The sequence below is a fragment of the Shinella sp. HZN7 genome (assembly GCF_001652565.1).
Lineage (GTDB): Bacteria > Pseudomonadota > Alphaproteobacteria > Rhizobiales > Rhizobiaceae > Shinella > Shinella granuli.
In genome coordinates, this window is the sequence record NZ_CP015736.1 from 4515294 (window position 1) to 4629843 (window position 114550).

The 114550-nt window shown below is 65.2% G+C and carries 105 protein-coding genes and 4 pseudogenes (2 of these 109 only partly in view); 65 read left to right on the forward strand and 44 right to left on the reverse strand.

What is annotated here, in order from left to right; all coding sequences use genetic code 11:
- Positions 1 to 263, reverse strand: partial view of a helix-turn-helix domain-containing protein gene (locus shn_RS21635; protein WP_064332242.1) — the beginning only. Its footprint begins 622 nt before the window's first position; 263 of the gene's 885 nt are visible here — the first part of the coding sequence; its start codon is at positions 261 to 263; the stop codon falls past the left edge of the window.
- 115 nt (positions 264 to 378) lie between these two features.
- Here shn_RS21635 and pobA point away from each other — a divergent pair, with 115 nt between their 5' ends.
- Positions 379 to 1551, forward strand: coding sequence for a 4-hydroxybenzoate 3-monooxygenase (gene pobA / locus shn_RS21640; RefSeq protein ID WP_064332243.1), 1173 nt, complete (start codon positions 379 to 381; stop codon positions 1549 to 1551).
- Here the strand turns inward: pobA and shn_RS21645 are convergent.
- Both shn_RS21645 and pcaQ read right to left on the reverse strand, forming a co-directional pair.
- Positions 1545 to 2411: an aminoglycoside phosphotransferase family protein gene (locus shn_RS21645; protein ID WP_064332244.1), complete on the reverse strand. Its 867-nt coding sequence runs from the start codon at positions 2409 to 2411 to the stop codon at positions 1545 to 1547. The two genes, pobA and shn_RS21645, sit on opposite strands and share 7 nt — an antisense overlap.
- A gap of 88 nt (positions 2412 to 2499) precedes the next feature.
- Positions 2500 to 3423 carry a pca operon transcription factor PcaQ gene (gene pcaQ, locus shn_RS21650; protein WP_064332737.1) on the reverse strand — a complete coding sequence of 308 codons (924 nt, stop codon included), beginning with the start codon at positions 3421 to 3423 and terminating at the stop codon, positions 2500 to 2502.
- A 95-nt stretch (positions 3424 to 3518) separates the two neighbouring features.
- Here pcaQ and pcaD point away from each other — a divergent pair, with 95 nt between their 5' ends.
- From pcaD to shn_RS36500, 13 genes and pseudogenes are all read left to right on the forward strand, one after another.
- Positions 3519 to 4331, forward strand: a complete 813-nt coding sequence (pcaD, locus tag shn_RS21655) for a 3-oxoadipate enol-lactonase (protein ID WP_064332245.1) — start codon at positions 3519 to 3521, stop codon at positions 4329 to 4331.
- The gene (pcaC, locus tag shn_RS21660; RefSeq protein ID WP_064332246.1) at positions 4324 to 4728 is read left to right on the forward strand and encodes a 4-carboxymuconolactone decarboxylase; all 405 of its coding nucleotides are present in this window, start codon (positions 4324 to 4326) and stop codon (positions 4726 to 4728) included. The genes pcaD and pcaC overlap by 8 nt, the downstream gene beginning before the upstream one ends.
- 7 nt (positions 4729 to 4735) lie before the next feature.
- Positions 4736 to 5485, forward strand: coding sequence for a protocatechuate 3,4-dioxygenase subunit beta (pcaH, locus tag shn_RS21665; protein ID WP_064332247.1), 750 nt, complete (start codon positions 4736 to 4738; stop codon positions 5483 to 5485).
- Positions 5485 to 6099, forward strand: a complete 615-nt coding sequence (gene pcaG, locus shn_RS21670) for a protocatechuate 3,4-dioxygenase subunit alpha (protein ID WP_064332248.1) — start codon at positions 5485 to 5487, stop codon at positions 6097 to 6099. The genes pcaH and pcaG overlap by 1 nt, the downstream gene beginning before the upstream one ends.
- Before the next feature lie 195 nt (positions 6100 to 6294).
- A pseudogene (locus shn_RS21675) lies at positions 6295 to 7349 on the forward strand (3-carboxy-cis,cis-muconate cycloisomerase).
- A 139-nt stretch (positions 7350 to 7488) separates the two neighbouring features.
- Entirely contained in the window at positions 7489 to 8661 is a 1173-nt protein-coding gene (locus tag shn_RS21680; protein ID WP_064332249.1) for an ABC transporter substrate-binding protein, read from the forward strand.
- Positions 8662 to 8872: 211 nt separating this feature from the next.
- The gene (locus tag shn_RS21685) at positions 8873 to 9736 is read left to right on the forward strand and encodes a branched-chain amino acid ABC transporter permease (RefSeq protein ID WP_064332250.1); all 864 of its coding nucleotides are present in this window, start codon (positions 8873 to 8875) and stop codon (positions 9734 to 9736) included.
- Positions 9736 to 10743 (forward strand): branched-chain amino acid ABC transporter permease, encoded by a 1008-nt coding sequence (locus shn_RS21690; protein WP_064332251.1) that lies wholly within the window; start codon positions 9736 to 9738, stop codon positions 10741 to 10743. Before shn_RS21685 ends, shn_RS21690 begins: the two co-directional genes overlap by 1 nt.
- Positions 10740 to 11504 (forward strand): ABC transporter ATP-binding protein, encoded by a 765-nt coding sequence (locus shn_RS21695; RefSeq protein ID WP_064332252.1) that lies wholly within the window; start codon positions 10740 to 10742, stop codon positions 11502 to 11504. The genes shn_RS21690 and shn_RS21695 overlap by 4 nt, the downstream gene beginning before the upstream one ends.
- On the forward strand, positions 11485 to 12201 hold the full coding sequence (locus shn_RS21700; RefSeq protein WP_064332738.1) for an ABC transporter ATP-binding protein: 717 nt from the start codon (positions 11485 to 11487) through the stop codon (positions 12199 to 12201). The genes shn_RS21695 and shn_RS21700 overlap by 20 nt, the downstream gene beginning before the upstream one ends.
- 206 nt (positions 12202 to 12407) lie before the next feature.
- Positions 12408 to 14129 (forward strand): thiamine pyrophosphate-requiring protein, encoded by a 1722-nt coding sequence (locus shn_RS21705; protein ID WP_064332253.1) that lies wholly within the window; start codon positions 12408 to 12410, stop codon positions 14127 to 14129.
- A 24-nt stretch (positions 14130 to 14153) separates the two neighbouring features.
- Entirely contained in the window at positions 14154 to 14687 is a 534-nt protein-coding gene (locus shn_RS21710; RefSeq protein ID WP_064332254.1) for a 2,4'-dihydroxyacetophenone dioxygenase family protein, read from the forward strand.
- Positions 14688 to 14790: 103 nt separating this feature from the next.
- Entirely contained in the window at positions 14791 to 14967 is a 177-nt protein-coding gene (locus shn_RS36500) for a hypothetical protein (protein ID WP_168168941.1), read from the forward strand.
- A 69-nt stretch (positions 14968 to 15036) separates the two neighbouring features.
- Here the strand turns inward: shn_RS36500 and shn_RS21715 are convergent, their stop codons facing one another.
- From shn_RS21715 to shn_RS21745, 7 genes and pseudogenes are all read right to left on the reverse strand, one after another.
- Positions 15037 to 15795 carry an SDR family NAD(P)-dependent oxidoreductase gene (locus shn_RS21715; RefSeq protein WP_064332255.1) on the reverse strand — a complete coding sequence of 253 codons (759 nt, stop codon included), beginning with the start codon at positions 15793 to 15795 and terminating at the stop codon, positions 15037 to 15039.
- Between the two features lie 3 nt (positions 15796 to 15798).
- Complete coding sequence (locus shn_RS21720) at positions 15799 to 17250, reverse strand: aldehyde dehydrogenase (RefSeq protein WP_064332256.1); 1452 nt, start codon at positions 17248 to 17250, stop codon at positions 15799 to 15801.
- Positions 17251 to 17271: 21 nt separating this feature from the next.
- Positions 17272 to 17984: pseudogene (locus tag shn_RS21725) on the reverse strand (ABC transporter ATP-binding protein).
- Positions 17977 to 18705: an ABC transporter ATP-binding protein gene (locus shn_RS21730; RefSeq protein ID WP_064332257.1), complete on the reverse strand. Its 729-nt coding sequence runs from the start codon at positions 18703 to 18705 to the stop codon at positions 17977 to 17979. Before shn_RS21730 ends, shn_RS21725 begins: the two are co-directional and overlap by 8 nt.
- Complete coding sequence (locus shn_RS21735) at positions 18702 to 19625, reverse strand: branched-chain amino acid ABC transporter permease (RefSeq protein ID WP_064332258.1); 924 nt, start codon at positions 19623 to 19625, stop codon at positions 18702 to 18704. Before shn_RS21735 ends, shn_RS21730 begins: the two co-directional genes overlap by 4 nt.
- Positions 19622 to 20494: a branched-chain amino acid ABC transporter permease gene (locus shn_RS21740; RefSeq protein ID WP_064332259.1), complete on the reverse strand. Its 873-nt coding sequence runs from the start codon at positions 20492 to 20494 to the stop codon at positions 19622 to 19624. Before shn_RS21740 ends, shn_RS21735 begins: the two co-directional genes overlap by 4 nt.
- A gap of 248 nt (positions 20495 to 20742) precedes the next feature.
- Entirely contained in the window at positions 20743 to 21969 is a 1227-nt protein-coding gene (locus tag shn_RS21745; RefSeq protein WP_064332260.1) for an amino acid ABC transporter substrate-binding protein, read from the reverse strand.
- Between the two features lie 181 nt (positions 21970 to 22150).
- Between shn_RS21745 and shn_RS21750 the strand changes: the two genes are divergently transcribed.
- Entirely contained in the window at positions 22151 to 23050 is a 900-nt protein-coding gene (locus shn_RS21750; RefSeq protein ID WP_064332261.1) for a helix-turn-helix domain-containing protein, read from the forward strand.
- A 104-nt stretch (positions 23051 to 23154) separates the two neighbouring features.
- Here shn_RS21750 and shn_RS21755 read toward each other — a convergent pair whose 3' ends face one another.
- The 3 genes from shn_RS21755 to shn_RS21765 form a co-directional block, all read right to left on the reverse strand.
- The gene (locus tag shn_RS21755) at positions 23155 to 23499 is read right to left on the reverse strand and encodes an ArsC family reductase (RefSeq protein WP_064332739.1); all 345 of its coding nucleotides are present in this window, start codon (positions 23497 to 23499) and stop codon (positions 23155 to 23157) included.
- A gap of 79 nt (positions 23500 to 23578) precedes the next feature.
- A complete protein-coding gene (locus shn_RS21760) occupies positions 23579 to 24199 on the reverse strand; it encodes a YitT family protein (protein WP_064332262.1) in 621 nt (206 codons plus the stop codon).
- 7 nt (positions 24200 to 24206) lie between these two features.
- Positions 24207 to 25376: an amino acid aminotransferase gene (locus shn_RS21765; RefSeq protein WP_064332263.1), complete on the reverse strand. Its 1170-nt coding sequence runs from the start codon at positions 25374 to 25376 to the stop codon at positions 24207 to 24209.
- A gap of 149 nt (positions 25377 to 25525) precedes the next feature.
- Between shn_RS21765 and shn_RS21770 the strand changes: the two genes are divergently transcribed.
- Both shn_RS21770 and shn_RS21775 read left to right on the forward strand, forming a co-directional pair.
- Positions 25526 to 26005 (forward strand): Lrp/AsnC family transcriptional regulator, encoded by a 480-nt coding sequence (locus shn_RS21770; RefSeq protein WP_064332264.1) that lies wholly within the window; start codon positions 25526 to 25528, stop codon positions 26003 to 26005.
- A 110-nt stretch (positions 26006 to 26115) separates the two neighbouring features.
- The gene (locus shn_RS21775; RefSeq protein ID WP_064332740.1) at positions 26116 to 26940 is read left to right on the forward strand and encodes an endonuclease/exonuclease/phosphatase family protein; all 825 of its coding nucleotides are present in this window, start codon (positions 26116 to 26118) and stop codon (positions 26938 to 26940) included.
- Here the strand turns inward: shn_RS21775 and shn_RS21780 are convergent.
- A complete protein-coding gene (locus shn_RS21780) occupies positions 26912 to 28372 on the reverse strand; it encodes a phosphatidylserine/phosphatidylglycerophosphate/cardiolipin synthase family protein (protein ID WP_064332265.1) in 1461 nt (486 codons plus the stop codon). The two genes, shn_RS21775 and shn_RS21780, sit on opposite strands and share 29 nt — an antisense overlap.
- A gap of 170 nt (positions 28373 to 28542) precedes the next feature.
- Positions 28543 to 29601: a succinylglutamate desuccinylase/aspartoacylase family protein gene (locus shn_RS21785; RefSeq protein WP_064332266.1), complete on the reverse strand. Its 1059-nt coding sequence runs from the start codon at positions 29599 to 29601 to the stop codon at positions 28543 to 28545.
- Between the two features lie 138 nt (positions 29602 to 29739).
- Here shn_RS21785 and shn_RS21790 point away from each other — a divergent pair, with 138 nt between their 5' ends.
- Positions 29740 to 30300, forward strand: coding sequence for a methylated-DNA--[protein]-cysteine S-methyltransferase (locus shn_RS21790; RefSeq protein WP_064332267.1), 561 nt, complete (start codon positions 29740 to 29742; stop codon positions 30298 to 30300).
- Positions 30301 to 30304: 4 nt separating this feature from the next.
- On the opposite strand, the gene shn_RS21795 is transcribed toward shn_RS21790, so the two are convergent.
- The 5 genes from shn_RS21795 to shn_RS21815 form a co-directional block, all read right to left on the reverse strand.
- Positions 30305 to 31165, reverse strand: a complete 861-nt coding sequence (locus shn_RS21795) for a sigma-70 family RNA polymerase sigma factor (RefSeq protein ID WP_064332268.1) — start codon at positions 31163 to 31165, stop codon at positions 30305 to 30307.
- A complete protein-coding gene (locus shn_RS21800) occupies positions 31155 to 31616 on the reverse strand; it encodes a carboxymuconolactone decarboxylase family protein (protein WP_064332269.1) in 462 nt (153 codons plus the stop codon). The genes shn_RS21795 and shn_RS21800 overlap by 11 nt, the downstream gene beginning before the upstream one ends.
- Positions 31617 to 32145: 529 nt before the next feature.
- Positions 32146 to 34998 (reverse strand): UvrD-helicase domain-containing protein, encoded by a 2853-nt coding sequence (locus tag shn_RS21805; RefSeq protein ID WP_245337338.1) that lies wholly within the window; start codon positions 34996 to 34998, stop codon positions 32146 to 32148.
- Positions 34999 to 35058: 60 nt separating this feature from the next.
- A complete protein-coding gene (locus tag shn_RS21810) occupies positions 35059 to 36075 on the reverse strand; it encodes a nucleotidyl transferase AbiEii/AbiGii toxin family protein (protein ID WP_064332270.1) in 1017 nt (338 codons plus the stop codon).
- Positions 36068 to 36661, reverse strand: a complete 594-nt coding sequence (locus tag shn_RS21815) for a DUF6088 family protein (RefSeq protein ID WP_064332271.1) — start codon at positions 36659 to 36661, stop codon at positions 36068 to 36070. The genes shn_RS21810 and shn_RS21815 overlap by 8 nt, the downstream gene beginning before the upstream one ends.
- Positions 36662 to 36901: 240 nt before the next feature.
- On the opposite strand from shn_RS21815, the gene shn_RS21820 reads away from it, so the two are divergent.
- The 40 genes from shn_RS21820 (at position 36902) to shn_RS22005 (ending at position 72186) form a co-directional block, all read left to right on the forward strand.
- On the forward strand, positions 36902 to 37852 hold the full coding sequence (locus shn_RS21820; protein ID WP_064332272.1) for an ArdC family protein: 951 nt from the start codon (positions 36902 to 36904) through the stop codon (positions 37850 to 37852).
- 115 nt (positions 37853 to 37967) lie between these two features.
- The gene (locus tag shn_RS21825) at positions 37968 to 38468 is read left to right on the forward strand and encodes a hypothetical protein (RefSeq protein ID WP_064332273.1); all 501 of its coding nucleotides are present in this window, start codon (positions 37968 to 37970) and stop codon (positions 38466 to 38468) included.
- A 236-nt stretch (positions 38469 to 38704) separates the two neighbouring features.
- Positions 38705 to 40825 (forward strand): ParB/RepB/Spo0J family partition protein, encoded by a 2121-nt coding sequence (locus shn_RS21830; protein WP_064332274.1) that lies wholly within the window; start codon positions 38705 to 38707, stop codon positions 40823 to 40825.
- A 131-nt stretch (positions 40826 to 40956) separates the two neighbouring features.
- Positions 40957 to 41373 (forward strand): hypothetical protein, encoded by a 417-nt coding sequence (locus tag shn_RS21835; RefSeq protein ID WP_064332275.1) that lies wholly within the window; start codon positions 40957 to 40959, stop codon positions 41371 to 41373.
- On the forward strand, positions 41370 to 41636 hold the full coding sequence (locus tag shn_RS21840) for a DUF6117 family protein (RefSeq protein WP_064332276.1): 267 nt from the start codon (positions 41370 to 41372) through the stop codon (positions 41634 to 41636). The genes shn_RS21835 and shn_RS21840 overlap by 4 nt, the downstream gene beginning before the upstream one ends.
- The gene (locus shn_RS21845) at positions 41633 to 41929 is read left to right on the forward strand and encodes a hypothetical protein (RefSeq protein WP_064332277.1); all 297 of its coding nucleotides are present in this window, start codon (positions 41633 to 41635) and stop codon (positions 41927 to 41929) included. The genes shn_RS21840 and shn_RS21845 overlap by 4 nt, the downstream gene beginning before the upstream one ends.
- A gap of 157 nt (positions 41930 to 42086) precedes the next feature.
- Entirely contained in the window at positions 42087 to 46406 is a 4320-nt protein-coding gene (locus tag shn_RS21850; RefSeq protein ID WP_145925979.1) for a strawberry notch family protein, read from the forward strand.
- On the forward strand, positions 46406 to 47440 hold the full coding sequence (locus shn_RS21855) for a toprim domain-containing protein (protein WP_064332278.1): 1035 nt from the start codon (positions 46406 to 46408) through the stop codon (positions 47438 to 47440). The genes shn_RS21850 and shn_RS21855 overlap by 1 nt, the downstream gene beginning before the upstream one ends.
- A 348-nt stretch (positions 47441 to 47788) precedes the next feature.
- Positions 47789 to 48715 (forward strand): DUF2493 domain-containing protein, encoded by a 927-nt coding sequence (locus shn_RS21860; protein WP_064332279.1) that lies wholly within the window; start codon positions 47789 to 47791, stop codon positions 48713 to 48715.
- A gap of 86 nt (positions 48716 to 48801) precedes the next feature.
- Positions 48802 to 49056 (forward strand): plasmid stabilization protein, encoded by a 255-nt coding sequence (locus shn_RS21865; protein WP_012110103.1) that lies wholly within the window; start codon positions 48802 to 48804, stop codon positions 49054 to 49056.
- Positions 49053 to 49475, forward strand: coding sequence for a type II toxin-antitoxin system VapC family toxin (locus shn_RS21870; protein ID WP_064332280.1), 423 nt, complete (start codon positions 49053 to 49055; stop codon positions 49473 to 49475). The genes shn_RS21865 and shn_RS21870 overlap by 4 nt, the downstream gene beginning before the upstream one ends.
- A gap of 281 nt (positions 49476 to 49756) precedes the next feature.
- A complete protein-coding gene (locus shn_RS36505) occupies positions 49757 to 49924 on the forward strand; it encodes a hypothetical protein (protein ID WP_168168942.1) in 168 nt (55 codons plus the stop codon).
- Between the two features lie 134 nt (positions 49925 to 50058).
- Positions 50059 to 50499, forward strand: a complete 441-nt coding sequence (locus shn_RS21875; protein ID WP_064332743.1) for a hypothetical protein — start codon at positions 50059 to 50061, stop codon at positions 50497 to 50499.
- 572 nt (positions 50500 to 51071) lie between these two features.
- Positions 51072 to 51398 (forward strand): DUF736 domain-containing protein, encoded by a 327-nt coding sequence (locus shn_RS21880; protein ID WP_041535876.1) that lies wholly within the window; start codon positions 51072 to 51074, stop codon positions 51396 to 51398.
- A gap of 306 nt (positions 51399 to 51704) precedes the next feature.
- Complete coding sequence (locus tag shn_RS21885; RefSeq protein WP_045811379.1) at positions 51705 to 51971, forward strand: helix-turn-helix transcriptional regulator; 267 nt, start codon at positions 51705 to 51707, stop codon at positions 51969 to 51971.
- Positions 51972 to 52067: 96 nt separating this feature from the next.
- The gene (locus shn_RS35170) at positions 52068 to 52328 is read left to right on the forward strand and encodes a DNA -binding domain-containing protein (RefSeq protein ID WP_047167743.1); all 261 of its coding nucleotides are present in this window, start codon (positions 52068 to 52070) and stop codon (positions 52326 to 52328) included.
- Positions 52329 to 52457: 129 nt separating this feature from the next.
- Positions 52458 to 52799 carry a transcriptional regulator domain-containing protein gene (locus tag shn_RS37115; protein ID WP_245337339.1) on the forward strand — a complete coding sequence of 114 codons (342 nt, stop codon included), beginning with the start codon at positions 52458 to 52460 and terminating at the stop codon, positions 52797 to 52799.
- Positions 52693 to 53220 (forward strand): DUF2285 domain-containing protein, encoded by a 528-nt coding sequence (locus tag shn_RS21895; RefSeq protein ID WP_371328577.1) that lies wholly within the window; start codon positions 52693 to 52695, stop codon positions 53218 to 53220. The genes shn_RS37115 and shn_RS21895 overlap by 107 nt, the downstream gene beginning before the upstream one ends.
- A 136-nt stretch (positions 53221 to 53356) precedes the next feature.
- Positions 53357 to 53638, forward strand: coding sequence for an AlpA family transcriptional regulator (locus shn_RS21900; protein ID WP_012110094.1), 282 nt, complete (start codon positions 53357 to 53359; stop codon positions 53636 to 53638).
- 18 nt (positions 53639 to 53656) lie between these two features.
- Positions 53657 to 54817, forward strand: coding sequence for a replication initiator protein A (locus tag shn_RS21905; RefSeq protein ID WP_064332283.1), 1161 nt, complete (start codon positions 53657 to 53659; stop codon positions 54815 to 54817).
- On the forward strand, positions 54814 to 55467 hold the full coding sequence (gene parA / locus shn_RS21910) for a ParA family partition ATPase (RefSeq protein WP_064332284.1): 654 nt from the start codon (positions 54814 to 54816) through the stop codon (positions 55465 to 55467). The genes shn_RS21905 and parA overlap by 4 nt, the downstream gene beginning before the upstream one ends.
- The gene (locus tag shn_RS21915) at positions 55464 to 55715 is read left to right on the forward strand and encodes a hypothetical protein (protein WP_064332285.1); all 252 of its coding nucleotides are present in this window, start codon (positions 55464 to 55466) and stop codon (positions 55713 to 55715) included. Before parA ends, shn_RS21915 begins: the two co-directional genes overlap by 4 nt.
- Entirely contained in the window at positions 55712 to 56233 is a 522-nt protein-coding gene (locus tag shn_RS21920; protein WP_064332286.1) for a DUF2840 domain-containing protein, read from the forward strand. The genes shn_RS21915 and shn_RS21920 overlap by 4 nt, the downstream gene beginning before the upstream one ends.
- Entirely contained in the window at positions 56230 to 56775 is a 546-nt protein-coding gene (locus shn_RS21925) for a S26 family signal peptidase (protein ID WP_064332287.1), read from the forward strand. Before shn_RS21920 ends, shn_RS21925 begins: the two co-directional genes overlap by 4 nt.
- A 68-nt stretch (positions 56776 to 56843) precedes the next feature.
- Positions 56844 to 57191, forward strand: coding sequence for a DUF736 domain-containing protein (locus tag shn_RS21930; protein WP_045811420.1), 348 nt, complete (start codon positions 56844 to 56846; stop codon positions 57189 to 57191).
- Between the two features lie 3 nt (positions 57192 to 57194).
- A complete protein-coding gene (locus shn_RS21935; RefSeq protein WP_084438226.1) occupies positions 57195 to 57974 on the forward strand; it encodes a lytic transglycosylase domain-containing protein in 780 nt (259 codons plus the stop codon).
- A 243-nt stretch (positions 57975 to 58217) separates the two neighbouring features.
- Positions 58218 to 59957, forward strand: coding sequence for a VirD2 family relaxase/mobilization nuclease (locus shn_RS21940; protein WP_064332289.1), 1740 nt, complete (start codon positions 58218 to 58220; stop codon positions 59955 to 59957).
- 26 nt (positions 59958 to 59983) lie between these two features.
- Positions 59984 to 61975: a conjugal transfer protein TraG gene (locus shn_RS21945; protein ID WP_064332290.1), complete on the forward strand. Its 1992-nt coding sequence runs from the start codon at positions 59984 to 59986 to the stop codon at positions 61973 to 61975.
- 4 nt (positions 61976 to 61979) lie between these two features.
- Entirely contained in the window at positions 61980 to 62429 is a 450-nt protein-coding gene (locus shn_RS21950) for a hypothetical protein (RefSeq protein WP_064332291.1), read from the forward strand.
- A gap of 168 nt (positions 62430 to 62597) precedes the next feature.
- Complete coding sequence (gene trbB, locus shn_RS21955) at positions 62598 to 63581, forward strand: P-type conjugative transfer ATPase TrbB (protein WP_064332292.1); 984 nt, start codon at positions 62598 to 62600, stop codon at positions 63579 to 63581.
- The gene (locus tag shn_RS21960) at positions 63578 to 63910 is read left to right on the forward strand and encodes a TrbC/VirB2 family protein (RefSeq protein ID WP_047167732.1); all 333 of its coding nucleotides are present in this window, start codon (positions 63578 to 63580) and stop codon (positions 63908 to 63910) included. The genes trbB and shn_RS21960 overlap by 4 nt, the downstream gene beginning before the upstream one ends.
- Positions 63910 to 64191 carry a VirB3 family type IV secretion system protein gene (locus shn_RS21965; protein ID WP_064332293.1) on the forward strand — a complete coding sequence of 94 codons (282 nt, stop codon included), beginning with the start codon at positions 63910 to 63912 and terminating at the stop codon, positions 64189 to 64191. The genes shn_RS21960 and shn_RS21965 overlap by 1 nt, the downstream gene beginning before the upstream one ends.
- A gap of 14 nt (positions 64192 to 64205) precedes the next feature.
- A complete protein-coding gene (trbE, locus tag shn_RS21970; protein ID WP_064332294.1) occupies positions 64206 to 66656 on the forward strand; it encodes a conjugal transfer protein TrbE in 2451 nt (816 codons plus the stop codon).
- 5 nt (positions 66657 to 66661) lie between these two features.
- Positions 66662 to 67441 (forward strand): P-type conjugative transfer protein TrbJ, encoded by a 780-nt coding sequence (trbJ, locus tag shn_RS21975; RefSeq protein WP_064332744.1) that lies wholly within the window; start codon positions 66662 to 66664, stop codon positions 67439 to 67441.
- A gap of 10 nt (positions 67442 to 67451) precedes the next feature.
- Positions 67452 to 67736 (forward strand): putative entry exclusion protein TrbK-alt, encoded by a 285-nt coding sequence (gene trbK-alt, locus shn_RS21980; RefSeq protein ID WP_064332295.1) that lies wholly within the window; start codon positions 67452 to 67454, stop codon positions 67734 to 67736.
- Between the two features lie 3 nt (positions 67737 to 67739).
- A complete protein-coding gene (trbL, locus tag shn_RS21985) occupies positions 67740 to 69101 on the forward strand; it encodes a P-type conjugative transfer protein TrbL (RefSeq protein WP_064332296.1) in 1362 nt (453 codons plus the stop codon).
- Entirely contained in the window at positions 69098 to 69787 is a 690-nt protein-coding gene (gene trbF, locus shn_RS21990; RefSeq protein WP_064332297.1) for a conjugal transfer protein TrbF, read from the forward strand. The genes trbL and trbF overlap by 4 nt, the downstream gene beginning before the upstream one ends.
- Entirely contained in the window at positions 69784 to 70764 is a 981-nt protein-coding gene (gene trbG, locus shn_RS21995) for a P-type conjugative transfer protein TrbG (RefSeq protein ID WP_064332298.1), read from the forward strand. The genes trbF and trbG overlap by 4 nt, the downstream gene beginning before the upstream one ends.
- Positions 70761 to 71945, forward strand: coding sequence for a TrbI/VirB10 family protein (locus shn_RS22000; protein WP_064332299.1), 1185 nt, complete (start codon positions 70761 to 70763; stop codon positions 71943 to 71945). Before trbG ends, shn_RS22000 begins: the two co-directional genes overlap by 4 nt.
- A 1-nt stretch (position 71946) precedes the next feature.
- On the forward strand, positions 71947 to 72186 hold the full coding sequence (locus tag shn_RS22005) for a DUF2274 domain-containing protein (RefSeq protein ID WP_064332300.1): 240 nt from the start codon (positions 71947 to 71949) through the stop codon (positions 72184 to 72186).
- Here the strand turns inward: shn_RS22005 and shn_RS22010 are convergent.
- The 7 genes from shn_RS22010 to shn_RS22035 form a co-directional block, all read right to left on the reverse strand.
- Positions 72181 to 73074, reverse strand: a complete 894-nt coding sequence (locus shn_RS22010; RefSeq protein ID WP_064332301.1) for a LysR family transcriptional regulator — start codon at positions 73072 to 73074, stop codon at positions 72181 to 72183. The two genes, shn_RS22005 and shn_RS22010, sit on opposite strands and share 6 nt — an antisense overlap.
- A gap of 143 nt (positions 73075 to 73217) precedes the next feature.
- The gene (locus shn_RS22015) at positions 73218 to 76514 is read right to left on the reverse strand and encodes a DUF499 domain-containing protein (protein WP_064332302.1); all 3297 of its coding nucleotides are present in this window, start codon (positions 76512 to 76514) and stop codon (positions 73218 to 73220) included.
- A gap of 13 nt (positions 76515 to 76527) precedes the next feature.
- Positions 76528 to 79434, reverse strand: coding sequence for a DUF1156 domain-containing protein (locus shn_RS22020; RefSeq protein ID WP_064332303.1), 2907 nt, complete (start codon positions 79432 to 79434; stop codon positions 76528 to 76530).
- The gene (locus shn_RS35950) at positions 79431 to 79865 is read right to left on the reverse strand and encodes a hypothetical protein (protein ID WP_145925980.1); all 435 of its coding nucleotides are present in this window, start codon (positions 79863 to 79865) and stop codon (positions 79431 to 79433) included. Before shn_RS35950 ends, shn_RS22020 begins: the two co-directional genes overlap by 4 nt.
- The gene (locus shn_RS22025; protein ID WP_064332304.1) at positions 79859 to 80140 is read right to left on the reverse strand and encodes a hypothetical protein; all 282 of its coding nucleotides are present in this window, start codon (positions 80138 to 80140) and stop codon (positions 79859 to 79861) included. Before shn_RS22025 ends, shn_RS35950 begins: the two co-directional genes overlap by 7 nt.
- Positions 80137 to 83640 (reverse strand): helicase-related protein, encoded by a 3504-nt coding sequence (locus shn_RS22030; protein WP_064332305.1) that lies wholly within the window; start codon positions 83638 to 83640, stop codon positions 80137 to 80139. Before shn_RS22030 ends, shn_RS22025 begins: the two co-directional genes overlap by 4 nt.
- 22 nt (positions 83641 to 83662) lie before the next feature.
- Positions 83663 to 84547, reverse strand: a complete 885-nt coding sequence (locus shn_RS22035) for a WYL domain-containing protein (RefSeq protein WP_064332306.1) — start codon at positions 84545 to 84547, stop codon at positions 83663 to 83665.
- A 199-nt stretch (positions 84548 to 84746) separates the two neighbouring features.
- On the opposite strand from shn_RS22035, the gene shn_RS22040 reads away from it, so the two are divergent.
- The 4 genes and pseudogenes from shn_RS22040 to shn_RS22055 all read left to right on the forward strand — a co-directional run.
- Positions 84747 to 87401: a PD-(D/E)XK nuclease family protein gene (locus shn_RS22040; protein ID WP_064332307.1), complete on the forward strand. Its 2655-nt coding sequence runs from the start codon at positions 84747 to 84749 to the stop codon at positions 87399 to 87401.
- Positions 87401 to 90793: an exodeoxyribonuclease V subunit beta gene (locus shn_RS22045; protein ID WP_064332308.1), complete on the forward strand. Its 3393-nt coding sequence runs from the start codon at positions 87401 to 87403 to the stop codon at positions 90791 to 90793. Before shn_RS22040 ends, shn_RS22045 begins: the two co-directional genes overlap by 1 nt.
- A gap of 14 nt (positions 90794 to 90807) precedes the next feature.
- Positions 90808 to 92706, forward strand: coding sequence for a DEAD/DEAH box helicase (locus shn_RS22050; RefSeq protein WP_245337340.1), 1899 nt, complete (start codon positions 90808 to 90810; stop codon positions 92704 to 92706).
- A 133-nt stretch (positions 92707 to 92839) separates the two neighbouring features.
- Positions 92840 to 93265, forward strand: a pseudogene (locus tag shn_RS22055) (integrase core domain-containing protein); the annotation flags it as partial.
- Positions 93266 to 93354: 89 nt separating this feature from the next.
- Here the strand turns inward: shn_RS22055 and shn_RS22060 are convergent.
- From shn_RS22060 to shn_RS22105, 8 genes and pseudogenes are all read right to left on the reverse strand, one after another.
- Positions 93355 to 94524 (reverse strand): annotated as a pseudogene (locus shn_RS22060) (IS3 family transposase).
- Between the two features lie 148 nt (positions 94525 to 94672).
- A protein-coding gene (locus tag shn_RS22070; protein WP_371328578.1) for an IS3 family transposase occupies positions 94673 to 96036 on the reverse strand; the annotation gives its coding sequence in 2 pieces (ribosomal slippage) (positions 94673 to 95686 and positions 95689 to 96036; 1362 coding nt in all).
- 39 nt (positions 96037 to 96075) lie between these two features.
- Positions 96076 to 97320 (reverse strand): phospholipase A, encoded by a 1245-nt coding sequence (locus shn_RS22080; protein ID WP_064332311.1) that lies wholly within the window; start codon positions 97318 to 97320, stop codon positions 96076 to 96078.
- Between the two features lie 81 nt (positions 97321 to 97401).
- The gene (fabI, locus tag shn_RS22085) at positions 97402 to 98187 is read right to left on the reverse strand and encodes an enoyl-ACP reductase FabI (protein WP_064332312.1); all 786 of its coding nucleotides are present in this window, start codon (positions 98185 to 98187) and stop codon (positions 97402 to 97404) included.
- Entirely contained in the window at positions 98184 to 99377 is a 1194-nt protein-coding gene (locus shn_RS22090) for an acetate/propionate family kinase (protein ID WP_064332313.1), read from the reverse strand. Before shn_RS22090 ends, fabI begins: the two co-directional genes overlap by 4 nt.
- Positions 99374 to 100789, reverse strand: a complete 1416-nt coding sequence (locus shn_RS22095; RefSeq protein WP_064332314.1) for a bifunctional enoyl-CoA hydratase/phosphate acetyltransferase — start codon at positions 100787 to 100789, stop codon at positions 99374 to 99376. The genes shn_RS22090 and shn_RS22095 overlap by 4 nt, the downstream gene beginning before the upstream one ends.
- A gap of 3 nt (positions 100790 to 100792) precedes the next feature.
- Entirely contained in the window at positions 100793 to 102547 is a 1755-nt protein-coding gene (locus tag shn_RS22100; RefSeq protein WP_064332315.1) for an alpha/beta hydrolase, read from the reverse strand.
- A gap of 81 nt (positions 102548 to 102628) precedes the next feature.
- Positions 102629 to 103297: a TetR/AcrR family transcriptional regulator gene (locus shn_RS22105; RefSeq protein ID WP_064332316.1), complete on the reverse strand. Its 669-nt coding sequence runs from the start codon at positions 103295 to 103297 to the stop codon at positions 102629 to 102631.
- Between the two features lie 170 nt (positions 103298 to 103467).
- Between shn_RS22105 and phbB the strand changes: the two genes are divergently transcribed.
- A complete protein-coding gene (gene phbB / locus shn_RS22110) occupies positions 103468 to 104196 on the forward strand; it encodes an acetoacetyl-CoA reductase (protein WP_064332745.1) in 729 nt (242 codons plus the stop codon).
- A gap of 75 nt (positions 104197 to 104271) precedes the next feature.
- Positions 104272 to 104694: a hypothetical protein gene (locus shn_RS22115; protein ID WP_145925981.1), complete on the forward strand. Its 423-nt coding sequence runs from the start codon at positions 104272 to 104274 to the stop codon at positions 104692 to 104694.
- A gap of 365 nt (positions 104695 to 105059) precedes the next feature.
- Here shn_RS22115 and shn_RS22120 read toward each other — a convergent pair.
- Positions 105060 to 106423, reverse strand: a protein-coding gene (locus tag shn_RS22120) for an IS3 family transposase (RefSeq protein ID WP_371328579.1) whose coding sequence is annotated in 2 segments (ribosomal slippage) — positions 105060 to 106073 and positions 106076 to 106423 — 1362 coding nt in all. Because the reading frame shifts where the segments join, the coding sequence is not laid out codon by codon here.
- 286 nt (positions 106424 to 106709) lie between these two features.
- On the opposite strand from shn_RS22120, the gene shn_RS22130 reads away from it, so the two are divergent.
- The gene (locus shn_RS22130) at positions 106710 to 106970 is read left to right on the forward strand and encodes an AlpA family transcriptional regulator (protein WP_010545765.1); all 261 of its coding nucleotides are present in this window, start codon (positions 106710 to 106712) and stop codon (positions 106968 to 106970) included.
- On the opposite strand, the gene shn_RS22135 is transcribed toward shn_RS22130, so the two are convergent.
- The 8 genes from shn_RS22135 to shn_RS22170 form a co-directional block, all read right to left on the reverse strand.
- On the reverse strand, positions 106948 to 108204 hold the full coding sequence (locus shn_RS22135) for a tyrosine-type recombinase/integrase (RefSeq protein ID WP_064332320.1): 1257 nt from the start codon (positions 108202 to 108204) through the stop codon (positions 106948 to 106950). The two genes, shn_RS22130 and shn_RS22135, sit on opposite strands and share 23 nt — an antisense overlap.
- Positions 108205 to 108522: 318 nt before the next feature.
- Positions 108523 to 110085 carry a glutamine-hydrolyzing GMP synthase gene (gene guaA, locus shn_RS22140; RefSeq protein ID WP_064332321.1) on the reverse strand — a complete coding sequence of 521 codons (1563 nt, stop codon included), beginning with the start codon at positions 110083 to 110085 and terminating at the stop codon, positions 108523 to 108525.
- A 53-nt stretch (positions 110086 to 110138) separates the two neighbouring features.
- Positions 110139 to 110783 carry a 5'-methylthioadenosine/S-adenosylhomocysteine nucleosidase gene (locus shn_RS22145; protein WP_064332322.1) on the reverse strand — a complete coding sequence of 215 codons (645 nt, stop codon included), beginning with the start codon at positions 110781 to 110783 and terminating at the stop codon, positions 110139 to 110141.
- Complete coding sequence (locus shn_RS22150; RefSeq protein WP_064332323.1) at positions 110780 to 111229, reverse strand: PaaI family thioesterase; 450 nt, start codon at positions 111227 to 111229, stop codon at positions 110780 to 110782. Before shn_RS22150 ends, shn_RS22145 begins: the two co-directional genes overlap by 4 nt.
- Positions 111230 to 111315: 86 nt before the next feature.
- The gene (locus tag shn_RS22155; RefSeq protein WP_064332324.1) at positions 111316 to 111771 is read right to left on the reverse strand and encodes a TspO/MBR family protein; all 456 of its coding nucleotides are present in this window, start codon (positions 111769 to 111771) and stop codon (positions 111316 to 111318) included.
- 46 nt (positions 111772 to 111817) lie between these two features.
- Positions 111818 to 112921, reverse strand: coding sequence for a DUF1513 domain-containing protein (locus tag shn_RS22160; protein WP_064332325.1), 1104 nt, complete (start codon positions 112919 to 112921; stop codon positions 111818 to 111820).
- Positions 112921 to 114057 carry an imelysin family protein gene (locus shn_RS22165; protein WP_064332326.1) on the reverse strand — a complete coding sequence of 379 codons (1137 nt, stop codon included), beginning with the start codon at positions 114055 to 114057 and terminating at the stop codon, positions 112921 to 112923. Before shn_RS22165 ends, shn_RS22160 begins: the two co-directional genes overlap by 1 nt.
- 205 nt (positions 114058 to 114262) lie before the next feature.
- Positions 114263 to 114550 carry the 3' portion of a di-heme oxidoredictase family protein gene (locus shn_RS22170; protein WP_064332327.1) on the reverse strand. 1248 nt of this gene lie beyond the right edge of the window, so the window shows 288 of its 1536 coding nt (coding positions 1249–1536); the start codon falls outside the window, past its right edge; it ends in the stop codon at positions 114263 to 114265.

Below are 114550 nucleotides of genomic sequence, written 5' to 3' on the forward strand. Positions count from 1 at the left end.
GAAAACCGGAAGCCGTGGTCGAGCCCGGGCGGCACCGTGGCGATGGCGGGCGGGGCCAGCGTCAAGCGCCGGTCCTCGAACAGCGCATCGCCCGAACCGGCGGAAATATACAGGATCTGGAAGAAGCTCTCGTGCCGGTGCAGGCCGATCTCATAGCGATGCAGGCTGCTGCGCGAGGGGATCGTCTCGCAATGCAACCAGAAATCCGGCCCGTTGCCGGCCTTTTCGCCATAGAGATCGTAGGTCGGGGCCGGTCGCTTCATCCTGGTGCCGCTGTCTTGCGATGTTCGATTTGTACAAGTTCATGGCCGATCCGTCCATTGCCCGGCGCCGCCCTTCCCGCCGACAATTTGCGCAATGCCAGTTCGGGAGGACACCATGCGCGTTCAGGTCGTCATCATCGGGTCGGGTCCGTCGGGCCTGTTGCTCGGCCAACTGCTCGGCAATGCCGGCATCGAGACGGCGATCCTCGACCGGTCGAGCCGTGCGCATATCCTCGGCCGCGTGCGGGCCGGCGTGCTGGAGGAGGGCACGGTCGCGCTGCTCGACAAGGCCGGCGTCGGGGCGCGCATGCATGCCGAGGGCCTGCCGCATGACGGCTTCTCGCTCGCCTTCGACGGCCGCGACCACCGCATCGACCTTTTCGATCTCACCGGCGGCAAGCGCGTCATGGTCTATGGCCAGACGGAGCTGACGCGCGACCTCATCGAGCAGCGGGAGGCCGACGGCCGGCTGACCATCCACGAAGCGGCGAATGTCACGCCCTGTGCCTTCGACGGCGCGGCGCCCTACGTCACCTACGAGAAGGACGGCGCCACCCACCGGATCGACTGCGACTTCATCGCCGGCTGCGACGGCTTCCACGGCGCCAGCCGCAAGGCCGTGCCGGAACAGGCGATCCGCACCTTCGAGAAGGTCTATCCCTTCGGCTGGCTCGGCCTTCTCGCCGAGGTGCCGCCGGTCAGCGAGGAGCTGGTCTATGCCAACCATCCGCGCGGCTTCGCCCTGTGTTCCATGCGCTCGCCGACCCGCAGCCGCTACTATCTCCAGTGCGCGCTCGACGAGAGGATCGAGGCCTGGCCCGATGCGCGCTTCTGGGACGAGCTGCGCCGCCGCCTTCCCGCCCATCACGGCGAGGCGCTGGTCACCGGGCCGAGCTTCGAGACGTCGATCGCGCCGCTGCGCTCCTTCGTCGCCGAGCCGATGCGGTTCGGCCGGCTGTTCCTCGTCGGCGATGCCGCCCATATCGTGCCGCCGACGGGCGCCAAGGGGCTGAACCTTGCGGCAAGCGACGTGCACTATCTCTTCTCGGGCCTGCTGGAGCACTACCGGGAGCGCTCCGGGGCCGGCCTTGACGCCTATTCGGCAAGGGCGCTCGCCCGGGTCTGGAAGGCCGTGCGCTTCTCCTGGTGGATGACGAGCATGCTGCACCGCTTTCCCGGGACCGGCGATTTCGACCAGAAGATCCAGGAAGCCGAGCTCGACTATCTCACCCATTCCCGCGCGGCCGAAACGGTGCTGGCGGAAAACTATGTGGGCCTGCCCTACTGACGCGCCGCCCAGGCGGCGACGGAGGCGATCATCGCCGCATGGTGCTCCGGCGCCTCGGCAAGAGCCGCAAGTTCCCAGAGCCGGTGCACGCCGGTCAAGAGGTGGATGCGGCCACGATCGAGCGTCCGGTCCGTCAGCCGCTCGTAGCCGTCCGCGATCCGGGCGGTGAGGTCGGGGCTGATGAAGTTCGTGTAGATGAAGTCCTGATGCAGCGGGCCGAAACCGGAATCGGCGAAATCGTAGATGCCGTTGAGCCGTCCGGCGGCGTGGTCGAAGGCCATGTTCCAGCCGTGGCCGTCGAAGAAGCCGTAGGTTTCGCCATGGGGATCCGGCGGAAGCGCGCGCCAGCCGGAAAGGGTTTCGTTCGCAAAGCCAAGGAGGTCTTCCGGCAGCAGCGGCAGGACCCTTGCCGCGATGGCATCGGCATCCAGCCAGCGCTCGACCGGCCGCGCGCCGGCCGCTTCCATCAGTGGGCGGGGGAGGGCGTGCAACTGCGCATAGAAGCGGGCGAGCGCCTCGCCGAGCGCCCCTCGCGCCGGCTCCGGCAGCGTCTCGTAGTGTGCCGTTTCCAGGTGGTCGCCAGGGATGATCGCGTGTTCGGAAAAGAGCGGCGCGCCCTCGTGGAGGCGAAGGTCCGGAACGCGCATCGCAAGGTGCGGGCGGATGGCGGCGAGGATGGAGGCCTCGCGGCGCAGCGCCCGCTCCGCCGCCTCGCCCTGCGGGAACTTGAAGACGCGGCGCTCGTCCACTGCCACCGCACGCGAATGCCAGCCGCCCGGCAGCAGCCGGAAGGCGGCATCCGCAAGATCGGGATGAAGCGCGACGATCGCGGTGCGGAAAGGGGCGAGTTCGCTTGTCATGCACCCTTCCTAGAGCAATTCCAGCGAAAGCGCGAAGCGGCTTTGCGCTCGCGATTGTGGCGAACCCTCTGGCCGAGGGGCGAAGGGCTCAAGCCGCGGGCGATACCTTGCCTGCCACCTCGCGGATGGTCTGGATGAGGATCGACAGCGGCATGGACGGCACGGCGTCGGTGCGCATGGTGAGGCCGACAGGGCCCTTCGTGCCGCTCGTGTCGATCGGCAGGGCCGCGAGCGCGCCATCGGCGATATCCGCCGCCACGACCCCTTCGGAGATGATCCAGATCGCATCGCTCTCGCGCACGAAGGCGCGGCCGAAGGCGTCGGACACGGTCTCGATCTGGTTCGGAAGGCCCGCGATGCCGTTGGCGATCAGGAAGCTTTCGACGAAGGGCCGGATGATCGAGGCGCGCGTCGGCATCAGCACGGGATAGGCGTCGAGCCCGGCAAAGGCCGAGCCGCCGGCAAGCAGCGGATGGCCGGCGCGCACGCAGAAGACCACCTTTTCCGAATAGAGATGTTCGAAGGAGAAGCCGGCCATCTTCTCCGGCGCGGCAAGGCGCCCGACGACGAGGTCGAGGTCCCCGACGCGCAGTTGTTCCAGGAGAACCGCATTCTCGCCCGTGACGATCTTGATGCGCGCGCCCGTCTCCTCCGCGAGGAACAGTGCCATCGCCTTCGGCATGATGCGCGTGGAGACGGTCGGCAGGGCGCCGATGCGGATCGGCGGGGCATCGCCGGAAAGCGCCTGCGAGACCGAATCGAAGCCCTGCCGGAGCGCCGCCAGCACCGCGCCGGCATGCTTGAGGAAGACCTCGCCATGCCGGGTGATCTTGATGCCGCGCCCCTCGCGCTCGAAGACGGCGACGCCGAGAACCTCCTCCAGCTCGCGGATCGTCTTCGTCACGGCGGGCTGGCTGACATGCAGGATCTCCGCCGCCTTCATCACGCTTCTCTGGCGGGCCACCTCGACAAAGGTCTGTAGATGGCGGAACTTGATGCGGCTGTCGATCACGGCTTTCATAACCCTCAAGTTAACGAAACGGCATGAAATATCATTTTACCTAACCAGATCAAGGAGCCAATCTGCAGAAACGGGAGGAGACAGAAGTGCAGTTCGCAACCGTCAACGACGTCATCTTGCATCATCAGCTGATCGGCGGGCCGGCGGGCCGGCCGGTGATCGTCTTTGCCAATTCGCTCGGCACCGACTTCCGCATCTGGCGCGACGTCGTCGTGCGCCTTGCCGGCGACTTTCCGATCGTCACCTATGACAAGCGCGGCCATGGCCTGTCCGATCTCGGCCAGGTGCCCTATTCGATCGACGACCACGTCCTCGACCTCGCCGCGCTGCTCGACCGGCTCGACGTGAAGGACGCCGTCATCTGCGGCCTTTCCGTCGGCGGCATGATCGCGCAGGGGCTTGCGGCGAAGCGGCCGGATCTCGTCCGGGCGCTGGTGCTCTGCGACACAGCGCACAAGATCGGCACGGCCGAGATGTGGAACGCGCGCATCGAAAGCGTCGAGGCGAAGGGTATCGAAAGCCTTGCCGATGCCGTCCTGGAGCGCTGGTTCACGCCCGCTTTCCGCCGTCCGGAAAACGCCGCCTATCACGGCTACCGCAACATGCTCACCCGCCAGTCCGCCGTCGGCTATGCCGCCACCTGCGCGGCGCTGCGCGATGCCGACCTCACCCATTCGACGGAACGCCTCACCGTGCCGACGCTCTGCGTCGTCGGCGACCAGGACGGCTCGACGCCGCCGGATGTCGTGCTGTCCATGGCAAAGCTCATTCCCGGCGCCCGCTACGAGGTCATCAAGGATGCCGGGCACATTCCCTGCGTCGAGCAGCCGGAAATGCTGACGGAGATGATCCGCGCCTTCATTGCCACCCTACCTGCCGGAGACGAGCCCCATGGCTGACGCCCATACCTTTTCCGACCGCTACCGCCAGGGCATGGTGACCCGCCGCGCGGTGCTCGGCGACAGCCATGTCGACCGCGCCTCCTCCGGCGCCACCGCCTTCGACCAGCCCTTCCAGGAGCTGATCACGGAAGCGGCCTGGGGCACGGTCTGGTCGCGGCCCGGCTGGACGAAGCGCGAGCGCTCCATGGTGACGATCGCGCTGCTTGCCGCGCTCGGCCATGACGAGGAGGTGGCGATGCATGTGCGCGCCACCGTCAATACCGGCGCCAGCCGCGAGGATATCGCCGAGGCGCTCCTGCATGTGGCGATCTATGCCGGCGTGCCGGCGGCCAACCGGGCGATCAGGATCGCCAAGCACGTCTTCGAGGACATGGACGCCGAAAAGGCGGCCTGAGGGAACCATGACGGACCTTTCCAATCGCAAGCCCGAAACGGGCGCCTTCTTCTCCCGCGATCGCCTCTGGCACCCGCCGGGCCTGACGCCGGGCTACAAGACCTCGGTGCTGCGCTCGCCGCAGAAGGCCTTGCTCTCGCTCGACGGCACGGTCTCGGAGATCACCGGCCCGGTCTTCGGCCATTCCATCCTGGGCGAGCTCGACAACGACCTGATCCACAATTTCGCGAAACCCGGCGAAAGCGCGATCGGCGAGCGCATCATCGTGCACGGCCGGGTGCTCGACGAGCGGGCGCGGCCGGTGGCGGGCGCGCTGCTCGAATTCTGGCAGGCCAATGCCGGCGGGCGCTACCGCCACAAGAAGGAAAGCTACCTCGCCCCGCTCGATCCGAATTTCGGCGGCTGCGGGCGCACTATCACCGATGCGGACGGCCACTATGCCTTCCGAACCGTCAAGCCCGGGCCCTATCCCTGGCCGAACGGCGTCAACGACTGGCGCCCGGCGCATATCCATTTCTCCGTCTTCGGCCACGGTTTCGCCCAGCGGCTGATCACGCAGATGTATTTCGAGGGCGACCCGATGATCTGGAAATGTCCCATCGTGCAGACGATCCCGGACAGGGCGGCCATCGAGCAACTGGTCGCCGCGCTCGACTGGGGCAACACGATCCCCATGGATGCACGCGCCTACAAGTTCGACATCGTGCTGCGCGGCCGACGCTCGACGCTTTTCGAGAACCGGATGGAGGGCAACTGATGGTGCAACCGCTCGGCTACCTCAAGGAAAGCGCCTCGCAGACGGCGGGGCCCTATGTCCATATCGGCCTCACGCCGAATTTTTGCGGCATCACCGGCGTCTACGAGAGCGATCTCGGCACGACCATGGTGAACGACAGGACGCTCGGGCGGCGCATCACCATCACCGGCCGGGTGCTCGACGGCACCGGCACGCCGCTGAAGGACGCGTTGATCGAGATCTGGCAGGCGGATGCGGCGGGCCTCTACAACAGCCCCTCGGAGCTGCGCGGCAGCGCCGATCCCAATTTTTCCGGCTGGGGCCGTGCGGCCACCGACGGAGAGACCGGCGAATACCGCTTCGAGACCATCAAGCCCGGCCGCGTGCCCTTCAGGGACGGCCGCCTGATGGCGCCGCACATCTCGTTGTGGATCGTCGCCCGCGGCATCAATCTCGGCCTCAACACGCGCCTCTATTTCGGCGACGAGGCGGCGGCCAATGCCGAGGACCCGGTGCTCGCCCGCATCGAGCACCGCGTGCGCGTGCCGACGCTGATCGCGGCGGCGGACGGCGACGGCTACCGCTTCGACATCCACCTGCAGGGCGAGAAGGAAACGGTGTTCTTCGATATCTAGGCTGTGTGTTAAGCTCGTCACCTGCCGCATGGATCCTCGGGTCAGGCCCGAGGATGACGAAAGAAGAGAGGTTTGCAGTCAAACCGACGGCGCCGCATGCGGCATCGTTCATGAGGCCCGTGACCTCTCCTCCCCTCCGTCATCCTCGGGCTTGACCCGAGGATCCACGCGCTTCCCATCGCAAAAGAGCGCCCCATGACCGTTTCGCCCTTCGACCACCCCTATCTCTCCGGCCTCCTCGGCGACGAGGCGGTGGCGGCGCTGTTTTCCGTCGCGGCGGAACTCGAGGCCATGCTGGCCTTCGAGGTGGCGCTGGCCAAGGCCGAGGCGGAGGCGGGCGTCATCCCGGCGGACGCGGCCGGGGCGATCGAGGCGGCCGCGCACCGTTTCTCGCCCGATGTCGCGAGTCTCAGGACCGCCACCGCCCGTGACGGCGTGGTGGTGCCCGATTTCGTTCGCCAGCTCCGCGCCGCCGTCGGCGAGCCGCATGGCCGGCATGTGCATGTCGGCGCGACCAGCCAGGATGTCGTCGACAGCGGGCTGATGCTGCGCCTCTCCCGCGTCTTGCCCGTTCTTGAGAAACGGCTGGGGGGCTGGCTGGCGTGCTCGATGGCCTCGCCGCGTCCTTCGGCGACCGGGAGCTGATGGGGCGCACCCGCATGCAGGCCGCCATCCCCATCACCGTGGCGGACCGCGTCGGCGCCTGGCGCGCGCCGCTGGAGCGCCATCGCACGCGCTTGGCGGGCCTGATGGAGGAGGGGCTTGCCGTGCAGTTCGGCGGCGCGGCGGGCACGCTGGAGAAACTGGGCGGAAGAGCACCGGCCGTGCGCGCCGCGCTTGCCCGCAAGCTCGGCCTTGCCGATGTCCCGCAATGGCATAGCCAGCGGGACCGCATCCTGGATCTGGCCGCCCTCCTTTCCGGCATCACCGGCAGCCTCGGCAAGATCGGGCAGGACGTCGCCCTGATGGCTGACCGGGGCGACGAGATCGTACTCGCCGGCGGTGGGGGTTCCTCCGCCATGCCGCACAAGCAGAACCCGGTCGCCGCCGAAGTTCTGGTCACGCTTGCCCGCTTCAACGCGGCGCAGCTCGGCGGGCTGGCGCAGGCGATGGTGCACGAGCAGGAGCGTTCCGGCGCGGCCTGGACGCTCGAATGGCTGATCCTGCCGCAGATGGTGGCCGCCGCCGGCGCTGCCCTTCGCCTTGCCGACACGCTGCTGTCGTCGCTTCGCCGGCTGGGTGTGACTTGAGGTATTTTAATAACTCCTAAGTTATGAAATGGCCATACTTTTTCATTTTACATTACCGTTTCATCTGTCAATCTGACAAAAATCCAGTTTTGGACAGGATCGGGCACCGGCGGGAGACCGGCCTTTCAGGGAGGAAAACATGAAACATGTCGCGATCGCCGCGTTGGCGGCTGTGCTGATGGGCGGCGTCGCCCATGCCGATACGATCAAGGTCGGTGTCGTCGGGCCGTTCTCCGGCCCCTTCGCGCTGCAGGGCAAGAACTTCAAGGCGGGCATCGACGCCTATATGGCGCTGAACGGCAACACGGTCGGCGACGATACGATCGAGGTGATCTACCGCGACATCCCGAGCGCCGATCCGGCCCAGTCCAAGGCGCTGTCGCAGGAGCTCGTCGTCAAGGAAGGCGTGCAGTACCTGGCCGGATTCTACTTCACGCCGGATGCCATGGCCGCGACCCCGCTGCTCGAACAGGCGAACGTGCCCATGGTGGTGATGAACGCGGCGACCTCCGCCATCGTCACCAAGAGCCCCTATGTGGTGCGCACCTCCTTCACCACCTGGCAGACCTCGACGCCGATCGCCAAGGTCGCCTTCGACGGCGGCACCAGGAAGGTCATTTCCGTCGTCAGCGACTACGGCCCGGGCGTCGATGCGGAGGCCGCCTTCAAGGCCGGATTCGAGGCGGCGGGCGGCGAGATCGTCGAGGCGATCCGCATGCCGCTCCAGACCAACGATTTCTCGCCGATCATGCAGCGCATCAAGGATTCGGGCGCCGAGGGCGTCTTCGCCTTCCTGCCCTCGGGCCCGACGACGCTCGGCTTCGTCAAGGCCTTCAACGAGAACGGCCTGAAAGCCGGCGGCGTCAAGTTCTTCGCCCCCGGCGACCTGACGCAGGAATCCGACCTGCCGGCGCTCGGCGAGGCGGCGCTGGGTCTCACGACCACCTTCCACTATGCCGTCTCGCACGATTCGGCGGAGAACAAGAGCTTCGTCGAGGCCGCCGGCAAGGCGATCGGCGATCCGGCGGAGCTCTCCTTCCCCGCGGTCGGCGCCTATGACGGCATGCATGTCATCTACAAGATGATCGAGGCGACGGGCGGCGAACCGGATGCGGCCAAGGCGGTCGAGGCCGTCAAGGGCCTTTCCTGGGAAAGCCCGCGCGGGCCGGTGACGATCGATGCGGAAAGCCGCCACATCACGCAGAACATCTACCTGCGCGAAGTGGCCAAGGCCGATGACGGGACCTATTACAACAAGGAGGTCCAGACCTTCGAGAAGCAGGGCGACCCGGGCCTTGCAGCGGCGAAGTAACGTGTGTTGCGCCGGGCGGGTGGATCCTCGGGTCAAGCCCGAGGATGACGCAAGAGGAGAAGGCGGTGGATCAATGCAACGGTTCCGCTTGCCGCAACGTCGGACGGGTTTCGCGACCTCTCCTCCCCGCCGTCCTCCTCGGGCTTGACCCGAGGATCCACCCGCATATCCGGACAAACGGCCGCAAGCCCGGCCACAGCAGGATAGTTTGATGCAAACGGTCTTCAGCATCGGCGTCGATGCGCTCGCCTACGGCATGGTGCTCTTCGTCATCTCGATCGGCCTCTCGGTGACGATGGGGCTGATGCGCGTCGTCAACCTGGCGCATGGCGCCTTCGCGATGATCGGCGGCTACATCGCCTCCTATGCCGCGCGCGACCTCGGCCTTGCCTATGCGTTCGCCGTCCTCCTCGCCGTCTTCGGCACCATCATCATCGCCATTCCGGTCGAGCGCCTGCTCTACCGCCGCATCTACGGCCAGCCGGAGCTGACGCAGGTGCTGATGACCATCGGCATCACCTTCTGCGTCATCGGCATCGCCAACTATGTCTTCGGCCCGACGCTCAAGACCATCCCGACGCCGGACAGCCTGCGCGCGCCGGTCAGCCTCGGCTTCCGCACGGTCTCGGCGCACCGTCTCTTCGTCATCGCCTGTGGCGCCGCGGTCGCGCTCGGCCTCTGGTACTTCATCGAGCGCACCGCCTTCGGCGTGAAGCTGCGCGCGAGCGTCGACAATGCGGCCATGGCCGCCGCCCTCGGGGTGAAGACCGAAGTGGTCTATGCCGTCAGCTTCGCCGTCGCGGTCGGCCTTGCCGCCTTCGGCGGCGTCGTCGGCGCCGAGCTGCTGCCGATCGAGCCCTATTATGCGCTGCGCTACATGGTGACCTTTCTCGTCGTCGTCTCGGTCGGCGGGGCGGGGTCCATTCCGGGCGCGCTCGCCGCCTGCCTGCTGCTCGGCGCCATCGACACGACGGGGCGCTACCTGATGCCGGAGTTCGGCGAATTCTTCTTCTATCTCGCGGTCATCGCCATCGTCTGGATTTTCCCGCGCGGCCTTGCCGGAAGGGCGAAGTGATGGCGCTGACCATGAACACCGAAACCCTCTCCACCGCCCGGGACCGCCGCGCCCGCCTGACGCGCGACGCGGTCGGCGTCCTCGTCATCCTCGCGGTCGCCGTCCTCGGCTATCTCCTTTTCCCGAACCACCTCGCGCTGCTGACGCGCATCACGGCGATCGCGCTGCTGGTCCTCTCGCTCGACCTCGTCACCGGCTATTGCGGCGTGGCGACGCTCGGCCATGCCGCGCTCTTCGGCGCGGGGGCCTATGGGGCGGGCATCGCGGCGGCCCATTTCGGCATCACCGATCCGATCGCCATGCTGGCCGTCGGCGTGGTCGCGGGCGCGCTCGCCGGCCTCGTCTCCGGCGCCGTCGTGCTTCGGGCGCATGGCCTGCCGCAGCTCGTGCTCTCCATCGCCATCATTCACCTCGCCCACGAGGCGGCGAACAAGGCATCCGGCTGGACCGGCGGCAGCGACGGCCTTGCCGGCATCATGCCGGATGCCGTCTTCGGCCTCTATCCGTTCGACCTGTGGGGCCGCACGGCCTATGTCTTCGGCATCGTGCTGCTCATTGCCGCCTTCGTCATCCTGCGCCAGATCGTGCGCTCGCCCTTCGGCATGCTCTGCCGCGGCATCAAGCAGGATCCGCTGCGCGTGCGCGCCATGGGCGCCTCGGTGCACGGCACGCTGATCCGGATGTATGCCATATCGGGTGCCGTCGCCGGGGCGGGCGGGGCGCTCAACGCCATCTCGACCCAGGTCGTCGGCCTCGACAGCCTGTCCTTCACGCTCTCGGCCGAAGCCCTCGTCATGCTGGTGCTCGGCGGCACCGGCTCGCTCTACGGCGCGCTGATCGGCACGCTTTCCTTCCTGTGGTTCGAGGATGTCGTCTCGGCGGCCAATCCGTTCCACTGGCTCACCATCGTCGGCGCGCTGCTGATCGCCGTGGTGCTCTTCGCGCCGAAGGGGCTCTACGGCTCGCTCGCCGCCCTTCTCGAACGCCGCGGGAGGAAGGACCGATGAACGCGATCTTCGATGTCCGCAACCTGAAGCGGACCTTCGGTGGCCTTGCCGTCACCAACGACGTCTCCCTGTCGATGGCGCCGGGCGACCGGGTCGCGCTGATCGGCCCGAACGGTGCCGGCAAGACGACCTTCGTCAACCTCGTCACCGGCAACCTCCTGCCGAATTCCGGCTCCGTCGCGCTCGGCGGCGAGGATGTCACCCGCCTCGGGCCGACGGAGCGCGTGCGCCGCGGCCTCGTGCGGTCCTTCCAGGTGACGCGGCTCTTCTCCGAGATGACGCCGGAGGAGCATGTCGCGCTCGCCATCCTGCAACGCGAGGGCCGGACCGGCCGCATGTTCGCCAGCCACCGCGCCATGCCTGACGTGATGGACGAGGTTCATGCGCTTCTTGCCCGGCTCGGCATCGCCCATCTTGCCCGCCACCGCGTCAGCGAGATCGCCTATGGCCAGCAACGCCTCCTGGAGCTCGCGCTTGCCCTTGCGCTCAAGCCCCGGGTCCTGCTGCTCGACGAGCCCGCCGCCGGCGTGCCGCAGAGCGATACCGCGCGCATCGAGCAGGCGATCGCCGACCTGCCGGCGGATCTCGCCGTGCTGATGATCGAGCACGACATGGACCTCGTCTTCCGCTTCGCCAGGCGCGTCGTCGTGCTGGCGGCGGGCGAGATCATCTTCGACGGATCGCCCGACGCGGTGACGAAGGATGCCCGCGTCCGCCAGGCCTATCTCGGGAGTTATGCCGATGCCCGCAGCGTCGCTTGAAATATCCGGCCTTTCCGCCGGCTACGGCCCGACGCGGGTGCTGGAGGACATCTCCTTTGCCGCCGATGCCGGCCGCAGGCTCGCCGTGCTCGGCCGCAACGGCATGGGGAAGTCCACGCTCTTCGCCACGCTCGCCGGCCAGACGAAGCGCTATGGCGGCGCGATCCGCCTCGGCGGCGAGGCGATCGAGGGCATGGGCAGCTCCGCCCGCGCCCTGAAGGGCCTCGGCTATGTGCCGCAGTCGCGCGACGTCTTCCCGACGCTGACGGTGGAGGAGAACCTCTTCGTCGGGTTGAAGGGCCGTCCGCGCGGGGCCATCGAGGAGGCCTACCAGATGTTCCCGCGGCTCAAGGAGCGGCGCCGGAACCTCGGCTCGCAACTTTCCGGCGGCGAACAGCAGATGCTGACGACGGCACGCACCATCCTCGGCCAGCCTTCCGTGCTGCTGCTCGACGAACCGCTGGAGGGCCTTGCCCCGGTCATCTGCGAGGAGCTGATGGCGGCATTCGGCATGCTCGCGGCCTCCGGCGAAATGACCATCCTCCTCGTCGAGCAGCGCATCCAGAGCGCGCTCGACTTCGCCGACGACGTGATCATCCTGGAACGCGGCCGCATCGCCTGGACAGGCACCCCGGCGGCGCTCTCCGCCGACCGGCACACGGTCGAAACCCTGCTCGGCGTCGGCGGGCTGCACTAGAGGAATTCCAGCAAAAGTGCGCAGCGGTTTTGCGGCCGTAATTCCGTAATTCCAAGCGCCATTCATACGGTTTTCGTTATGCATCGCGGCCGGCATTTCATTTTACATCACCGTCCCGCCTGTCAGAGTGCGGTCTGAGGCCTGTACCGTCCGGTTCGAGGAGACCGGCGGCCGCGGGCAGGCTGCCGCACGACGGGGAGGTTCCGATGGGTGAAGACGATCTTGCCGGGGCACCGGCGATGACGGCGGGCGGTGCGCTGCTCGCCCGGCTGAAGGCGGTCGGCATCGACTATATCTTCGCCAATTCCGGCACGGATTTCCCGCCGATCATCGAGGGCCTGGCCGAGGCGGAGGCGAGGGGCATCGCCCTGCCGCAGGCGCTCGTCATGCCGCACGAATCGGCAGCGATGGGCATGGCGCACGGTTATTATCTGGCGACGGGCCGCGCCCAGGCGGTGATGGCGCATACCAATGTCGGCCTTGCCAATTGCGCCATCGGCGCGATCAACGCCGCGATGGAGCATGTCCCGGTCCTGCTCTTCTCCGGCCGCACGCCGGTCACCGAGCGCGGCCGAAAGGGATCGCGCACCGTGCCGATCGGCTGGGGGCAGGAGATGCGCGACCAGGCGGCGCTGGTGCGCGAGGCCTGCAAGTGGGACGATGAGCTGCGCGTTCCCGAGCACATCCCGCAGATGGTCGACCGGGCGCATGCCATCGCCTGTTCCACGCCGCGCGGGCCGGTCTATATGAGCCTGCCGCGCGAGGTGCTCTGCCAGCCCTGCCCGACGGAAGGCCTGGAAGCGCCCGCAACGATGATGCCGGCCGTCGCCGCGCCGCCGGCCGAAGCGGTGGCGGAGGCCGCGCGCCTGCTTGCGGCGGCGGAGAACCCGGTGGTCTTCGCGCAGCGCGGCGCCGGATCGGCCGAGGGTTTTGCCGCTCTCGCGGCGCTCACCGGCGAATGGGGCATTCCCGTCTGCCAGTACTGGGCCGTGCAGCTTGCCATGGCGACGGACCATCCGATGGCCGCGCAGGCCGATCCGGGGCCGCTGCTGGAGGCGGCGGACGTGGTGCTGGTCCTCGATGCGCTGGCGCCCTGGTCGCCGGATGCCCACGCGCTGCGGCCCGGCTGCAAGGTCATCCAGCTCGCCCAGGACCCGCTCTACCAGCGCCAGCCGGTGCGCTACTTCCGCTCCGATGTGACGCTCGCCGGCGATGTCGATGCCGGCCTCCTTGCCCTGAAGGCGGCGATGGACCCGCTGCTGCCCGCCCATCGCGCCAGGGCGACACGCCGCGCCATGGCGGTGGCGGAACGCAACGGCAAGGCCCGCGCCGGCGTGCTCGATGCGGCCCGGCGCGGCGGCGGCACGCCGATGACCAAGGATTTCGTCAGCCTGACGCTTTCCGAGGCGCTGGCGGGCCGGGATTCCACCGTGCTCTCCGAACTCGGTTGCCCGCTTTCGCCGATGACGCTCTCCCATCACCAGGCCTGGTATCAGGAGCCGCATTCCGGCGGCCTCGGCTGGTGCTTTCCGGCGGCGCTCGGCATGCAGCTCGCGCGGCGCGAGCGGCTCGTCGTCGCCACCATGGGCGACGGCTCCTACATGTTCGCCAATCCCGTCGCCTGCCACCAGATCGCCGAGGCGCTGGAACTGCCGATCCTCGTTCTCATCGTCAACAATGCCGAATGGGGCGCGGTGCGCCAGTCTGTGCTCGGCCTCTATCCGGACGGGTATGCGGCCAGGACCAACCGCATGCCGCTGACCGCGCTTTCACCGGTGCCGGATTTCGTGAAGGTCGCCGAGGCGAGCCGGGCCCATGCCCGGCGCGTCACCGACGGCGCGGCGCTCGCCGGCGCGCTTGCCGAGGCGATCGACCATATCGAGACGAAGCGGACGCTCGCGCTGCTCGACATCGCGGTCCGCGCCTGAACCATCACACGAGGAGGAGAAGTCATGCCCGAGCTTGCCACGAACGAATTCTGGAAGGACCTGAAGCCGATCGACAAGGTGTTCCAGCCGGATGCCCTGCCGGAAGTCTATCTTCAGAATGCGCCGACCGACGACGAGCGCTACTACGTGCCCTTCACCGAGACCGTCTCCTCCCGCCCGCTGTGGATCTCCCCGACGCAGAACAAGTGGTGCGATATCCTGATGGCGAAGAAGGCGGGGCTGGTGAACCGTCACTACCACCCGCACGAGGTCTTCGCCTACACGATCTCCGGCAAGTGGGGCTATCTGGAGCACGACTGGACGGCGACGGCCGGCGATTTCGTCTACGAGACGCCCGGCGAGGGCCACACGCTCGTCGCCTACGAGCACGAGCAGCCGATGAAGGTGTTCTTCCAGGTCAAGGGCCCGCTCATCTGGCTCGACGACAGGGGCGAACCGGACGGTTTCTTCGACGTGCACAACTACATCGCGCTGTGTCGCGACCACTACGAGAAGGTCGGGCTCGGGCGGGATTATGTGGAGCGGCTTTTTCGCTAGTTCTTGCTTGTTTCCTGCGGAACAGCGGCGGGCGGGGCGATGTGAGACCTTCTGATCACCGGATGAGAGAGGCTCATCCCCAACAAGAGATCAGGAGAGACCCATGCGCAAGATCATCGTTTCCGCCACCGTCGCCCTCGTTGCCGCCATCTCCTTCGCCGCCCCCTCGCAGGCCGGCTACTACAGCTACGGCTACAAGCCGCACTGCTTCATCAAGAAGGTCAAGGCCTACGACTACTACGGCAATGTCATCTTCAAGACGGTCAAGGTCTGCAAGTAAGCGCTTTTCCCGCTGACCTCCCCGAAGGCCCGGATGTCCCCTGCATCCGGGTCTTCTGCCGTTCCGGTTTCAGATGCTCATGCCGCCGTCGACCATCAGCATCGTCCCGGTGACGAAGCTCGACTGGTCCGAGGCGAGATAGAGCACCGAGCGGGCGATCTCCGGGGGGCTGGCATGGCGGTCCATGGGGATGAGCGCATTGAAGAAAGCCGTGCCGTCCATGCCGGTCGCGGCGCCGAGACCCTGTTCCACGGCAAGCTGGAAACCGTTGTCGACGGGGCCGGGATTGACCGTGTTGACGCGGATGCCGCGCGGGGCGAGTTCCTTGGCAAGGCAGCGCATCAGGCCGGTCTGGGCGTGCTTGGCGGTGATATAGGCATAAACGCCGGGATCGCCGCGCGTCGCCGCCACGCTGGAGGTGATGACGATGCTGCCGCCGCTGCGCATGTGCGGCACGGCATGTTTGGCCGCAAGGAAGGCGCCGCGCACATGCACCGCCTGCACCATGTCGAAGATGTCCAGCGGATAGTCGGCGATGGGGGCGACGGTGCCGAAGACGCCGGCATTGGAGAACAGGATGTCGATGCCGCCGAAGCGCTCGACGGCGAGCTTGACATAGGCCTTCGTCGAAAGGCTGTCGGTGACATCCGCCGCCGCGAGCGCCACGCGCTCCCGCGGCAGGCCGGCGGCGACCCGTTCGAGCCCCGCGCGGTCGCGGTCGACGAGGACGAGATTGGCGCCCTCGTCGAGGAAAAGCCGGGCGGTGGCAAGGCCGATGCTGCCGGCCCCGCCCGTCACGATGGCGGTCTTTCCGTCGAGAAGCGCCATGGGTCAGATCGGATAATGGATGGCGCCATCCTGCACGGTGATCCAGCGCAGTTCGGTGAATTCGGCGATGCCGGCCTTGCCGCCGAAACGTCCGTAGCCGGATTCCTTGACACCACCGAAGGGCATCTGCGCCTCGTCGTGCACGGTCGGGCCGTTGATGTGGCAGATGCCGGATTCGATGCGGCGGGCGACCTGCATGGCGCGGTTGACGTCCCGGCCGAAGACGGCGGCGGAAAGGCCGTATTCCGTGTCGTTGGCAACCCGCACCGCCTCGTCGATCGAGCCGACGCGGATGACGCTGACGACCGGGCCGAAGCTCTCCTCGCTGTAGATGCGCATGGCGGGCGTCACCCGGTCGAGCAGGGTGGCATCGACGATCGTGCCCTGCACGCTGCCGCCGGCCGCAAGCATCGCGCCCTTGCCCACGGCATCGCGGATGAGCTGTTCCAGCCTCTGGGCCGCATGGGCATCGACGACGGAGCCGAGCGGCGTGTTGCCCTCGCGCGGATCGCCGGCGACGAGGGTTGCCGCCTTCTCGGCGAGCGCCGCGACGAAGCGGTCGGCGACCGTCTCGTCGACGACGATGCGTTCGGTCGACATGCAGATCTGGCCCTGGTTCATGTAGGCGCCGAAGGCCGCGGCGGCGACGGCCGCGTCGATATCGGCATCGTCGAGCACCACGAAGGGCGCCTTGCCGCCGAGTTCCAGCAGCGCCGGCTTCAGGTGGCGCCCGGCGGTCTCGGCGATGATGCGGCCGACGCGTGTGGAGCCGGTGAAGTTGACGCGGCGCACGGCGGGATGGGCGATCATCGCCTCGACGATGGCGGCGGCATCCTCCGGCGCATTGGAGACGGCGTTGAGCACGCCTTCCGGCAGGCCGGCCTCGTGCAGCGCATCGACGATCAGCCGGTGGGTGCGCGGGCAGATTTCCGAGGTCTTCATGACGACCGTGTTGCCGCAGGCAAGCGGGGTGGCGAGCGAGCGCACGCCGAGGATGACCGGCGCGTTCCACGGCGCCATGGAGAGGACCACGCCGGCCGGCTGGCGCACGCCCATGGCGAGCGAGCCGGGTCGGTTGGAGGGGATGATCTCGCCGGTGATCTGCGTCGTCAGCGATGCGGCCTCGCGCAGCATGTCGGCGGCAAGGCCGACATTGAACATCGCCCAGCCGGCCGTCGCGCCCGTTTCGGCGGCCATGGCGGCGACGAAATCGGCGGTTCTCGCCTGCAGCTTGTCGGCGGCGGCAAGAAGCAGCTTGCGGCGCTGGCCGGGGCCGGTCGCCGCCCAGGCGGGAAAGGCCTTCGCCGCGGCATTGACGGCCTGGCGCGCATCCTCCAGCGAGGCGGCGGCGACCTCCGAGGCGACCTCGCCGGAAATCGGGTTGATGCGGGTGAAGGTGCGCCCGTCGGAGGCGGCCTGGTCGAGGTTGTTGATCTTCAGTCCAAGGACGGACATGGTTTGCTCCCTGCTTGACATTCAGACGGTTGCGCCGAGGAACGCGCGCTTCACCGCGTCGTCGTTCATCAGCCCTGCTGCGGTATCCTCGCCGACGATGCGGCCTGCCTCCAGGAGGTAGCCGCGGTCGGCGATCGAAAGGCTCATCTTGACGTTCTGCTCGACGATCAGGAGCGCCAGCCCGCTCTCGCGCACCCGGCCGAGCGCGGCGAAGAGCTCGCCGACGACGACGGGGGCAAGGCCGAGGCTCGGCTCGTCGAGCATCAGGAGGTCGGGCTTCGACATCAGCGCGCGGCCGATCGCCACCATCTGCTGCTCGCCGCCCGACATGGTGTTGACGAACTGCCGCCGCCGGTCCGCGAGTTTCGGGAAGAGTCCGTAGACCAGTTCGCGGCTCGCCTTGCCATGGGCGCGGGCGCGCCTGGCATAGGCGCCGAGGGCAAGGTTCTCCTCCACCGTCAGGTCGCCGAAGACGCCGCGCCCTCCGGCACCAGCGCGATGCCGGCCTCGAGCACGAGATGGGCGGGGCGGCCGGCAATGTCCGCGCCGGCAAAGCGGATATCGGCGCCGGGATCGGGCCGGACGAGGCCGGCGGCCGCCTTCAGCAGCGACGACTTGCCCGCACCGTTGGCGCCGAGCATGACGACGGTCTCGCCCCTGCCGACGGCGACGGAGATGCGGTCGAGGGCAAGGTGCGGGCCGTAATGGAGGGAGAGGTCGCGGATCTCAAGCATGGCCGTCTCCGAGATAGGCGCGCACGACCTCCGGGTCCCGCAGCGTCTCGGCGGTCGGGCCGTCGGCGATCTTGCGGCCGGCATTCATGACGATGGCGCGCCCGCAGAGCGCCCGGATCGCATCCATGACATGCTCGACGAGGAGCACGGTGATGCCGCGCTCCTTGAGCGACAGGATGAGGTCGATGCCGGTGCGAAGCTCCGTCGGGTTGAGGCCGGCGAGCCATTCGTCGAGCAGTAGCAGCTCCGGCTCGGCGGCGAGCGCCCGGGCAAGCTCCATGCGCTTCTGGTCGATATAGGTGAGGGCGCCGGCCGGCTGGTCGGCGCGTCCGGCAAGGCCGACGGCGGCAAGATGGGCGTGGGCGGCCTCGTGGGCCGCCTTGCCCCAGAGCGTCCGGCGGCCGAAGGCAAGCGCGGTGACGACGTTTTCGGCGACCGTCAGCGAGGGAAGGGCGCGCACCAGCTGGAAGGTGCGGGCGACGCCTCTCCTGGCGATGCGGTTCGGGCGAAGGCCGGAAATCGCCTCGCCGTTGAGGGCGATCCGCCCGCCGGTCGGCGGCAGGAAGCCGGAGATCATGTTGAGCACCGTCGTCTTGCCGGAGCCGTTCGGGCCGAGCAGGCCGACGACCTCGCCGCGCTCCAGCGAGAAGGAGACCGCATTGACGGCGGTGAGCCCCCCGAAGCGCTTGGTGAGGCCGTCGAGCGCAAGAAGCTCGCTCATCGCACACCGCCTTTCCTTAGCCGGCTTTCGACGGCCGCCAGCACGCCCTTCGGCAGAAGGAAGACGATGGCGATGAAGACGAGGCCGAGGATGATCGGATAGTGGTTCGGGAAGTTGGCGGAAAGCCACTCGAAGAGCAGGAAGAGCGGAATGGCGCCGAGCAGCGGGCCCCACAGCCGGTCCGCCCCGCCGAGCAGCGCCATGATCAGCGTCAGGAAGGAGATGGTCGGGTTGAAGACGATGCTCGGCTCGATATAGGTCCAGCGCGGCGCCTGGATGGCGCCGACGAGCGTGATGATCACGGCGCTGACGGCAAAGAGCGCGAGCTTGAGCCGGGTGATGTCGATGCCGCAATGGCTCGCCACCACCTCGTCGTCGCCGATGACCTTCAGCGCGAGGCCCCAGCGCGTGCGGCCCATGCCCCAGGAAAAGAGGAAGGTGGCGGCGGCGAGCGCCAGCAGCTGCCAGTAGATGCCCTCCGGTGTCACGGGCAGGAAGATGTAGCGGCCGAGCGTGCCGGTCACGTTGACCTCGTACCAGGTGACGAGCTGGCGGATGAGCTCCGCAAGACCGAAGGTGAAGATCACGAAATAGACGCCGGCAAGCCGAAGCGTCGAGAGCCCGACGACCAGCGCCACGGCAAGGCCGATCAGTGCCGCGACGAGGAGGACGAGCGGATAGGGCAGCGTCTCGCTGAAGACGCCGACCGTATAGGCGCCGATGCCGAAGAAGGCGACGGTGGCGAGCGAGACATAGCGCGTCGGGCCGGAGAACAGGCCCCAGGCGGTGGCGAGCACCACATAGCCGGTCATGCCGATCATCAGCGTCACCGCATAGGGCCCGGCGAAGAGGGGCAGGGCGGCGAGCGCGGCGAGAACGAGGCCGGCGACGAGGAGGCCGAGAAGCGTGCGTGCCGTCATCGCGCGCTCCTCCCGAAGAGGCCGGCGGGGCGCCAGAGCAGGATGGCGAGGAAGATGAGGTAGGTGGCGGCGAGCGTCAGGCCGGGGTCGACATAGGTCGCCACGAAGGTCTCGACGAGGCCGAGCAGCAGGCCGGAGAAGAGCGCGCCGAGAATGTTGCCGACGCCGCCCATGATGACGACGATCAGCGCCTTCATGGTGAAGACGACGCCGGCCGTGGCGGTGAAGGTCTGGTACATGGAGATGACGACGCCGCCGGCGGCCGCCAGCGCCCCGCCGATGGCGAAGGCCGTGCGGGCCGCGCGCTCGACATCGATGCCGACGAGCGGCGCGGAGGTCGGCGAGACGGCGACGGCGCGCAGCGCCGTGCCCCAGAGGGTGCGGGTGAGGAGCAGATACAGCCCGCCGCCGAGGACGATGGCGAGCGCGAAGGCGATGAGGCGGTTGGCCGCGATCGTGGTGCCGAGCACGCTGACGCCGATATTGAGATAGCTGTAGCTCGTATAGTTGCTGCCGAAGAAGACGAGCATGACGCCCTGGATGACGAAGAGCAGGCCGAAGGTGGCGAGGATGGAGTCGATCTCCAGCGTCTCCCGGCTCTTGGCGCGGCGCACCAGCGGGCGCATCATCAGGCCGTAGACGAGATAGCCGAAGACGAAGCCGAGCGGCACGGCGATCAGAAGGCCGAGCACCGGATTGATGCCGAGGCCGTTGAACAGCACATAGGCGAGGAAGGCCGCCGCGATGATCGTCTCGCCATAGGCAAGGTTCATGATGCGCGCGATGCCGTACTGGAGCGTCAGCCCCATCGCGACCAGCGCATAGGTTCCGCCGAGCACGAGCCCGGACAACAAGGCCGTGACGAGCATGGCTGCTCCTTACATTTGGGCCAACCGAAAGGGCGAGCCTCTTCATTCAATGACAGAATGCCCCTCATCCGGCCTGCCGGCCACCTTCTCCCCGTGAACGGGGAGAAGGAGATATGCCGCGTCGGTTTCCCCAAGCAATTCCCGCTCGTGGGGCACGTCCCCTCTCCCCGCTTGCGGGGAGAGGGTTAGGGTGAGGGGCACATTTTGGTCCGCCAGAGCGCCCTTCGATCCCCTCGCGCGGCGTGCGGCTACTTCTTCCACGCCTGCCGCGGCAGGATCGGCCGGCTGGCGCCGGCGCGGTCCGCGGGCGCGATGCCGACGAACTGGCCGTTCTGCCACTGGCCGGTCCACCAGAGCGTGCGAAGCTGGTTGTCTTCCATCTTCGTCTCGCCGAGCACGGTCTGGAACGTGCCGGCCGACAATTCCGCCGAGACGGCCTCGCGGTCGAGGCCCTTGCGCTTGATCGCCTCCTGCAGCATCTGCAGCGAGGCATAGGTGATGACGCTGCCCCAATAATCGGGGCCCTGGCCGGTCACCTCCTCGTGGCGCTTGCGATAGGCCGCGTTCGCCTCGTTCGCCGGGTCGATGCCGCCCAGGCTCATGATGCCGGTGGCATTGTCGCCATTGTTCTTGCCGTAGACCGGAAAGCCCGTGCCGACGCCGAGATAGAGCAGCTTCGGATTGAAATCGGCGACCTGCGACTGCTGGGTCAGCGCGAAGGTATCCGGCGGATAGGAGAAGGCGACGAAGCTGTCGGCGCCGCTCGCCTTCGCCTCGTTGATCATCGGCGTGAAGTCCGACGTGCCGACCGGGTAGGTCTTGTCGTAGACGAGTTCGATGCCGGCTTCCGCGAAGGCGGGCCGCGCGGCCGTCACGAGGTCGATGCCGAAGCCGTCGGCGACCGAGATCATGGCGACCTTGGTGTTGAGCGTGCCGTCGGCCGCCGCCTTTTTGATGAGGCCCGCGAGCGCGCCGGCATAGTCGTGGCCGCCGCCGAGCATCCAGAAGCTCCTCTTCCAGCGCTTGACGAAATCCGGCGCCTTGTCGGTGACGGAGGAGACGGCGAGCTGCGGGTAGCCGTAGCGGTCGAAGAGCGGCGCGGCCGCAAGGTTGAAGCCCGTGCCCCAGGGCGCGAGGATGAAGTCCGCCTCGTCCTGCGTCGCCAGGCGCTCGACGGCGCGCACCAGTTCCTCGGAAGCGGACCGGTCGTCATATTCGATCACCTCGATCGGCAGCTTCCTGCCGTCGGGCAGTTCCAGCCCGCCGGCATCGTTCACGTCCTTCACCCAGAGCTGGTAGTTCGGCAGCGTCGTGATGCCGGCACCGCCGGCATTGGGGCCGGTCTTGGAAATGGCGTAGCCGATCTTCACCGAGGTGCGGTCCTGGGCGAGCGCGCCCGGTGCGATGCCCGTCGCCAAGAGGGCCGAGGCAGCCGCCATCACGCGCAGGACGTGCCTGCGTTGCAGAGATTTCATCGTCGATTCCTCCCAAAAGGCCTGCTCTTCGGCAGGCGTCGCGCCAAGGCGGGCAGCGGCCGCATTCTCCTCCGGGCCTTCTGTCGCTGCTTGACGGATGAAAGGTTAGCCGCAGGCGGGGCAGGGCGGAATAGACTTTTACAAGAGATACTTGTACTTTTCACGGCAAGGAGATCCCGCCATGCCCTTCCAGGACGCTCTCGTGCCGCAGCATCGCGTTGCGGCCATGCCGCCGCCGCTGCCGACGGAGGCGCGACTCTTCCGCGGGGCGCTGTCGCAATCCGGCTGGACCTTCCGCGGCGGGCGCAACCGCGTCTTCCTGCTCCTGTCCGGCAGCGGGCGGGTGTCGCTCGGCCCGGCGGATCTCGGGCTTTCCGGCCCCTCCATCGTCTGGGCGCCGGCTGGCGAGCGCGGCACGGTGCTCTTCGATGCCGGCGCGGAGGGGGCGGCGCTGGCGATCCCGGAGCTGGCGCTCGGCCCCGCCATGCCGACGGGCGCGATCTTCGCCGACGTGCGCGATGCCATCGCCCGGCCGATCCTCGGTGCCAAGCTGGCGCTGGCGGATGCGCGCAAGATGCTCCAGACGGTGGAGACGATCGAGGCGGAACTGCGCGAGAACGCGGCGGGCATGCAGGAGGTGGTGCGCCATCACCTCGCCCTCCTGCTGATCGCCATCTGGCGCCGCGCCAATCCGGCGACGGAGAAGCCGAAGCCCTCGCCGCGCGCCACCGTGCGCAGCTTCCTGCATCTCGTGGAACTGCACATGCGCGAGCAATGGCCGCTCGCCCACTATGCCGCCGTGCTGGGCGTGACGCCGGACCGGCTGAACACGGCGGTGCGGCGCGCCACGGGACGTTCGCCGATGGAGCTGATCCATGCCCGGCTGATGATGGAGGCGGAAATGCTGCTCGACGGATCAAGCCTGCAGATCGCCGAGGTCGCCGAAGCGCTCGGCTTTCGCGACGCGGCCTATTTCAGCCGGTTCTTCAAGCGGCTGGCCGGCGTCTCGCCGCGCGCCCGGCGGGCGGGGCTCGCCAGCCGGCATGTGCGCGCGGAAACCTCCTATGCCGCCTGGCCGTAGAGCAATTCCAGCAAAAGTGCGCAGCGGTTTTGCGTCCGGAATTGCGTAAAAACAAAGAGATAGAGCATTTTCGCGATTCAAGGAAAAGCGGAAATGCTTTAAGCTCAGAAAAGCGTTTCGTAGATCTCCGGCTTGAAGCCCGCCGTCAGGGCGCCGTCGCGGTCGAGGATCGGACGCTTGATCATCGACGGCTGGGCGAGCATCAGCGCGATCGCCTTTCCGGCATCGAGATCCTGCTTGTCGGCATCCGGCAGGGCGCGGAAGGTGGTGCCGGCGCGGTTCAGCACGGTCTCCCAGCCGAGCGCGTCGACGAAGCGCGTCAGGCTCGCCGCATCGATGCCTTCGGCCTTGTAGTCGTGGAAGCGGTAGGCGACGCCCTTGGCGTCGAGCCAGGTCCGGGCCTTCTTCATCGTGTCGCAGTTCTTGATGCCGTAGATCGTGACGGTCACGCCTGTCTCCTTCGTTTGATGGTCGCCGCCTTCATAGAGCGATTCCGGCAAAACCGCGCAGCGGTTTTGTGTCCGGGCGTCACGTCACCCCGAGATAGCGGCCCGGGCGGTGGTTGATGGCGAGCGTCATGTTGACGACGACGGCGCCGAGCACGGAGAGCGCGAGGCGGTCGAGCGGAATGACGAAGACGGCGGCGGCAGGGATGGCAAGGTCCACCGCGAGCTGGAAATAGCCGGCCCGGATGCCGAAGCGGTCCTGCAGGTAGATCGCCAGCACGTTGATGCCGCCGAGCCCGGTGCGGTGGCGGAAGAGGATGAGCAGGCCCGTGCCGGACAGCGCCCCGCCCATGACGGCCGCATAGAGCGGGTCGAGATGGGAGAAGGAGACGAGATCCGAGGTTAGCCGGGTAAAGATCGAGACGAGCGTGACGGCCGCGAAGGTGCGCAGGGTGAAGGCCCAGCCGAGCTTTCTGACCGCAAGGACGTAGAAGGGCAGGTTGATGGCGAAGAACAGCCACCAGAAGCCGATGCCGCTGGCATATTGCAGCAGCAGGGCAAGGCCCGCCGTGCTGCCGGCGAGCAGCACGGCCTTGGTGTAGATCACCACGCCGAGCGCCATGAACATCGTGCCGACGACGATGGCGATGGCATCCTCGTAGGCGGAATGGCGCTCGGGCCGGGTTGCTGTTTCGACAGACATCGTGTCCTCAGAAGCTCCGGAACTTCTCGATGACGGCATCGACCTCGGCCGATTTGAGGCCGGCAATGTTGATGCGGCCGGAGGTCGGCATGTAGATCGCGTGCTCGGCGCGCAGCTTCAGGACGTCCGCCTCCTCCAGCGGCAGCAGGGAGAACATGCCCTCCTGCTCGCGGATGGCCGTCAGCACCTGCCAGCGGCCGGAAAGGCCGGCGGCGAGGCGCTCGCGGATCGCGGTGATGCGCAGCCGCATGGTCTCGATCTCCGCCATCCAGTCCGCCTTCAGGGCCTCGTCGCCGAGGATCGTCGCCACGATGGCCGCACCATGGTCCGGCGGCATGGAATAGCTGGTGCGGGCGAGGGCGGCGAGGTTGCTGCGCACGGACAGCGCCGTCTCGGCGCTGCCGCAGGCTGCATAGATCGCCCCGGTGCGCTCGCGGTAAAGGCCGAAGGACTTCGAGCAGGAGACGGCGACCAGCGCTTCCGGGACAGTGGCAAGCAGCGTGCGCAGCCCGGCGGCATCCTCGTCAAGGCCGCGGCCGTAGCCCTGATAGGCGATGTCGACGAGCGGCAGCAGGCCGCGCGCGGCGACGAGATCGGAGACGGCACGCCACTGCTCTGCCGAAAGGCCGGCGCCCGTCGGATTGTGGCAGCTCGCATGCAGCAGCACGGCATCGCCCGGCGCGGCGCCGGAAAGCGCATCCATCATGCGGTCGAAGAGCACGGTCTGCGAGGGGACGTCGAAGAAGGGATAGGTGACGACCTCCAGGCCGGCCGCCTTGAAGATGCTGGCATGGTTCGGCCAGCTCGGCAGGCCGAGCCAGATGCCCTTGACGCCCATGCGCGCCATAAGGTCGGCGGCAAGGCGCAACGCGCCGGAGCCGCCCGGCGTCTGCAGCGCGGCGGTGGCGCGGCCGCGGCCGGCGTCCCCCGTCGTCAGCGCCCAGAGGCGCTCCAGGAAGACCGGGTCGCCCTCCGGGCCGACATAGGCCTTGGTCGGCTGCGTCTCGACGAGGCGCCGTTCGGCCGCCTTCACCGCGCGGAAGATCGGCGTCGCGCCCGTTTCGTCGCGATAGACGCCGACGCCGAGGTCCACCTTGCCGGCGCGCTCGTCCGCCCGGAAGAGGCCGATCAGGGCAAGCAACGGGTCGTCGGGCTGGCGGGTGAGGGCGTCGAACATGGCCGGGTTCCTTGTGCGGTGTGTCTCCTAAGCGGTTTAGGCCAAAGCCGTCGCAAAATCGACCATGATATTGCGGAGAAGGCGCAAGAAGCTTTTGCCTTCTTGCTTGCCGCTGCTAGATTGATGCAGGTTTTTGCGTGGGGCGGGAGATGGACAGGAAGCCGGGCGACGAGGTGGCGCTGGACCAGACGGATCGGCGCATCATCCGCCTGCTCGTCGAGGATGCCGGGCTCTCCAACAACCGGCTCGCCGAGAAGGTCGGCCTCTCGCCGGCGCCGCTGTCGCGCCGGCTGGCGCGGCTGGAGGCGGGCGGCGTCATCCGCCACACGGTGATCGTCGATCCGCGCGCCGCCGGCATCGGCTTCCAGGCCTTCCTGGAGGTGACGCTGGAGCGCACGGCCCCGCGCGTCGGCGAGCGCTTCATCGATCTCGTGCGGCGCATGCCTGAAGTGGTGGAGTGCCACACGGTCGCCGGCGATTTCGATTTCCTCCTGAAGATCGCCGTGAAGGACGTCGCCGATTATCGCCGGCTGCTGTGGAGCGAGTTCGAGCGGATCGGCGAGATCAAGACGCTGCGCTCGACCATCCTGCTCGACAGCCCGAAAATGCAGGTGAGCGTTCTTCCCTAGCCATTTTCGCGGAACCTTCTTGGCCGTGAAAGGTTGCCGAGGCGGGCAAAGCGCCCATATGATGGAGGCGCCACAAGGAAGGACACGTGGACAGGAAGCCGAACGACAAGATGATGTCCGCCGCATTGCTGACGGCTATCCGCAACCGCCGCGGCCATCGGCCGCCGGAAAACAATCGCCCCGGCGATACCGTGATCGCGTCCTACAACGTGCACAAATGCGTGGGCGTCGACCGGCGCTTCGATCCGGAGCGCACGGCGAGCGTGATCGCCGAGATCGACGCCGACATCATCGCCATCCAGGAGGCGGACAAGCGCTTCGGCGAGCGCTCGGGCCTGCTCAACCTCGATATCCTCGAACGGGACTGCGGCCTCGTCCCGGTGCCGATCACCGCGCTCTCCTCGACCGGCCATGGCTGGCACGGCAACATGATCATGATCCGCAAGGGCGCCGTCGGCGGCGTGCGGCAATTGAAGCTGCCGGGCGTCGAGCCGCGCGGCGCGCTGGTCGTGACGCTCGACCTGCCGGACGGCAAGCTGCGGCTGGTCGCGGCCCATTTCGGCCTCCTGAAGCGCTCGCGCGAGCAGCAGGCGATGGCGATTCTCGCCTCCGTTGCGGAAGAAGAAGAGATGCCGACCCTGCTCGTCGGCGATCTCAACGAATGGCGCGTCGGCCGCCGGTCCTCGCTCTCGCGCCTGCAGCCGACCTTCGATCCCGCCTCCGGCGCGGTGCCGAGCTTTCCCTCCCGCTTTCCGGTCCTCGCGCTCGACCGCGCGCTCGGCCATCCGCACGATCTCGTCACCTCCGTCGAGGTGCACGACACGCCGCTCGCCCGCGTCGCGTCCGATCACCTGCCGATCAAGGCGCATATCGATCTCAAGGTCGTCTGGGAGCGCTCGTTCGGGCCTACAGATAGGGTGAGCCGAGCCATGTGATGCGCTCGACGAGGCGCTGGGCGAAGGGACGTGCCCTGAGGTCCTCGAGCGTGACCTCCTCGGCCTCGGACAACGCGGCGGCGATGCGCTGGTCGATGAGATCGGCGAAGCCGGCGTCGATCACCTCGATATCCACCTCGAAATTCAGCCGCAGCGAGCGCGGATCGATGTTCGACGAGCCGATATAGGACCAGGCGCCGTCGATGACCGTGAGCTTGGAATGGTTGAAGGCACCGGAGGCCCGCCAGATGCGGCAGCCGTGTTTCAGCATCTGGTCGAACTGCGCCGTCATGGCGAGGTCGACGAGCTTCAGGTTGTTGGAAGAGGGAACGACGATGTCGATCTCCACGCCGCGCCGCGCCGCCGTGACGATCGCGCTGATCAGCTCGCGGTCCGGCAGGAAATAGGGCGACATGATGCGGATGTGCCGCTTGGCGACGGAGACCGCCCCCATCAGCATGCGGTGGTTGGTCTCAAGGCTCTTGTCCGGGCCCGACGGCACGACGCGGGCAAGCATGCCGCTTTCCGGCGCATCCGGCGGCGCGGCGATCTGCCAGGCCTCGCCCGAAAGCTCGTCGCCGCCGGAAAAGCGCCAGTCCTCGTAGGCGATGCGGAAGAGGTCGCTGACGACGGGGCCGGTCAGGCGGAAATGCGTGTCGAGCGCCGCCGCCTCGCCGGAAAACTCGGCGCAGAAGCCGGCGCGGATGTTGAGCCCGCCGGTGAAGGCGACGCTGCCGTCGACGACGAGGATCTTCCGGTGGGTGCGCAGGTTCGCATAGGGCAGGCGCAGGCCCATGACGATGTTGCCGTTGAAGACATCCGCCGGCACGTTCGCCCGCTCCAGGTCGGAGACGATCGAGGGGATCGAGTAGCGCGCGCCGACCGCATCGATCAGCACGCGCACCTGTACGCCGCGCGCCACCGCGTCCGACAGCGCCGCAACGAAGCGCTCGCCGGCGGCATCGCGGTCGAAGATGTAGGTTTCGAGCAGGACGGAGCGTTCCGCGGCCGCGATGGCGGCCAGCATGGCCGCATAGGCCTCGTCGCCGGTCGACAGCACGCTGATGCGGTTGCCGGAGGTCAGCTTGCAGCGGCCGACCGTATCGCCGAGGCGCTGCATGGCGGCAAGCGCCCCGCCATAGGCCACCTGCATATATGCATTCGAGACGTCGTATTCCGCCATGTGGTGCCAGCCGGCGGCGAGCAGCCCCTCGCGGCTGAGGTTCAGCGTCTTGCGGCGGATGCGGTTCACCCCGCCGATGGCATAGATGAGCGGCCCGACGACCGGCGACAGCATGATGACGCCGACCCAGCCGATCGCCGCGCGCACCTCTTCCTTGGTCATCGTGGCATGGATGGCGGCCGGCACGCCGAGGAGGATCGACAGGGCGACGAGGATATGCGGCCAGTAGGCGGAGAGCGTCTCAAACATGATGCGTGCGGATCATCCCAAGGCGGCCTCGTCTTTGCGCGTGCCGCTTTTGCACGCCGCCTGAGGCGGCCCGCGCGTCACGCCGGTCTCGCACCTATATATTGCTTCGGGCAGGGCGATTGCGAGGGGCGGAGCCCGCCCCGCGCAGGTTTCTTTCCGCGCGGGGCGGCTCAGTCCTCCAGCGTGCCGGGCTTGCGGTTCCTGCCCGTCGCCTCGTGGCAGGCGATCTTCATCAGGTCGTCGCCGCGCCGGGCGTAACGGGCCGAGCTGCGGGTGGCGATCAGCCCGTCATGGCCGGCCGTCACGGCCAGCGTGCCGTCCGGCGCGCCGGGCCGGGTGATGAGCGTCGCGAGGAGATCGCCGGCCTTCACCGTCTCGCCGATATCGCGGTGGAAGAGCACGGTGCCGGGCTCGGGCGCCCGCACCATCTCGATATTGTCGAGCGGCACGGCGGGGCCGGAATAGGCCTCTGCCGCATGGGCAGGATCGGCGACGACGCCGCGGCCGGCGAGGAACCGCCAGAGGCCCGCCGCATCCCTCTTCGCCATGTCCGGATAGACGTCGCGCTTGCCGCGCAGTTCGACGGTCACCGAAAGGCGGCCGGGGACGGTGGAAAGCGTCTCCCCGCCCTTTCGCTTGAAGGCGTGGCCGACGGCTTCCTCGAAGGCGGTGCTTTCGCCGTCGGAAAGGAACACGGCCTCCATGTCGAGCGCCGCCGCAAGATCGGCCGCCTCCGGCCAGAAGGCCGTGTCGATATAGGCATATTGTAGGGATTCGTCGTCGCAGTGCAGATCCAGCACGAGGTCGGCGCCGAGCGCGGTGTGCAGCAATGTGCGCTTCAGCCGGTCGACGGCGCTGCGGCGGTCGATATCCTCCAGCAGCGTTTCGCGCTCGCCGAGCGCCACGAGCGGAAAGTCGCGGTTGAAGTTGGTCCGCGTGTTGAGATCGAACCGGCCCTCCATCTCGCCGAAATGCGCTTGCGCAAGGCCGATCGGATTGGCCTGCGGGATGATGGTGATGTCGCCGCGGATCGCGCCGTCGTCCTCCGCCTTGCGCAGCCGCTCCAGGAGGAAATGCAGGAGCGCGGTGCCCGGCAGTTCGTTGGCATGCAGCGCGGCCTGGATATGGACGGAGGGCGCCGTGGCGTCGTTCCCCTTGAAGCGGAACACGGGAATGCGCCATTCGATGCCTGCCGTATCGCCGCCGATGATGATCTGCGAATGTTCCACGTCGTCTCCTCGCTGCTTCGCTTTTTTGGGGACGGTTATGCGAATTGGCGCCGCCTGGCGCAAGACCCGGCAGGAAACGGGTTGAAAGCGGCCGGGCGAAGCCCGATCTTGTGACAAAACGGGAACAGGAGCGATCCCATGACCGGCAAGGCCCACTATCTGATCTTCGACACCGCGAGCGGACCCTGCGGCATCGCCTGGACGGCGGCGGGTGTCGTGCGCTTCCAGCTTCCGGGCGAGGATGCCGGCACCACGAGCCGCCTGCTGCTGCGCCACCTGCCCGAAGCGGAAGCCGCCGAGCCGCCGCCGGCCGTCGCCTTAGCGGTTGCCGCCGCGCAGCGCTACTTTGCCGGCGAGGCGGCGGATTTCACCGACGTGCCGCTCGACCTTGCGGGCCAGAGCGATTTCTTCAGGGCGGTCTACGATGCCGCCCGCCGGGTGCACTGGGGCGAGACGACGACCTATGGCACGCTCGCCCGCGAACTCGGCGCCGGCCCGGAGGCCGCGCGCGAGGTCGGCCAGGCCATGGCGAAGAACCCGGTGGCGCTCATTATTCCCTGCCACCGTGTGCTCGCCGCCGGCGGCAAGGTCGGCGGCTTCTCCGCCCCGGGCGGCGCCTCGTCGAAACTGAAGATGCTGGCGCTCGAAGGCGTCTCCTTCGCCCCGCCGGAGCCGGCGCAGCAGTCCTTCGGGTTCTGAACCGTCAGGCGCCGGTCAGCCCGGCGAGCTTTTCCGGGTTGCGCGTGATGTAGATCGCCGTGATGCGTCCGCCGGAAATGTCCAGCGCCGAGGTCTGCAGGTGGCCGTCGACCCGGCTGAGAAATCCCGGCAGCCCGTCGATCATAAGATGGCCGAGGAATTCCATGCGCCCGCCGAGCTTGCGCGAAAGCCCGAGATAGAGGCGCACCAGGCGATCCATCCCGTGGATCGCATTGGGAAAGGCCATGACCTTCCCGCCGCCGTCCGAGCGGAGCGTCACTTCCTCCGCCAGCATGGAGCCGAGCGCCGTCGCATCCCCCAGGCGGCAAGCCTCGAAGAAGGCCTCCACGATCGCCCGGCTGTCTTCCCGCGCGATCTCGTAGCGCGGCTGGTCGACCCGCACATGGGCCCGTGCCCGCGCCGCAAGCTGCCGGGTCGCCGCGGGGCTGCGCTGCAGCGTCGCCGCCACCTCGTCCATCGGCTGGTTGAAGACGTCGTGCAGGAGGAAGGCCGCGCGCTCCAGCGGCGAGAGGCGCTCCAGCGCCACCATCAGCGTCAGCGTGATGTTGTCCGCGCGCATCTCCTCGTCGGCCGGCTCGATCAGCGGCTCGGGCAGCCAGGTGCCGGGATAGGTCTCGCGGCGGAAGCGGGCGGATTTCATCGCGTCGAGGCAAAGGCGCGAGACGATGCGGGTCAGCCAGGCGGCCGGCTCGGCCACGCGGTCGCGGTCGCTGCGGTGCCAGCGCAGCCAGGCCTCCTGCACGACGTCCTCGGCCTCCGCATGCGCGCCGAGCATCCGGTAGGCAAGGCGCAGCAGCCGGGGCCGCTGCGTCTCGAAGATCTCGGTGGACGGATCAGGCGGCATGGAGCTGCGTCGCCGGGTGCTCGGCGCGAAAGCCCACCTGCACGCGGTTCCAGATGTTGATCGTGCCGATGGCGATGGTCAGCCAGGCCTGTTCGTCGGGCGTGAAGGCGGCTTCGACGGCGGTCCAGTCCTCATCCGGCGCATGGGTCTGCGCCACCAGCGTCAGCGCTTCGGTCCAGGCAAGCGCTGCCCGCTCGCGCGGCGAATAGAGCGACGAATCGCGCCATCCGGCAAGAAGGTGGAGGCGCGTCGGGTCCTCGCCGTCCTTCAGCGCCTCTCCGACATGCATGTGGATGCAATAGGCGCAGCCATTGATCTGGGAGGCGCGTACCTTCACCAGATGCACGAGCAGCGCGTCGAGAGGGCTCGCCTTCAGTGCCGCCTCCAGGGAGAACATCGCCTTGAAGGCCGGCTCTGCGCGCTTGAAATAATCGGTCATGCGGGGTGACATTCCAGTCTCCTTTTCGTTCACACGCCGCTATGACGAGATGGCATCGCCGTTTGTGACATCGCCGTCCGGTTTTTTTGGGAAAGGGACGGAAATCGAGCCATGCTGGCTGCGGCCGGCCGGGAAGTCAAACGGCAACAGCCCCGACGCGGGGCGCCGGGGCTGTGCTCAATCTCGTTCCGCGGGCCGCAGGCTCAGCGCCGCGGGCGGCGATGCCTCACTCCCACTCGATTATTGATTGGCCGCATAACACCTTGAAATATCGTCATTAAAAATATTTTTCGCGGCGATATACCGTCAGCCGCCCCGGCAAAACCGCTGGCTTTTGAAATTATTGGATTTTTCCGGGATACCCCGAAAAACCGTACTTTCGGGATCTATCGTCAAGCGAGGAACGCAGGAAACAATCCGACTCGATCCGTGCATTCCGCCGATTTCACGACGTAGTCCTATCATCAAAGCCGTCGATTGTCACTGGACCGTCGCGCGTAGGTCGGAAGTGAGAACGTGGCTACGATCAAAGCAAGCAGCGTTAGAAGGCTCTTGCCCGATTTACCGTCTCGACAAAACCGGCCTCGCCCGCTTGTTGTCGATGAGGTGCCGCCGGAGGTGACTGCTGAGTGTGACGGCACTCAGGAAATTGATTGCAGCCGTAAAAGGTGGTGTCGTTGCGACCTTTGCGCTCAACCAGTTCCCCGACCAGGCAACTGGGACACTGGTCGAGTTCCTTCCCCTCGATGGTTTCAAACCGGACCTCATTGCCGGCGATTTCGCAAAGCTCGCGAATGTAGCGTGAGGGCTTGCGCCTATTGCAGAGGATGAACGTCCCTCTGCTGGCGCGGGTAAGCGCGACATAGAAGAGTCGGCGCTCCTCCGCGTAGGCGAACGTCTCCGGGCGCGGGATAACGAGATTGAGCAGCTCGTCATCTTCGATGCGGCTGGGAACGCCATAGTCGCCCTCGCTGACATCAAGCAGGATCGTGTAATCTGCCTCAAGGCCCTTGGAGCGATGAAACGACATGCCGGCAACCTCGATCGCCGAAAATTCGGGGGGCTGACCGTGAAATGGATCCAACAGGTTGTAACGCCACAAGACCAGTACCTTCAGCTTTTGCCCGGTCTCACGCCGCCACTGGCTCGAAATGCCATCAAGAAAGGTGTTCAGGCGATCGAGCAGTTGGAAGCAGGCTTTCGGGAAGCTTGGCTTTCGCCACTCCACGCTGACCGGAATGACCCGGATTGATCGCGGTATGGCGGCGCGCGTCGACCGCACTGTCTTCCTGATCTGGTCTGGATTGCGCTGAACGAAGCCCGCAGCAGTGTCGGCGAGCAGCTGGTTGCAGCGGTAGGTCTGTTCGAGCCGACCTTGCCAGCAGGCGCCAAAGTTCGCCTCGAACTGGGTGAAGATCGTAATGTCCGACCCGGCGAAGCGGTAGATCGACTGCCAATCGTCTCCGACAGCAAAAACCTTGGTGAAGGGCTTCTGGTGTTTGAGCGCCTTGATCAGATTGGCCCTCGGGTCCGAAATATCCTGAAACTCATCCACCAGGACCAGTGAATACGGGCTCTGATAGCGACCCGTCTCGACCAAGCGCACTGCGTCGCCGATCATCGAATCGAAGTCGATACGCTTCGCCTCGTCGAGCTTGCGGGAATAGGTTTCTGTGATCAGCCAGACAGCACGCGCGAAATGCTGCGCGCGGGGTTTGTCATGCAGGGACTTGGCCCGCTCGAGCAGCATCTCCAGCGTAAGCTGGCTAGCCCGGATATGCTTGATGCACACGCCGATCAGCTTCTGGTAGTGCGTGATCACCACCGGCTCGACCGCCTTGAGAATCTCGTCGACACTTTTCTCGGTCAGCGGAATTTCGCGTTTGGTCAGCTGTGCCTCGAGATGCGGCAACAGCGTCCCATCGCGCGCCTGTGCTGAGGTCGTCTCGAAGAAATCCAACTCTTCGCGCTTGTATCCGGCGCGTTTACCCTTGGTGTGCTCGGCGTAGTTCACAAAAGGCGACGAACCATCCGCGTTAATCGCGAAATGCTCATGGAACGTGTCGGTCAGCGGGTAATGGAAGTCAGGTTGAACAAAGCGCTCGCTCCCATCCTCCTCTTTGAATGAGATCTGCTTTTCATACTCAAACTCGACAGAGTGGACCCACAACCAGTTCGCGATCCGTTGCTCCTGAAGGGATTTCACATACACGTCTGCAAGTGTGCCGATGGTGCTACCGCCCTTGTCGTTGCGATCGGCGATGTAGCGATTGTAGTCCGCCTCCGAGTCAAAGACCTCCGCCGGAATGTCGGCCTTGGGCAAAATGGAGAGAAGGTCGATCCACAGGCGGCGAAACTCTTCATCAACCTCCATCAGCTCGCGTATGATCTTGTCAATCACACGGGCTTCGCCGGCGGGATGCTCGACCCAGTTGGCCAGTTGCGGTGGACGGCCTTCCGTCTCTTCGATGATCCCTCGGCCGAGCGCGTGAAATGTCGTCACCCGGCATTCCAACGCCTCCTCATCTACGTTCAGTTGCCTGGCGATCCGTTCCTTCAGCTCATCAGCTGCGCTCTTGTTGAACGCCAGAACAAGAATTTCGCTCGGATGGTAGAGTTCCTTTTCGAGGACATAGGCGACTTTCCCGACCATGGTTGCGGACTTGCCTGAGCCGGCCGATGCGACGAGCAGGTTGTTGTCTTCCAGACGGATGCAGGCCTCCCGCTGCTCCTGGGAAAGCGAAAATCCGCCAAGGTCGGCGAAGAACTTCTCGAACTTCTGCATCTCGTGAACAACGAAACTTTCGTTGTAGCGACTACGGACACCCGGGTCGGTGAGCATGGCAAAAGAGGTTGGCAGATAGCCTCTTAGGGTGCCGGGGATCAGAGCTGCATCAAACAACGGGTGCGCCAATGCCAGTGACGCACTTCCCGGGACGCTCGCGATCGCCCGGCTAACGTCCGCATGAGCAAGATATTGCCTGTTGCTGTCGGTGATCGCACGAATCTTGCTGTCGACCTCGCGCAGGCGTTCCTTGTCGGAGTCGATAAGGTCCGCGAGGTGCAGATTCACGAAAACTAGCAAGTCGTCGCGTAAAGTCTGTGCCGCCTTGGCCGTCAGGCCGGACAGAGCATCGATACGGCCCTTCGACCGGATCTCGACCGTGTGCCAAAGGAGAGCCTTGGTTGACGAAATAGACGAGATCTCAAGACACTGGATTTCGTCTTCGTGTGTTGATTTCAGGCTAATCCGGTCCTGAGAAGATGAGCTGAGAACCAGTTTCCATTTCTCTGACAGGAAAAGACGCGCCCAAAGGCCGGGCCGGTATGTGCGGGATCGACCAAATATTGGCGGTTTCATCGAGCCGCCCGGCCTGTGGCTGCGGCGTCCCACAGAAATCGGGGGTTTTCCTCCCCTTCGACGTCGCTCATCTACCCCCGATCCCCCAGTTTCTTATTTGGCCGTGCTGTTCGCGCGCGCGGCTATATCGGCGCACCGCGCCATGAGCGCCTCGAACGGCTCCGCGTCGTCGAAGAGCAACCCATCCTCGACCATGCGGGCATAGTCATCCTCCAGCGCCTTTGCGCCATCGCCCGCCGGAACGAGTTGCAAGCCACCATTGACGGCTGCCCCGTAATCGATCGGCGAGCGATCAGCGGCTTTCTCCGCAAAGAACATCGACTTATGGCGAGCGACCGCGTTCGCCAATTCGCGATCCGCGAAGGCAGCATCCGCAAGACCGGCTTCATCGAGCCGGGCGACATCGTGCCAGTGCCGGGCGAAGCGGTCCCCACGCAGCCGGTCCTGGTGGCAGAAGACATGGATGGCGGTCGCCTTCTCCCAGAACGTCCGCTCGGCGTGCATGACGCGCGGACGCGCTGTCGGGAATATCAGGCCGTCGATCAGGCCGGAGGCATCGCAGACAACATCGCGAAGACTGGCCGGCTCGCCCGTCGACCGCGCGCCGAACTCCAGCATGACACTGGGGGCGACATAGCCCGATCCGGTTGCGGTCGGTTCGTAGTCGATAAAGAGCCGATCACCTTCGACGCGGATCGCCGCAGCCAGACCTTCCGTTGCCAAGGCGTCGGCGATCACCGGCTGCACGACAGCGCCAACCCATTCTGGTAGCCGGCGACGAACCTCGCTGGACCAGCGCTTTTCCTCGCTTCGCGTTTTCGGCAGGCCCTCGCCATTGTCCCCGACCAGGTCGGGCGCGATGGCCCGAATGTCGTAGGTCAGATCCACATCCTCCGAAAACCGATGGATGACCTGATAGGCTTTCGACAGCGATGTGCCGCCCTTGAACACCAGATGCTCACCAAGCGGCGCCGCGTAGAGCGTGCTCAACGCCCACACCACCCAGACATCCTTTTCGAGCAGATGCGCGGGCCGCCCCGAACGATCCGCCGCGACGCCAAGGGCGTCGCGGCGATCCTGAGCCGAGAGGAGGAGGAAGGTTTCAGCCATAGGCTGCCTTCCCGACGCTCTGCGCCAACCATGTCGGAAGCTGCGGCGCGGCCGCCACCAATTCGCCAAAGGCGCTGGGTGGCAGCTTTCGCTTCAATGTCCTGAGCGCGGTTTCGGCTTTCTCCGGGCCGAGCCAGGCTAAGGCCCGGACGGCCTCTCCCGCCGGCCGGTTGGCCAGAGCCAGTTGCCAGCGCGGGGCATGGCGCAATTCCACGACCTGCTTGCCGAGATTCATCTTCCGGCTGCGCCCGGAAGTCAGATAGACCGAGCGAACCGGCACCTGTGTCGTCAGGCCAAGGGCGTTTGCGGCCGCCGCACCGTTCGAGACGATGGTCTCGCCACGCTGGCTGGCAAGGGCCTCCACAGCCTGTTCAACCGACGGCGCGCGCGTCCCGAACCGACTGGCGACGGGGCGGAGATAGACACCGCGCCCAGCCCGGATGAGTTGTTCGCGCTCGGCCAGACGCGACAAGGCCTGGTCCACCGCGGCGCGATTACCGAGATGGAGCAGCCCCTTAGCGGACACAGAAGCGCCCTCGGGCAAACCCGTCATATGCGACAGAATCTGTTCGGTCAGCCGTGTCATCGTCTTTCTCCTGTCAGGAATATACGCAGTTTTCTGACAGTTTTCAAGGAAACACATCCGGGACGGAAAGCTGGGACAAGGGGAAAGCCTTCCCCTGCGGTCGAGCCAAAGGGTCTCGCCCGACCCCTTCTGCGGGGAGATCCCCGCAACGCCCCCCATAGAGTGAGAGTGCGGACGGGTTTTCCGTGACGGGTCGAGGGCTGGAGAAGAGGTCTCCGGCGCCCGTCGCGGAGAACCGCGATGTTCAGGAAAAACCACAGCGCCCGCGCCAATTCAGGCCGGGCGAGCCTCTATGACGACATCACCGACAAGATCATCGCCGAGCTTGAGGCGGGCCGTGCTCCCTGGGTCCAGCCATGGGGATCGACCGCGGCCAAGGCGCCGCTCGCCATGCCCCGCAACGCTGCGACCGGACGGCACTATTCCGGCATCAATGTGCTGATCCTTTGGGGCGCGGTGATCCAGCACGGCTTCCCCGGCCAGAGTTGGCTCACCTTCCGCCAGGCGCTGTCGCTGGGCGGCAATGTCCGCAAAGGCGAGCATGGCACAACCGTCGTCTATGCCGACCGCTTCACGCCGGAGGACGAGAAGCGCCGCGCCCGCGAGACCGGCGAGGACGCCGCCGCGATTCCGTTCCTCAAGCGCTTCACCGTCTTCAACGCCGCGCAATGCGACGGCCTGCCGGACAACATCGCCGCCATAGCTCCGCCGCCACCGCCTGGCCTCATCGAGCCGCGCGTCGAGGCTCTGATCGAAGCGACAGGCATCGATTTCCGCATCGGCGGCGATCGCGCCTTCTATGTGCCGGCGCACGACTATGTGCAGGTGCCGCCGCCGCAGGCCTATTTCGAGCCGATCAACTGGCACCGCACGGCCCTGCACGAACTTGGGCACGCCAGCGGCCATACCTCCCGGCTCGGTCGCGATCTGACCGGCGGTTTCGGCACGAAGAAATACGCCTTCGAGGAGTTGGTGGCCGAGATCAACGCCGCTTTCTGCTGCGCGTCCCTCGGCATCGTGCCGACCGTCCGCCATGCCGACTATATCGGCGCCTGGCTGGAGGTGCTGCGCGAGGACAATCGTGCCATCGTCCGCGCCGCCTCCCAGGCCAGCAAGGCGGCCGATTGGCTGCTCGGCTTCCTGCCCGACGCCGATGTCGGCATGGCCGGCCACGGACGGGAAGCGGCGTGATGGACACACATGGGGAAATCGGCCCACGCAAGGCTTAACAGTCCATTACTGACCTTGCAGTAGACTTCCCCCAGCCTTTGCAGGCAACAGGACGCAGTGGGATTCGAAACTCGTGATGGAAAACACCTTGGGGCCAGATAACGCCATATGGGATGATGGTGAATGGGTGAGCTGGGACGAAATCAATCAGCAAATTCAATATAAAGAGTGGCGCGCGCGCTATCCCAATGCCGACCTGTCGCTTGTATCTGTCTTTGAGTCGCTGATCGGCACCGCCGAGGAATACTACCATCTCACCGGCAGACACCTGCAAGTATATGGTGACATTGGCGAGCTGTATGGCGCGATCACCCATGGAATCAAGCTGCACCGCAATTACGCCAAAGGGTCCGATGGCCGTCTTGGCAATGACTTCGTTGAGGTGAAAACCATCACGCCATTCAAGAATTGTGATGTTGTCGAGATCAATCTTGAGCGCAATTTCAGCAAGATCCTGATCGTGAAGATCAACGCGGATTTTGAGGTGCGAGGCAAGTTGATCGACCGCAAAGCCCTCCCCAAAGGCAAGGTAAGGGGGCACCGGCTACGCATCGACTGGTCGCTTGTGGAAGCGTAGCCGGCGATAGCAAGCCGTACTCTGACATGAATGGATTGTGTGTGACCCGATTAATGGGAGGCCTCGCGCAGCGTAACGATCCTGAAAACCGGAAAGGCGGGAAAGCGGGTCTCCGGCTTCACGCTTTTCCGCTTCTGCGGCGCTGCCCTTCTTAGAGTGAGAGGGCGGCGCTTCGCTTCGTGACGGGTTGGAGGTCGAGAGAGAGTCTCCCGGCCGCCCGTCGCGGAGTAACGAACATGGCGAGTGCCATCCAGAAGATCACCCTGTCGTCAGCGCGCGACATCCCCTTCAACAAGCTGGTGCTGAGCCAGTCCAATGTCCGCCGCGTCAAGGCCGGCGTCTCGATCGAGGAAATGGCCGAGTCCATCGCACGGCGCGGCCTCATCCAGAGCCTCCATGTCCGTCCTGTCCTCGACGCCGATGGCGCGGAGACCGGAATGTTCGAGGTGCCGGCCGGCGGTCGCCGCTATCGCGCACTCGAACTGCTCGTGAAGCAGAAGCGTTTGGCCAAGACGGCGACGGTGCCCTGCGTCATCGGCGACGCCAACAGCGACATCCTCGTCGACGAAATATCGCTGGTCGAGAACATGGAACGCGCACCGCTCCATCCGCTCGACCAGTTCCGCGCCTTTCAGGCCATGCGCGACAAGGGCATGACCGAGGAGGCCATCGCCGCTGCCTTTTTCGTCAACGTCACCGTGGTAAAGCAGCGTCTGCGCCTCGCCTCCGTCTCGCCGACCCTGCTCGAAATCTATGCCGATGACGGCATGACACTCGAACAGCTCATGGCCTTCACCGTCAGCCCCGACCATGCCCGTCAGGAGCAGGTCTGGGACGCGATCAAGGATAGCTGGCAGAAGGAGCCCTATCAGATCCGGCGGATGCTGACCGAGACCGCGGTTCGCGCCTCAGACAAGCGGGCCGTCTTCATCGGCATCGAGGCTTATGAGGCCGCGGGCGGCGTCGTGTTGCGCGATCTCTTCCAGTCCGACGACGGCGGTTGGCTGCAAGACCCCGTCCTGCTCGACCGTATGGTGGCGGAGAAGCTGAAAGCCACCGCCGATCAGATCGCCGAGGAAGGCTGGAAGTGGATCGAGGTCGCGGTCAGCTTCCCCTATGGCCACGACCACGGCCTGCGTGAACTCGCCGGCGTTGCGGTCGATCTGACCGACGAGGAGCGTGCGACCCGCGAAGCGCTGCGCGAGGAATATGACCGGATCGAAGCGGAATATTCCGAGGCCGACGAGTTGCCAGACGTGATCGATCAACGTCTCGGCGAGATCGAGCAGGCTCTGGAGGCCTTCGAGAACCGCCCCGTCAGCTACGATCAGGCCGACATCGCAATCGCCGGCGCCTTCGTCAGCCTCGACGCCGACGGCTCGCTGTCGATCGACCGCGGTTATGTCCGCGCCGAGGATGAGCCCCAGGCCGAGCCCGATGGCGAGGCGTCCGAGGGCGACCAGCCCGATACGCCGGCCGTCCAACGCGCGGTCATCACCATCGGTGGCAAGCCCGCCGAGCCCGAGGACGATGAGGAAGACGGCATCAAGCCGTTGCCCGAGCGTCTCGTGATCGAGTTGACCGCCCATCGCACCCTGGCGCTGCGCAACGCGCTGGCGGAACATCCGCACGTCGCCATGACCATGTTGCTGCACAAGCTTCTGAGCGACACCTTCATCCACACCAACCCGTCCGGTTGCCTCGAGGCCAATGTCCGCCACATCTTCTTCTCGGCCCAGTCCGAGGAATTGAAGGACAGCCCATCGGCGCAGGCGGTCAACGATCGCCACGAACGCTGGGGGGATCACATCCCCGCTGACGATCAGGCGCTCTGGGCATGGCTGACCGATCTCGATGACGGCACGCGCCTGGAGCTTCTGGCGCTTTGCGTCAGCTACGGCGTCAATGCGCTGTTCGAGCGTCCGAACCCCTATTCCGGCTCGGGCGTCAGCCAGCATGGCCTCGATGTGCGTCAGGCGCAGGCCGACCGGCTCGCACGGGCTACGGGCATGGACATGGTGGCCGCAGGCTGGAAGCCCACGGTCGGCAACTATCTCGGCCGCGTGACCAAGCCCCGCATTCTCGAGGCCGTCCGCGAAGGCGCCGGCGAGCGGGCCGCGCAGCTCATCGACCACATGAAGAAGGGCGACATGGCCAAGGAAGCCGAACGCCTTCTGTCCGACAGCGGCTGGCTGCCCGAACCGCTGCGCCTGGCGTCCATCGATGGCGATCAGTCTGGTCCCGACGATCAGGCCGATGCCGGCGAAGACACCGCCTTGCCGGACTTCCTCACCGAGGACGGCGAGGACGAAGACACCGACGAGGATGAAGTCCAGCACGCCGTCGCCGCCGAATAGCGCGGATCGCGCGGGGCGGCGCCGTTCGTCCCGCGCATCTCACCCCGATCTTCCACACCGCCCGGTCCCACGCTCGACAGCCTGCGCGGCTGTGCCGTGCGGGCCGGGCATTCTCGTCTCAGGAGCCTGTCATGGCCGACTATTTCACCCATTTCTCGTGCCTCCTCGATGTCGGCACGCCCGAGAACGCCGCACGCGCGCTCGACCTCTACAACGGCCTGTCCGAGGCCGGCGCAACGGAAGAACCGCCTTCCGAGGGTTTCCTCCTCTCGATCCAGCCCGAGCATGGCGGCACGCAGCTCTGGATGCACGACGACGACACTGGCGATCCCGAGCGCCTGATCCAGTTCGTGAAGCGCTGCGCCGCAGAGTTCTGTCTGACCGGCCGCTGGGGGTTTCAATATGCCAACACCTGCTCGAAGCCGCGGCTCGACGGCTTCGGCGGCGGCGCGCATGTCCTCGATCTCGCCACCGGGGAGACCGTGAACTGGATCTACACCGATGGCTGGCTCGGCCAGACACTCTCCGACGAGGGAGGCCCGCTATGAGCATTCCGTCCCATGCCCAGAGCAATTTTCAGACGCTGCTGCGCGCTGCCGGTGACGGCAACCTTGCGCTCATGGAATGCCTCGATGCCGTGACCGGCGCTCCGCGTTACGTCATCTGCGCGGTGGGGCGAGATCATGGTGATTTCGTCTTCACGCCCTTCGGCCACCTCGCCGACGGCAATCCCTATGACGCCTACCTGCCGCCCGCCCCCGGCGATCCTGGCGGCTTCATTCATCGGGGCACACCGGGAGAAGCGTCATGATGGACATCGACGCCATCTTCGCCGCCGATTCCGAGCGTCCGCCCGCCGAGCGGTCTCTCCCCTGGCTGGAAACCAGAGACGGCATCACCGTCGTCGTGGAACCCAAGCCCCATTGGGCCAGCGACATGCGGGCCTTCCGGGCCGAGGCTCGCGAATATTGCGCCTATGCCGATTGGACCGCGAACGGCGCGCGCGCCCGGTTCTTCGGACACATCGACACCAGCGGCGATGACCTAATCCGCAAGGCGCGCAGGCTCGTCGCCCGCGAGATCACCGACGGACACTGGGCCTGACCCCTCAAAGCGCCTCTGCCGCTCGGCCGAGGCGCTTTTTTCATGTCGGCAGCGACGTGTTCAAGAGTGAGAGGGCCGCCGGGACGGGTTGAGTCCGTGCGGTCGAGAGAGAGCGCCGTCCGGGCTTCCCGTTCCCGCTCTCCCGAGGTTCCGATCCATGAACATCATGTCGCCCGTAGCCGGTCCGGCTACGCCCGTTGCCCGCGCGTCCGCCATCATCGCCGCCGCCCATCAGCTTCTCACCCTGCTCGAACGCGGCCAGCGGATCGACAACGCCAATCTCCGCATCGCCATGGAAACGGCCTTCGAGGCTTCCGACACGAGCGGCGCCTGGGGCTGGAAGACGGCCTACGAAGCCTGTGAAGGCGCGACCGTCCTGTTCCTGCGCAAATACGGACGTGCGCTTTTCCGTAAAGCCGGCACTCCGGCTGCACGGCTTGCCGCCCTGTCGAAAATCACCGGCCTTCTGCCGACGCACACCCGTCGCTCCGAGGAAGCCCAGGCGCTTCAGCAATTCTCGACGCCGGTCCCGCTCGGCCTCGCCGCTATCGCGGCCGCCGCGATCGCACCGCACGACATTGTGCTGGAGCCGTCGGCAGGCACGGGTCTTCTCGCCATCCTCGCCGAGATCAGCGGCGGCTCGCTGCTCCTCAACGAACTGGCGGAAACCCGCGCCGATCTACTTGGCCAGCTCTTTCCAGCCCTTGCCGTCACGCGATGCGACGCCGCCCAGATCGACGACCACCTTCCGGCGTGCGCCGTCCCTTCCGTCATCGTGATGAATCCGCCCTTCTCGGTGATGGCGAACGTCTCCGGCCGGGTCTCCGACGCCGCTGCGCGTCATGTTGCTTCGGCCCTGGCGCGGCTTGCCGATGGCGGGCGTCTGGTGACGATCACCGGCGCCAACTTCGGCCCCGAGCAACCGGCCTGGCGCGACACCTTCGTTCGGCTTCAGGAGCGTGGCCGCGTCATCTTCACCGCGGCGATCCACGGCTCTGTCTATGCCAAGCATGGCACGAGCATCGAAACACGGCTCACCGTCATCGACAAGCTGCCGGCCGAAGACCCGGCCGCGTTCCCTGGGTCCTCTGGCGTTGCGCTCGACGTCGCTACGCTGCTCGCATGGATCGAAGCGCAGATTCCACCGCGCCTGCCGGTCACGCTGCCCGACATCGCGCCGCCCGTGTCGGGCTCGGCGCCCCGAACCGTGCGGGGTTATCTCGCGCGCACCGCCACGGAGCATCCGGCCGCACGCTCCACCATGGACCCGCAGGGCGTTGAACTGGCCTACGACACGATGGACTGGACGCCGCCGGAAGGCGCCCACCTCACGGATGCGATCTATGAAGAATATGGATTGCAGTCGATCCGTATTGCCAGTTCTCAGGCGCACCCCACCAAGCTCGTGCAGTCGGCGGCCATGGCGAGCGTTGCACCGCCCAAGCCCACCTATCGGCCGATGCTGCCCGCGAACATCACCGATCTCCTGTCGGACGCCCAGCTCGAAACCGTCATCTATGCCGGCGAAGCCCATTCGGACTTCCTCACCGGCTCCTGGACCGTCGATGCGACCTGCGATCTCGTGCAGGCGGCCAAGCCCGATGCCGAAAACGCCGTGCGCTTCCGGCGCGGCTTCATGCTCGGCGACGGCACCGGGGCCGGCAAAGGTCGTCAATCTGCCGGCATCATCCTCGACAACTGGCTGCGCGGTCGCCGCAAGGCAGTCTGGATCTCCAAATCTGACAAGCTGATCGAGGACGCGCAGCGCGATTGGTCCGCGCTCGGCATGGAGCGCCTGCTGGTCACGCCGCTGTCGCGCTTCCCGCAAGGGCGACCGATCACGCTGTCGGAAGGCGTCCTGTTTGCAACCTATGCCACGCTACGGTCCGACGACCGTGGTGAGAAGGTTTCCCGCGTCCGGCAGATCGTCGAATGGTTGGGCTCCGATTTCGATGGAGTGATCATTTTCGACGAGAGCCACGCCATGGCCAATGCCGCAGGCGGCAAGGGAGAACGCGGCGACGTTGCCGCCTCGCAGCAGGGACGTGCGGGCCTTCGGCTCCAGCATGCCCTGGCCAACGCGCGCGTCGTCTATGTCTCCGCCACCGGCGCGACCACTGTTCACAATCTCGCCTATGCCCAGCGGCTCGGGCTGTGGGGCGGTGAGGATTTCCCCTTCGCCACCCGCGCCGAATTTGTCGAGGCGATCGAGGACGGCGGTGTCGCGGCCATGGAAGTGCTCGCCCGCGATCTGCGTGCGCTGGGCCTCTATACCGCCCGCTCGCTCTCCTACGATGGCGTCGAATATGAGCTGATCGAACACACCCTGACCGACGAGCAGCGGCGCATTTACGATGCCTACGCCAGCGCCTTCGCCGTCATCCACAATCATCTCGACGCCGCGATGCAGGCGGCCAACATCACCGGCAGCCCAGACAGCGGGGGAGCCACACTGAACCGCCAGGCCAAGTCCGCCGCCCGCTCGGCCTTCGAGTCCGCCAAGCAGCGTTTCTTCGGCCATCTGCTCACGTCGATGAAAACGCCCACGCTGATCCGATCCATCGAACGCGACCTGGATGATGGCCACGCCGCTGTTGTCCAGATCGTCTCGACCGGCGAAGCGCTGATGGAGCGCCGGCTGGCAGAAGTCCCGACAGAGGAATGGAACGATATTCGCGTCGACATCACGCCGCGCGAATATGTTCTGGACTATCTGGCCCATTCCTTCCCGGTCCAGCTCTACGAGCCGTTCACGGATGGCGAGGGCAATCTGTCCTCGCGTCCGGTCTATCGTGACGGCCACCCCGTCGAGAGCCGCGAAGCTGTCGCGCGCCGTGACGAGCTGATCGAACGTCTTGCGTCTTTGCCACCCGTTCCGGGGGCGCTCGACCAGATCGTACAGCGCTTCGGCACAGATATGGTCTCCGAGGTGACGGGCCGCTCCCGGCGCATCGTCCGCAAAGGCGAACGCTTCGCCGTCGAAAACCGCGCACCATCCGCCAACCTTGCCGAGACGGCTGCGTTCATGGACGACCTGAAGCGCATTCTCGTGTTCAGCGACGCCGGCGGGACCGGCCGCAGCTATCACGCCGAACTGTCAGCAAAGAACCAGCGTCTGCGCGTGCATTATCTGCTCGAACCCGGATGGAAGGCCGACGCCGCCATCCAGGGTCTGGGCCGCACCAATCGCACCAACCAGGCGCAACCGCCGCTGTTCCGCCCGATCGCCACGAACGTCAAAGCCGAGAAACGCTTCCTGTCCACGATCGCACGTCGGCTCGATACGCTGGGTGCGATCACGCGCGGTCAGCGCCAGACCGGAGGCCAGGGTCTGTTCCGGCCCGAGGACAATCTGGAATCGAGCTACGCCCGCGATGCGCTGCGGCAGCTCTATCTCCTGATCGTTCGCGGCAAGGTCGAGGGTTGCTCGCTGGGTCGCTTCGAGTCCGCGACCGGCCTGAAATTGACCGATGACAACGGCATCAAGGACGAGTTGCCGCCGATCACCACGTTCCTCAACCGCCTGCTGGCGCTGACCATCGAGCTTCAGGGCATCCTCTTCACCGCCTTCGAGCAATTGCTCGACGCCAAGGTGGCCGGAGCCATCGCCAGCGGCGTTTATGATGTCGGGCTGGAAACGCTGACGGCGGAGAGTTTCGTCGTCGCTGAGCGCACGACCATCTACACCCATCCGGCAACGGGCGCACAGACGCGGCTGCTCACCATCACCGAGCGCCGCCGAAACCAACCGACCACGCTCGATACGGCGCTCGGCTGGCTCGACGATCCGCATGCCCGGCTGCTCATCAACGCGCGGTCGGGACGCGCTGCTGTCCAGGTGCCGGCGCCGTCCATCATGCTCGATGACGGCGAGATCGAGCGCCGTGTCCGCCTGATCCGGCCGATGGAACAGCACCACGCAAGCCTCGCCATGATGGAAGACAGCCATTGGCGGGAAGCCGCTCGCGACAGCTTTGCAGCGGTCTGGCAACGTGAAGTCGCCGAAGTGCCGGCCTATACCGATGGCGCCATCCACATGGTCAGTGGTTTGCTCCTGCCGGTGTGGAAACGCCTGCCGAACGAGTCGACGCGCGTCTATCGGCTCCAGACCGATGATGGCGAACGCATCATCGGGCGGCGGGTTTCGCCCGCCTGGGCCATGAATGCCGCCTCGACGGGAACGGCCAACCTCAGCAGCGATGATGCCTACGCCGCTCTGGTGGATGGTCGCATCATCCTCGACCTGGCCAGCGGGCTCCAGCTTCGCCGCGCCCGCGTCATGGGCGCGAACCGGATCGAACTGTCCGGCTTCACCGACACCATGCGGGATCGCCTGCGCGCCTATGGCCTCTTCAGCGAGATCATCTCGTGGAAGCTGCGCGTCTTCGTTCCGGTCGATGCCTCTGGTCCCGCCATCATCGGCAAGCTGCTCGCCACCTATCCGGTCGAGCGGATCAGCGAGCGTGAGGCAGCGTGATGGCTCGGCAGGACGCTTCTGAACTGGCACACAGTCTCGGCCGACAGGCCGAGGCGGTCTGCCGCCACTATCTCTCCAACGGCCACCGGCAGGGCAATTACTGGCAGGTTGGCGATGCTCGTAATGCCGCAGGCCGCTCCATGTTCGTGCGCCTGCGCGACACACCGAAGGGACCAGCGGGCAAATGGACCGACGCCGCCACCGGCGAACATGGCGACCTTCTCGACATCATCCGGGAATCGCTCGGCCTCATCGACTTCGCAGACGTTGCTCAAGAGGCGCGCACCTTCCTCAGCCTGCCGCACCCCGAACCCGAGCCGGCATCACGCCGCGGACTGGCGCCAGCGCCATCGGGGTCGCCCGAGGCGGCACGCCGTCTCATCGCCATGACGCAACCGATCACCGGGACCATCGTGCAGACCTATCTGCGCAGACGCGGCATCACGCTTTTGCACGGAACCGGAAAACTGCGCTTCCACCCCCGCTGCTACTACAAGCCCGACGATGGCCCGACCGAGACCTGGCCCGCCATGATCGCCGCCGTCACCGACCTCGCTGGCAAGATCACCGGCGCGCACCGCACCTGGCTCGCGCCTGACGGCTCCGACAAAGCCCCCATCGACACACCGCGCAAGGCGATGGGCGATCTCCTCGGCAATGCCGTCCGCATCGGTGCGCCCGGCAGCGTGATGGCGGCAGGCGAAGGTATCGAGACCATGCTGTCGCTCCGGCAGGTCCTGCCCGATATGGCGATGGCGCCGGCGCTCTCGGCAGCACATCTGGCCGCCATCCTGTTCCCGGCGACTTTGCGGCGGCTCTATATCGTCCGAGACGACGATCCGGCCGGTGACGGCGCGCGGGACATGCTGATCGAACGGGCGAACGCCGAGGGAATCGAGGCCATCCCATTGTCGCCGGCATTTGGGGACTTCAACGAGGATCTCCGGCGGCTCGGTATCGATGCGCTTCGGGCAGGCGTTCGAGTGCAGCTCGCTCCAGAGGACGTCGCACGCTTCATGGATCTGGCCGCTTAGCCGGAAGGGGCTGACAGGTGGCGCGCAGCCTCCATGCCGCAACGATGCGCCAGTGGCGGCAAAAGGACCGCGCCTCGGCCTTCGAGAGGGCGATCGGCCATCAGCCGGGCCGGACAAGGCAATGGCTGCGGCCGACGATTTTCCGGCGGCGCATGTCCACCCCACGCGGCAGGCCGCGCGGGGACCCCGAACCCGCGCCTTTCCATCGCGAAACAAAATCGCCGGCCTTCGCCATCCTCCGCTGGCGCTTCGGCCCTACGCTTCGCTCCGGGTGCAGGTCCGTCCCGCCCGACGGCATCGTCGCCATGAAGGCCGCGACGGTCGCGGTCCTTGCCGACGGAGCATCCCATGAGCGAGCACGACGACTACGAACCGCACCACGAGTCATCCCCGACCGACCATCTGATCCAGGACTTGCAGCTCCACGGCTATCGCCCCTCCGAAGACGAGTTGGACCAGCGCCCGCCACCGGAAGACCGCATCATCGAAGGCGCCGTCGCCGACATCTTCGACGCCCTGGTCGCCACAATCACCGACACCAGCCTCGACTTCGATCTCCCCGATCTCCTCTGGTCGACCGTCAATATGTTCCACCGCGCCGTGGACCGCATCGAACAGAAGCTCGACGACAACGAGCAGGCGCAAAGGCAGCTTCAGCGCGAACAGGATGGCTCCGAGGTGAAGTCCCTCCAGCTCGAGCGCCTCATCGACATCGGCATGAACCTGATCGACCGCCGCGACGGCATGGAAACCTTCCGCGAGGCCGCCGCTGGACGCTACCTCGTCGCCACCGGCTCACCCTGGTCGCAACGCACCGGATCACGGGTCAACCATCGCCACCTCACCGCGTCGCTGATCGACAGCCGGGATTTCCTCGCCGCCAGGAGGCGCGCGGATACCGAGGTACTCGTACCCGCCGGCCCGAAGATCGCCTTCTCGGGCGGCGACACCGCCGACCATAAGCAGATCTGGGCCAAGCTCGATCAGATCTATACCAAGCACCCCGACATGGTGCTGCTGCATGGCGGCTCTCCGAAAGGCGCCGAAAAGATCGCTTCCCGCTGGGCCGACAGCCGCAAGGTGCCGCAGGTCGCCTTCAAGCCAGACTGGACGAAGCACGCCAAGGCCGCACCGTTCAAACGCAATGACCAGATGCTCAGCATCGTGCCGATCGGGGTCGTGATCTTCCCCGGCACGGGCATTCAGGACAACCTGGCCGACAAGGCCCGCAAGATGGGCATTCCGGTCTATCGGTTCGGCTCGGGCGGCGCGTGAGCGCCGCCGGGACCGATTGCCTTGAAAAATGATAGCAATTCTTATATTATGCTATCACCGCTATCAAACTTTCAGGAGGCGCTATCATGCCCGCAGTTACGATCAGGAATCTGTCCGACGCGACGCACCGCGCCCTCAAGGTGCGGGCGGCGCAGCACGGCCGCAGCGCCGAAGCGGAAATGCGCGACATCCTCGAAATGGCTGTCCGCCCCGATACGCGCCTCCGGCTCGGCACGGCGCTCGCGGAACGCAGCCGCCGCCTCGGCTTGACCAATGAGGATGTCGAGGCCCTCGACCAGGCTCGTGACAAGGCGCCCGCCAAGCCGATGAGCTTCGAATGATCCTCCTCGACACCAATGTCGTATCGGAGGCGATGAAGCCCGCTCCCGACGAGGCCGTGCGCGCATGGCTCGACGAGCAGGCGGCGGAAACACTCTTTCTCTCCAGCGTCACCATCGCCGAGCTGATGTTCGGCATCGGCGCGCTCCCCGATGGCAAGCGCAAGGAGCGTCTCACCGAAGCCCTGGATGGGGTGATGGAACTGTTCGCAGACCGCGTCCTCCCGTTCGATGTCGATGCTGCGCGCCGCTACGCGGATCTCGCCGTCAAAGCCCGAACGGCCGGGAAAGGCTTCCCTACTCCCGACGGCTATATCGCGGCGATCGCCGCCGCCAAGGGCTTTGCCGTCGCCACGCGCGACAACAGCGCATTCGAGGCTGCGAATGTCACGGTCATCGATCCCTGGAAGGCCGGGCGCTGACATCCGGCCACCGGCAGCGCAGGTGAGGTCCGCCGAGCCGGCGGCAACAGTCTTCGCGGCATGCAGACAACCCGGTCTCCTGATCGGACGACCAGCCCCGCTTCAAGACGCTGATCCTTGGGTTCAGCTGATGGCCTGACGCCATCAACCCGTAAAGGGTCGGACTACGCATAGCGTGCCGCCGCTCCGGCTTCGCCTGCACGGTGATTGCGGCCACCGGCCGAACTCTTCGGGCGCCTGTCAGCGGGGGATGGACCTCCGCTCAAACAGGAGCCAGGTCGATGTCCTTCCAAACCGCTCACGCCTTCGCCTTCAGCCTCGCTACCACCCTGATGGCGGCCATCGTCATCTATCGCGCCGGAGACGGCACGCTCTCCGTCACCCCGACGTCGGAATATGATGGCGATGAAAATGCCATCGTCGGCGAAATCGACCCCTTCGCCTCATGAGGCGAACCGGGTCGCGCTGTCGGCAGACGTTTCACGCTTCTGCTCCCCCCGCGGCTCGAATTCTGCTAATCTCGCATGTGCGCCGTGGTGGTGGTGGAGGCGCATCCGTCTGACATTTGACGAAGGACACCACCATGATCTTCATCGGCATTCTCCTCAGCATCGCCGCCATCGGTTTCCTCTGCTGGCTCCTTTTCACGCTTGCGGTGTTTGCTCTTCCGTTCTTCGCGGGCGTGACTGCCGGCACATGGGCCTATGGCACCGGCGCGGGCTGGCTCGGCGCGATTGTCGTCGGCTTTGTCGCCGCCGGCCTGACCGTCGGCATCGGCCAATTCCTGCTCGCCACCGTCCGTCCGACCTGGGCACGCCTGCTCATCGCCGCAGCCTTCGTCGCCCCGGCCGTCGTCGCCGGATTCCATGCCACCCATGGCATCGTGAAACACACCATGCCATCGGAGACATGGCAGACCGTGTTCTCTGTCATCGGAGCGATCGCGGTCGGCATCGTCGCCTTCGTGCGCATCACTGGAATGGCGGCCTCCGACCCATCTGCCGGGCATGTGTCCCACGCCTAAACCCGCAGCGCCCATCGCGGCGGGATCCAGCGGCACATGCCTTTGTCCCCCACGCCATCTGGTCGCCCGATGGGGAAGCGGCATCGCGAAGCATCGGCTGCGCCCACCTGTCCCGGAACGATGGAGCGCGTCGGGGCGGCAACGACATCGTGGCCGGCAGACCCTCAGCGTCGAGGCGTTTCGTCAGAGCTGGCGGAATGGCGAAATACGCAGCGCAGGCCTGTTCGAGGGAAGTCTACGCCTGTGATCGCCGATCGGACTTCCCGGGCCAATGCGAAGGTCGCCGCCGTCTCCGCCGTCGATCCGTCCAGCACCCGCGCCAAAACGGCCTCTTCACTGGCCTGATCTGGCCGAAGGACGGCTTTGCCTCGAGCGCCTAAGCCACAACGGCTGGCCCCGACTTTCTTCCCCTGCCGGCTGCGCCGTCATTCCTCGCGAAACAACAAAGTCGCGCCTGCGCCATCCTCCGCTTTGCTGCGGTCGCAAGCGATGTGTCGTCGCTCGCCTCCGTCCGGTCGATCGCCATCGAGGCCGCAATGGTGCGGGCTCGAAACGGAAAACGGAGACTTACAATGGCGACCATCGGCACCTTCAAGAAGACCGGCTCGAACGAATTCGGCGGCGAAATCGTCACCCTCAGCGTCCAGGCCAAGGGCGTGCGCATCGTCCCCGACCTGCGCGCCAGCGGCGAGAACGCCCCCAGCCACCGGGTCTTGGTCGGCCGCGCCGAGATCGGCGCCGCCTGGTCCAAGCGCTCCAACGAGGGCCGCGACTATCTGGGCCTCAAGCTCGACGATCCGAGCTTCAACGCTCCGATCTACGCCAACCTCTTCGATGACGAGGACGGCGAAGGTTACTCGCTGATCTGGTCCCGCCCCAACGGCCGCCGCGCAGACTGAGGCGGCGTCACGAGGCCCCGACCGAAAGGTCGGGGCCGCCTACCTGCTCAAATCGCACCCGATCGCAGATGCGTGCCCCAAATAGTCGGGTCAAACCGAAGGCGCGCTCTCCAGCTTTACTGCAAAAGCCAGCCCGCAGAACCTTCGCTTCACTGACGACAACGCCTCGATTGCCCGAATCAGCAAATCGGCGCCAGCACGACACGGCCCTTCGGCAACCTCTTTGAGCTGGCAGAAACAGGCCAATACGACTAAAATAGCCGTAGTTCTGGAGCGCGCGCCGGTTGCGATGGGAGGTGATCATGCATGATCACCGCCCGACAATCACGGGCCGCACGCGCGTTGCTGGGTTGGACACAGGAGACGCTCGCTGACAAGGCCCGCCTATCGCTGACCGCGCTCAAGCGCCTCGAATCCGAAAGTGGGCTCGATGTGTACGAGACGACGCGCGATCAGGCACGCAGGGCCTTGGAAGCTGCCGGAATCGTCTTCCTGTCGACCGACCGAGGGCAAGGAGTGCTGCTGGTCGATGATCGCGGAAACAAGCCGAACCGATCTACAGGCTTACGCTGACCTGTGGGCAGCCAGGCTCCTCATCATTCGCGCTGCCTCCATTTCGGATCAAACATGGATAATAGACAGGCACCGCATATTCGCCGAGTCTGCACCATGACCGCACCATTCCAGGACCTCGCGCCATCGGGGCAAGATCTCACCGATTACGACAAGTCGCACGCCAAACTATACATGCGCTTGCTGGATGCGGCCGCTGACGGCGCGCATTGGGAGGAAGCCGTGCGGGTGCTGTTCGACCTCGATCCCGCCCGTGAACCCGAACGCTGCCGACGCATCCATGACAGCCATCTCGAACGCGCCCGCTGGATGACACACACCGGCTATCGGCATCTCCTGCGACCGGCTCACCGCTGAGAGGCTTACGAACCTGCGTGATGCCCTTTCGACATCACGCAATGCCCTCCTCCGGGCTTCCAACACCCTCGTCGCACCCCGAAAAATCACACGCTCGACTTACGCGCACCACGCGGGAGAGTTGATGCGATGAGGCCCGATACATCGAACTGGCGAGACGACCGCAGCTACGATTTCTTCGATACACTTCCGATCGAAGGTCTCGCCTGGGAGTGCCTTCGCAGATACCGCCCTTATCAGGACGATTACGCCAGACTGGTCGATGCTGGCGCCGAGACTCAGCCGCTGCCTGACGACAGGCAGCAGCGCTGGGGGTTGCGATTTCCCTGCAAGACCAGGTCGTTCTGCCCTACAGCAACAGGTGGTGTGGTCGCCGCGGAGCGATCCCGCCGTCCTCTTTCTGACAGCACGGCCGAACTTTCTGCCGTCCAGCTCAAACAGCCTCGCCGACAGGTTCGCTGCGGGCCGTGATGGCCCTGAAGGAGCCTATGCCGGTCTTCCCGAGCACGACCTCCAGCTACTCTTCCTACCCGGCATATCCGCACACGACCAGCTTGCGGCGGTCGTCCCCATCGATGACGACATCCTCGATCGCATTGATGCGCTGACACGCCTCGCGCGCGCCTGGCTCCAGCGTCCGCCATTGCGCGACACGCGCATGACCGCCGAGCAGCGCCGCCGCTTTCGCCTCAAACTTCGTGCTGCTGACGGCCGCATGAACGGGGCGACCTATCGCGACATCGCCATCGCAATCTATGGCGCGGCGCGGATCGATACCGACCCTTGGAAGACCTCGCCGCTGCGGGATGCCGTGATCGCCTTCGCCGAAGCCGGATTGGCCCTCATCGATGGCGGCTATCTGCACCTGCTTCGGCATCGTCGGCGCACCTAGCCTGCGCCAACGACAGGGGTGGGGAATTTAGCCATCCCAAGTCCCCCATCCATCCCGCCGGAGGTTCTCCGCCACCGTTGTCGCTGTCAGCCGCTGATCGCCAGCGGCCCCCAGCAACCCCACGGAGGCCCGCCCAATGCGACCCGATACCGCCGCGCTCCCGCCACGCTACCTGCGAACCAAGGAAGCCGCTGAATTTCTCAGCCTGTCCGCGCGCACCCTCGAAAAGCACCGCACCTACGGCACTGGTCCAGCCTATCACAAACTCGGCGGGCGCGTCGTCTATTCGGTCGACGATCTGGAGACCTGGGCCGAGCGCGGCGCCGTGACCTCGACATCCGATCCGCGCGGCTCCGTGCTTCCCGCAAAGCGCCAGACGCTACCGACCGGCCAGATCGCCGGCCGATACGCACGCTGATCGTGGCTGGTCCCTTTCATGGTGGTGCGTCGTCGTGACCCTTCGGAGCGTGGGCAGCTCGACCTGTTTCGCGCGCTTCCCGGCGACTTCGCGCCACGAGACGCGCAGGATCTCATGGCCTATCCCTTCTTCTCCCTCTCGAAATCACACCGCATAGCGCCGATCGACTTTTCGGCGGGCGGCGTCTCCATCCGGGTAGAGGCCGTTCCAGATCATGGCATGGCCACGATCTGGGACGCCGACATCCTGATCTGGGCCGCCAGCCAGATCGTCGAGGCCCGCGACGCGGGCCTGCGCACCTCGCGTCTGATGGCGGCGACCCCCTATGAAATCCTCACCTATGTCGGGCGCGGCACATCCATGCGCGACTATCAGCGGCTCAAGGCCGCGCTCGACCGGCTGCAATCGACCACCATCTCGACGTCGATCCGCCAGCCCGCTGAAGGCCGCCGTCACCGCTTCTCGTGGATAAACGAGTGGCAGGAGCGCACGGATCGCCAAGGACGACCGGATGGCATCGAGCTGATCGTCCCCGACTGGTTCTACAAGGCCGTCCTCGACGACGCGCTCATCCTCACCATCGATCCGGCCTATTTCGATCTCACCGGCGGCCTCGATCGCTGGCTCTACCGCATCGTGCGCAAACACGGCGGCCGTCAGCGCGGTGGCTGGCGTTTCGACCTGCGCCACCTCCACCTCAAATCCGGCAGCCTGTCGCCGTACAAGCGCTTCGCCTTCGAACTGCGCGACATCGTGCGGCGCCAACCACTGCCCGGCTACATCCTGTCGCTCGAAGTGGAAATCGGCGGGCGCACGCTGCTGGCTTTCGAGCCACTGGCCGCCTGTGGAAAACCTGTGGACAGCCTCGTGCTATCGGGAACCCGACCTATCGTGCCATCGGGAACCCGAGGCTCGTGCCATCAGGAACCCAGTCCGGCCTTAACATCCGGAAATCGTGGGCGGATTCGCGCCCTTAACTTAGAGTCTAACCAAGAATCTAACTTTGAAGAGCGCGCGCGCGATGTGGAAAACCTCATCCGCACCGCCGCAGCGAACCTCCGCGCCGCCGGCAAATCACCGCCCAAGGGTGCTCCAGCAGCTCAGACGGGCCGGAAAGAGAGCGAGCCGGCTTCCCCCGATCAGCTTCCGCTCCTCGATCGGCCTGGAGGTGCGCGATGATCGTCGCGTTCCTCAACCAGAAAGGCGGTGTCGGCAAGACGACGCTGGCGCTCAACCTCGCGGGCGAACTCGCCGGGCGCGGTCAGCGCGTCACGCTGATCGACGCGGACCCACAGGGCTCGGCCCTCGACTGGTCTGAGCAGCGCAGCCATGAGGGCCTGCCGCGCCGGTTCGGCGTCGTCGGCCTGGCGCGTGACACGCTCCACCGCGAAGCGCCGGAGCTGGCCCGCGATGTCGACCACGTCGTCATCGACGGCCCGCCGCGTGTCGCAGCCCTCATGCGCTCGGCGCTGCTCGCCGCCGACCTCGTGCTGATCCCGGTGCAGCCGTCGCCGCTCGACGGCTGGGCATCGGCCGAGATGCTGGCGCTGCTCCGCGAAGCCCGCGTCTATCGCCCGGAACTGGTCGCCCGCTTCGTGCTCAATCGCTGCGGTGCGCGCACCATCCTGGCCCGCGAGACGGCCGAGACCCTGGCCGATCACGATCCACCGTTGCTCGCCGCCACCATCGGCCAACGTATCGCCTTCGCCGCCGCTGCGCAGACCGGCCGCCTGGTCGCGGAACTCGCCGATGCGACATCGGCCACACGCGAGATCGCAGCGTTCGCCGACGAACTCTTGCGTCTGCGGATCGACGGGGGCGCACAATGAACGAACGATCCCCGCGTCGTGGCTTCGCCTCGCGCCCCGCCGATCCCGACCAATGGATCAAGGCTGCGGACAACGCACCACGCGCCGCTGACGTCGCTGCGTTCACCGCCAGGCTCACCATCGATGTGACGCCCGAACTGCGCGGACGGATCAAGATCGCCGCGTTCGGGCGCGGCGTCACCGTCGCCGACATGCTGCGCGAGCTACTCGCGCGTGAATTCCCCTCGACATCAGGAGACCCCACATGACCGGCACTGCGGCTCCCCGCATGCGTGGCGGCCCGCTGCCGTCAGCGCTCCCCCATGACAGCATGACCCACGTCGAACTGACGTGGATCGAAAAGAAGATCGAATACTGGATCAGGTTCGGCCGTGAGGCGCATGAACAGATCCTCGACCGCCGCCGGCGTGTCGTCTCCTTCCGTCCAAACACCGTATTCGCGTTCGTGCGATGGGCGGCCAACGACTTCGGCACGATCATCTCGCGCATCGACATCGTGCGCGCGGTCGAGCCCGGAGAGCCCTACCAAACGCTGCCCTTTGTCCGGCCGGGCGGTGAAATCCTGCTCAGGATCGACGGATGGCCAAAGGTCGAAGACGTGCTGCGCCACGTCGATGCCATTGAAGCGATCGGCATTGAGGCGGACGCCGTTTCACCGGAACACTGGCGTCACGTCCACAATCGGATGGCGGCTGGACATCAGCCGCGCTCCTATACGCTCGACCAGCATCGCGCCTTCCTCCTGCGCCGGAGGACGCGGTCGTGACGCGCGGCGGTCTCTTCCTCGTCATGGCTCTCGCGACCACGGGCATCAGCTATCCGGCGCTCACCCCGATGCCGATCAAGCTCCTGTGGAACGCATCGGCGAGCGCCCCCATCGGCTTCTACACGATCGACGTCGATGGCCCGTTCGACGTCACCGATCTCATTGCCGTCGATGCGCCCGAGCCGCTCGCAACCTTCATGGCCGAACGCGGCTATCTTCCCAAAGGCGTCCCGCTGTTGAAGCGCATCCTCGGCGTTTCCGGGCAGACCGTTTGCCGCTCGAACCTCTCCGTCACGATCGACGGCGTCGAGATGGGCGATGCGCTGCCGCGTGATCGCGCCGGGCGCGACCTCCCGGTCTGGCAGGGCTGCCGCCGTATCCCGACCGGCGAAGTCTTCCTCATGAACTGGCAGGTCCGCGACAGCCTGGACGGTCGCTATTTCGGCCTGACCTCCACTGACCAGATCATCGGCCGCGCCGTCCCCCTGTGGACCGACGAGGACGGAACGGGCCGCTTCGAATGGCGCGCACCGACGCGATGAACACCTCGCCATCGGCGGGGGCGGCGCCCACCGATGGCTTTCCCAACGCCGCCGCAAAGGAAGTCATCATGCCTCAGATTGGTCAATTCACGCGCCAGGACACGGGTTTCGCCGGCAAGCTGGAGACGTTCACTCTCTTCCGCGATGTCGTCATCGTGCCGGCAGAGCCCTCCGATGCCGAGAACGCGCCGGATTACCGCGTTCACGCCAGCGACGATGGCAAAGCCGAAGCCGGCCCCGAAATCGGCGCGGGCTGGAAACGCACCGGCGAGCGCGCGGGCGAATACGTTGCCGTACTGATCGACGATCCTGCGCTGCCGCAGCCGATCCGCGCCAATCTGTTCCGCGACGATGACGCCGGAAACGCCTGGTCGCTGCACTGGTCGCGCCCGCGCGACCGCGCCGGGAAGGACTGACCGATGTCCGGTCCCCGTCCAACGATGAGCCATCGTGATGCGCGCGGGCGGCATCACGCCGTCCGGCGCATGGCCTTCCTTCTCCTTTCCGGCCTGGCCCTCGCAGCAGGCGCAACGGATGCCGCTCTTGCCCAGTCTGTGTCGGCAGCGCGCACGGTCGCTGGCGATCCGCACGCTCCCTTCGTCACCGAAGCCTCGCAGCGGTTCGGCATTCCCGAACACTGGATCGTCGCCGTCAAACGCGCCGAAAGCGCCGGCGATGTGCGCGCCATATCGTCGGCCGGCGCGCTCGGGTTGATGCAGGTCATGCCCGATACCTGGGCCGCGCTTCGCGTTCGCTATGGGCTCGGGCGTGACCCCTACGACCCGCGCGACAACATCCTCGCAGGCGCTGCCTACCTGCGTGAAATGTTCGACCGCTATCGCACGATCCCCGCAATGCTCGGCGCCTACAATGCGGGGCCTGGCCGCTACGACGAATACGTCCAGACCGGCCGCGCCCTGCCCGCCGAAACGCGCGCCTACATCGCGCTGCTGGCTCCGCAGCTAGGCGCGACATCGCCGTCGAGCGCGCCATCGGTTGCGCCGCCACCGCCGCCGGATTGGCGGGAAGCCCCGCTCTTCGTCGTGCGTTCCGCCGACGTTCGTTCGGCAACATCGCCATCGGAAAACGCGCGGTCGAGCGACAGCCGCTCCTCCGTCGCCGCGCGCGCTCCCGATACCGCAGAAGACTCGAACGCCGCTATCGTGGTCGCTCGCTCTGACGGGGGGACGCCCCGATGAGCTGCGGAAGTATCCTTCGCACTCTGTCGCATTCCGGCGTGACATGGAGGGCACAAGGGGGAGAGGCAGGCACCACAACCGCACGATGGCAGGATAAAAGGCCGCACATTGCGCGGCGGTCGGGCGGTTGTATTTGCAGGATATTTTGGCGCGCTCCGCACATTGCCGTGCTCATCGGCAATGTGCGCCTGACGCCCAATTGCCTGTATCAGCGCGATTTTTCGCACATTGCGGGCTTGCGTCATGGCCGATGACCACGAGTTTCGTGTTCGGCCTGGGCGCATCCGGTCAACCCGCGCGCAGTCAGCTCGGCCCTTCATCGCGCAGGCGCTGGCCGCCGCGAAGAAGGCGGGCGGCGGCGTCTCGCGCTCCGGGCGCGTCGTTGCCGCCAATCGCTCGCGCTTCGGCCACGGCCAGCGCGCCAGCATCCAGGCGAACCGCTTCATCACCGCGCGCACGCGCGGCGCAGTCATCAAGGCCCGTGTCGTGCGGCACTCCGGACGCACCGCGCCGCTCGGCACGCATCTCGATTATCTCCGCCGCGATGGCGTGACCCGTGACGGAGAAAAGGCCCGGCTGTTCGGGCCGGGAACGGAGGAAGCTGATGGCCGCGCCTTCGCCGGGCGATGCGAGGATGATCGCCATCATTTCCGCTTCATCGTTTCACCGGACGACGCCCTGGAGATGTCGGACCTCAAGTCCTTCACCCGCGATCTTGTCGGCCAGATGGAAAGGGACCTGGACACGCGGCTCGATTGGGTCGCGGTCGATCACTGGAACACCGAGCATCCTCACGTCCATCTGATCGTGCGCGGCGTCCGCGACGACGGCCAGGACCTCGTGATCTCGCGCGACTACATCAAGGAGGGCATGCGCGATCGCGCGCGTGACCTCATCACACAGGAGCTTGGCCCGCGCACGGATCTCGATATTCGCCGCACGCTCGAACGCCAGATCGAGGCGGAGCGCTGGACACAGCTTGATCGGCAGCTTGTCCGCGACGCTGGAAAGGCCGGCGTCATCGATGTCGCCCCGGAGGTCGGCCGCCAGTCCGACGCCTACGCCGTCGAGAAGGTGGGCCGCCTGCGCAAACTCGCAGCCCTCGGCCTCGCCAGCGAAGTCGGACCTGGCCAGTGGATGATCGACGATCAGGCTGAGGTGACGCTGCGCCAGCTCGGCGAACGCGGCGACATCATCAAGCGCATGCACCGCGCACTCACCGAACGCGGTATCGACCGCGGCTCGGGCAACTACGTCCTGGCAGGGGAAAGCCTCGATGTGCCGGTCATCGGCCGTCTGGTCGAGCGCGGCCTCGATGACGAGCTGAAGGGAACGGCCTACGCCGTGGTCGACGGCGTCGATGGCCGGACCCACCACATCCGCTTGCCGCATCTCGATGCGGCGGGGGACAGCGCGCCGGGCTCGATCGTCGAGCTGCGCACCTTCGAAGATGCTCGCGGCGAACGCCGCGTCGCGCTCGCCGTCCGCTCCGATCTCGATCTCGAGCATCAGGTGAACGCCTCGGGCGCGACCTGGCTCGACCGGCAATCCATCGCCCGCGAACCCGTCGCCATGTCGGAGGGCGGCTTCGGCGCCGAGGTGCGGCACGCGATGCGACAACGGGCGGAGCATCTGGTCCACGAAGGTCTCGCCGAGCAGCAAGGCCGCCGCGTCATCTTCAGCCGCAACCTGATCGAGACGCTTCGCCGCCGTGAGGTGGGCGCTGTTGCCGACCGGCTGGCGAAGGAGACAGGCCAGCCGTTCAAAGCGGCCGGCAATGGCGAATATGTCGCCGGCACCTATCGCCAGCGCATGACGCTCGCATCCGGCCGCTTCGCGATGATCGATGACGGCCTCGGCTTCCAGCTCGTGCCCTGGTCTCCGTCCCTCGAAAGCCAGCTCGGCAAACACGTCTCCGGGGTCGCCCGCGGCGACGGCGGTGTCGACTGGAGCTTCGGCCGCAAGCGGGGGCTTGGCCTCTAATCACCTAAGAAGAAAGGACCGCCGCAATGTCCGCAACCAAAATCCTGTGGGGCCAGATCGCCGTCGTCTTCCTCATCGTACTGCTCACCACCTGGGCGGCGACGCAATATGTCGCATGGAGCCTCGGCTTTCAGGCGCAGCTCGGCGCGCCCTGGTTTTCCCTGTTCGGCCTACCGATCTACTATCCGCCGGCGTTCTTCTGGTGGTGGTATTTCTACGACGCCTACGCGCCGGAGGTCTTCGCCAAGGGCGGGATGATCTCGGCGTCGGGCGGCTTCATCGCCATAGCCGTCGCCATCGGCATGTCGGTCTGGCGCGCCCGCGAAGCGAAAAGCGCTGCGACCTACGGCTCCGCCCGCTGGGCCGGAAAGGACGAGGTGAAAGCCGCGGGCCTGCTCAGTCCCGACGGTGTCGTGCTCGGCCGCTATGACCGCGACTATCTCCGTCATGACGGCCCCGAGCATGTGCTTTGCTTCGCCCCGACCCGATCGGGCAAGGGCGTCGGCCTGGTTGTGCCGTCCCTGTTGACCTGGCCGGGCTCGGCCATCGTTCACGACATCAAAGGGGAAAACTGGCAGCTTACCGCCGGTTTTCGCGCCCGGCATGGCCGCGTTCTGCTGTTCGACCCGACCAACCCCAAATCGTCGGCCTACAATCCGCTGCTCGAGGTGCGCCGCGGCGAATGGGAAGTCCGCGACGTCCAGAACATCGCCGACATCCTGGTCGATCCCGAAGGCTCACTCGAAAAGCGGAACCATTGGGAGAAGACCAGTCATGCCCTGCTGGTCGGCGCCATCCTGCATGTGCTCTACGCCGAGGACGACAAGACATTGGCCGGCGTCGCCGCTTTCCTGTCCGATCCAAAGCGCCCGATCGAGTCGACGCTTGCCGCGATGATGAAGACCAGCCACCTCGGCGAGGCAGGGCCGCACCCCGTCATCGCCAGCGCCGCGCGCGAGTTGCTCAACAAATCGGACAACGAACGCTCGGGCGTGCTCTCCACCGCCATGTCGTTTCTCGGTCTCTACCGCGATCCTGTCGTTGCCGAGGTGACGCGGCGCTGCGACTGGCGGATCAGCGACATGGTGGGCGGCAAGCTCCCGACCACGCTCTACCTTGTCGTGCCGCCGTCCGACATCAACCGCACCAAGCCGCTGATACGCCTGATCCTCAATCAGGTCGGTCGCCGTCTCACCGAGGATCTGCAAGCAAAGGCCGGGCGGCATCGCCTGCTGCTCATGCTCGACGAGTTTCCCGCCCTCGGCCGCCTCGATTTCTTCGAGTCCGCGCTGGCTTTCATGGCGGGCTACGGCCTCAAGAGCTTTCTGATCGCGCAATCGCTGAACCAGATCGAGAAGGCTTACGGCCCGAACAATTCGATCCTCGACAACTGCCATGTGCGCGTTTCCTTTGCGACGAACGACGAAAGGACCGCGAAGCGGGTCAGCGACGCGCTCGGAACCGCGACCGAGATGAAGGCGATGAAGAACTACGCCGGGCATCGGCTCTCGCCCTGGCTCGGCCATTTGATGGTGTCGCGCTCGGAGACCGCGCGTCAGCTCCTGACACCAGGCGAAATCATGCAGCTCCCGCCGACCGACGAGATCGTCATGGTCGCCGGGACGCCGCCGATCCGGGCGAAGAAGGCGCGCTACTATGAAGATGCCCGCTTCAAGGAACGCATCATGTCACCGCCGGGGCTGGCGCGGCCTGCTGAAGGTCGGCCCGACGATTGGAGCAAGCTGCCGATCCCCGCGCGCCCGGACATGACCGAAAACGCTGCGCCAACGACGAGCGGTGACAACGAAGAGGATTCCACCGAGTCCGAACGTCGGCATCAGCCCGAACTCAACCGGGTGAACCCCATCGAAAAGAAGGCGCCGATCGACAATGAGTTTGAGATCGATTTGCCTGACGACACAGAGGACGACGCCGCGCGCAACCAGCGGCTGACCCGCGTCATGCGCGGCGTTGCCCGCCAGGTCTCGCTCGATCCCAATGACGGCATGGAGCTGTAGCACCATGCCCGGACGCAAGAAGAAGGTGCCGATTTCCGTCTATCTCGCCCCCGACATCATGGCGACACTATCGGACTATGCAGGCCGACGCGAACAACCGCTCTCCCTGATCGCAGAGGCCGCCATCGCGTCCTTCCTGTCGCCGGACGACGCGGAGCGGCGTGAAGCCGTGGTCGCCAAACGCCTCGACCAGATCGATCGCCGTCTCAACCGCATGGAGCGCGACATCGGGATCTCCGTCGAGACCATGGCCGTATTCATCCGGTTCTGGCTCAACACGACGCCGGCGCTGCCCGAGCCCGCAGCCCAGGCAGCGCGCGCCATGGTCGGGAAGCGCTACGAGGCGTTCATCGCGGCCCTTGGACGGCGCTTGGCCCAGGGACCGAAACTTCGGCAAGAGATCGTTGAAGATGTCGGCGAGTCGCCGCCCAACGCGACAGAGAGCGATTCATAGGCTTCAGCGCGCGTGGATCAATAGCATCGCCCGACCGCCGTTCTCCTGTATTTGCACGCCACGCTACTACGACGATCGATACTTGTTGAATCAGCCTGATTCACGGCTCTTTTAATCACCCCGATCCGGGGACCGTCTTTTTCAGCCCCGTCAGAAAGCGGGGCCGAAATGACCACAACCAGCCAGAAGCCGGAGGCGTTCGCGCGCGGTGCGCGCATGCTTCGCACCGCGCTCGGCTCGACCATCACCCATTTTCTCGAAGACCCGGCCGTCGTCGAAATCATGCTGAACCCGGACGGCCGTCTCTGGGTAGATCGCCTCTCCGAAGGGCTGGCCGATACGGGTGAGACGCTGTCGCCCGCCGATGGCGAGCGCATCGTGCGGCTGGTCGCTCACCATGTCGGCGTCGAGGTGCATCCGCGCAGCCCGCGAGTCTCCGCCGAGCTTCCTGAGACGGGAGAGCGGTTCGAGGGCTTGCTTCCGCCCGTTGTCGCCGCACCGGCCTTCGCCATCCGCAAGCCCGCCGTCGCGATCTTCACGCTCGACGATTATGTGGCCGCCGGAATCATGTTCGCCGACCAGGCGGCGACGCTACGCGCAGCCGTGATGGCGCGCGCCAATATCCTTGTCGCGGGCGGCACCTCCACCGGCAAAACCACGCTGACCAATGCGCTTCTGGCCGAGGTCGCCAAGACGGCGGATCGCGTCGTCATCATCGAGGATACCCGCGAGCTTCAGTGCGCCGCGCCCAATCTTGTCGCCATGCGGACCAAAGATGGAGTGGCCACGCTCTCGGAGCTGGTTCGCTCTTCGCTACGCCTGCGCCCCGATCGCATTCCCATCGGCGAGGTGCGCGGCTCCGAAGCTCTCGATCTCCTGAAAGCATGGGGAACCGGGCACCCCGGCGGCATCGGCACGATCCACGCCGGGAGCGGCATCGGCGCGCTGCGCCGCCTTGAACAACTCATCCAGGAGGCCGTCGTCACGGTCCCGCGCGCCCTGATCGCCGAGACCATCGATCTCATTGCCGTCCTCTCCGGCCGCGGCTCCGCGCGCCGGCTCGCCGAACTCGCCCGTGTCGAAGGGCTCGGCCCGGACGGCGACTACGCCATCACCCCCGCAACCCTTGACCGCACAGGAGCGCCAACATGATCCGCACCACTATGCGCGTTCGCCGCTATGCCGCGACGGCCGCCGCCTTCACCTACATCAACCTCGTCCTCGTTCCCGCCGCCCATGCCTCCGGCTCGTCCATGCCGTGGGAAGCACCGCTCCAGAAAATCCTCGAATCCATCGAAGGGCCGGTCGCCAAGATCGTCGCCGTCATCATCATTATCGCCACTGGCCTGGCGCTGGCGTTCGGTGACACGTCCGGCGGCTTCCGGAAGCTGATCCAGATCGTCTTCGGTCTCAGCATCGCGTTTGCGGCGTCGAGCTTCTTCCTGTCGTTCTTCTCATTCGGCGGCGGGGCGCTCGTCTGATGGTGGCGGCGCTCGAACAACTCGACGCGGTGCCGGGTTTCACCGTCCCGGTTCACCGGGCGCTGACCGAGCACATTCTGCTCGGCGGCGCACCGCGCGCGCTCGCCATCCTGAACGGCACGCTGGCCGGAGCCGTGGGCCTCGGCCTGCGCCTCTGGCTCGTGGGTCTGCTGATCTGGGTCGTTGGCCATATCGCAGCCGTGTGGGCTGCAAAGCGCGATCCGCTCTTCGTCGAGGTCGGCCGCCGCCACCTGCGCATCCCCGCTCATCTGTCCGTCTGAGGAGGCGCATCGCCATGATGAATCTTGCCGAATATCGCCGCACCGCAACCCGCCTCGCTGACTATCTGCCCTGGGTCGCGCTCGTCGCCGAGGGCGTCGTGCTTAACAAGGATGGCAGCTTTCAGCGCACGGCCCGTTTCCGCGGCCCTGATCTGGACTCCGCGGTCGCTGCCGAACTGGTCGCCGTCGCCGGGCGGCTCAACAACGCTTTCCGCCGTCTCGGATCGGGTTGGGCCATCTTCGTCGAGGCGCAGCGGCACGAGGCGTCGATCTATCCGGCAGACCTGTTTCCCGACGCAGCCGCGGCGCTCCTCGATGCCGAGCGCAAAGCCGATTTCGAGGAGGCCGGCGCGCATTACGTCTCCGGCTACTATCTCACCATCACCTATCTGCCGCCGGCCGAGGACGCCGCGCGCACCGAAGCCTGGCTCTATGAGGGCCGCGAACGCGCTGGCATCGATCCGAAGGAAATCCTGAACACCTTTGTCGACCGCACCAATCGCGTCCTGGCGCTGCTCGACGGCTTTATGCCGGAATGCCTGTGGCTCGATAGCAGCGAGACGCTGACCTATCTCCATTCGACCGTCTCGACCAAACGGCACCGCGTCCGCGTGCCCGAAACGCCGGTCTATCTCGACGCGCTGCTCGCCGACCAACCGCTCACCGGCGGCCTGGAGCCGCGTCTCGGAACGGCGCATCTGCGCGTTCTCACCATTGTCGGTTTCCCAACCGCGACCACACCCGGCATCCTCGACGATCTCAATCGGCTCGCCTTCCCCTATCGCTGGTCGACGCGCGCCATCCTGCTCGACAAGACCGACGCGACCAAGCTGCTGACCAAAATCCGCCGCCAATGGTTCGCCAAGCGCAAAAGCATCGCCGCGATCCTGAAAGAGGTGCTGACCAACGAGGCGTCCGCGCTGGTCGATACCGACGCCTCGAACAAGGCGGCGGACGCCGATCTCGCCCTCCAGGAACTCGGCGCTGACTACGCCGGCCAATCCTATGTCACCGCGACGATCGCGGTATGGGACAACGATCCCCGAATTGCCGACGAGAAGCTTCGCCTCGCCGAGAAAGTCATCCAGGGCCGCGACTTCACGGCCATGACTGAAACGATCAATGCCGTCGATGCCTGGCTGGGCTCATTGCCGGGACATGTTTACGCCAACGTGCGCCAGCCCCCGATCTCGACGCTGAATCTCGCCCACATGATCCCGCTCTCGGCGGTGTGGGCGGGGCCGGAACGGGACGAGCATTTCGGAGCGCCCCCCTTGCTGTTCGGCAAGACCGAGGGCTCGACCCCGTTCCGGTTTTCTCTCCATGTCGGCGATGTCGGTCACACGCTCGTCGTCGGCCCGACCGGCGCCGGCAAATCGGTGCTTCTCGCCGTCATGGCCTTGCAGTTCCGGCGCTACGCCGGTGCCCAGGTCTTCGCCTTCGACTTCGGCGGTTCGATCCGCGCCGCCGCGCTCGCCATGGGCGGTGATTGGCACGATCTGGGCGGCGATCTCACCGAGGGCGTGGACTCCTCGGTCTCGCTGCAACCGCTCGCGCGCATTCACGACACGCCCGAACGCGCCTGGGCGGCCGACTGGATCGTCGCCATCCTGATCCGCGAGGGCATCGCGATCACCCCCGAGGTGAAGGAGCACCTTTGGTCGGCGCTGACCTCGCTGGCATCTGCGCCGGTCGAGGAGCGCACGATCACCGGCCTCACGGTGTTGCTCCAAGCGAACGACCTGAAGCAGGCGCTGCGACCGTATTGCGTGGGTGGCCCCTATGGGCGGCTACTCGACGCCGAGGCCGAACATCTCGGCTCGGCATCGGTGCAGGCGTTCGAGATCGAGGGACTGATCGGGACTGGCGCGGCACCCGCCGTCCTCGCCTATCTCTTCCATCGCATCGGCGACCGTCTCGACGGCTCGCCGACGCTGCTCATCATCGACGAGGGCTGGCTCGCACTCGATGACGATGCCTTCTCCGGGCAATTGCGCGAGTGGCTGAAGACGCTGCGCAAGAAAAACGCCAGCGTCATCTTCGCCACGCAGTCGCTGTCCGACATCGACAACAGCAACATCGCCCCGGCCATCATCGAGAGCTGCCCGACAAGGCTCCTCCTGCCGAACGAACGCGCGATCGAGCCGCAGATCACGAAGATCTATCGGCGCTTCGGTCTCAACGACCGCCAGATCGAAATCCTCGCGCGGGCCACGCCCAAGCGCGACTATTACTGCCAGTCGCGGCGCGGCAATCGCCTGTTCGAGCTGGGCCTTTCCGAAGTCGGCCTCGCGCTCGCCGCCACCTCCTCCAAGACCGACCAGTCCGAGATCGCGCGCACCGTCGCCGAGCATGGCCGCGAGGGCTTTCTCGCCGCCTGGCTGCGCCTGCGCGGCGCCGAGTGGGCCGCGGACCTCATCCCTGACCTCACGAACCTCACCCCTCAGCAGTCCGAGAAGGAGTAATGACCATGAATACGCTTCGTTCACGCCCGCGCGCGCTATCGCTCGCGGCCTTCATCCTGGCGATACCGCTCGCCGCATCGCCGGTGCTGACCGCGCCAGCGCACGCGCAATTCGGCTTCGGCGGTATCGTCTATGACCCTACCAACTACGCCCAGAACGTCCTGACGGCGGCGCGTTCCCTCGAGCAGATCAACAACCAGATCCGCTCGCTTCAGAACGAGGCACAGAGCCTCATCAACCAGGCCAAGAATCTGGCGAACCTGCCATACTCGGCGCTCCAGCAGATTCAACAGAACGTCCAGCGCACCCAGCAGCTCCTCGGCCAGGCGCAGAACATCGCCTTCGACGTCCAGAACGTCGATCGGATGTTCCAGCAGCAATATGGCAGCGTCGCACTGTCGTCGTCGGACGCCAAGCTCATCACCGACGCTCGCTCGCGCTGGCAGAACACCGTCGGCGGTTTGCAGGACGCCATGCGCATTCAGGCCGGCGTCGTCGGCAATATCGACAGCAATCGTACGCAGATGTCGAACCTCGTCAGCCAGAGCCAGGGCGCGCAGGGTGCGTTGCAGGCGACACAGGCCGGCAATCAGCTTCTCGCGCTGCAATCGCAGCAGCTCTCCGACCTGATCGCGCTGATCTCCGCCAACGGCCGGGCCACGGCGCTGACTGACGCGGAGCGCGCGGCGGCGGCCGATCAGGGCCGAGAGCAGCGCCGCCGCTTCCTTACGCCGGGCGCGGGCTATCAGCCCGGCAATGCGCAGATGTTCGGTAACGGCAACTGAGATCGCGGTCATGGACGGCAAGATGCTGGCCCGGTTGGGCGCCATCGTTTTCGTATCGTTCGCCATCACAGCGACGGCGATCGAGATGACCCGGAAGGATGCGGCCCCTGAAACGGAGCGCACCCACGCTGTCGAACCCAAGCGCGATGCGCTCCGCGAAGGGCAGCGCCGGTGCCAGCAGCTTGGCCAGGCAGCGGCGAGCGATACCGACTGCATGCGCATCTGGGCCGAGAGCCGCGATCGCTTCCTCGGTCGCCCCCCGGCGCCTGCCGTCCCGACAACAGAAGGACGGTGAACCATGGGCGGCGCAGGTGTCATCGACAATTTCCTCGGGGTCTTCACCTCCTACATCAACAGCGGGTTCGGACTGCTCGGCGGCGAGGTCGCGTTCATCGCCACAACGCTGATCGTCATCGATGTGACGCTTGCCGCCCTGTTCTGGAGCTGGGGCGCGGAAGACGACATCATCGCCCGGCTGGTGAAAAAGACGCTCTTCGTCGGCGTCTTCGCCTATCTCATCGGCAACTGGAACAACCTCGCCAAGATCGTCTTCGACTCGTTCGCGGGCCTCGGCCTCAAGGCTTCCGGCACCAGCTTCACCGCACAGGATCTGATGCGACCCGGCAAGGTCGCGCAGACCGGGCTCGACGCCGCGCGCCCCTTGCTCGAATCCATCTCCGACCTGATGGGCTGGATCGCGTTCTTCGAGAACTTCATCCAGATCGCCTGCCTGCTGTTCGCCTGGGCGTTGGTGCTGCTCGCCTTCTTCATCCTCGCGATCCAGCTCTTCGTTACCCTGATCGAATTCAAGCTGACGACGCTGGCGGGCTTCGTCCTCATTCCGTTCGGCCTGTTCGGCAAAACCGCCTTCATGGCCGAGCGCGTGCTGGGCAATGTCGTCTCATCCGGCATCAAGGTGCTGGTGCTCGCCGTCATCATCGGCATCGGCTCAACGCTGTTCAGCCAATTTACGGCCGGCTTCGGCGGCGCAACGCCCACCATCGACGACGCCATGGTGATTGTCCTTGCCGCGCTATCGCTGCTCGGGCTCGGCATCTTCGGCCCCGGCATTGCTGCCGGTCTTGTCAGCGGCGGACCACAACTCGGCGCCGGTGCAGCGGTTGGCACCGGGCTTGCCGTCGGTGGCGCGGCACTCGCAGCTGGTGGCGCGGCAGGCCTTGCCCTGAAGGGAGGAGCGGCTGCGATGTCCGGCGGCGCTGCCGCCGTGCGGGGCGGGGCAGCAGCGGCAGGCGGAGCCGCCGCGGCCTACAGCGTCGGCTCGCTCGGCCAGTCCGGCGCAGCCGGTGTCGCCTCTGGTCTCGGCGGTGTCGCCCGCGCGGCCGGAGCAGCCACCGTATCACCCCTGAAACGTGCGACGGCGCGCGCCGCCGAAGGCGTCAAGTCCAGCTTCTCCAAAGGTGCGAAGGCAGGCTTCGGGGCGACGGGCGGCTCCTCGACCATGAGCACGATACCCGGCTCAGGCTCCGCAGGCGACGCCGCCGCCGCCGCGCCCCGCGACGGTCCGCCCGATTGGGCCAAGCGCATTAAGCGCCATCAGTCCCTCAGCCACGGAGCCACCCTCGCAGCGCATGCCGTCAAATCCGGCGACAGCCATGGCGGCGGCTCTTCCGTCAATCTCTCCGAAAGTAACCGCTCATGAGCCTCTTCAAACGACCCGCCGCCCACTATGGGAAATCGCCCGAACCCGAAACACCCTATCAGCGCGCAGCGCAGGTCTGGGACGATCGCATCGGTTCGGCCCGCGTCCAGGCCAGGAACTGGCGCATCATGGCCTTCGGCTCGCTGTTCCTGTCGGCCGGCTTCGCCGCCGCGCTGGTCTGGCAGTCGGCGCGCGGCACCGTCGTTCCCTGGGTGGTGCAGGTCGATCGACTCGGCCAGGCACAGTCCGTTGCACCAGCGTCGGCCGACTACCGGCCGACCGATCCGCAAGTGGCCTGGCATCTTGCCCGCTTCATCGAGCAGGTCAGAAGCATCCCGGCCGATCCGATCATCGTGCGCCAGAACTGGCTGCGCGCCTATGACTGGACCACGGATCGCGGCGCCGGTGCGCTCAACGACTATGCCCGCACCAACGATCCCTTCACCAAGGTCGGCAAACAACAGATCGCCGTCGAGGTTTCGAGCGTCATCCGCGCATCGGCGGATTCCTTCCGCGTGGCCTGGACCGAGAAGCGTTACGAGAATGGCCAGCTCGCGGGCACGGAGCGATGGACCGCCATCCTCACCATCGTCGTCCAGACGCCGCGCGACGCAGACCGGCTGCGCGCCAATCCGCTCGGCATCTACATCAACGCCATCAACTGGTCGCGGGAGATGTCCCAATGAGCACGTCTCTGCGCATGTACGGCTCTCCGGCTTTCCGTAAATCCGCTTTGGCGATGATGCTGCTCTCGGCAACGATGCTGGCGGGCTGCGCGACCTTCAAACCACCCACCATCAGCTACGACAGTGACGTGCCGCCGCTCCCAGCGGTGCCGGCGGCGGTCACGGAACAGCCGCCGCGTCCGCTGCACACGCCTCCTGCCTGGACGGTCGCGCATGGTGGAACCGCCGCGAATACGCCGGGCGGCCGCGTGGAAAACGCCAATGCTGCGGCGCGTGTCGAACCGCGACGCGAGGGCTATTATAACGCCATCCAGATCTATCCCTGGAGCGAAGGCGCGCTTTACCAAGTCTATGCCGCGCCCGGCCAGATCACCAACATCGCGCTCGAGCCTGGCGAAAGCCTGACCGGCGCAGGTCCAATCGCCGCCGGTGACACCGCCCGCTGGATCATCGGTGATACCGAAAGCGGTTCCGGCCTCTCGCGCCGCGTCCACATCCTCGTCAAACCGACGCGCCCCGACATCACCACGAACCTGGTCATCACGACCGACCGCCGCATCTACATGCTCGAGCTGAGGGCGGAGACGAAACCCTATATGCCGGCCGTTGCCTGGGCTTATCCCGCGCTACCGGCATCGCAACGTGGAACGGTCCCGGCGACGCCTATCATTCCCGCTGCCGGCGCCCGTCACTACCGCTACGGCCTCACCGGCGACACGCCGCCCTGGCGGCCGGTCGCCGTCTATGACGACGGCAGGCGTGTGTATGTCGAATTTCCACGCGGCATCGCTCAAGGCGAGATGCCGCCGATCTTCGTCCTCGGCACCGACGGCGAGCCGCAGCTCGTCAACAGCCGCATCTACCAAAACATCCTGATCGTTGACCGCATCTTCGGAGCCGCCGAACTGCGCCTCGGCAGCGGCAAGCAGCAGCAGACCGTCAGGATCGTGCGAACCGATGGGAAACCTGCATCATGAGCGACACCGACCACGACAATGCCGAACCGCTGGATCAATCGACCCCCGCCGTCGATACGTCATCATCCATGCGTCTGCGGGCGGAACCTCCGCGTGTCACCCGGCTGTCGCGCAAAGTGCTCGCCGGCGTCACCGCGGTTGCCCTCGTCGGCATCGGCGGCTCTCTCATCTACGCGCTCCAGACCCGAGATCCCGGCAAGAGCGCCGACGAACTCTATTCGACCGACAACCGCACCACGGCCGACGGCCTGGCCGGCCTGCCACGCGATTACACCGGCCCGGTCCTCGGCCCGGCGCTGCCTGGAGACCTCGGCCGCCCGATCGTCAGCGCGCAAAATCAGGGGCATCCTGTCGTGCCGCCCGCCATGGCGGCGCCGGGGCCTGATCCCGAGGAACAACGTCGCCTCGCCGAATTGGAGGCCGCTCGCACCAGCCGCGTGTTTTTCCAGGCTGGTCCGGCCGCAACCTCGGCGACCGCTGGCTCGAATGTCCCGGGATTTGCCGGCGTGGGAGCTGGCACACAACCAGGTGCCGAGACGGCTCAAGATCGACAACTCGCGTTCCTCAATGCTCCCGTCGACCGCCGCACCATTGCGGCCGACCGCATCATGGCGCCAGCATCGCCCTATGTCCTCCAGGCGGGCGCGGTCATCTCGGCCGCCCTCATCACCGGCATCCGCTCCGATCTGCCTGGACAAGTCACCGCGCAGGTGACGGAGAACATCTACGATAGCCCGACCGGGCGCATCCTCGTCATCCCGCAGGGCACGCGGATCATCGGCCAGTACGACAATAGCGTCCAATACGGGCAGAGCCGCGTGCTTCTCGTCTGGAACAGGATCATTCTCCCGAACGGCCGATCCATTGTGCTCGAACGCCAGCCCGGCGCCGATACCCAGGGCTATGCCGGTCTGGAAGACGGCGTCGATTACCATTGGTGGGACCTCGCCAAAGCGGCGGGGCTCTCGACGCTTCTGTCAGTCGGATCCGAGCTTGCCATCGATGACCAGGACCGGCTCCTGCGCGCCATCCGCAATGGCGGCCAGGACACGATCAACGATGCCGGTCAGCAGATCGTTCGGCGCCAGCTCAACGTCGCGCCGACACTGACGATCCGGCCCGGCTTCCCTGTCCGCGTGATCGTCACCCGCGATCTCGTCCTCGAACCTTACGGAGGCTGACATGACGAAATTGAAGCTCGGCCCGATCGCCGAGGAAAAGCCGGTGAAGGCCACGCTGGAACTGCCCGCGTCGCTTCACCGGGATCTCGCAGCATATGCCGAGCTGCTGGGAAGGCAGACCGGTCAGCCCGTGCGCAATCCCGTCCAGTTGATTGTACCGATGCTGGAGCGCTTCATCGCCACCGATCGCGGGTTCGCCAAGGCCCGGCGCACGAAGCCCGCGGGCGATGCCAGTTCATAAATCCACGCCCTGACGACGCGCCATCATTTTCGCCATGCTGACAAAGCGCCTGAGCGCCGGATTGTCGTTCTTTGGCGACCACACGCCGTTGAAGGGAAGGATCTCACCCGCGATCGGTCGATAGCAGATGCCCGGCACATAAGCCGCTGTCGTCGCTTCGCTCGTGACCGTAAGTCCGCTGCCGATCGCGACGAGCGTCAGCAGATTGTCGCGCCCGACAAGCTGCGCCTGAATCTTCGGGTGATGGCCGAGATCGGCGACCCGCTGGACCAGATAATCATGGACCTCCTGGCCCGGCGGTACATCGCTGACGATGAAGGTCTCGTGCGCCAGATCATGCCACTTCACCTCCTCCTTCCGGGCAAGGGCGTGTGCTTCCGGCAGCACCACGAAAACACGTTCCGACCAGAGGTAGGTGGTCTCGCATCGCGGCCACTCCAACGTCCCCGTCAGAAAGGCGATGTCCAACCGGAACTGCCGGATCGCGGCGACATGCTCCGCGGGATTGCCGTCAGCAACCTCGACATGCACGCCGGGGTGCTCTGCCGCGAAGGTCCGGAGAAGATCTTGCAGGAACCCCGAGGCCAGGGACGAGAAGATCCCCACGCGCAATTGACCTTCTGTGCCGCGACCCACCGCGTCCACGATCTCCGCGCCTTCATTGATGTATCGAAGAACCTTTTGGGCTTTCGACAAAAGCCGCTGTCCGGCAACGGTCAAGCATACACCGCCACTGTGACGGTGAAACAGTGCCGAGCCGAGCCCGTCTTCCAGGTCGCGTATCCGGCGGCTGATGGTGGACTCCTGTACGCCCAACGCTACGCCCGCCTTGCGGAAACTCCCATGCTCGGAAGCCGCCACGAAATACCGCAGATGTCGAAAATTCATACTCACACCTGGAAATCGTCCGGGGAGCCCCCTTATCCCGAATGCCTGACAAAGACGCTGCGAGGCTTGTCAAAGCGATTTCCCAGCGTGGCGACAAAGTTCGTCGGCGCACCCCGGCCATACCAGAGAGCGCCGACCGGCTATCACTCTACGGATTTCTCTATGAATCCAAGTGTATTGGCATTCTCGACCAGCGTCCGAACCTTGGCGCGATCGAGACCGTCCGGCACTTCGGCGTCAATCTCGAGCCGGATCTTCACCTGGCTGCCCGGCAACGTGGTGAGTTGCTCGACGATTGCTTCGACGATCTGATGGATGTCTCGGGCCGGACGCTCCGGTGAGATCATCACGGCGCCGGAGAAGCGCGTCGGCTTCTTTTCCGGTTGCGGAGCCGAGGGCACGTCATCCGCAGGCCGCCCATCAGGCGCCGGTGTGCTGCCGCCGGTTCCTGGGGTAGTGTCGCCGGACCCAGGCTGCACGGGAGCCGGACGATGCGCCTCGGCCACCTCTGGCCTCACGATGACGCTATCGCCGTCGATCACGACCACGGCGCTTACCGCGCGCTCGATCGCCAGCCCCAGATAGGTGTCCGACTTCTCGTCCCATCGCTCTGCATAGGCGAAGGGGCCAGGCAACATGCCGTTCACGGCAGCCTGCACAGCCTTGATCAGGACGCCCTGATCCTTGATGCGCGGCAGATAGATGTAGCGGTTGAGATATTCCCGTAGATCTTTCAGCGACAACCACGGCTTGTCGTTCCAGATATATTTCTGGAGGTCACGGTCGAGGCGCGACGGCCCTAATTCCGTGAGCAGGCCCTCCTCGGCCACCAACTTCTTGCTGACCCGCGCCAACAAACCGTCCTGAGCCGGGATTTTGCCCGATACCCACTCCCAATCGGCTTGGGCGCTCTCCTGGGCGGGATAATGGAGATAGCACCACGCCTCCTTCAGGCGGGTCTTCATCGTCTCGTTCGCTTCGGCCAGTTTCGTCTTGGCCAACGCGCTATCGCTCTGGGTAAGGTTTAACCGCTCCGTGTCGCGGACGATCTCCCCCCAGGCCAGCGAAGCACGAACAGCGTCTTTCAGATGATCGAGCTGACGGCTTTCCGCGGCAATGAACACCAGCATGTTGCGATAGACGCGCGGCGTGCTGCCGCGCTGCGTGAGAATGTCCTTGGCCTCGACCAGCGCGTCAGAGCCATCGCGGCCATTGTGGGGATATTTGACACCCAGCACGACGGCGCGAACACCGCCGGCTTCATCGGGAACTTCGGCCGACGAGGCTGGCGCGACCTGCACGGCATCGAAATGCCCGCGATCGGCAAGGCCGTTCACATATCTTCCGAGTTCCGCATCGATCGTCACATCGACCAGCGCTGCCTCGATCTGCGCGGCCTTATCTGCCGCGATACGATTGAGGCTCGCCGACATCGAGTACCAGTACCGGCCAAGATCGGCGTGCATGAACTTGGCCTGGTTGGTCAGCCGCCTGAGCGCATCGCCGAAGATCGTCGGGCGTTCGCCAGGCTGTACGACGCCGAGGTTGATCTGCTTGTCGTCGAGACCGGTGTTCTGTTGCTGCGCCGTGGGCGCGGTGCCCATGAAGATCGCGCGCGCGACGCGCCGCGTCGCCGAATAGCGGTTCAGGTTGGGCGCCGACTGATCGACCTTGTAGGGCGTGGACGTCGTGCCATCGACATCGCCGGCGATGATCGCCTGCCAACTCACGTCAAGATAATGGAGCAGTTCCGGCTCCACGCGCGGCGAACTTACCGCCACGCTGCCGGGCATGATCATCACCGACGGATCGGCATTCATCCATAGCTCGTGAATGGCCTGCGCCATCAGGCGGAGCACGCCGCGTGTGCGCTGGAACTTTTCGAGCGAACCCCAGCTCGTATAGAGCTGGTCGAACAGCTCGGGGTGGATTGGATACGCCTTCTCCAGCTTGCGCCGGTAATCCTCGTCCGCGCAGCCTTGCGGGAAATCGTTGGCGTTCTCGCGGTAGAGCTTGGCGAACTGCTTCAGCGTGTTGTCACGGTGATGGAACTTGTCGCCGGGGATGTCCTTGAACAGCCGCCGCCTGACGATCTCATAGCTCTCCTCCTGGCTCGCCGGCCGCCACGAGGACTCCACGCGGCTAAAGGTCTGCTTGAGACGCGCCAGCGCTTCCTGACCGCCTTCGCCGCCAACCTCGATCTGCGAGGCCGGCAAAGATGCGACTAGCAGTGTACCGGGGCTGGCCTTGACCGCCTCGGTCAGCGACTGGACGAAGGACAGGTTGGCATCGAACGACCCCGAGGGCAGCCCCTCAACCTTGTAGATCTGACGTAGGTAAGCGACCCATTCGTCGATCAGGATCAGGCAAGGCGCATATTTCTTGAAGAGCGCCTCCAGCAGATTCGAGCCCGGTGCGATGCCGCTGGCGTCGTTCTCCGCCACCATGGCGAAAGCGTCGGCGCCGCCGAGCTGCCAGGCGAGTTCACCCCATGTCGTGCGAATCTTGCGGTCGCCCTCGGCGTGGAGCACGTCCTGCGGTCCACGCGATGTGCCGACGAGCACGGCGCGGTTGATGGCATTCGGCACGCTGAGCCCCTGCTTCTCCAGCAGTTGATCGAGGCCGGAAAGGTCCTGGACCGGGGTCGGCCCCGCCATGTGATAGAGCGCCAGCATCGAGTGGGTCTTGCCGCCACCAAAGTTGGTTTGCAGTTCGACGACGGGATCGCCGCCGCTGCCGGACAGCCGCTTCGCAGCACCGACCAGCAGGGTGCTCAAGCCCTCCGTCAGATAGGTACGGCTGTAGAACTGACGCGGATCGCGGTATTCCGGCGGCGCGCTCCCCGAATGCACCTTGGCGAGGTCGGCCGCGAACTCCGCCTGCTGGAACTCGCCGGTGGCGACATCCTGGTGTGGCTCGACGATTTCGCGCCACGGCAGCAGTCCCGCCACGGTCTCGACAGAAATCTCAAGACGCTGGGTTTTCCGCCGTTCCTCGTTGCGCTGAAGCTCGGTAAACTTCGTGCGCAGGATGGTGTCGCGCATCTTGCCGAGCTGCTCGGCTGTCTCGCCGGCGCTGATTGCCTCCATCAGACGCCGCATGGAATCGAGCGCGCGTTCGGCGTCGTCGTAGGTGAAGGTCTCGTTGTGCGAGAGCTTGTTGCGGACGTCGCCCAGTTCATTGACCAGCGACCGTTCGGCGCGGCCGAGAACCGCCTTGAACGCCTCGCTCCAGAAGCGGTCCATCGCGTTGAACAGCGCGGCCTGGTCCCAACCAACCTCACCGTTGCTGTTGGGGCGCAGGTTCGGCAGCTTCTCCAGAACCTGGACCTGCCAGTGCCCCTTGAGCGAGGTTTCGAGCCGCTTTTCAACGAAGGGGATCAGCGCCGCAGGCAGCAGCTCCATACCCTCAAACACATATTGGCGCGTACTTTTTGCCACGTCCCGTTCCCCCTTAAATTTCCAGCCGGATCTGACGATCGCCGCGCGTATCGTGGATGGCCGCGGCCGCCTTCGTCAGCTCGGCCCAATCGGCGATCAGGGCGTTGTAGGCCGTGGCCTCCTTCGCATCCTTCCGCTTGTTGGCGCTGATGTCGTAGAGGCAGTAGGCGAGATCCTTCACGGCCTCGGCCTGGGTGTTGATTTTCTTGAGCAGAACAGCGGTGTCGTGGGAAATACCGTCCTTCTCATGCTGCCGGACCAGATGCTGGAGGCACTCCCACACCGTCAGGTGACGGTCCTCCTCCGGGTTCCAATCGTCGTCGAGTTCATCACGCGCGAGTATGCGGACCTTGCCGGCGGCGCTTTCGACGATCCCGGCATGCTTGACGCTTTCGACCGAAATTCCGCGCGCCCGGGCGAGATTGTCGGCGACACCATAGTCTCCTTTGCCGTTCCCGTTCTGCTCGAACCAGGTGATGGCGAAGCGCGTGTCTGGATCGAACTCACCCTGGATGCCACCAAGGTACTCGTCGAGTTCCCGATTGATGAGTTGGAGCGCCGTCTTCACGCTCATCGGGCTATCGTCGGACTCCAGCACAGCCTTGTAACGCGAGAAGACGCCCATACCAGGACCGATGGCCGATTGCGGCATATCCGCCGGCGCGATACTTGCCGCCTGAAGTTCGGCGATCGCCGGAGGCAGTTCGCGTTTCAGGGCGCGAATGAACTCCGCCCGGGTAACGACCTCCGCTGTGGCTTCCTTCTTGCGGCAGACGAGGACGACTGAGTTGGCGAGAGCATTGGTGCCCACGGCGATCATACGCCCTGGCTTTTCTGTTCGGAGCGGCCACGTTCCGACGACAGAAAAACCTGCATCCATGACGGATTGCACAAAGGTCGCCCAACCAGTTGAGCTAATTCCCTCAAGCTCAATCTCACTTTGTTTAAAGGCATAATATATAGTTGTCGGGCACTCACTATTTCCATTCTTGGCCATTCGAGCGATCGCCCGACTCATCCCATCAAGGAAGAAATCGTCGGCGGCATCCCGCCCCCCATGCCGATATGGGGTCGCTACCAACTCATCCGCCTTTGGCGTAACAAGTAGAGAAAATAGATCAGGAAACGTGCTCCGCAGAGCAGGCTTCATCCAACAAAAAAAGAAGTCGGATAGATCTGCATATCCAATGTTGTCGTAGTAAGGTGGGTCCGTCGAAATTACACATCCAGGTGTATAAGCCGCAGATTGCGCATCACTCTGCATTACCTGAGATTTTTGGCTGCCCGCTCCAAGAGTCTCGAACCCCTTGACCATTCTCGTGAAGAGGCTGTGATAGCTCCCACTAGATTCGCTGAAGACATTCACTTCGGCAAAATCCCAGGTCATTGGCAGAGACTGTCGGGAAAAAGTTGACCTCATCTGCTGATTCGGGCTGTTCCACCCACAGATAGTCGAGCAATGATTGGCTACCTGACCCACCAAGAAACCGAGATAAATACTTACAGCCTCGGCATAGGCTTTCGCGGCCTTGCCTCCATCGCGTAACGGCGTAGGTTCGGTCGAAAGGCCAGCGTTAACTGCATCAATCTCAATTTGCGTCCGCGCCGCATGCACTAGCTCGCTCAGCGTATTCAGAGCGACAAGCTGCCTATTTGTAAACAGGTCTCCGAAGGTGGTAAGCCCGTAATCTACCGTCCAAAAATTTCGCGGATCGTTGGGAAGACTGGTATCGGGCTTCCAGTCCGGATTTGCCGAAAGCGCGATAGAGACTTGCTCTTGCGACGGTGCGGTATAGGCACGCCCACGACTACCCTCGGCCACGACAGCCAAAAGTGTTTGACCCATCCGCCCGCTTTGGCCCACTCGCTTGACATAGTCGGGAGTTATCGCGGTGTCCGACATAATGCAGCGGAAGTTTGCACCCCGCCCAGCTTTAGTTCCTTCCTTCGCTAATGCGATCTCAGCCTTCGCTCCGCCTTGATGTATTCTATAGTCAATCGTCTTCGACGTTCGATCTACAACCGGCTCGATCCAGGCTTCTTTTCCCGGTTTCGCGCTAAGCAGGAAGCTCGACGCGATCGGCACATGCACATCCGAGAACGCTGGGTCTGGACTTGGCACAGTCCGCGCCCAGATCCACGCAATCACCGTTGCTTTTCCGCCGCCGTATTCCTTCGGTAGGTCCACTTGAGGATAAAGGTGCCCGATGCGTTCCCACGCTTTCTCCCGCATCCATTCGCCATAAAATTTGACGTCTTCAGCCAGTCCTTCGGCATTGCGGTAGAACTGCCGATCCTTCGCGCCGGGATGGATCGGTTCCTTGTCCTTGAACTTCGGTGGGATCTCGATCATCGCCTTGCCGATCATCACCGCGACCGGGTTCAGGTCCGATCCATAGGCGGGCAGGCCGAGGCGCTGCGCCTCCAGAGGTATCGACCCACCTCCCGAGAACGGGTCATAGACCGACGGCAACTCGCCGCCCCAGCTCTTACGGATTTCAGCGCGAGCGCGCTCCAGCACCTCCTCGTTGGTCGAGTTCTCCCACTTCACAAGATCCTCGATAATGGCGAAGAGCCGTTTGCGTTCGATCTCAACCGCGACTTCTTCAAGCTCTGGTTCGGGGGCGCTCACTGCCATGCCCTTGGCCGACGCTTTGCTCAGCCCCCATGCTTTCACTCGCCCAGGCAGCTCTGCTTCCGCCTGCTTGCGCAAGTGCGGATCAGACAACAATTCATCCACACTCGATGATGGGTCATCTACCAACTGCGCAAACAATACCGCTCGACACGCCGCCAACGGCCGCCGCGCCCACCAAAGATGCAACGTCGAGGGATGCCCATGCCTGATCGACTTCTCTCGCGCCGATGCCGCGTTAATCACTTCAAGCGGGATGGCGACTTCGATAAGTTTCTTTTTCATTTTCTTAATTCGTCCAACTTGGATGCATCGTCGCTGCTGATCTGGAAAAAATTCTGCGGAGGATGGAAATTAAAAACGCTGCAAACCTCCGCAGCCGTAATCGCACTGGAAAAAAGGTTGGGGAAACCAATACGAATCACGCCAACACTGTCAGTGTTCTCCAGATATTTTTTTAGCTCTTGAATATCTATGGCACCGTCGGAGGCCATATTCAGCGCATCAGTGGATGAAATACGTTTTATATCGACAACTTCCGCCCATCCAACAATCGCACTCGTCGGCGTACCGACATAGAGATAGACACGTCTGGGCCTAGAGAGCGGAACACGCTTGCGAAAGAAAACTTTGACTCTTCCACTCGTTATTGGTTCCAGCCACTTTCCTTTGAAGGAATATACGACACTTCCTTCTTGCTCGGATGCTTTCAACATAGCCCGATCTCCGTCTGGCAGAGTTTTGTTATCTTCTCGTGGATGAGGCTGGCGCGTTTGTCGAGAAACGCAGGAAGCGGTCGGCACGCCGACCATAGCGGCGCGCCTGCATCGACCAGTCTGGCCGCCTCGTAAATTGCTCTGGCACCTTTGCGGGGCAGGGCGAACCAGCAGCGATGCGATGTTCCCGACGGCCGCATCCCCCCGTCTTTCGCGCTGTCGAGAACGAAGCCGGTCCAAGGATCGGCGATGAACAGGCCCGAGGTCATCCTCATTGCGGTGCCTCCGCGCGCTCGAGCAGGCGCCGGAGATCAAACTGGATCGCAGTCTCAAGGAACGACGGTTCCCGTTCCACGAGCGGGCCGCGCACATAGCGCGGCGCGTGAGCGGAGCCTGCGTTGACGGAGACGATCGCCAGAATGAACTTCTCCGGCTCGTGCAGCGAAGTAATGACCTCCTGGCGCGTGACCATCACGCTGTCCGCGCCGTCGATGCGCCCCTTGACCTCGATGAAGCGCAGATGCCCCGACCTCGGATCGTGGGACGCGATGTCGTAGCCAATCTTCTGGGCGGAGACGTCGGCCGGCTCGTTGCCCAGCGCGCGTTCGGCCGCCATGACAGCGGTCATCGCCGCAAGCTCGATCTCGCGGCGCGCGGCCGGATCTTCTGCAAAATGGTTCGGAATGCTCGGCGCCTGGCGCTGTTGCAGCAGCCCCCGGGGGATGACGACCATGCCGCCCCGCACACGCGGGGGCTGCGACGAGATGAAACGCTCCCGCTCAAGCTGGTCCATGCGTCGCTTTTGCCGATCCGCCAGGTCTTCGGCGCGGCGCTGCGCGTTCTGCCAGTTCACCCGCGTCTTCTTGCCGGCGCGCTCCTCCTCCTTCAGCTCGAAGGCGCGCGAGTCCCAGTAATTGATCTCCTTCTTGAGGCGTGCGCGTACCTCCTGCTCAACCTTTTCGATCTCGGGCAGACGCCGCGCCTTGACCTCGGCGACATGGCCTTGGGCCAGTTCGACTGTCGCAAACCGGATCGCGGCCTTCTCCAGATCAGTGGTCAGCCAACTCTCGTCCAGAAGGTCCCGCACGCTGGCGACCTCTTCCGGCGTTGCCGGCCGCAGATTCAAATGCGGCGCGATGCCGGCGTTGACGGTGTTTCCCGCCTTGTCGATCGCAGCGAACTGGAGCCGCTGCGAGATCACATGCGGCTTGCCTGCGCTGGTGACGCGGCCGTCCTGGACAACATGTTCCAGCAGGAAAATCGCCGACAGCGCATCACCGGCATCCGTGTCGTCGACCAGGATCGCGCCCTGCCGCATGATCTGCTCATATTGCTCGCGGATCATGCTGATCACGGCTTCGAGCAGCGGATGGCCGGGACAAACGAAGGCGGCGACCGGCTGCTGGTTGATCTTGTCCTTCTCGAAGCAGATGCGCTCATACTGCGTCTGGAGGGGGGCACCGGTTCCGATCTGGCGATCCCGCTCGCGGATGCGCACAGGAACATGCGTGACCTCCCAACGCCCTTCCTCCCGGCGTTTGATCTTGCCACCCAGATGCTGGAACGCTTCGACGAAGAAGCTCTGGATGTGGTGGGGCTGTAGGCGCAGCGCCTCGGCGCGCTCCATTTCGAGCCGCAATTCCTCGACCCTCGCTTCCGGCATGGTGTCGTTGGTCAGGGCGCGGCGGCGCAGCAGCTCGAGCAAGTGCGCCTGATCGACCGCACCATCGACCTGCTGGAAAAGACGCGCTTTCACGTCCTCCTGCTCGCCATACTGGATCGCCTCGAACAACAGATCCTTCAGCGCCACGCCGTCGAACAATTCGCCGAGCACGTCATAGACACGGCCGCCCAGCGCCTCGCGCGCAGCTTCCAGTTTCTCCAGCAGCCGCGCGTAAACCTCGCCTTCGCGCGTATCGGCCGCGACGAGATTCCAGAGGTGGCAGACCTCCATCTGGCCGATGCGGTGGATGCGGCCGAACCGCTGCTCGATCTTGTTCGGGTTCCACGGCAGGTCGTAATTGACCATGAGATGGCCGCGCTGGAGGTTCACGCCTTCGCCTGCCGCGTCGTTGGCGATCAGGACCAGCATGTCCTTGTCCTGCATGAAGCGCTCGACGACCTTTCGCCGCTCTTCGCGCGACACGCCGCCGTGGATCACCTCGACGGCCTCGGGGTTGCCGAGCCGCGCCCGCACCTTGTCGAGCAGGTAGTGCAGCGTGTCCTTGGGCTCGGTGAAGATGATCAGCTTGCGGCGATTGCCGGCCGCGTCGATCATCAAATCGTCGTCGAGAATACGATTGAGCTGGCTCCATTTCGTGTCCACGCCCGAGCGCAGCACGCCGAGCGCCATCGTCTCCAGCCCCTTCAGGGTCTCGACTTCCAGGGCGAGTTGCTCGACCGTCTCGGCCGTCGTCGCGCCCGTCGAGATCAGATCCTCAAGCTCGTCGATCTCCTCCTGGCCATACTCCTCGATGTTCCGCAGCATGTCGGCATTGATCGCGGGTTCCGATGCGCCGGCCCTGCGGCCCTTGGCGGCAAGGCGCGCTTCGCCCAGCTCGTTTTCCAGCCGTTCCCGGCGGCGCTTGAGGGACTGATAGATGGCGGCCGGCGACGAGGCGAGACGCCGCTGAAGGATCTGCAAGGCGAAACCGACATTGTTGCGCTTCTTCCCATCGCCCTCGGCGAAGCGCTGCACGCGGTTCATCTCGGTGCGCACATACTCGGTGACAGCGGTATAGAGCGCGGCCTCCCCTTCCGAGAGCTGATACTTGACCGTGCGCGCCCGCCGCTCGGGGAATAGCGGCCGACCATCGAACTTGAGCAGTTCCTCCTTGGTCAACCGCCGCATCATGTCCTCAGTGTCGGCATAATGGACGCCATCGCGGAACCGGCCCTCGAACCGATCGCCATCGAGGAGTGCCATGAAGAGCTGGAAATCCTCTTCCTTGCCGTTGTGCGGCGTCGCCGACATCAACAGCAGATGGCGGCAAACCTGGCCCAGCTTCTGGCCAACCTGATAGCGCCGCGTATATTTGACCTCCCCGCCGAAATAGGTGGCCGACATGCGGTGGGCTTCGTCGCAGATAATCAGGTCCCATTCGCGCGCGCTCATGAGCTTCTCCTGAAGCTCCTCGTTGCGCGCCAACACGTCGAGACGCACGATCAGCCGATCCCGATCGCTGAATGGATTGCCCGACCGCGAGTTCTCGATCATGTCGCGGGAGAGGATGTCGAACTCGAGATTGAACTTCTGCCCGAGTTCGTCCTGCCATTGCTCGACCAGGCTGCCCGGCGCGACGACGAGGCAGCGTTCGAGATCGCTGCGGGCGATCAGCTCCTTCATCAGCAACCCGGCCATGATCGTCTTACCGGCGCCGGGATCGTCAGCGAGGAGGAAGCGAAGCGGCTGCCGCGGCAGCATCTCGCCATAGACCGCCGAAATCTGGTGCGGCAGTGGATCGACCAAACTGGTGTGGATCGCCAGATACGGGTCGAAATAATGCGCCAGCTTGATGCGGTTGGCTTCCGTCACCAGGCGTAGCAACGCGCCATCAGCATCGAACGACCAAGCCCGCCCGCTCTGCTCGACCTCAAGCCGGTGCTCGTCGTCCCGGTAAAGAACGGCCTCCGCCACCGTGCCATTGTGATCGCGAAAAACGACGCTGATCGCCTGATCGCCGATCCAGTCCACCGAGACCACATGCACAGCCTGCGCCGAGGCAATGCCCCGCACGGATGCGCCGTTCTTTATCTCTTCAAGCCTTGCCGCCATTGCTCGGCGCCCCCCGATTCTCTCATAGCTGAAACTCCGCCTTCTCAAGCGCAGCCTCAGTTTCTTTGCGGTTTATCGTCACGATATGCTGTGTATGAGCGCTCTGTTTCGCAGCGTCACCAAGCAAGCCCAGGCGCTTCAAAACATAAAAGAGCATAGCGTAGCGGACCGAGAGCACGCCGTTTCCCTGGTCCAACCCATAATCCTTGGCGACGACATTCTTCTGGCTCGCCGTGAGTGCTGGATGCGGGCCGATGACGACATCGAAATAGTTGTTCCAAAGCCAGTCCTGCACGCCCGGTGCGCCCGGCTCGCCCTTCGTGCCAACCTCCAGAATGCGCGGCAGCAGGAAATCCTTGAACTTGTGCTCAAGGTGGCAATAGGCCCGCGCGTGCCAACGGAAGCCGTCATAACCGAAGGCGTGCGGCGTGATCCGGCGCCAGATGGGGTCCGGCCGCACCTTGTTCATCGACTGATAGAAGATGTCGACAGAGACGCCCTCGCGGCTGGCGTCGAGAATCTTGCGCAAGACCTCGATGTCGATGTCCCGCCTGGGGGTCAGCGCGACATCGGCGCTGGGAAGCGCCGCAATCCACGAATCGCTTGCGGGCACGGCCCCTTCGGCAACCGAGCGAAGCTGCGAGAGGTAGATGTAAGGGTCCGGCTCAAGGAAGCGCAGAACGAACTTTTCGGCGGCGACGTAGCGCTTGGCGCGGGTGTCATATTCCATGTTGCCCGGTGCGCGCTCCTGATAGAGCGTCAAATCCTTGGACGCCTGCGGAACCGACACGCCGAACGCCTCCACGAGGTCGGCCCGGTTGATCGAGCCCTCCCAGAACAGCCGGAACTCGATGAATTCGAGTCGGCGCCCCACCCCCCATTTTAACGCCGTCGCGGCCTCTGCCATTGCTTCCGTCTCGTGTAAGTGGGCATAAAAACTATATGGACAATCCATCGTAGTCCGTGTAATTATTATTCCCATTATGGGCTTTCGTCAATGGGCGATCGGACAGGGGCAAGGGGCGGAACATGCAGCGATACAGCTTGGAACGTCAGACCGCTGGCACGACGCCCAGCTCTAAGCAGCACCCGGAAGGAGGGCGGCCATGACCATCGCGTATCGATCCACCCTGGTCGTTCACGGCCGCCTCGCGATGCGGGAGAGCCGGCTGGCCGCAGGCCGTGACGGTCGTCACGGCCTCCAGATCATGTCCTTCGAGCAGGCCGCCGTCCGGCTGGCTGGTGGCTTCGCCCGACCCATCGACGACGAGAGCCTGCGCGCGGCCATCCAGGCAGCCCTGCCCGCAACGCCGATGGGCGAGCTGGAGAGCATCAAGGCTCTTCCCGGCATGATCGACGCGGCGGCCGACACGCTCCACAAAGCCTGGCGCGCGGGCATCGATCTGGCCGCACACGCGGCCGATCATCCGCGGCTCGCCGCCATCGCGCGCCTGGAAGCGACCGTCCTCGACCAGCTTCCGCCCGGCATGATGCGGCCTCTCGACATCGCCGCCGCCGCTACCGCCCGCATCGGTCATGCGCCGACGGTCCTCGGCCCGATGGAGATCGTCGGCCTTACCGAACTCTCGCCCTGCTGGCGGCCGCTGCTCCAGGCCCTCACGGCCCATATCCCCGTGCAGTGGACGGCCGGCCCAAGGAGCGTTCCCGCATGGCTGAGCGGCACCGGCGTCACGGTCACGCGCACACCGGCGCAAGAGCCGGGGATCAGCGCGGTCAGCGCAGCGACGGCCTATCACGAGGCTATCGAGGCGATGCGTTGGGCGCGAAGCCTGCTCGCCTCGGGCGCCTCGCCCTCGGAGATCGCCATCGCGACCGCCTCGCCCGCCGACTATGACGATCATTTCCTGGCCCTGCGCGCCGACGCCAATATCGACCTGCACTTCATCCACGGCGTCCGCACCGTCACCACCCGCGAGGGCCAGGCGGCGGCCGCGCTGGCCGACATCGTGGTCCGGGGCCTGTCGCAGTCGCGGCTGCGGCGCCTCGCGGCGTTCTGCCGGGATAGCGGGCCTTTCGAGACCCTGCCCGAAGGCTGGCTGCGGGTCCTGCCGACCGATGCACCGCTTTCGACGCCGGGCGCCTGGAACCGTCTGCTGGCCCGGTTGACGCCGGAAGACTGGCCCGACGGTGCCGACCATGTTCCGGCGCTGCGCGCAGCGATCGAGACTCTGGCGAAAGGATCGGACGCCGCCAGCGAGATCGGAGAAGCCTTCCTCAAGGGCCGCGCGCTCGCGATCTGGCGCAAGGCACTGCTCGCCGGCCCTGCCGCCTCGATCGATGCGACGCTGGAAACCCTGAAGCAAGACGACGGACTGGAGGCATGCGTCTGCGCCGCCTGGATGCCGGCCAGCGCACTCGCCGCGTCGCCCCGCCGTTTCGTGCGGCTCCTCGGGCTCAATTCCTCGCGCTGGCCGCGCGGGATCGCCGAGGACCGGCTGATCCCGGACCATATCATCCCGACCCCGATGCTCGATCCGCTGCCGGTCAATCTCGCCGACCGCCGCGATTTCGAGACGATCCTCGCCACGACGGCCGATACCGTCGTTCTCTCTCGCGCCCGGCACGACAGCGACGGGCGTCTTCTGGGCCGCAGCCCCCTGCTCGAAGGGCGGGGCGACGAAACCTATTTGCGCCGCAACGCGACGCCGGCGCACGCTTTCAGCGAAACCGACCGCCTCATGGCCCGGCCGCAGGAGTTCGCCGCCGATCCGCAAGCGGTCGGCGCGCAGGGCTGCTGGCGCGACTGGCGGCGAACCGAAATCACTCCCCATGACGGGCTCGTGCGGGCGGATCATCCGCTCGTTCTCGCCATCCTCGGCCGCACCCAGTCGGCCAGCTCGCTGTGCCGCCTGCTGCGCAATCCGCTAAGCTTCGTGTGGGTTTATGCGTTCGGATGGCGTGAGCCGCAGAGCAGCGCCGAACCGCTCGTCCTCGACGCGCTCGGGATCGGCGATCTCGTTCACATGGTTCTCGACCGCGCCTTGCGCGACCTCGAAACCGGCGGCGGCCTTGCTTCCGCCGACACAGAGACCATCGAAGCGGCGGTGGCCCGGGCCGCGCACGCCGTCGCCGCCGATTGGGAGAGCGAGCGCCCGGTTCCGCCGTCCGTCATCTGGGAGCGCACCCTCGACGATGCCCGCGTGATGGCGGGGCGAGCCCTTTCCTATGGCGATGAGATCTTGCCCGGAGCGCGCGCCTTTGGCGAAGTGCCGTTCGGCGGCTTGGAGCCGAAATCCGACGCCGAGACGCCTTGGGATGCGAGCACGCCGGTCACGATTCCCGACACGGGCTTCAGCATCGCCGGCTATATCGACCGGCTCGACATCTCGGGCGACGGCAAGGGCGCGCTCGTGCGCGACTACAAGACCGGCCGACCGCCGCGGGGCGAGATCCGGCTGAACGGCGGACGCGAGCTGCAGCGCTGCCTCTATGCCTTCGCGGTGAAGGCGCTCCTCGGCGACGACGTCGCCATCAGCGCCTCGCTGCTCTACCCGCGCGAGCCCGTCGATCTTCAGCTCGACGATCCCGAGGCCGTGCTCGCGGAGATCACGGGCTATCTCCGCGCGGCAAGGATGAGTCTCGCCGGCGGCGCGGCCCTGCCTGGCCCGGATACCGGCGGCGATTATGACGACCTCGCCTTCGCTCTGCCGGCCAATGCCAGCGCCACCTATTGCAAACGCAAAATGCCGGCCGCGACGGAGCGGCTGGGCGAAGTCGCTCAGGTCTGGGAGGCGAAATGATGAGCAGCGTGTCCAAGGTGCTGAAAGACGACGGCGCCCGCCGCGATGCGATCAGCCTTCATGATCGCTCCATCCTGGTCGAGGCTGGCGCGGGTTCGGGCAAGACTGCCGTCATGGCAGGGCGTATTGCCGCCATGCTCGCCGAAGGCGTCGCGCCGCGTTCCATCGCCGCCGTCACCTTCACCGAACTCGCCGCGAGCGAGCTGCTGTCGCGTGTCCGCGAGTTCGTCGCCGACCTCTCGGCCGGCACGATCGCGACCGAGCTGCGCGTGGCGCTGCCCGATGGGCTGAGCCAGGCCCATCGCGACAATCTCGCCGCCGCCAGCGCCGCGATCGACGAGATCACCTGTTCGACCATCCACGGCTTCTGCCAGCGCCTGATCAAACCCTATCCGGCGGAGGCCGACATCGATCCCGGCGCCGGCGTCATGGATCGCAACCAGGCCGATCTCACCTTCCTCGAAATTGTCGATAGCTGGCTGCGCGAACGCCTGTCCGGTGGCCAGGACGGCATCCTGGCCGAGATGGTGCTGCACAGCCCCAGCGAAACCGTGGCGCTCATCCACAAAATCGCCGAGAATCTGCGCCGCCGCCCCACGCTCGCGGCCCCGCCCGTCTCCCCGCTCGACGGACACCTGACGGCGTTCCGGCAGGCCGCGGCGGATTTCGCGGGCTTCATGGATGGCGCGGCCGCGGCCGAGCCCGAAACGGTGACGATCGTCGAGCGCCTGGCCGAAATGGCGACCGCCGTGGCGAACGGTCCCGATCCCGCGACGCCTGCGGGCCTCGTCCGGCTCCTGACCGCCCGTCCCCACCCGGACCTATGCACCAAGGCCGGTGCCTTCGCCTCCTACCGCAAGAAGGGCAAATGGGCCGCCGCAGCGAAGGAGGCTGGTCTTTCCAAGGCCGACGGCGAGCGACTGAACGACGCCGCGGAGACCCACTACACCGCCTGCTGCGACGCCTGGGTCGCGCTTGTGCAGGCCGCCGCCAGCCATGCCCTGGCGGCGGTGATCGACGAAGCGCGTCCAATCCTGCAACACTATCGCGACCACAAGCGCGCCAGCGCCCAGCTCGATTTCGACGATCTGATTTTCGCCGCGCGCGACTTGCTGCGCGACCACGATGCCGTGCGCCGGGCGCTGGGGCAGCGTTTCGCTCATGTCCTCGTCGACGAGTTCCAGGACACCGATCCCCTGCAAACCGAAATCTTCTGGCGGTTGTGCGGCGAGCCGGCCGATGGCGATGACGACTGGACCCGGTTCCAAATCCGGCCGGGCGCGCTCTTCCTGGTCGGCGACCCCAAGCAGGCGATCTATCGCTTCCGGGGCGCCGATGTCGGCGCCTATGTGCAGGCGCGCGATGCCTTCCGCGCCCAGGATCCCGGCAGCCTCCTGTCGATCTCCACCAATTTTCGCTCCTGCGCCTCGATCCTCACCTTCGTCAACGAGCGCTTCGAGGCCGTGCTCTCGGCCGATGGGCAGCCGGGCTTCACCGCTCTCGACCCGTTCCATGACGACCGGGGCGGCCTGTGCGTGGCGGCCCTCGACATCGCCGTGGCCGACGAAAACGGCAAGGCCAGCGCCGAACAGCAGCGCGACGCCGAAGCCGACGCCATCGCCGAACTGTGCGCCCGGCTGATCGAAAGCCACCCCATCATCGATCGTCGCAGCGGCGCGGAGCGCCTCTGCCAGCCGGGCGACATCGCCTTGCTGGCGCCGACCGGCGCGGAGTTGTGGCGCTATGAGGAAGCCCTGGAGCGCCGCGGCATCCCCGTGGCGACCCAGGCCGGCAAGGGGCTGTTCCGCCGCCAGGAAATCCAGGACCTGATCGCGCTGACCCGTGTCCTCGCCGATCGCCGCGACACGCTGGCGCTCGGCGCGCTCCTGCGCGGGCCTCTGGTCGGCCTCACCGAGGAAAACCTGCTGGACATCATCTGGGCGCTTCCTCGCTCGGAGGAACAGCCGGATCGGATTCCGCGCCTGGATCTCAGCATCGACCCCGCCCTCATCACGCACCCGCTCGCGCGCGAGGTCATCGAACGGCTGCAATCTCTCTCCCGGCGCGGTAACAGCACGACCCCGCACGAGCTGCTCTCGCAGGCCGTGGACGTGATGCGCGTTCGCCCGCTCCTCCTCGAGCGCCATCGCGGTCAAGCCGAGCGCGCGCTCGCCAATGTCGATCTCTATCTCAGCCTGTCGACCAGCTACGCCGTGCGCGGCCTGCGCGCCTTCGCCGAGGCGATGACAACGGCGTGGTCCGACGAGGCGCGCGCTGTCGAGGGCCGGCCCGACGCGCAGGAAGAAGCCGTTGCGCTCTTCACCATGCACGCGGCCAAGGGGCTGGAATGGCCGATCGTCATTCCTGTGAACACCATGACCGGCGTCATGGCGCCCGAGAACGCGGTCATCGACCGCCAGACGGAAACCTTCTTCTGCCCGGTCCTGGGCGTCCCGCCCGAGGGATACGAGACGGCGCGTGAGGCGGAAAAGGACGAACTGGATCGCGAACGCATCCGCCTCTGGTACGTCGCGGCCACTCGCGCCCGCGAACTCCTCGTCCTGCCCCGGCTCGACACCACACCGTCGAAGTCCGCCTGGATCGGTCTCGTCGACCTGTCCCTCGCCGAGTTGCCCGGTCTGGACATCTCCCACCTGCCCGACAGCATCACGGCGGCAGGGGCTGGAGCGGCCAATGCCCAGACACGCGCGAGCTTCGCCGCCGAAGCCGAAGCCATCGCCGCCACGCAGACGCGGTTGACCTGGCTTGCGCCCAGCCGCGACGAGAGCGCCGCCGGGACGGTGCTGCGGGAAGAAGAGCCTGCCCTCTGGACGGGGTCGGCCGACGACCAACCTCCCGAACTGGAAGATACCGCCCTCGTACAGGGCGGCCGGGAGCGCGGGCTGATCCTCCACAAACTCATGGAAGAGGTGCTGACCGGCGAAACCCCAGAGGCGAAAGCCGCCCTGACCGAAAGGGCCGCCGAACTCATCCGCGCCCTCGGCCGGTCTCCGGTCGCCGATCCGGCGACGGGGCTGTCGGCCCAGGAACTGGCGGACTGTGTCACCCGGACCCTGGCCCTCCCCGACATCGCGGCCCTTCGGCCAGGCCTTCTGGCCGAATTCCCCGTCTATGCCGCACAGGCGGCTGAGGGCGTGGAAACCGCAACGGCCGGGATCGCCGACGCACTGACAGTTGGCGGCGATGGCCGCCCGGTCGTGGTCGTCGACTGGAAGAGCGACGTGAACCCCGACGCTCAGACGCTCGACCACTATCGGGCTCAGGTCCGCGCCTATCTCGATATGACCGGCGCCGAACGCGGACTGATCGTCCTGATGACGAGGGGAACGGTAGTCGTCGTCTCGCCCTCGCCGCAGACGGTGGCAGCCTGACGGAGGGAGAAACGATGGCCTCCCGCAAGCGCCCCACCAGCTCCAACCAGGACGATCTCTTCAACCCCGAGATCGAACTCCTGCTGCCGGCTCGGCTTGCCATTGACGGCAAGGTGCTGGGAAGCCCTGTGCGTCAGTTGGCTGTTCCGGCGCGGCGTGTGCGTTGCCGACTGCGCCCCTTCGCGATCCGCCGCGTCAATGGTCACGAGACGACCCTGGAATCCGGCGAGATTCTGAAGGTCATCAGCGCGAAGACGGCCACGCCATTGGAAGCCGATCTCATTCTCCTTGTGCCCGGCGCAACGGAGCCGGAACGGATCGCCGCGGCGCTCGAACTGGGTGAAGGCCGGTGGATGAATGTACCGCCCACCAGCATCGACACGCTGGATCGTTCCGCGCGCAGCGAGCGCCTGAAGGCTGTCTCCGCTTCCTGGGTCGACGCGCTTCATCTGCGCGAGGGGCGAGCCGCGGCGGACGGCCAGCCGGCGCAGCCTGGCTTGCGGCGTCCACAGGTCGGCGCGCTTCATGCCGCGCTTGCCCACGCGACGCGATCGACGGATCCGGCCACCATCGTCATGCCGACGGGCACGGGCAAGACCGAGACAATGCTGGCGCTCAATGCCAACCGGCGGTTCGAACACCTGCTGGTGGTGGTGCCGACCGACGCGCTACGCGAGCAGATCGCGGGCAAATTCGAGACCTTCGGCGTCCTGAAACAGCAGAAATGCCTCAATGAGACCGCAGCCTTCCCTTTGGTCATGCGGCTCTCGCATATTCCGACCAGCCAGGCCGAAGTCGACGAAATCTTCGACAGCGCCAATGTCGTTGTCACCACGATGCAGATCGCGGGCCGCGCCGAGGCGCCGGTACAGGAGCAGATGGCGGCCCGCGCCTCAGCGCTCTTTATCGACGAGGCGCATCATATCGGGGCACGGACATGGAAGTCCTTCCGCGGGCTCTTCGTCGAGCACGAGCCACCGATCCCGGTGATCCAGTTCACCGCTACGCCGTTTCGCGAGGACGGAGGCCGTGTCGATGGCGAGTTCATCTACACCTACCCGCTGAAAAAGGCGCAGCAGGAGGGCTATTTCAAGCCGATCCGCTTCGAAGCCGTCTTCGGTCTGGACCAGCCTGACGCTGACCAGGCCATCATCGACAAGCTCGGCGAAGTGCTCGCCACCGACCTGGACGCCGGCCTCAATCATCTGGCGATGGCCCGTTGCAACACGATCGAACGCGCCAAGCACCTGCACAGCCTCTATGCAGCGATCTATCCGGACTTTCGGCCAGTCATCGTCCACAGCCAGCAATCGCTGAAGGAACGGCGCGAAAATCTGGCCGCGCTACGCCGTTTTGAGAGCCGGATCATCGTTTGCGTCGATATGCTCGGCGAGGGCTTCGACCTGCCCGAGCTGAAGATCGCTGCATTGCACGATCATCACAAGAGCGTCGCGGTGACGATCCAGTTCGTCGGCCGCTTCACCCGCCAGGACCCGACGCTGGGTGATGCCACGGTGATCGCCAATACCGGCATCGACGATGTCGATCGCGCGCTGGCCAAGCTCTACGCCGAAGACGCCGACTGGAATGCGTTGGTGGAGGCGCTCAGTTCCGCAAAGATCGAACGCCAAGTTCGCCGCGCGGAGATGTTCAAGGGCTTTTCGGGGGATCTGAGCGACATTCCGCTCCAGACTCTCGAACCGAAAATGAACGCGGTCCTGTACCGGACCTCTTGCGACGCTTGGGATCCCTTTCGCGCGGAGGAACTCTACGACCCCGGCGTCTATCTCGGCATGAAGCTCAACCCGCATCAACGGGTCGCGATCTTCGTGACTCGGGCGGAGGAGCAGGCACGCTGGACCTCCGCGCAGCAGGCGGTGAACGTCACCTGGGACCTGCACATGCTTCACTAGGATCAGGCAAGCGGCGTGCTCTATATCAGCAGTTCTGCCAAGGGGCCGTTTGACCGGCTCGCAAAGGCGGTTTGTGGCGATACGACGCGCCGCGTGGAAGGCGAGGAAGTGTTCCGCAGCCTCCACGGGTTTAGGGCGTGAACTCGATGCAGCTGTGTTCGAGAGGATGGCGCGGCCGCATACGATCGTCAGCGATAACGGCACCGAACTGACCAGCATGGCGATCCTGCGCTGGTCGAAGGAGCGCAATGTCGAGTGGCACTACATCGCGCCGGGCAAGCCCTACCAGAACGGGTTCATCGAGAGCTTCAATGCGCGTCTCAGGGACGAGTTCTTGAACGAGACGATCTTCACCAGCCTCGCCCATGCCCGTCAGGAGCTGGAAGCCTGGCGGCACGACTACAACCACTTCCGGCCCCACTCGAGCCTCGGGAACAAAACCCCGGCCGAGATCGGGGCTGGATCGAACGGCAAACCGTATTGGGGGCATGCCCCCAATACGGTTGTTGCCATCACGCCCAGCGACGGGCATCAAAACGGCCCAAGGCTCTACTCGTAGATGGTAGAAACTTCGGGCTCAGACCACTCGCAACTCTATATGCCGATTTGCTGCGAGGGGTCTTACGGCTTGACGTGCTCCCCTGATTGTTACCATTCAGAGGTAGAGTCTGGCTCCTTCATGATGATTGCTTGAGGTGATGGCGACCTGTCCGGGGGCATGCCCCGGACAGGTTCACCGGCTTTCTCGGTGGGTGTTCTCCCGCCCAGTTTCGAGTGTGGCCTGACGTGGTTGTAGTCGTGCCGCCAGGCATCGAGCAGGAAGCGGGCATGCGGCAGCGATGTGAACAGCGTCTCGTTGAGGCATTGGTCGCGTAAGCGACCGTTGGCCGAAGGCTGGCGAAGCCAACCTCTCGACGAAGCCGTTCTGCATCGACTTGCCCGGGGCGATGTAATGCCACTCGACCCGCCGCTCTTGCGACCAGCGCAGGATAGCCGACGAGATCAGCTCGGTGCCGTTGTCGCTGACCACCGTATGCGGCCTGCCGCGCATGCCGATGAGCCGCGTCAACTCCCGCGCCACCCGCACGCCCGACAGCGACGTGTCGGCCACCAGCGCCAGGCATTCCCGCGTGTAGTCATCGACCACGCACAGGATACGAAACCGCCGGCTGCAGGTCAGGGTGTCGGAGACGCAGTCGAGCGAGCAGCGCTGGTTCGGGCCGTCCGGCAGCACCATCGGCGCCCGCGTGCCAAGGGCGCGCTTGCGGCCACCGCGACGACGGACCCGCAGCAGCTTCTTGTGGTTGGGCGTGATGCCTCGCGAGCCAGCAGATAGCCCAGGCGCCGATAGCCGAACCGGCGACGCTCCGCCGCAAGTTCGCGCAGTCGCTGCCGTAGCCGACCATCGTCCGGTCGCAATGATCGATACCGGATCACCCTGCGGTTCACGCCTACCAGGTTGCACGCCCGGCGCTCGCTCAACCCGTGATGCTCACGAGCATGGGCGACCGCATCCCGCTTGGCGCCGGGCGTCACCATTTTTTGATGCCAGATCGTTGGCTACGCCGCCCTTCGGGTCAGCACCACATTGTCGAGCATCGCCTCGGCCAGCAGCTTCTTCAGCCGGTTGTTCTCCTCCTCGAGCGTGCTCAGGCGCCGGGCCTCGGACACCTCCAGCCCGCCATACTTCGACTTCCACTTGTAGAACGTCGCCGAGCTGATCCCGTGGCGGCGGCACACATCCGCTGTCGCCATCCCGGCCTCCCGCTCCTTCAACATCGCGATGATCTGCTCTTCGCTGAACCTGCTGCGCTTCATCTGCGTCCGACTCCTTCGCGTCGGACTCTACTCAAAATCGGTCACACTTCAGGGGAGCACGTCATCGTCAGCCCTGTCTGTCGTCAGAACATTTGGCGCAGATCGCGGCGTAGATTAGCGGAGCGCGGGCCTCGTCCTGGGGTTGATATTAAGCGGCGAGCTTGCGGTGCTGCAAGCGTCGGTGTTCGATGGTCTTCCGTTTGATCCTTTCGCGCTGTTGGATGATGGCGTCAGCCCTGCCGAAGTAGGTGTCGGCGGGCGTCACATTGCCGAGGCTTTCGTGATATCGGCGGTGATTATAGTGGTCGATGAAGGCCTCGATCCGGGTCTCCAGATCGCCGGGCAGGAAGTAATTTTCCAGCAGGATCCGGTTCTTGAGGGTCTGGTGCCAGCGCTCGATCTTGCCTTGGGTCTGGGGATGCATCGGGGCGCCGCGGACATGGCTCATACCGTTGGCACCGATCCATTGGGCCAGCTCCTCGGCGATGTAGCTCGGACCATTATCGCTGAGCAGCCTGGGCTTTTGCACGACCCTGGCTGACGAACAGCCCGAGGCTTCAAGCGCCAGTTCCAGCGTGTCGGTGACGTCCCCGGCGCGCATGGTGGTGCAAAGCTTCCAGGCGATGACATAGCGGGAGAAGTCGTCGAGCACGGTCGACAGATACACCCAGCCCCAACCGATGATTTTGAAGTAGGTGAAGTCGGTCTGCCACATCTCGTTCGGCCGCGTCGTCTTGGTGTGGAACGCATCGGCCGCCTTGATCACGATGAAGGCCGGGCTGGTGATCAGGTCATGGGCTTTCAGAAGCCGGTAAACCGTCGATTCCGACACGAAGTAGCGCTTTTCGTCGGTAAAGCGCACAGCCAACTCGCGGGGCGATAGCTCGGACTGGTCCAGCGCCATCTCGACGATCTGCTGCTGGATATCGTTGCCGATGCGATTCCACACCCGGCTCGGCGCCGATGGCCGATCCTCCAGCGCCTCCGGCCCGCCTTCGAGGTAGCGGTCATACCATCGATAGAAGGTCCGGCGGGGGATGCCGAGCTGGTCCAGCGTCCGCTTGGCGGGCAGATGCGACTGCTCGACGATCCTGATGATCTCGAGCTTCTCAGATGCGGGATACCTCATTCTTCGTCGCCCCCATCCGCGATCATGCTTTTTTTGAGCAGACGGTTTTCCAGCGTCAGGTCGGCCACGCATTCCTTCAGGGCACGGGTTTCGCGGCGCAGGTCGTGCACCTCGCCGGTGGTCGCAGCTCGGGCGGTATCGCCGGCCAGACGACGCTTGCCCGCTTCCATGAACTCCTTCGACCAGGTGTAATACAGGCTCTGGGCGATGCCTTCCTTGCGGCACAGCTCGGCGATACTGTCTTCGCCGCGCAGCCCCTCCAGCACGATCCTGATTTTGTCCTCTGCAGAGAAGTGCCGGCGCGTCGCACGCCGTATGTCCTTCACCACCCGCTCAGCTGGGGCCTTCGGCGCCGATTTTTTCAAGGAGGATTTGGGCTTCATCTTCGTTCCTTCGTCACTACGACGAAGCCCAAATCCTCCTTAAATCACAACCTCAAATCTGTGCCATTGGCGCTGACGGCGGACACCGATAAAGCTCTGGACGTAGAGGTAGAAATCGGGGCCGCCTCCCAATAGCCTGGTGAGCGGATAGGAAATATCGGTGGACAAGGACCCCTTGCCGGAACCGAAGTTGAATCGCGCGGTGGAAGCCAGCTTCAAGCCCTCGTCCTTGCCGAGTTCAACGAATACAGCGGTGTTGCCCCGGTATTTCAGGATATCCGGGTTGTCGCTTTTGTCCCCGATCAGGAACGAAAGGCGGGGCGCAAAGATCAACCGATAGCCGTCGTCCAGTGGAATGGCGGCCATGGGGGCCAAGTAAAGCATGTTGATACTGCGCGAGGCGGAGCCATCGCGGCCATTTGATTCATGCTTCACGCCGGCCTGCCCCGCAACGCTCATGCCGTTTGCGAATTGGGCGGACTGGGAAAGGTAAAACAGCTCCGGCATATAATCTATGTTCCGGAAAGGCGACGAATCCGCTCCCAGATCCCAGAACATCTTCTGCGTAAAGGCGAAATGCATCCCGTCACGCCAGGATGACGACAGCCCGTTGCTCTGCCTGGAGCCAAACAGGCGATATTTCAGGCTGATCTGTATTTTGGCCTCTGCGGCACTGGACGGCCCATAGACCATGTACATCGGCTCATATGTGGACAGGTTGCCCAGAAACGGGCTTCCCTCTGAATGCGCCGTAGAGACACCCCGGACGGGTTCCGGCGACCCGGCCGCTTGAGCGGTGTCGGAGAACGGCGCATCGGCGGCAAATCCCTCCGCAGTGGGAAGCGGGGAAAGCGTGGCAACCTCATTCCGGGCCAGTAAATCTTGGGCAATCACCACCTGTTGCCTTGACCAGGCGGATATCGACAGCAGGCTGCCCGCGGGCAACGGCTCTCCCGCTTCCGGCAACAGATAGTGCGCCTGGGCAAAGCCCGTTGCAGGCAGCGTCAACGTCGCCTCATCCTGTGCACGCCTGACGAGCCAGACCTGACGCTTATGGCTTCCGCTTTGAAGCTCGGCCTGTATCCGTGCGGGCAGGGATATGGCCTTCGGCTGGGCCCCGCTGTTCAACACCCGGATGGACACGTTGACCGATCCACCGCCTGTGTCCTGCGCGGCCTCGCTGATGATGAACTCCAGGGAGCTTTCGGCAGCCGCCTGGGGAGCGGACGGCTGGGAAGCGAGTGCGGATGCCATCAGGACGGACAGCGCGATGCTACCGCTCACGACCGTCCCTCGCTCGGCCCCGGAACCAGGTCAGCTTGAGTGAAGGGCCGCCGGGGCCTTCCCGGTTGCTCGCCTGGGCGCCTATCCATGCACATGCTGCCCGCCGTCGACGGGGATGACGGTGCCGGTGATCCGCTTCGCCGCATTGCTGACCAGGAACGCCGCCAGAGCGCCCACATCCTCCACATCCACGGTTTCACCTTGCGGCGCCTGCGCGGCGGCACGCTCGAGCAACTCGTCGAAGCGGCTGATGCCACTGGCCGCGCGAGTGGCTATCGGGCCAGGCGAAATGGCGTGGGCCCGAATGCCCTTGGGCCCCAGTTCGGCAGCGATATAGCGGGTCGCGCTTTCGAGCGCCGCCTTGACCGGCCCCATCAGATTGTAATGCTCCACCACCCGCTCAGATCCGTAAAAGGTCACGCACAGCAGCGTGCCGCCATCCGTCATCAGCGGCTCAGCCAGCTTCGCCATGCGGATGAAACTGTGGCACGAAACATCCATCGCCACAGCGAACCCTTCAGCAGAGCAATCCACGACCCGGCCGTGCAAATCCTCCTTCGGCGCAAAGGCGATGGAATGAAGCAGGAAGTCCAGCCCGCCCCATTGGGTGCGCACCTCTTCGAAAAGGGCTTCGAGTTGACCGGGCTCCCGCACATCGCAGGGCGCCGTCCATTCGACATCAAGCCGATCCGCCACCGGAAGCACCCAGTCCTTCGATTTTTCGTTGAGATACGTTGCGGCGATGCGGGCGCCGCACTGGCGGAACGCCTTGGCGCAGCCGGCGGCAATGCTGCTTTCGTTGGCAATGCCCACGACAAGCCCTCGCTTCCCGCGAAGATCGACAAGTGGTGATGCCGAAATGATCATGCCTGAGGTCCGTTCAGAATAGAGAGGGTGTGAAGGGCAATCATGCGCTCCTCGTCGGTGGGTATGATGCGGACCTTGATCGGGCTGTCCGCCAGGCTGATGAGGGGCGCGTTGGCGGTGTTGGCGGCATCGTCGATGCGAATCCCCAGCCATTGCAGACGCCGGCAGATGCGGGCGCGGACATCGGCATGATGTTCGCCAATTCCTGCGGTGAAGACGAGCCCGTCCAGGCCTTCGAGCGACGACGCCAATGCCCCGGCTTCCCGGGCCGCCCGCCATGTGAAGAGATCGATCGCCTCGGCCGCTTCGGGCCGGTCGCTGAGCGACAGTTCGCGCATGTCGCTGGAGAGGCCCGATACCCCGAGCAGCCCCGATCGGCTGTAGAGCAGGTTTTCTACATCCTTGGCGGCCATTCCCATTTCGGCCTGCAGGTGCAGGATCACGCCGGGATCGATGGTCCCGCAACGTGTCCCCATCATCAGCCCGTCGAGCGCCGTGAAGCCCATGGTGGTATCCATGCTCTTGCCGGCCGACATGGCGCACAGGGAGGCGCCATTGCCAAGATGCGCCGCGATCACCCGGCCTGCGGCCATTTCCGCATCCACTTCGGCAAGGCGGCGGGCGATATATTCATACGACAGCCCGTGGAAGCCGTAGCGCTGGATTCCCTGATCATGCAGGGCGCGGGGGATTGCGAAGCGTTTTGCCAGAGCCGGCCGCCCGTTGTGAAAGGCGGTGTCGAAGCAGGCCACCTGCGGCAGCGCCGGTGCAATGCGGGCGATGGCATGAATCGCCGACAGGTTGTGCGGCTGGTGCAGCGGCGCCAAAGGGCAAAGCCTGTCCAGCCGGACAAGGATGTCGCCGTCGATCAGGCAGGGGCTGACGAAATCGGTGCCCCCATGGACAACGCGATGGCCGATGGCGGTCACTTCGATGCCGGTCAGGCGGGTAGAAGCCCAGTCGAACAGCGAAACCAGCAGATCGGCATGGGTCAGGCCGGCTTCACCCGGCCATTCCTGTTCCAGCAGCTGACCACCGGCGGAATCGCGGATGGAAAGCCGGGGCGAAATGCCGATACGCTCGATCTTGCCGCGAACCGCCAGGACAGGCGCACCGTTCGGATCGAGCTCATAGAGCCCGAACTTAATGCTCGACGATCCGGAATTCAGGCTGACGACGGCCCTGGTCATTGCGGGACTGCCAGCCCGGGGGCGGCCTTGGTATTCGCGCGGGCCAGCAGCACCGCAACCGCGCAGGACGCGAGGCGGGTTCGCAGACTGTCGGCGCGGCTGGTCAGGATGATGGGCACCCTGGCGCCCAGCACCACGCCGGCCGCATCCGCGCCGCCCAGGAAGGTAAGCTGCTTGGCCAGCATGTTGCCGGCCTCCAGATCGGGAACGACGAGAATCTCCGCCTTGCCCGCCACCGGGGAAACGATGCCTTTCTCCTTGGCCGCCATTTCGCTGATGGCATTGTCGAAGGCGAGCGGGCCGTCCAGCAGCGCTCCGGTAATCTGGCCGCGATCGGCCATCTTGCAGAGCGCTGCGGCTTCCAGTGTCGTCGGCATCGCGGGATTCACCGTTTCCACGGCCGACAGGATCGCCACCTTCGGCTGCGGGTTCCCCAGCACATGCGCAAGGTCGATGGCGTTGCGGATAATGTCCGCCTTCTCTTCCAGCGTGGGGGTGATGTTGATGGCGGCATCGGTGATGATCAGCGGATCCGGATGCCCCGGCACATCCATCACATAGGCGTGGCTGATCCGGCGCTCGGTGCGAAGCCCGCCGGCACGCGAGATGACGGCGCTCATCAGCTCGTCGGTGTGGAGCGACCCCTTCATCAGCAGCGCCGCTTCGCCGGAGCGCACCAGCTCGACGGCCCGGGCAGCGGATTCATGGCTGTGTACAGTCGCCAGAATGCGGAACGGCGAGATGTCCTTGCCGGCCTCTTCGGCGGCCTGCCGGATGCGCGCTTCCGGCCCCACCAGTATCGGTTCGATCAGGCCGGCCTCGGCCGCCTCGACGCAGGCGGCCAGCGCGGCCGCGGAACAGGGATGGGCGACAGCCGTTCTGGCCGCACCGCCCTTTGCGGCATCCATGAGCCTTGAGTAACCGTCATGCTCGGACAAGCGGATATCGGGCAGCGCCAGGCGCGGGCGGCAGACCTTCTCACTGGGCGCCTTCACCTCGGCCACGCCCGAGATGACCGTTTCGCCCTGCTGATTGGTGCACAGGCAATCGAGGATCAGTTTGTGCTTCCCGGCGAGCTTCTCCCTGACGGTGACGGTGGCTGTGATCACATCGCCGATGCCGACGGGCCGCTCGAAACGGAGCGACTGGGCAAGATAGATGGTTCCGGGCCCCGGCAATTCGGTGCCCAGCACGGCAGAAATCAGCCCCCCACCCCACATGCCGTGCGCGATCACACGGCGGAAACTGTCGCCCTGCGCATATTCCGCATCCAGATGCGCAGGGTTCACGTCGCCGGAAACCAGCGCAAACAACTGGATATCCTTGCGCGACAGCGTGCGGACCACGCTCGCGGTATCACCCACCTCGATTTCGTCGAAGGTGTGGTTCTCGATCATGCTGGTGTCGGCCATGGCTTACTTCTCCAGGATATAATGGCCGGGCGCATCGGCGATCGGCGGATACCCCTTGTCCGGCGCGCCGACCGAGGGCGGCGGCACCGGCTTTCCGGACCGACTGTCCAGCCAATGCGCCCATTCGGTCCACCAGGAACCTTCCGCCTTGGTAGCGCGTTCCAGCCACTCCTCGCCCTCGTAGGAATGTCCGTCCACCTCACGCATCAGCACCCGGTAATAGCGGTTCCTGTGGCCTGGCTCCGAGACAATTCCAGCGTTGTGGCCGCCACTGGTCAGAACGAACGTTACTTCAGCTCCCGTGAGCAGATGGATTTTGTGAACGGATTTCCACGGTGCGACATGGTCTCGTTCCGTTCCCACCGCGAAGATGGGCGAGCGAATTGCGGTCAGGCTGATCGCGCGGCCGTCAACGCGATATTTCCCTTCCGCCAGATCGTCGTTCAGGAACAGCCGGGTCAGATATTCGCTGTGCATGGCATAGGGCATCCGCGTGCCATCCGCGTTCCAGGCCATCAGGTCGTTCATCGGTTCCCGTTCGCCCATCAGATAGGTTTCAAGGATGTGCGACCAGAGCAGATCGTTAGACCGTAGAATCTGGAAGGCGCCGCCCATCTGGCTGCTGTCGAGATAGCCCTTGCTCCACATCATGTTTTCCAGAACGTCGAGCTGGGCCTCGTCGATGAAAAGCCCCAGTTCGCCGGGCTCGCTGAACTCTGTCTGCGCGGCCATCAGGGTCATGCTCGCCAAACGATCATCCCCATCGCGCGCCATCGCGGCGGCCGCGATGGATAGCAACGTGCCGCCCAGGCAATAGCCGGCCGCATGCACCTTCGCGGCGCCGGTGATGCCCGTCACGGCGTCAAGCGCGGCCATCGCCCCCAGCCTGCGATAATCGTCGAGTGTCACGTCCCGGTCCGCGCTGTCGGGATTGTGCCAGGAGATCATGAACACCGTGTAGCCCTGCGCCGTCAGCCAGCGGACGAGCGAATTTTCGGGCGACAGATCAAGAATATAATATTTCATGATCCAGGCCGGAATGATCAGGACCGGCTCCGGGCGCACGGTTTCTGTCGTCGGCTCATACTGGATCAGCTCCATCAGTCGGTTCCGCCAGACGACCTTGCCCTTCGCGGTCGCAACCGTCTCCCCGACCTTGAATGCCTCCGTGCCGACGGGCGGCAGCCCGCGGAACTGGCGCTGCATGTCTTCAATCAGGTTGTTGAAGCCGTCCAAAAGGCATTTGCCGCTTGTTTCCATGATCTTGCGTTGCAGCACCGGATTGGTGGCAAGGAAGTTGGTCGGCGCGAGCACATCCAGCATCTGGCGCGTTGTGAATTCCATGATGTCTTCGTGGTGCTTGCTCACGCCACCGATGCCCGTCGTGGCGGCGTACCACCACTGCTGGTTCAGCAGAAAGGATTGCGCGATCAGATTGAACGGCTGTTGCTTCCAGGCCGGGTCGGAAAAGCGCCGGTCCTGCGGCAGCGGCTCAATGGCCGGCTCCGCATCCGGATCGCGCGTCTGGCGAGCGGCATAGTCGGCCAGACGCATATGTTTGCGCGCTGCCTTCGCACCAAGCTGCATCTGCTTGCCCGGCGCTCGGGCGAGATGAACCCCCCAATCCGTCGCAGCCAGCATCAGCGTGATGGGGGACAGGCCCCGCGTCGCGGCAGCGATGGTTGCCGCCGCCGAGCGATTCAGGGTTTCGGCGATTCCGTCGAGCGGATCGACGCCCTGTTGCTGAATTGTGCTCATCGAATTTCTGCTTCCTTCACTCGACATGACATTGTGAACCTTCCCGGTCCGCCTGATGACGGGGCAGTCCTATGTCGCCTGTCATGGCCGCTGCAGCGACGGGATTCCGCCCGCAAGCACATCCAGCACGCGCTCGATCTCGATGGACCGCGCCTGCTTGCTGTCTTCCAGATTGCCGACAATGGTGGTCCGCGCGAACGGCACCGTAACAAGCGCATCGAACAGAACGGACGCAACGGACTGAAGCCGATCCGGTTCATAATCCGCCAGCATCGGGTCGCGGGAGAGGACCGAGCGGAAGGCGCCGGCCCAATAGCTTGTCATGGCTTCGAACGCGCCGTCTTCAACGAGGCCTGGCTCAGCCCGCCTGATCTCCTGCGCCAGCTTCATGAATCCCAAGGCCCGGGCATTCAGGATGGCGTCGAGGATATTGTGGGCAAGCATGCCGATCTGCTGTCTGACACTTCCCCGGGGAAGCGGAATGTTGACGATCGCCCGATAGACATGCCGCTCGCGTTCCCGGACTGAGAGCAGCAGCCCCTTTTTGGACTGGTGGCGTTGATACAGGGTGCGCTTGCTCACCTGGGCGTCGGCCGCAATGGCATCCATGCTCGCGCCTTCGAAGCCATAGCGAAGGAAATGCTCAAGCGCGATGTCGAGAATGCGCTCACCGAGTTCGGCCGCAGCCTCGCGGGTGGGCCTTCCTCCCTTCGACGAGCGAATCTGTTCGACTGCATTCACCACCGTCATCCGAATGTCCTATCCATATTTCAAACTGTGGCGCGTGTTGGGTTGACCCATCCTTGATCTGTGTCAATAAATATACCGTAAAGTGTACATATTGTTCCATCATTGAGATTTGGCCCCGATTCACGAACCACATGGAGGGGCTGCCGAGTGAGATGGAAAGAGACAGCGACATGGCAGGGATAGCCCTGGTGACTGGCGGGACACGTGGGATCGGGGCAGCGATTGCCAAGGCGCTGCAGGCCGATGGATATCAGGTTGCGGCCGTTTATCATGGCAATGCCACCGCAGCGGCTGCTTTCAGCCAGGAATACGGCATCCGCACCTTCAAATGGGACGTTTCAGACGAAGCGGCCTGCCGCGCAGGTGTCGCGGATGTGGAGGCGACGCTGGGTCCGGTGTCGCTGCTGGTAAACAACGCCGGCATCACACGTGACATAATGTTTCACAAGATGTGTTGGGAGGACTGGCGGGCGGTTCTGTCCACGAACCTCGATTCCATGTTCGCGATGACGCGGCCGGTGATCGAAGGAATGCGCGAGCGCCGTTTCGGCCGCATCATCAATATTTCCTCCATCAACGGCCAGAAGGGGCAGATGGGCCAGGTCAATTACTCCGCTGCAAAGGCCGGCGTGATTGGTTTCACCAAGGCCCTGGCACTGGAAAACGCCGGGCGTGGCATCACGGTTAACGCCGTATGCCCGGGGTATGTGGATACCGAAATGGTTGCCGCCGTGCCCGAAGATGTAAAGGCAAAGATCATTTCCGGAATTCCCATCGGAAGGCTGGGTGCGCCGAACGAGATCGCATCCGCCGTTGCATGGCTCGCATCCCCGCAGTCCTCATTCTGCACAGGATCTGTTCTTACAGTGAATGGCGGGCAGTATATTGCGAATGGTTGAAATTATATTCTTATTACTATTGGAGATATTTGTATATATTTCGATATTTATTCCTCCATCGAAGGGATTTTTATTATGATTTATGGATTTGAACAATATGCCACTTTGGCGAATGCTAATCAGAATCTGATGCTCAAATTCGCGGGAATTTCGCGCGAAGCGGTCGCTCGGCAGGCAGAGATCGCAAAGAACAGCTTCGCGGCTTTCGGCGTGCAGGCAGCGGAACAGAAGCCTGGCACCGCAGTTTTTCCCGGTTTCGCCGGGTTGACGGATGTTCTGAAGGAAGCGGAGCAAAACCGCCAGACGTCGATCGCCGCCGTACAGAACGCAGTGGGCGAGTGGAGTGCGTGTGTGAACAGTGCGTTCCGGATTGGCGACGCGCAACAGCCCTTCGGCGACGTCTTTCAGGCATGGACGCAACAGTTCCTGACTGCGGTGGGTGTCGCCGCCCCGACGGATGCCGGTTCGGGTAAAAAGGCGAGCGGCGGCGCGGCCTGACCGAATTGAACTGTGGCCGCTCCCGACGTTCGGGCGCGGCCATTCCTTGAAGCTCTGGACTCAGGGGGCGACGTGCCTGCCACCGTATTTCCACTCCCCGGCCCGGTACGTCCGCCCGGGATTCGCGCCCATCGGCGCCGTATCTGCATGACGGCCCTGCTTCTCGGCGTGTCCGCATGCTCGTTCGCGCCGGAGCATGTCCGTCCGCCCCAGCCTGTGCCGCAGGCCTATGCCACCGCGACGCCGCCCGGGGACAGCATCGCAGACCTGGGATGGCGCGATTTCTTTCGCTGTCTGTCGTCAGAACATTTGGCGCAGATCGCGGCGTAGATTAGCGGAGCGCGGGCCTCGTCCTGGGGTTGATATTAAGCGGCGAGCTTGCGGTGCTGCAAGCGTCGGTGTTCGATGGTCTTCCGTTTGATCCTTTCGCGCTGTTGGATGATGGCGTCAGCCCTGCCGAAGTAGGTGTCGGCGGGCGTCACATTGCCGAGGCTTTCGTGATATCGGCGGTGATTATAGTGGTCGATGAAGGCCTCGATCCGGGTCTCCAGATCGCCGGGCAGGAAGTAATTTTCCAGCAGGATCCGGTTCTTGAGGGTCTGGTGCCAGCGCTCGATCTTGCCTTGGGTCTGGGGATGCATCGGGGCGCCGCGGACATGGCTCATACCGTTGGCACCGATCCATTGGGCCAGCTCCTCGGCGATGTAGCTCGGACCATTATCGCTGAGCAGCCTGGGCTTTTGCACGACCCTGGTTGACGAACAGCCCGAGGCTTCAAGCGCCAGTTCCAGCGTGTCGGTGACGTCCCCGGCGCGCATGGTGGTGCAAAGCTTCCAGGCGATGACATAGCGGGAGAAGTCGTCGAGCACGGTCGACAGATACACCCAGCCCCAACCGATGATTTTGAAGTAGGTGAAGTCGGTCTGCCACATCTCGTTCGGCCGCGTCGTCTTGGTGTGGAACGCATCGGCCGCCTTGATCACGATGAAGGCCGGGCTGGTGATCAGGTCATGGGCTTTCAGAAGCCGGTAAACCGTCGATTCCGACACGAAGTAGCGCTTTTCGTCGGTAAAGCGCACAGCCAACTCGCGGGGCGATAGCTCGGACTGGTCCAGCGCCATCTCGACGATCTGCTGCTGGATATCGTTGCCGATGCGATTCCACACCCGGCTCGGCGCCGATGGCCGATCCTCCAGCGCCTCCGGCCCGCCTTCGAGGTAGCGGTCATACCATCGATAGAAGGTCCGGCGGGGGATGCCGAGCTGGTCCAGCGTCCGCTTGGCGGGCAGATGCGACTGCTCGACGATCCTGATGATCTCGAGCTTCTCAGATGCGGGATACCTCATTCTTCGTCGCCCCCATCCGCGATCATGCTTTTTTTGAGCAGACGGTTTTCCAGCGTCAGGTCGGCCACGCATTCCTTCAGGGCACGGGTTTCGCGGCGCAGGTCGTGCACCTCGCCGGTGGTCGCAGCTCGGGCGGTATCGCCGGCCAGACGACGCTTGCCCGCTTCCATGAACTCCTTCGACCAGGTGTAATACAGGCTCTGGGCGATGCCTTCCTTGCGGCACAGCTCGGCGATACTGTCTTCGCCGCGCAGCCCCTCCAGCACGATCCTGATTTTGTCCTCTGCAGAGAAGTGCCGGCGCGTCGCACGCCGTATGTCCTTCACCACCCGCTCAGCTGGGGCCTTCGGCGCCGATTTTTTCAAGGAGGATTTGGGCTTCATCTTCGTTCCTTCGTCACTACGACGAAGCCCAAATCCTCCTTAAATCACAACCTCAAATCTGTGCCATTGGCGCTGACGGCGGACAGCATTCAGGGACGGTTGCTGGACGACTGCCAGGAAGAGATGCTGTCGCCGTGCTCCTCGGGCTTGCCCGATTTGCACGCCACAGCACGACGCGCTGCTACGCCCGAATATTCGAGCTTCCATTCAGCATCATCTATCGCCTTCTATCCGCTTAGAGAGGCGACCGAAGGAATTTGGCATGAGGCAGCAAGTCGAGCCCATCATGAAGCGCACCATCCGGCGGCATCAACTCCGGGAAATGGTCCCTCTCGCCGACACCACGATCTATGACATGGAACAGCGCGGCGAATTTCCCCAGCGCTTCTATCTCACGTCCCGCTGCGTGGTCTGGGATCTAACCGAGGTCGAAGCCTGGTTGGAAGAACGGCGCCGAGCTTCACGCGCCAAGGCGGTGAAGCGTGCGCCCATTCCGGACGTCCAGCTCCGCAAGACCCGCCCCATCAAACATCCGGCTCGGGCGTAAGCAGGTCCATCGTCGGCGGATAGAGGGTCGGCGTGTATTTTTGGCCGGCAACCCAGGCGTCCACCAGGTTGGACCATTCCTGCATCATATGCCGGCGCTGATGCTCGTATTCCGCCTTGTTGTAGATGCCCCGTGAGGATCGCCCGTCCTCATGCGCCAGACACTTCTCGATCCAGTCGCTGTTGAAGCCCAATTCGTTCAGCAGGGTCGAGCCGGTGCGCCGGAGATCGTGAACCGTAAAGGACTCCAGCGGCAGCCCTTCCTTCTTGGCCCGCTCCACCACCGCCGTCGTGATCCGATTGAACGTCGCCCGCGACATGGGCGCGTCGGCGTCATAGCGCGACGGCAGGACGTATTTGGAATTGCCGGCGCAGGTCTTGAGAGCGATGAAGATGTCGAGCATCTGCTGAGACAGATAGACGTTGTGCGCTTTCGAGCGCTTCATCCGCTCCTTGGGAATCGACCAGACGGCGTTCTCGAAATCGACCTCATCCCAAACCGCGTCCTGCAATTCGCTCTTTCGTACCATCGACAGCAGGATCAGCTTTATCCCGAGCCGGATCGTCGGCAACGTCGCCACATGCTCGATCTGGCCGAGCATGATGCGGATCTCCGCCGGAGACAGGGACCGGTCCTTCGGCACGAAGGTCGCGATCGACGCCGGGCCAACTTCGTCGGCCGGGTTGGCGACCTTCTCGCCATGCAGGATGGCGAAAGCGAAGACCAGTTTCACGATGTCTCTGACGTGGACTGCCGTTGCCGGTGCGCCACGTTCCTTCACCTTCGCGCACAGCCCGCGCAGATCCTCCGGCAGGATCTCCGGCAGCAGCCGGTTGCGAAACGCCGGGAGAATGTCGCGCTCGAAGATCGATCGACGCATGGCGCGCGTGCTGTCCGCCATTCGTGCTTCCTGAAGCCAGCGCTCACCGAACTGGCCGAAGCTCTTCGCCTCCTGGAGGCGACGCTTTTCGCGCTGCTTCTCCTGCGCCGGCGAGCGGCCCTCCGAAATGGCGCGTCGGGCATCAACCACCTTCTCACGCGCCCGAGCCAGGGAGAGCCCAGCGGGACCGTAGCGCCCCAGCGTCAATGTCTCCCGGCGGCCGTTCAGTCGGTAGTCCAGGCGGAACACGATCGCGCCCGAGGGCTGGACCACGACATACATACCGTCACGGTCCACGATCTTGTATAATTTCTCTTTTGGTCTCAGAGCCTTAATGGCGGCGTCGGTCAACATCCACACTCTCCAGATTGGTCACAATATGCCGGAGAGCGCCCGATTATACCGTCAGGCCAAAAACGGCCCTTCTGATCTGATATTTTCCCTGTATTTACAGAGCATTATGCCAAAAAATATACCGTCAGAAGCTCTCTTGGACCTGACGGTATATGCGATTTTCGACTGAGACAAGATGCGCCATACCGTCAGCCATACCGTCATTCCGGAGGCTAACCCAGCGATAGATGCCGAAAGATTCAGAGATATTTATTTATATATTTCAGTCGCTTATGTCGCATCATGGCGTATTTTTGGATACGCCCGGATGGGCAAAAATCATTCCCACTCGATCGTGCCCGGCGGCTTCGACGTCACGTCGTAGACGACGCGGTTGATGCCGCGGACCTCGTTGATGATGCGGGTGGCGGCGCGGCCGAGGAAGTTCATGTCGTAGTGGTAGAAGTCGGCGGTCATGCCGTCGACGGAGGTGACGGCGCGCAGCGCGCAGACGAATTCGTAGGTGCGCCCGTCGCCCATGACGCCGACCGTCTGGACCGGTAGCAGCACGGCGAAGGCCTGCCAGATCTTGTCGTAGAGGCCGGCCTTGCGGATCTCGTCGAGATAGATGGCGTCGGCCTCGCGCAGGATTTCCAGCTTGTCGCGGGTGATGCCGCCCGGGCAGCGGATGGCAAGGCCCGGTCCCGGGAAGGGATGGCGGCCGATGAAACTGTCCGGCAGGCCGAGTTCGCGGCCGAGCACGCGCACCTCGTCCTTGAAGAGTTCGCGCAGCGGCTCGACGAGCTTCATGTTCATGCGCTCGGGCAGGCCGCCGACATTGTGGTGCGACTTGATGGTGACCGAGGGGCCGCCGGTGAAGGAGACGCTTTCGATGACATCGGGGTAGAGCGTGCCTTGGGCGAGGAAATCCGCGCCGCCGAGCTTCGATGCCTCGTCCTCGAACACCTCGATGAACAGGCGGCCGATGATCTTGCGCTTGGTTTCCGGGTCGGAAACGCCTTCCAGCTCGCCGACGAAACGGTCCACGGCGTCGACATGGATGAGATGCAGGTTGTAGTGCTCGCGGAACATGGCGACGACGTCGGCCGCCTCGTTCTTGCGCATCAGGCCGTGGTCGACGAGGATGCAGGTGAGCTGCGCGCCGACGGCCTCATGGATGAGGAGGGCCGCGACGGAACTGTCGACGCCGCCCGACAGCGCGCAGATGACGCGCTTGTCGCCGACCTGCTCGCGGATCGCCTCGACGGCGCGCGCGCGGTAGGCCGACATCGACCAGTCGCCCTTGATGCCGGCGATCTTGTGCACGAAGTTGGAGAGCAGCTTCGCGCCGTCGGGCGTGTGCACCACTTCCGGATGGAACATCGTCGTGTAGTAGCGCTTCGCCTCGTTGACGCAGATGGCGAAGGGGGCGTTTTCGGAAACGCCGATGATCTCGAAGCCCTCGGGCGCGACGGTGACGCGGTCGCCGTGGCTCATCCAGACCGGGTATTTCCGGCCGACCTCCCAGAAGCCCTCGAAAAGCGGGCTCGACTTCAGGATCTCGACGTCGGCGCGGCCGAATTCACGGGCGTGGCCGCCCTCGACGGTGCCGCCGAGCTGGGTGGCGAGCGTCTGCTGGCCGTAGCAGATGCCGAGGATCGGCAGGCCCGAATCGAAGACGACCTGCGGTGCGCGCGGGCTGCCCTGGTCGAGCACCGATGCGGGGCCGCCGGAGAAGATGATCGCCTTCGGCCGCATGCGGTGGAAGGCTTCCTCCGCGGACTGGAAGGGGATGATCTCGCAGTAGACGCCTGCCTCGCGCACGCGCCGCCCGATGAGCTGGGTCACCTGGCTGCCGAAATCGATGATGAGAACGCTGTCGGGATGAGCTGTCTGGGTCATGGCGAGCCTTTAATGAAAATCCTGTCGCCGCGCAACGGGGAAATGCCGGATCTTCAGCCCTTCAGCACGACGGTCCCGTCGGCGATGGCCGCCTCCAGCCGGTCGACGGCCTCGGCGAGCTTTTCGTCGATGACATGGAGGTACTCTGTCCAGTCGCCGATATGGCTGAGTTCGGCCTTGCCGTCGGAAATGCCGCGCAGGCCGACGAGCTTGACGCCGAAGGCCTGGCAGGCGCGCAGTTCCGCGAAGGTCTCCATCTCCACCATGTCCGCGTCGATCCTCGCATAGGCCGCGCCGGAGACGATGTCGGCGCCCGTCGAAAGGCGCGCCTCGGGTATGCCGGGAATGCGCAGGGGAAGCGGCACCTCCACCGGCAGGTCGAGGAAGGGCGTCGCGCCGCGGGTGAAGCCCAGCGGCGAGGCGTCCATGTCGCGATAGGAGACGGAGGTCGCCTGGTAGACGCCGGTCTGCTCCAATGTCGCCGAGCCGGCGGAGCCGAGCGAGACAACGAGGTCGGGCAGGTTGCCCTCGGCTTCCAGGTGGCAGAGCGCGAGCGTCAGCTGCACGGCCGCCTCCACCGGGCCGACCCCGGTCATGAAGGGCGTGATGCGGGCTTTCAGGTGGGGGCCGTATTCGGCGTCGACGGCCATGACATAGAGGATGCGGTGCGGGCCGACGGCCTTGAGGGAAACGCTCATCCGGCGATGTCCTCGCGCCCGCGCACCACCATCATCGTGCCCGTCATCGAGGCGATGAGCTTTGCCGGACCGTCCGAGATGGCATAACCGCGCCCGTCGGCGACGATGATGTTGGAGCCCGGCTTGGTGACCTCGCCGCGGAACAGGAAGCGCTCGCCGCGCCCCGGCGACATGAGGTTGACCTTGAACTCGATGGTGAGGATCGCGGCATCCGCGTCGATCACCGAATAGGCGGCATAGCCGCAGGCCGTGTCGAGCACGGCGGAGATGACGCCGGCATGGAGGAAGCCGTGCTGCTGCGTCAGCTTCTCGTCGAAGGGCAGCTCGATCTCCACCGTGCCGTGCTCGATGCGGGTCAGTTCGGCGCCGATGAGCCGCATCGCCGCCTGCCGGGCGAAGCTTCGGGTGATGCGGTCGGCGAAATCGGCCGGTGGAAAATCGGTCATGGTGCAACCAGGTCTGCCGGCGCGGCGCCGGGGAAAGCCAAGATGGCCGAACGTTTGCACGGCGCATGCTGCACTGCAAGCGCCTTTCAGTTCAGGAGGAGGATTGCGGCGTTCAGCGCCGTCGCGAAGGCCACCCAGGCGAGATAGGGCACAAAGAGGAGCGTCGCCGTGCGATCCTGCCGCCAGGAGACGGCGATGAAGGCGGCGACGGAGACGAGGAGGCCGAGGATGATGATCATCGCGGATGTCGGGTCGCGCAGACCGAAGAAGGCGGGCGACCAGGCGAAGTTGAAGACGAGCTGGGCGAACCAGAGGCGCATCGCCATCGAGCGGCGCAGCGTCAGCCAGGTCCGGGCGCCGACCAGGCCGATGATGGCGTAGAGAAGGCTCCAGACCGGCGCGAAGACCCGGTCGGGCGGGGTGAAGGCCGGCTTGGCGAGCGAGCGGTACCATTCGTCGGGAATGTTGCTGGCCCCGATGAGGAGGCCGGCACCGAGAACGAGGATGATGAAGGCGAGATAGACGAGGGGCTTGTTTTTCATGCCGCGGGGAGGTAGCGCGGCGCGTGCGGCCGTCCAGGGGCGGGATTCAGCGGCGCGGCATCAGGCCGGCAATGTGCTGGTCCCAGGCGACGGCGTTCCGGCTGCCGGCAAAGCGGCCGTCATAGGAGGAGACGGCAAAGCCCCGCGACGCCGCGGCGATGCCGGCGGCGTCGGCGATGGCCTCCTCCCGCAGCACCCGGCCGCTTGCCGCCTCGAGCAAGACGAAACGCCCGCCATTGGGCGAGGTGAGGCCGACAAGGCCCTCGCGCCGGTTGACGGCGATGGCGCCGACATAGTTGGCAAGGCCGATCGTGGTCTCCTCCGGCAGGGAGAGGAAGGTCAGGTCCTCGCCCCTGCCGAAATGGCCGACGAGCGGCGGCAGGTCGTTGCGCGGCCCCTCGTACTGGCAGGCGAACCAGATGCGCCCCCTGTCGTCGAGGTCGATGTGGCGGGTGGAAAGCTGGCGCAGCGTCTCCGGCAGCGCATGGCGCTCGACGAGCACGCCGGTTGCGGCGTCGATCAGGGCGAGCGAGGGCTCCATGTGGTCGAGATTGAGCTTGGTGCGGCCGAAATCCGGATGGGTCTCGATGCCGCCATTCGCGGCGATCAGCAGGTGGCCGTCGTCGCTGACGGAGAGATCGTGCGTGCCGATGCCGTAGGTCGAATATTCGCCGATGCGGCGGTAGCCGTCGCGGGCGTCATAGAGGCCGATGACGCCGCGCCCGGCGTCGAAATCGTTCTCGCTGGCATAGAGGATTTTTCCATCCGGCGAAAAGCAGCCGTGGCCGAAGAAATGCCGGTCCTCGGCGCTCGCGATGGTCACGGGCGCGGCCCTGCCGCCGCGGTTGATGATCAGCGCGAAGGTGCCGGGGCGCCGCGCGAAGGTGACGAGATGGCCGGTCGCGGGCGAAAAGGCCATGCCGTGGCTGCGGGCCGGCAGCGGCGTCTTCTCTATGAGTGTGCCGTCCTCGGCCAGCACCGCGATGCCGAAGCTCCCGTTGCGCTCCATGTAGCCGGACGCGAAGACGGCGTCGGTCTGCGACAGCGCGAAGGACGGACGGGTCCCGAGCGCCGCGACCCAGGCGGCGCCCGCCATGCGCAGGAAGGCGCGGCGGTCGACAAGCGCGCTCCGGGTGCCCGCGGCCCGCATCAGTCGCCGTCCGCGAAGGAGAAGCCGGCGCCGAGCCCGATCGCCCCGCCATATTCGGTGTTGAGGCGCAGGATGAGGTCGCGCGTGTTGACGAGGAGGAAAGCGATCTTCTGCTGTTCCTCCGGCGTCGAGACGGCCTTTTCGATATCGGGATCGATGGTCGGCGCGACGCGGCGCAGGGCTTTCAGCACGAAATCGACATTGCCGGCGATGGAGACGAAGTTCGGATCGATGAGATCCGCCATGCCCGATGCGTCGAACAGCGTCTGCAGGCCCTCGATATTGGCGTTGATCGAGGTCCAGGTGTTGCCGGAACGCCAGAAGACCGCCGATTTCGGCCGTGCCGTGCCGCCGTTGCGGTAGAAGGTCTCGATGCGCTGGTCGCGCACCGCCTCCGCCCCGTGCACGAGGATGCCGAGGAGTGCGGTGATCGCCTCCTTGCCGGTGCGGAAGACCGGGTTCTGCGGGCCGGGATGTTTCCAGTCCCGCTGAACGCCGTCGGGCGCGTCCCAGGCGGCGGCGAGCTGGCCGGCCGTCGTTTCGATATGGCGGGCGACGGCGGCGGCATAGCGGCAGCGGAAGCTGTCCGGCGTCGCCAGCAGCGTTTCCGCGCCGGTGCCGTAGAGCGCGAATTCGAGCGCGCCAAATCCCTGGATCGCGACGCTCTTGCCGGCCATGGCCGCGGCGTCCGTATCCGCCTCGTCGGCCTTCTGCAGCAGCGCCTGCACCTGCTTCAGGCCGGTGCTCTTGCGGTCGGGGTAGAAGAGGATGCGCTCGAAGCGGTTGTCGTCGATGACCGGGCCGATGCGCACGATCTCGATGCGCCCCCAGTCGGCAACCGCCTGCCGGAAGGCATCGTCGACGGTCTTGCGGCCGCCCTCGGAGGGCGCCTTGCAGAAGGCGGCGGTCGCTTCGGCGAGCGTGCCGGCGGAGGCCTGGAAGCGGCGGTAGCCGGGGCGGATGACCTCGTCGACCGCGCGCGTCATGATGCCGACCACGTTCTCGTCCGTCAGCGCGGGCGGCACGGGCGCTTCGCCCTCCTGCGCCAGCGCCGGCAGGGCGGCGGAGAGCATCAGGCCGGCGGCGAGAAGCAGGGTCGGCAGCCGCCGCCGCCTCCCCTCTGCCCTGCCGGGCATCTCCCCCTCAGGGGGGGAGATCGGCAAGAAGCAAGAACCTTGCTCAAACCGCAGCGCTAGAGAGAGGCGAGACAGCGCTCCATCCAATCTCCCCCCTTGAGGGGGAGATGCCCGGCAGGGCAGAGGGGGTGAGCCTCCCCAAAAGTGGGCGCAATGCTTTCGAAAAGCGCGGCGAAACGACGGAAAGAGGGGCGCCGGGTGGGCATCAGAGGCTCTCCAAAAAAGTCAGAAGGGCGTCGCGGTCGTGTTTTTCCAGCGCGGCGAAGCGGTCGCGCGCCGCCTGGGCCTCCCCGCCGTGCCAGAGGATGGCCTCGGTGAGGTTGCGGGCGCGCCCGTCATGCAGGAAGAACGTATGGCCGTTGACGGTTTTTGTAAGGCCGATGCCCCAGAGCGGCGGCGTGCGCCATTCCCGCCCGGTCGCCACGCCGACCGCCTGCCCGTCGGCAAGGCCCTCGCCCATGTCGTGCAGCAGGAAATCGGAATAGGGCCAGAT

Coding starts and splice junctions, on each gene's coding strand:
- shn_RS21745 (WP_064332260.1), bottom strand. CDS start 21,969: ATGAAATCTCTGCAACGCAGGCACGTCCTGCGCGTGATGGCGGCTGCC.
- shn_RS21820 (WP_064332272.1), top strand. CDS start 36,902: ATGTTCAGGAAAAACCACAGCGCCCGCGCCAATTCAGGCCGGGCGAGC.
- shn_RS21800 (WP_064332269.1), bottom strand. CDS start 31,616: ATGTCACCCCGCATGACCGATTATTTCAAGCGCGCAGAGCCGGCCTTC.
- guaA (WP_064332321.1), bottom strand. CDS start 110,085: ATGACCCAGACAGCTCATCCCGACAGCGTTCTCATCATCGATTTCGGC.
- shn_RS21750 (WP_064332261.1), top strand. CDS start 22,151: ATGCCCTTCCAGGACGCTCTCGTGCCGCAGCATCGCGTTGCGGCCATG.
- shn_RS36500 (WP_168168941.1), top strand. CDS start 14,791: ATGCGCAAGATCATCGTTTCCGCCACCGTCGCCCTCGTTGCCGCCATC.
- shn_RS21865 (WP_012110103.1), top strand. CDS start 48,802: ATGCCCGCAGTTACGATCAGGAATCTGTCCGACGCGACGCACCGCGCC.
- shn_RS21950 (WP_064332291.1), top strand. CDS start 61,980: ATGCCCGGACGCAAGAAGAAGGTGCCGATTTCCGTCTATCTCGCCCCC.
- shn_RS21930 (WP_045811420.1), top strand. CDS start 56,844: ATGCCTCAGATTGGTCAATTCACGCGCCAGGACACGGGTTTCGCCGGC.
- shn_RS21695 (WP_064332252.1), top strand. CDS start 10,740: ATGAACGCGATCTTCGATGTCCGCAACCTGAAGCGGACCTTCGGTGGC.
- shn_RS22145 (WP_064332322.1), bottom strand. CDS start 110,783: ATGAGCGTTTCCCTCAAGGCCGTCGGCCCGCACCGCATCCTCTATGTC.
- shn_RS21850 (WP_145925979.1), top strand. CDS start 42,087: ATGAACATCATGTCGCCCGTAGCCGGTCCGGCTACGCCCGTTGCCCGC.
- shn_RS21765 (WP_064332263.1), bottom strand. CDS start 25,376: ATGTTCGACGCCCTCACCCGCCAGCCCGACGACCCGTTGCTTGCCCTG.
- shn_RS21710 (WP_064332254.1), top strand. CDS start 14,154: ATGCCCGAGCTTGCCACGAACGAATTCTGGAAGGACCTGAAGCCGATC.
- shn_RS21735 (WP_064332258.1), bottom strand. CDS start 19,625: ATGACGGCACGCACGCTTCTCGGCCTCCTCGTCGCCGGCCTCGTTCTC.
- shn_RS21960 (WP_047167732.1), top strand. CDS start 63,578: ATGATCCGCACCACTATGCGCGTTCGCCGCTATGCCGCGACGGCCGCC.
- shn_RS21840 (WP_064332276.1), top strand. CDS start 41,370: ATGAGCATTCCGTCCCATGCCCAGAGCAATTTTCAGACGCTGCTGCGC.
- shn_RS21790 (WP_064332267.1), top strand. CDS start 29,740: ATGACCGGCAAGGCCCACTATCTGATCTTCGACACCGCGAGCGGACCC.
- shn_RS21795 (WP_064332268.1), bottom strand. CDS start 31,165: ATGCCGCCTGATCCGTCCACCGAGATCTTCGAGACGCAGCGGCCCCGG.
- shn_RS21965 (WP_064332293.1), top strand. CDS start 63,910: ATGGTGGCGGCGCTCGAACAACTCGACGCGGTGCCGGGTTTCACCGTC.
- shn_RS22020 (WP_064332303.1), bottom strand. CDS start 79,434: ATGAAAAAGAAACTTATCGAAGTCGCCATCCCGCTTGAAGTGATTAAC.
- shn_RS21685 (WP_064332250.1), top strand. CDS start 8,873: ATGCAAACGGTCTTCAGCATCGGCGTCGATGCGCTCGCCTACGGCATG.
- shn_RS21760 (WP_064332262.1), bottom strand. CDS start 24,199: ATGTCTGTCGAAACAGCAACCCGGCCCGAGCGCCATTCCGCCTACGAG.
- shn_RS21715 (WP_064332255.1), bottom strand. CDS start 15,795: ATGGCGCTTCTCGACGGAAAGACCGCCATCGTGACGGGCGGGGCCGGC.
- trbF (WP_064332297.1), top strand. CDS start 69,098: ATGAGCCTCTTCAAACGACCCGCCGCCCACTATGGGAAATCGCCCGAA.
- shn_RS21915 (WP_064332285.1), top strand. CDS start 55,464: ATGAACGAACGATCCCCGCGTCGTGGCTTCGCCTCGCGCCCCGCCGAT.
- shn_RS21740 (WP_064332259.1), bottom strand. CDS start 20,494: ATGCTCGTCACGGCCTTGTTGTCCGGGCTCGTGCTCGGCGGAACCTAT.
- shn_RS22005 (WP_064332300.1), top strand. CDS start 71,947: ATGACGAAATTGAAGCTCGGCCCGATCGCCGAGGAAAAGCCGGTGAAG.
- pcaH (WP_064332247.1), top strand. CDS start 4,736: ATGACGGACCTTTCCAATCGCAAGCCCGAAACGGGCGCCTTCTTCTCC.
- shn_RS21870 (WP_064332280.1), top strand. CDS start 49,053: ATGATCCTCCTCGACACCAATGTCGTATCGGAGGCGATGAAGCCCGCT.
- shn_RS21770 (WP_064332264.1), top strand. CDS start 25,526: ATGGACAGGAAGCCGGGCGACGAGGTGGCGCTGGACCAGACGGATCGG.
- trbL (WP_064332296.1), top strand. CDS start 67,740: ATGGGCGGCGCAGGTGTCATCGACAATTTCCTCGGGGTCTTCACCTCC.
- shn_RS21940 (WP_064332289.1), top strand. CDS start 58,218: ATGGCCGATGACCACGAGTTTCGTGTTCGGCCTGGGCGCATCCGGTCA.
- shn_RS22105 (WP_064332316.1), bottom strand. CDS start 103,297: ATGACGGTGGTGAATGCAGTCGAACAGATTCGCTCGTCGAAGGGAGGA.
- fabI (WP_064332312.1), bottom strand. CDS start 98,187: ATGATCATTTCGGCATCACCACTTGTCGATCTTCGCGGGAAGCGAGGG.
- shn_RS22095 (WP_064332314.1), bottom strand. CDS start 100,789: ATGGCCGACACCAGCATGATCGAGAACCACACCTTCGACGAAATCGAG.
- trbK-alt (WP_064332295.1), top strand. CDS start 67,452: ATGGACGGCAAGATGCTGGCCCGGTTGGGCGCCATCGTTTTCGTATCG.
- shn_RS21680 (WP_064332249.1), top strand. CDS start 7,489: ATGAAACATGTCGCGATCGCCGCGTTGGCGGCTGTGCTGATGGGCGGC.
- shn_RS22040 (WP_064332307.1), top strand. CDS start 84,747: ATGACCATCGCGTATCGATCCACCCTGGTCGTTCACGGCCGCCTCGCG.
- shn_RS21860 (WP_064332279.1), top strand. CDS start 47,789: ATGAGCGAGCACGACGACTACGAACCGCACCACGAGTCATCCCCGACC.
- shn_RS36505 (WP_168168942.1), top strand. CDS start 49,757: ATGTCCTTCCAAACCGCTCACGCCTTCGCCTTCAGCCTCGCTACCACC.
- shn_RS21705 (WP_064332253.1), top strand. CDS start 12,408: ATGGGTGAAGACGATCTTGCCGGGGCACCGGCGATGACGGCGGGCGGT.
- shn_RS22130 (WP_010545765.1), top strand. CDS start 106,710: ATGAAGCGCACCATCCGGCGGCATCAACTCCGGGAAATGGTCCCTCTC.
- shn_RS21845 (WP_064332277.1), top strand. CDS start 41,633: ATGATGGACATCGACGCCATCTTCGCCGCCGATTCCGAGCGTCCGCCC.
- pcaG (WP_064332248.1), top strand. CDS start 5,485: ATGGTGCAACCGCTCGGCTACCTCAAGGAAAGCGCCTCGCAGACGGCG.
- pobA (WP_064332243.1), top strand. CDS start 379: ATGCGCGTTCAGGTCGTCATCATCGGGTCGGGTCCGTCGGGCCTGTTG.
- shn_RS21830 (WP_064332274.1), top strand. CDS start 38,705: ATGGCGAGTGCCATCCAGAAGATCACCCTGTCGTCAGCGCGCGACATC.
- shn_RS21780 (WP_064332265.1), bottom strand. CDS start 28,372: ATGTTTGAGACGCTCTCCGCCTACTGGCCGCATATCCTCGTCGCCCTG.
- shn_RS22135 (WP_064332320.1), bottom strand. CDS start 108,204: ATGTTGACCGACGCCGCCATTAAGGCTCTGAGACCAAAAGAGAAATTA.
- shn_RS21730 (WP_064332257.1), bottom strand. CDS start 18,705: ATGAGCGAGCTTCTTGCGCTCGACGGCCTCACCAAGCGCTTCGGGGGG.
- shn_RS21905 (WP_064332283.1), top strand. CDS start 53,657: ATGGTGGTGCGTCGTCGTGACCCTTCGGAGCGTGGGCAGCTCGACCTG.
- shn_RS21645 (WP_064332244.1), bottom strand. CDS start 2,411: ATGACAAGCGAACTCGCCCCTTTCCGCACCGCGATCGTCGCGCTTCAT.
- shn_RS21815 (WP_064332271.1), bottom strand. CDS start 36,661: ATGACACGGCTGACCGAACAGATTCTGTCGCATATGACGGGTTTGCCC.
- shn_RS22150 (WP_064332323.1), bottom strand. CDS start 111,229: ATGACCGATTTTCCACCGGCCGATTTCGCCGACCGCATCACCCGAAGC.
- shn_RS35170 (WP_047167743.1), top strand. CDS start 52,068: ATGACCGCACCATTCCAGGACCTCGCGCCATCGGGGCAAGATCTCACC.
- shn_RS22025 (WP_064332304.1), bottom strand. CDS start 80,140: ATGAGGATGACCTCGGGCCTGTTCATCGCCGATCCTTGGACCGGCTTC.
- shn_RS22160 (WP_064332325.1), bottom strand. CDS start 112,921: ATGCGGGCCGCGGGCACCCGGAGCGCGCTTGTCGACCGCCGCGCCTTC.
- trbG (WP_064332298.1), top strand. CDS start 69,784: ATGAGCACGTCTCTGCGCATGTACGGCTCTCCGGCTTTCCGTAAATCC.
- shn_RS22090 (WP_064332313.1), bottom strand. CDS start 99,377: ATGACCAGGGCCGTCGTCAGCCTGAATTCCGGATCGTCGAGCATTAAG.
- shn_RS22115 (WP_145925981.1), top strand. CDS start 104,272: ATGATTTATGGATTTGAACAATATGCCACTTTGGCGAATGCTAATCAG.
- pcaC (WP_064332246.1), top strand. CDS start 4,324: ATGGCTGACGCCCATACCTTTTCCGACCGCTACCGCCAGGGCATGGTG.
- shn_RS22165 (WP_064332326.1), bottom strand. CDS start 114,057: ATGCCCGGCAGGGCAGAGGGGAGGCGGCGGCGGCTGCCGACCCTGCTT.
- shn_RS22010 (WP_064332301.1), bottom strand. CDS start 73,074: ATGAATTTTCGACATCTGCGGTATTTCGTGGCGGCTTCCGAGCATGGG.
- trbE (WP_064332294.1), top strand. CDS start 64,206: ATGATGAATCTTGCCGAATATCGCCGCACCGCAACCCGCCTCGCTGAC.
- shn_RS21900 (WP_012110094.1), top strand. CDS start 53,357: ATGCGACCCGATACCGCCGCGCTCCCGCCACGCTACCTGCGAACCAAG.
- shn_RS21835 (WP_064332275.1), top strand. CDS start 40,957: ATGGCCGACTATTTCACCCATTTCTCGTGCCTCCTCGATGTCGGCACG.
- shn_RS22000 (WP_064332299.1), top strand. CDS start 70,761: ATGAGCGACACCGACCACGACAATGCCGAACCGCTGGATCAATCGACC.
- shn_RS21720 (WP_064332256.1), bottom strand. CDS start 17,250: ATGTCCGTCCTTGGACTGAAGATCAACAACCTCGACCAGGCCGCCTCC.
- shn_RS21875 (WP_064332743.1), top strand. CDS start 50,059: ATGATCTTCATCGGCATTCTCCTCAGCATCGCCGCCATCGGTTTCCTC.
- shn_RS21775 (WP_064332740.1), top strand. CDS start 26,116: ATGATGTCCGCCGCATTGCTGACGGCTATCCGCAACCGCCGCGGCCAT.
- shn_RS22045 (WP_064332308.1), top strand. CDS start 87,401: ATGAGCAGCGTGTCCAAGGTGCTGAAAGACGACGGCGCCCGCCGCGAT.
- shn_RS22030 (WP_064332305.1), bottom strand. CDS start 83,640: ATGGCGGCAAGGCTTGAAGAGATAAAGAACGGCGCATCCGTGCGGGGC.
- trbB (WP_064332292.1), top strand. CDS start 62,598: ATGACCACAACCAGCCAGAAGCCGGAGGCGTTCGCGCGCGGTGCGCGC.
- trbJ (WP_064332744.1), top strand. CDS start 66,662: ATGAATACGCTTCGTTCACGCCCGCGCGCGCTATCGCTCGCGGCCTTC.
- shn_RS35950 (WP_145925980.1), bottom strand. CDS start 79,865: ATGTTGAAAGCATCCGAGCAAGAAGGAAGTGTCGTATATTCCTTCAAA.
- phbB (WP_064332745.1), top strand. CDS start 103,468: ATGGCAGGGATAGCCCTGGTGACTGGCGGGACACGTGGGATCGGGGCA.
- shn_RS21885 (WP_045811379.1), top strand. CDS start 51,705: ATGATCACCGCCCGACAATCACGGGCCGCACGCGCGTTGCTGGGTTGG.
- shn_RS21700 (WP_064332738.1), top strand. CDS start 11,485: ATGCCCGCAGCGTCGCTTGAAATATCCGGCCTTTCCGCCGGCTACGGC.
- shn_RS21920 (WP_064332286.1), top strand. CDS start 55,712: ATGACCGGCACTGCGGCTCCCCGCATGCGTGGCGGCCCGCTGCCGTCA.
- shn_RS21690 (WP_064332251.1), top strand. CDS start 9,736: ATGGCGCTGACCATGAACACCGAAACCCTCTCCACCGCCCGGGACCGC.
- parA (WP_064332284.1), top strand. CDS start 54,814: ATGATCGTCGCGTTCCTCAACCAGAAAGGCGGTGTCGGCAAGACGACG.
- shn_RS22050 (WP_245337340.1), top strand. CDS start 90,808: ATGGCCTCCCGCAAGCGCCCCACCAGCTCCAACCAGGACGATCTCTTC.
- shn_RS21825 (WP_064332273.1), top strand. CDS start 37,968: ATGGAAAACACCTTGGGGCCAGATAACGCCATATGGGATGATGGTGAA.
- shn_RS37115 (WP_245337339.1), top strand. CDS start 52,458: ATGAGGCCCGATACATCGAACTGGCGAGACGACCGCAGCTACGATTTC.
- shn_RS21945 (WP_064332290.1), top strand. CDS start 59,984: ATGTCCGCAACCAAAATCCTGTGGGGCCAGATCGCCGTCGTCTTCCTC.
- shn_RS22155 (WP_064332324.1), bottom strand. CDS start 111,771: ATGAAAAACAAGCCCCTCGTCTATCTCGCCTTCATCATCCTCGTTCTC.
- shn_RS21880 (WP_041535876.1), top strand. CDS start 51,072: ATGGCGACCATCGGCACCTTCAAGAAGACCGGCTCGAACGAATTCGGC.
- shn_RS21855 (WP_064332278.1), top strand. CDS start 46,406: ATGGCTCGGCAGGACGCTTCTGAACTGGCACACAGTCTCGGCCGACAG.
- shn_RS22035 (WP_064332306.1), bottom strand. CDS start 84,547: ATGGCAGAGGCCGCGACGGCGTTAAAATGGGGGGTGGGGCGCCGACTC.
- shn_RS21935 (WP_084438226.1), top strand. CDS start 57,195: ATGTCCGGTCCCCGTCCAACGATGAGCCATCGTGATGCGCGCGGGCGG.
- shn_RS22100 (WP_064332315.1), bottom strand. CDS start 102,547: ATGAGCACAATTCAGCAACAGGGCGTCGATCCGCTCGACGGAATCGCC.
- shn_RS21810 (WP_064332270.1), bottom strand. CDS start 36,075: ATGGCTGAAACCTTCCTCCTCCTCTCGGCTCAGGATCGCCGCGACGCC.